This window comes from Undibacterium sp. TJN25 (genome assembly GCF_049339885.1).
Classification (GTDB): domain Bacteria; phylum Pseudomonadota; class Gammaproteobacteria; order Burkholderiales; family Burkholderiaceae_D; genus Undibacterium.
In genome coordinates, this window is record NZ_JBMPPM010000015.1 from 1 (window position 1) to 108,808 (window position 108,808).

Genomic DNA, 108,808 nt, shown 5'->3' on the forward strand with positions numbered 1-108,808 from the left:
GCGGGTGGCAGTGGCTTGCAGCATTGTTTCTTCGCCGACTAGCGCCAGCAGCTGCTTTGGATGCTTTTCCCGGGACAGGGGCCACAGGCGCGTGCCGGAACCGCCCGATAAAATCACTGCTTGGAGTTGCATGGGTATTCCTTTAGGGTGGGTCAGCGCAGAATAAACTCCTTGCCAACTTTAATCCGTCTTGGAATGTCTTTAAATTGTCTTAGATTTGTAAATCCCGGTACCGGCAAAATCATAGAGGCGTTCGCCAGCAGAGATTTGCCCTGGCCGGCATGCGCGACCCCGCCTATTTGTGCGCCAGCTCTTATACAATGCGGGGTTAGGAGGAAATATGTTTCGTGTAATGCTGGTAGAGGACGATGCCAAGCTGGCAGCGCTGGTGACTGAGTATCTGGGCGCCTACGAATTTTCGGTCGATGTCGTGAACCGTGGCGATACCGCGCTTGCACATTTCCGTTCAAGCTTGCCGGACGTCGTCATACTTGACCTGATGCTGCCCGGCATGGACGGCATGGTGGTCTGCCGGCAATTGCGCGAAGTCAGTAATGTGCCCATCCTGATCCTGACCGCGCGCGAGGATGCCTTCGACGAAGTTTCCGGCCTGGAGCAGGGAGCGGATGATTACGTCAACAAACCGGTGCAGCCGCGAGTGCTGTTGGCCAGGCTGCGCGCCTTGTTGCGCCGGACGCAGGAAGAGGGACGCGCAGATACCGAGAACCTGATGTTCGGTGCGCTGCAGCTGTCGAAGGGAAACCGGACTGTCAGCTGGCGTAAGCAGCCCGTCTCCCTGAACAGCACCGAATACAAGCTGCTGCTGGTGCTGGCCGAATCGGCCGGCCAGGTATTGTCGCGCAACGATATACTGATACAGATGCGGGGCATAGAGTTTGACGGCTTGGATCGCAGTATCGACAACAGCATTTCCCGTCTGCGCCGCAAATTTGACGATGCGGGGGCCGATAAAATCAAAACAGTGTGGGGCGAAGGATATCTGTTCAGTCCATCCGCCTGGGACTAATGCATGAACCGTATTTTTGTCCGGTTCTTTGCGCTGGTCACGCTGGCAATTGCCATTGCGGCTGTCGTCGTCTATTTTGCGGTCCGCAGCCTGTTTGGCGATCCGTTTGAAGACATCGCGCTGAAACAGGCTTCCGGCCAGATATTCCAGCTTGAGCAATATGTGGACAGCGCACCTGCCGACGAATGGCTGCTCAGGTTGAACAAGGTCAGGGAGATTTCCCGGGTCAAGCTGGACCTGATTCCATTGCAAACAGCCCTGGCTGCGCTGCCGCACGAAAAGTCGGGCGCATTGATGCGTGGCGACATTGTGCTGGATGTGCCGTCAAAATCTTTTTACCGGCGTGTCGACCTCACCGGTGACCGCTATGTGGGCAGCGCGGAAGACGTGATCCATGCCGAGGATCTGCCTATCGATGTCGGCCTTGCGCTGAAAGTGGAGCTGGTCCGCTACATCATTGTCGCCCTGTGCCTTCTGCTGCCCGTGGCTGCCTGGTCTCGCTCGCACTGGCGGGGCCTGCAATCACTGTCAAAAGTGGCAAATGATTTTGGCGAAGGCAAGCTGTCGGCCAGGGCCAGCATAGCGAAGGCTTCCAGCATCTACCCGTTGGCCGAGCGCATCAACCAGATGGCGGAGCGGATAGAAAACCTGCTGGAAGCGCAAAAGAATCTGATGCACTCTGTTTCCCACGAACTGCGTACGCCGATTGCCCGGCTGGAGTTCGGCCTTGAACTGCTGCGCAAGGATCTGCGTGCCGCCTTGGGACAAAGCACGCAGGAAAATCCTCCGGCGGCTGCCATCGAGGAGCGGATGCATGGAATGGAGGATGACCTGGTGGAGCTGGACGCGCTGGTCACCGAATTGCTGAGCCTCACCAAGCTGGACCAGCAGGCTGCTCCGCACGAGACGTTCGATGTCGGCTGCATGCTGCGCCATTGCATCGGCATGCTGGATCACGCGCTGCCAGGCAAGCAGCTTGAAACGGATATCAGCGATGAACTGGGTGAGATCACCGGCGACCAGCGGCTGCTGGCGCGTGCCGTGAGCAATCTGATGGCAAATGCCGCAAAGTATGCAAATCGCCGGATTATCTTATCCGCGCGCAGGTTGAAGGACGGCGGCATTGATATCTCGGTGGAAGATGATGGCCCGGGCATTCCGGCCGATGAGCGCGAGCAGATTTTTCGCCCTTTTTACCGGCTGGACCGGAGCAGGGACCGCAGCACCGGCGGCTTTGGCCTGGGGCTGGCAATTGCGCAGAAAGCAGTCTCTCTACATGGCGGCATCATTCGCGCGGCAGAATCCCCATTGGGAGGCGCAAAATTCATACTGAACATTCCGATCCGTGAATAAGAATGGCGATTTGCAGTTTTTTGCGGCCTGTGCCCACAACCGTTCGTCCATACAATGTGCAATGTACAAATTCAAGACAATTTACAGACATTTCGAGGCGGAACTTCATTGATGAGGGACTTATCATGCACACTCCCCAACCAGCCTTCATCTGCTATCGACAATACAATCTCCCCTTCCAATTGATACTGCGCCACTCCCCAGAGTACCCGATGAAAACACTTTTTTCTGCATTTATTCTCAGCTTTTGCTGTACGGCTTTTGCCCAGACGCCTGTGGCAAATATGATGCCGGACGGCAGCAGGGATATGTACGTCGGACTTGGCGTTGGCTATGCGCCTTCATGCGATGGGAGCGACGAACGCAAAACGAGGGTGCTGCCGAATATCCAGGTGCAGTGGAGTAATGGCGTGTTCGTCAGAAATCAGAGCCTGGGCATCCATCTCAGCAATGATCCCGGTCTCGAATACGGTCCCTTGCTGGAATATGACCATGGCTGCGATGCATCGCCTTTCCAGAGATCGGTCGGCGTCAAGGATATCAATTCATCGATAGGGGTAGGTGGTTTCTTCAATTACTACCTAACGCCGGATTTTCGTCTGGGCTCCAAGTTGCTGGTAGGGCGGGAAAATGGCCGCGACCGGGTGTTGTTCAGTCTTGACGCCAGAAAATATGTACAGGTTGCTGCGCACCACGGCCTGGGATTCTCCGCCGGCCTGACCTGGGCCAACCAGGGCTATGTGCAGACACGCTCGGATTTCGATCCGCAGAAACTGTTTGCCGCTTTTGCGCCGGCGCCCGCCAGGACAAATTATTCCGTACATGCGGGCATCAAGGATGTGCATGCCGGAGTTAATTGGAATTGGGAACTGACTCCGGCCTGGCTGGTCACATCGCAGGCGTCGGTCTTCAGGCTGACAGGCAGTGCTGCAGATAATCCCTTGAACAGGCGAAGTTACATGACGGTGTATACCGGCCTGGCGTATCGTTTTTAAGAGTGCTATCCATTTCATGAGCAATAAGCATATTTTCATTTTTGTCGTCGCATTGCTTGCAGCAGGGGGACCTGCTGCGCAATCGAATGACAATGAAATGGCGCAAAGGAAACCGGGCTTGACGGCAGCCGACAGGCAGGATGGCGACTGGATCAGCTATCGTGACGTCTACAAGCTGATGATACGCTTTGAAAAATATGGCAAGCCCAAACAATTTATCCAGAATAGCTACCAGGTCCTGCCTAAAGACAAAAAAGCATCCGTGGAGGATTTGCATTTCACGCTGACCGGAAAGACGATACGCTTGGACTTGCCGGCCGATGCCGCTGGCCGTGTTACGGTCCCTCTGTTGAAAACCGCGTACGATGAAAATGCGGAACTTAGCCTGAACCGCAAGATCAGCCTGTATGTTTTCCGGCCCCGGGTATCGATCGTTGCCCGGGCAGACGGCATTTATGAAAGCGCGGATCTGTTGAAAGCCTGCGAACAGGTATTGAGCTACCTGCAATACAGCGGCGATATCTCTGCCGCGGACAAAAAATGCACGGGCGTGAAATTTTCCTACGCCAGGAACGCTGCCGACTCCGTTGCCCGCTTCAGGGCAGGAGCAAGCCTGAAACCGCTGCCTGTGGCGGAGGGGAGCGCATTTGCAGATGATGCCGGCAATATCTTCAAGACCGCTGTGTACCGGTTTTCAGACTGGCCGGAACATGGCCAGGTCATTACGCAAAGCGTGCCCGTGGCGATCGCCGCGCTGTTTGACTGAATCACCGTCCTGTTCAGCGTGTCAATGTGTGCCTGAGGCCGTATGCAGCGGCAGCGTGATGCTGAACAGCGAGCCTTTACCGTGTATGCTTTCCACGCTAATGGCGCCGCCGTGCGCTTCCGCCAGCTGACGGGTAATATACAGACCCAGCCCGAGCCCGCCGGAGTTGTCGTTGTCCACCGCGCGCTCAAAAGGCGCGAAAATGCGGCGCTGGTTTTCTTCCGAGATGCCCGTGCCGTAGTCGCGTACCTGTATCGTCACTGTGTCCTGTGTGGCAAACAAATTGACTTCCACCGGCTTCCTGGCGCCATAGCGCAGCGCATTGGTCAGCAGGTTGACGACCATCTGTTCTATGCGGAAGCCATCCCAGGTGCCGAAAATTTGTTGTTCCGATCTCAGCGTGATTGAGCTTCCGGCAGCAGCCGCCTGCGATGCAAGGTCGCTGACGATGCGTTCCAGCAGGCTGGAAAGTTCTATGTCGCCAGGGCGGATGGAGAGTTTCCCGCTACGTATGCGCGATACGTCCAGCATGTCTTCAATCAGCCGCACCATGCTTTTAATCTGGCGGGTATCGCGCGCCACCATTTTTTGCAGCTGCTCGGGGTTGAAAAAAGCGGTGTTGCCCTTGTCCAGCGACATCTGGCGCACCTGGGCTTCCAGCAGCAGCGTATTGAGCGGCGTGCGCAACTCATGTGCAACAAGCGACATGAAATCGTCGCGCAGGCGCAGTGAGTGCTGCAGCTGTTCCTGCGTGGCATTCAACTCTTGCATCAGCAAGTCTTGCTCCTGGCGGCTTTTCTCCAGTGCGGCCAGTTGCCTGCGTGTCTCGTTGCGCTGCTGGTGTAGGGCGACAAAAACATTGACCTTGCTCTTGACTGCATTGACATCCAGTGGCTTGTGCAGGAAATCGACGGCGCCGGTTTCATAGCCCTTGAACGCATAATTCAATTCCTTGCCCGCTGCGCTGACGAAGACAATGGGGATATTGCGTGTTCTTTCCGTGCCGCGCATCAGTTCGGCCAATTGGAAACCGTCCATGCCGGGCATCTGTACGTCCAGGATGGCCAGCGCGAATTCATGCTCCAGCAACAGAGACAGTGCCGCTTCACCCGAATCGGCCTGGTAGATGGTGCGGTCGTCCTGGCGGATGATTGCGTTCAGTGCCCGCAGGTTTTCCGGCAGGTCGTCAACGATCAGCAGTTTGGTGCCCTTGTCGAGCTGCATTAGTGTCCTTCCCTCATCATGGGGATGTAGTTATTGTCGACGTTCATTTTTCCATGGCCTCCCGTCATCACAGCGGCTGGCGCTTGCGAAAAATTCTCTCCGATTTCGACAGAGGTTCAAATTTATTGGCATATACCGTGAAGTCGATGCTTTCCTTGCTGCCCAGGCCGAGAAACCCCCTATGGCACAGTGATTCATGAAACAAGCCCAACGCGCGCTCCTGCAAAGGCTTGTTGAAGTAGATCAGTACGTTCCTGCAGCAGACCAGGTTGGTTTCGGAAAAAACACTATCCGTCGCCAGGCTATGATCCGCAAAGCTGACATTGTCGCAAAGCGATTTGTCAAACAACGCGGCATCATAGGCGGCCGTGTAATAATCGGAAAATGCGCGCACGCCGCCGGCATGCTGGTAGTTTTCCGTATAGGCCTTCATGTTTGCCAGAGGGAAAACGCCTTTCCGGGCTTTTTCCAGCGACTGCGGATTGATGTCCGTCGCGTAAATGATGGAGCGTTCCAGCAGGCCTTCCTCGCGCAGCAGGATCGCCATGGAGTAAACTTCCTCGCCGGTGCTGCAGCCTGCTATCCAGATCTTCAGCGAAGGATAGGTTTTCAGGAAGGGTACGACCTGCTGGCGCAATGCCAGATAGTATGAGGGGTCGCGAAACATCTCGCTGACGGGTATCGTCAAAAATTGCAGCAGCTGCATGAAGATCGATGCATCATGCAGCATCTTGTCCTGCAGCTGTGAAATGGAGCTGCACGCCAGCTGGCGCATTGCATGCAGCACGCGGCGCCTCTGCGATGTGATCGCATAGTCCCTGAAGTCGTAATTGTACTGAGCGTAGATTGCTTCCATCAGCAGGCGCAGTTCAATATCGGTAACAGTATGGTGCACGGTCAGATACGTTCCATTTTCGGCATCCATACCCGCAGCAGTGAATACAGGCGGTCCAGATCGATAGGCTTGGCGAGATAGTCGCTTGCACCGGCTTTCATGCACTGCTCCTGATCATCCTTCATCGCTTTTGCAGTGATGGCGATAATCGGCAATTTCTGGAAACGCGGATCCTTGCGGATTTGCCTCGTTGCTTCGAGTCCGTCCATGCCGGGCATCATCACATCCATCAGCACCAGGTCTATATCCGGCAACGCATCCAGCTGGCTGATGGCTTCAAAACCGTTACGGCCGATTTCCACGGTAACGCCTTTCTGCTCCAGTGCATTACTCAGTGCAAAAATATTGCGCACGTCATCGTCCACCAGCAAAATACGGCGTCCTTCGAACAAGCGGTCGCGGCTGCGCACGGTTTTTAGCATGCCCTGGCGTTCTACCGATAGCTCTGACTCCACCTTGTGCAGGAACAGCGTGACTTCATCCAGCAGACGCTCCGGCGAACGCGCTCCCTTGATGATGATGGAGCGGGAATATTTGAGCAGGTCGTGTTCTTCTTCCCGCGTCAGGTTGCGGCCGGTGTAGACGATCACCGGCGGGAAGGAGCAGATGTCTTCGCTGGACATGCGCTGTAACAGTTCATTGCCCTGAATATCGGGCAGTTTAAGGTCGATGATCATGCAATCGAACGTCGTCGTGCGCAGCATGGCCAGCGCCTCCTCGCCCAGCGCGACGGCGGTGATTTCTATGTCCGGGTCGCTGATCAGCTGCATCACGCTGTCACGCTGGCGGGCATCGTCCTCCACCAGCAGGATGCGTTTTACTTTTTGCGTCAGCTTGTCTTCCAGTTTCAGGAAAACGTTTTTCAGCTGCTCGCGCGTGGTGGGTTTGGTGGCATAGCCGATTGCGCCGAGATGCAGCGCCGCTTCGTTACGGTCGGTGGCGGATACCACGTGTACAGGGATGTGGCGCGTGCGCGGATTGGCTTTCAGTTGTTGCAGCACATCCAAGCCTGAACGGTCCGGCAGCACCATGTCCAGCAGGATGGCGTCCGGCAGGAACTGCGCCGCCATCTGCAAGCCTTCTTCCGCGCCTTGCGCGACCAGGCAGCGATACTTCAATTCATGTGCGAGTTCGTAAAGAATACTGGCAAAAGCAGTTTCGTCTTCAATTACCAGCACTGAACGGCCATCGCCGCGGACAGTCTGCCGGTCGTCTTCAAACGGCAGGCTGGGGGCCGGTGCTGCTGCATAGGCGGCGGGTTCGGGAACCGGGAGTGCAATTGCCGTGGCGGCAGGACTTGCAACAGGCGCTTCAGGCTCGGTGACAGCACTCCACTGCACCGGCAGAAAAAGGGTGAAGGTGCTGCCTTTTCCCGGAACGCTGCTGACGCGGATTTCGCCACCCAACAGCCTGGCCAAGTCGCGCGAGATGGATAGCCCCAGGCCGGTACCGCCATAGCGGCGGCTTGTCGTGCCATCCGCCTGCTGGAAGGCTTCGAAGATGACGTCCTGCTGATCCTGCCGGATGCCTATGCCTGAATCCTTGACGGCAAAACTGAGCCGGCCATCTTCTTGCAGGGCTACGTCCATACCGATTTCACCGTTGTCGGTAAACTTGATGGCATTTGACAGCAGGTTTTTCAGGATCTGCTGCAGGCGCTGCTGATCGGTGAATAGCGTTTTTGGCGCCGCCGGCGCGATGTCCATGCTGAAATTCAATTTTTTCTGTGCAGCCAGTGGCGCGAAGGTCGCCTTCAGCGATTCGGCCAGCCTGCTCAACTGCAGGTTTTCGGGTACAAGTTCCAGCTTGCCGGCCTCTACCTTGGAAATATCCAGGATATCGTTGATCAGGTTCAGCAGGTCGTTGCCCGCCGAGTAAATGGTCTGCGCAAACTTGACTTGTTCTTCGTTGAGGTTGCCGTGCTGGTTGTCGGACAGCAGTTTGGCCAGGATCAGCGAACTGTTCAGCGGCGTACGCAATTCATGCGACATATTTGCGAGGAACTCGGATTTATAGCGGCTGGCGCGCTGCAAATCTTCCGCACGCGCTTCCAGCTGGGTCTGCGCTTCGTTCAGCGCAGCGTTTTTCTGATCCAGCATCAGCGCCTGCGAGGCAAGCTGCTCATTATTCTGCTCCAGCTCTGCTTTCTGATTTTCCAGATTGGCCTGCGATTCTTCCAGGGCGCGCGACTGTTCCTCCAGTTCTTCATTGGCGGTGCGCAGTTCTTCCTGCTGCACTTGCAATTCCTCATTCAACTGCTGAGTCTCGGCCAGCAGGTCTTGCAGGCGCTGCCTGTATTGCGCAGCTTCCACTGCGGCGCCTATGCTGGCCGACACCAGCTGCAGAAATTCCAGTTCCCGGTCTGCCAGCTTGCCCATGAAACCCAGCTCCAGGATGCCATTGACCTTGCCGTCATTTTCTATCGGCACGAGTGCCACCTGCAAGGGCTTGCCTGATCCCAGGCCGGATGCTACCTTCAGGTAATTTTCAGGTATGTCGGTCAGGCGGATCATCCGCCGCGCGGACGCTGCCTGCCCGACCAGGCCCTCATTGTGGTAAAAGGCCTGATCCGCCTGTTCGCTTTCCTTGCTGAATCCGTACGCGGCGATGCGGCGCAGGCCACCATCTACGTCGCGGACATAAAGCGCTCCAACCGCAAGCTTGATGTATTGCGCCAGAAACTCCAGCACTTTGCCGCCCAGTTGCTGCAAGGCCAACTGGCCGATGATCTGTTCTCCAAGCTGCGTCTGGCCGGTGCGCACCCATGCCTGCTGCTGTAATAATTCCGCGTGCTGCGTGTGTTGCTCCAATGCGTCGTTGTAGGTAGCCGACAGTCTCAGCAATTCCCTGCGGCCAGATACTGCAAGCAGGCCGCTCAACAGCAGCGTAAAAAACAGATAGCCGCCGACGACAATGAGAGTAACGCTGCGGGCCTCGTCGTTACGCTCCTTGCGCAGGCGCTGTTCCATATCGAGAAAGGCGTTGAATTCCTTGCGGATTTCGTCGAACTCCAGCTTGCCGCGCCCGGACTGGAGTATCTCTTGCACATTGCCGTTTTGGCGGCGCAGCGCGATCAATTCAGTGGCAAACGCATCCCATTGGGTCTGCAGTGCACGGATACGCTTGAGCCGGTCTATCTGTACAGCGTTGTCGCTGACCAGCTCATTCAGGCTGTCCATTTCAGCGCTTATCTTCGGCTTGCCTAGCTTATAGGGCGCAAGAAAGCTTTCATTGCCGGTAATGATGAAGCCCCGCATGCCTGTTTCCAGGTCCACGCTCAGCTTGATTGTTTCGTTGGCATTGCCGATGACGCGCTCGGTATGCTCAACCCAGCCGAGCACGGACAACAAATAGGCGATGAGCGCGATGAAGAGGGCCGCGGTGGCGACACCGACCGCCAGCGGAAGTGTTACGTTGCGCGCGAGGATGCGGCGAAAACTGGTCTGGTCTATCGCTGATGGGCTGTTCATTGTTCTTGCCGTTGCCTAAACGCATAAAAGAGAGCAAGAGTTTAACTGAAAGCGTATGTTGCATCTATAGCACTTGTCCTACAAGAAAATGGTCATTGTGGAAAGTTTTTTTGGTGTCATGCCGAGACTAGCTCCTGCCTTTACAGTGCGTGAGCTGCGTGCAAATGTTCGAGGATCTCAGCTTTCAGCGATGCGAGGTGGATGTCGGCACGCTTGCGTGGGCGTGGTTCGGTAACAGTGAATTCGGTACGCATGGCGCCCGGCTCGGTATCCAGCATCAGGATGCGGTCGCTCAGGTACAGCGCTTCATCGATGTCATGCGTCACCAGCAGGATCGTCAGCGCATGCTGTTGCGCTACCCGTATCAGCAAATCTTGCAACTTCATGCGGGTGAATGCATCCACTGCCGAGAAAGGCTCATCCAGCAGCAAGATACGCGGCTGCGTGAACAGGCCGCGCGCGATGGCGACCCGCTGTGCCTGTCCGCCGGATAATTGCTTCGGCAATGCATCCGCGTAGCCGTCCAGGCCGACTTCGCCCAGCAAGGCGGCAACCCGCGGATCGCTTGCACCGGCGTGGCCTAGTTCAAAAGAAATATTTTCCGCTACCGTCAGCCACGGGAACAGCCGCGGCTCCTGGAAGATAAAGCCGATGTCCCGGCTCACGCCATTGAGCGGCTTGCCATCCAGATGGATGCTGCCGCGAAAATCACGGTCCAGGCCGGAGGCGATGGAGAGCAGCGTACTTTTACCGCATCCGCTGGCGCCGATCAGGCTGACTATTTCGCCTTGCTGCAAGTGCAGCCGCATATTGCGCAGCACTTCCCGCTCGCCGTAACGCTTTTCATTGACGGCTATGTCCAGCAATCCGCTCATTGTTTGCCTTGCAAGGAGTTGGCATAGCTATCGCGCCATGCCAGCAGGCGATTCTCAAGCCGCAGCATCAGCTTGTCGCTGACTTTGCCCAGTATGGCTAGCAGCACGATGGCGGCCAGCACGATATCGGCGCGGCTGGTTTCGCGTCCATCCGACAACAGGTAGCCCAGACCGCGGCTGGCGGCGATCAATTCCGCGGCGACCATGAACATCCACGCCAGGCTGAGGCCGTTGCGCAGGCCGGTCAGGATGGCCGGCAGCGCCGCCGGCAGCAATACGCGGCGCGCGAGTGCCGGATTGCTGAGCCGGTACAGTTGCGCAACCTCGATCAGCTTGCGGTCCACGCCGCGTATGCCGGAAACCACACCCATATAGACGGGAAAGAAGGCGCCTATCGCTATCAACACCAGTTTGGGTGCTTCATCTATACCCAGCCACAACAGCAGCAATGGCACCCAGGCCAGCGAGGGTATCGCGCGCAAGGCCTGGAAGCTGGGATCGAGCACGGCTTCGGCATGGCTGCTCAGACCAACTGCGCAGCCGGCCAGAATGGCCAGAGTGCCACCGGCCAGGAAGCCTGCTGCTACCCGCAAGACACTGACCGCGATGTGTGCCGCCAAGCCATGCTGGGCCAGATAATAAAGAGTGTTGAGAATTTCGCTTGGCGCGGGCAGCAGGTTGGCCGGTATCAGGCCTGAGCGTACCCCGGCTTCCATGGCGAGCACGAATACGCCGGGCAACAGCAGGCCGAGTGCCCTGCGCGAAAGGGCTTTGGAGCGTCTGGGCTGCGCAGGCGCCGTTTCCCGTTCCAGCCGGATAGATTGCGTTGTCATGGTCTTTCAGTAGCGAATAGTCTGCTGCAGGGGTTCCTCAGGCGCGGACAATCAAGGGCTGCGCAAAGCGGGTATCGACCAGATCAAGGATAGTCCGGTTCAGGTCCACACCGGGTTTGACCAGCGCTTCGTCCTGCAGGATGGGGGCGGCAAGCTGCAAGGCCTTCACGTGTTCGGAAGAAGGCAGCGGGTTGCTGAAGTCGCTGCGCAGCTTGATCTGCAGCAGCGCCACCGGCAAGCTTACCTTGGCTTCTTCGGCAAGTATCCTGGCCGCGTCGCCGGGATTGGCAATAGTCCACAGGCGTGCGCGTTCATAGGCGCGGATCACGCGCGCCGCTTCAACCGGGTGCGCCGCCAGAAAATCTTCGCGTGCATTGAGGAAGCCGTAAGTATTGAAGCTGACATTGCGGTAAATCAGCCGCGAGCCGGCTTCCAGTTCGCTGGCCGCCATGTGCGGGTCCAGGCCTGCCCATGCATCCACCTTGCCTTGTTCCAGCGCGACCCTGCCATCGGCATGCTGCAAGCCTACATGCTCTATGTCATTGCGTTTCAGGCCTGCGACTTTCAGCGAGCGCAGCAGGAACAGGTAGGGGTCGGTACCCTTGGTCGCCGCAACTTTTTTTCCTTTCAGGTCGGCCAGCGTGCGGACAGGCGAATCCTTGCGCACTACCAGCGCCGTCCACTCCGGCTGGGAAAAGATATAGGGCGACTTGATCGGTGCACCGTTGGCCTTGGCCAGCAAGGCTGCTAGCCCTGCGCTGGAGCCTATATCTATGCTATTGGCGTTCAGATATTCCAGTGCGCGATTGCTGCCTGCGCTGAGCACCCACTTGATACTGGTGCCGTCCGCCTTGAATTCGTCTTCCAGCCAGCCGAACCGGCGCAATACCAGGCTGGTGGGGGAGTAATAAGCATAATCCAGGCGCAGCTCTTTCAGCGGCGATGCTGAGGCGGCATAGCCGAGTCCTGGAATCAAGGCCGTAGCGGCGCTGCCGGCGGCTACTTGCAATAGGGTTCTACGTTTCACTTGCATCCTTTTTTTAACGAGTTTTGTTTTTAATGCGTTTTGTTTTATGCGGCGGACTGCAGCGGCGTATCGATACGCACCTGGCGACCTGTATGCTGAGGGTGCAGGCGCGGGCCCGCGCCGAACAATTTTTGGCGCAGGCTGCCTTCTGCATAATCGGTGCGGTAGCGTCCGCGCCTCTGAAGTTCCGGTACGACCAGTTCCACCACATCGCGCATGCTTTCATGTGCAACTGCAAATGCGAGATTGAAGCCGTCTATGTCGGTATCGTCCATCCATGATTCAAGCTGGTCTGCCACTTGTCGTGGATCGCCCACCAGCACCGGGCCGCGCCCGCCCAGGCCGATGAATTCCGCGGCCTCGCGCACCGTCCATTTGCGGTCAGGGTCGGCCGCGCTGAATGAGGCCAATGCGGATCTGCCGGCTTCGGAATCGATATAATCTATCGTTGCGTCCAGCGGGAAGGCGCCGAAATCGACACCGGTCCAGCCCGACAGTAGCGCCAGCGCGGCATTGATGTCGATATGCCGGCGATATTCTTCGTACTTGGCCCTGGCTTCGGTTTCTGTCGCCGCAGTGACGATCAGCGCCTGCGCATAGATCAGCAGCCGGCTGGCATCCCGGCCTTGCGCGTCGGCGGCGGCACGGATATCGTCCACGTAGCGCTTCACCACCTTTTTGCTGGGGCCGCTGACGAAGGTGCATTCAGCATGGCGCGCTGCAAATGCAGTGCCGCGCGGCGAGGTACCTGCCTGGTAGAGCAGCGGTGTGCGCTGGGGGGAGGGCTCGCACAGGTGGATACCCGGTACCGTGTAGTAGCGTCCCCGGTGATTAATGGGGTGCACGCGCGCCGGATCTGCATAGATGCCGCGTTGTTTATCGTTGACGACGGCATCGTCATCCCAGCTTTTTTCCCACAGCTTATAGACCACGTCCAGATATTCGTCGGCCAGGTCGTAGCGCTCATCGTGGCTGAGCTGCCGTTCCAGGCCGAGATTGCGCGCTGCGCTATCCAGGTAGCCGGTGACGATGTTCCAGCCGATGCGGCCGCCGCTCAGATGGTCCAGCGTCGACATGCGGCGCGCAAAGGTATACGGATGCTCGTAGGTAAGGGCGCAGGTTACGCCGAAACCCAGATGCTCGGTGGCGCCGGCCATCAGCGGTACCAGCGCCAGCGGATCGTTCAGTGGCACTTGAACGCCGTGCCGCAGAGCGGCGTCGACGCTGCTGTGATAGACATCGTAGACGCCGAGCACGTCAGCCAGGAATATCGCATCAAAACGGCCGGCTTCCAGCAGGCGCGCCAGCTCCGTCCAATGTGCGGGATCCGTATAACGATGGCTATTGTCGCGCGGATGCGTCCACAGACCGGGAGACTGGTGGCTCACCGTATTCATCTGGAATGCGTTGAAACGAATGATCTTGCCCATGGCGTTTATTTGCTCGCGCTTTGCAGCGCCTGCTGGTAATCGGGCTTCGCGAAGCCGGCAAAATGTTTGTTGGTGACGTCCAGGAACTCGCGCGAGCGGTAAGCAGCTTCCAAGTCCTTGACCCAGGGCTTGCCTTTGTCGGCGGTACGGATTGCCACCAGATTCTGGTAAGTAGGAGAGATTTTTTCAGCGGCCAGCGCTTCCGTCAGCTTCAGACCCGATGCCAGTGCAAAATTGCCGTTGATGAAGGAGAAATCGGTGTCCTGCAGCGAACGCGGCAATTGCGCTGCTTCCAGCGGGATCAGCTTGATTTTCTTGATATTGTCAGCCACATCCTTGTCCGATACGCGGATAGGATCGTAGTTGGCCCGCAGCTTGATCCAGCCCAGCTGTTCCAGCAGCACCAGCGCGCGTGCCTGGTTGGTGGGGTCGTTCGGCAAGGCAACGGTGGCGCCTTCCTTCACTTCTGCCAGGGATGTATGCTTCTTGCTGTAGATGGCAATCGGCGCCGTTGGCACCTTGATCAGTTCGCTCAGCGCCAGCTTGTTGTCGCTCGCGAACTTGGTCAGATAAACAATATGCTGAAAAGCATTGGCGTCCAGGGCGCCTTCCGCCAGTGCAAAATTCGGTTGTATATAATCGTTGAATTCCACCACCTTGACTTTGTAGCCCTGTTTTTCAAGGATAGGCTTGATGCCCAGCTTGACCTGGTCAGCATACGGACCGGCGCTGGTGCCGATGACGAGTTCTTTTTGTTCCGCGGCGAAGCTGAATGTTGATGCCAGGGCCAGGCTTAAACTGCTGAGGAGGAGGGTGCGACGTATCATGAGAAGCTTCCTGGTAAGGTGGGAAAGGTAAATAAATAGGTTCAACGTTTGTCCAGGCTTTTGGCGATGCGGGTGCCTGTGAACTGGATCACTTGCACCAGCGCGATCAGGATTGCTACCGTGGCCACCATGATGTCTGTCTGGAAGCGGTAGTAGCCGTAGCGTATGGCCAGGTCACCGATGCCGCCGCCGCCCACCACACCGGCGACCGCCGAGTAGGACAGGAAGCTGATGGACAGCACCGTCAGTGCCAGCACTAGCCCGGAGCGGGCCTCCACCAGCAGCACACGCACGATAATCTGTAGTTCCGATGCGCCCATCGCATGGGCCGCTTCAATGACGCCGCGCGGCACTTCGCGCAGGTTCTGCTCCACCAGCCGCGCAAAATAAGGAATGGCGGCAAAAGACAGCGGCACTGCTGCTGCCAGCGGGCCGATGGATGTGCCGGCAATGAAGCGGGTGAACGGCACCAGCGCCACCAGCAGGATGATGAAAGGAAAAGAGCGCACAGTATTGACGAACCAGCCCAGCACTGTCGCCAGCGGCCGGTTCTGCAAGGATTGGCCGTCTGCAACCAGGAACAGCAGCACGCCCAATGGACCGCCGATCACCAGCGCGGACGACAGGCCGATTGCCAGCATGGTCAAGGTCTGACCCAAAGCTGTCCACATCTCCGGCAGCAGGCTGATGATATTGTCAAGCATAAGCGAGCTCCTTCAGATGCAATTGGCCGGACGCGTTGCCGTTATAGTGGTGGCTCGCCAGTTCGCGGCCAAGCGCGGTTTTTCGTAAAACGCCGGTATCGGCCAGCGCAAACTGCTCAGCGATGGCGCCGTCCTCGATGACGGCCACGCGGTTGCAGATGGCGCCCAGCACGGAAAGTTCATGGCTGACGATGACAATGGTGACACCCAGACGCAGGTTGATGTCGCGCAGGCTGTCCAGCAGCGAGCGGGTGGTCTCCGCATCCAATGCGGAGGTAGGTTCATCGCATAGCATGACGGCGGGCCGGCTGGCCAATGCGCGCGCGATCGCCACCCTCTGCTTTTGTCCCCCCGATAATTGAGCTGGATAGCTGCCGGCCTTGTCGGACAGCTCCACCAATTCCAGGCATTCATGCACCCTGGCTGCAATGGCGGCTGTGTTCATGCCGCCGTGGATCTTCAGCGGAAAAGCAACATTGTCGAATACGCTGGCATTTTGCAGCAGGTTGAATTGCTGGAAGATCATGCCGATGTTTTGCCGGGCATTGCGCAGATCGCGTTTACCCAGGCTGGTCAGTTCGCATCCTGCCACGGTAATCGTGCCGCTGTCGGGGCGTTCCAGCAAATTGATCAGGCGCAGTAGCGTCGATTTGCCGGCACCGCTTTTGCCGATGAGGCCGAAGATATCTCCCTGCTGCACCTCCAGCGTCACATCCTTGACGGCACTAAAGTGCTTGCCGCGCGCCAGCGCGAAGGACTTGCTGGCTCCCCGGATGCTGATGACGGGTTTGCGCTGCGATGCATTCATGGTGTCTTCCTGTATTGGTAGTGCGGTATGGCAGCTATGCCGGACCCGGGGCTGCTCAAGAGTAGGCAGTTGGTTCCGGCAACGTGCCGTCGAGTGCGTAGCGGCCCAGGTCGCGCAATTTATAGTCGATAGGGTCGTGCAGCGTATGTACGCGCACGTTGCGCCAGAAACGGTCGTAGCCATACTGGGCCGATGTGGAACGCGCACCTGTCAGTTCAAACATCTGGCTGCTGATTTCCAGGCCCGCGCGGTGCGACAGGGATTTCGCTTCCGCCACGGCAATGGCAAGCTCACCCCGGTCACGCGCAGTGATGAGCGCACCCTTGCGGAATACCTTTTCCAGTTCAACTGCGGCATGGTCGGCCAGCACAACGGCGGGGCGCAGCAACAGCCACAATTCCCCGTAGCGGTGCTGGATGAAAGGATCGTCGGCAGCCCTGTCCACGCCGGAAGAGAACCAGGGCCTCGATTGCTCGCGCGTATAGCGGACAGCGGCGTCGAAGGCGCCCAGCCCTATGCCGAGATACAGGTTGGCCATGATCAGCTGTGCTACCTGCGAGCGCACGGTGGATTGTGGAGTGGCTGTCTGCAGCGGCGCTTGCAGCACTAGTTCGGCAGGCAGGACCACGTTGCTGAAATGGACATTGCCGCTATCGGTCTGGCGCTGGCCGAAAGAATCCCAGTCCGCCTGCACCTTGATGCCTGTTTGCGTGGTCGGCAATACTGCTATCAGTGGACTTTGGGTAGCCAGGTCCCATGCTGAGATCGTTAGCCAGTCCGAACCGACCGAGCCGGATGAAAAACTCTTGATGCCGTCGAGAATAAAGCGGTCGCCGTTCCTGGCGGCGGTCGTGCGTTTGTCGAGAGGATTAAGTGCATTGCCCCAAAACAGGCGCTTCTCTACAGTTTCGGTCAGCAGACGGCGTTGCTGCTGCGCGCTGCCGTATAACTGGATGCCGGCTAGCTGGAGGTGATGGAAGCCGAATACGTGCGCCAATGCGCTGTCTGCCTGCGCCAGAATGCGGATCACCTGATAGACGGTGGGCCAGCTTGCCCCATGACCGCCGAATTCAGCCGGTATGGAAAGGGCCAGCAAGCCCGATTCACGTACCCATTCACGCTCCTGCGCCGCGTGTCCGCCCACGCTGTCACGTTCTACTGCGGTTGCAGCCAGGCGCTCTGCGAGCTGGCGGGCAATGTGCAGCGGATCGTTCAGCGGGTTGTGAAGCGGACTATGCTGCTCCGCTTCAAAGGTGGAGGGGGCTTGCGGACGGATAAGGGCGGGTGACATCGTGAACCTGGAATAAAAGATCGATGACTTAGTATTGCATCGCCGATGCCGGTTCGTACACGAAGAAATCCGTTTTTACTTATGCGGAAAAATGATAACCGGCACGCATGTACTGGACATGCGTGCCGGCGCACAGGCTTCCTGGTCTTGCTCAGCCGCCCTTGGTGGGTTTGGGATAGGTTTTCAGCACGTCCAGCGGCTGGGCATAGCTGGAACTCCAGGTTTGCTCATGCAGCTCGGCCACCCGACGCGCCATTTTTTCATTGCGCAACACCACTTCAAGATTACGCGAATTGTCCAGGTAGCCACCGCTCCAGTTGCTGGTGCCTATCCATGCGACCTGGCCGTCGATAGACATGCTCTTGGTATGGATGACGCGAGCGAATGGAATGAAACCCGATGATGCCAGCGGCAAGGTCACTACCTTGATTTCCATGCCCGGCAGCACTGCCAGGCTTTGCAGGTACTGGATGGCCGGCTTGTCGGTATTCCAGTTGGACACCATCAGCTTGACCTTGACACCGCGCGCGAGCGCGGCGCGGATCGCATTGTCTATTACCGCATAGTAGGGCCGGGTATGGTTGGGACCGTAGCTGAGCGGCGCATAGTCCAACAACTGCACGCGCACCTCCGACTTTGCTGCTGCGAGCAGTCTGACCAGTTCAGATTCTGAATCGCCTATGCCCTGCGGGTTAAAGGCGTTGGGACTGGCAACCAGATACGCGGCCTGTCCCGCTATGGCCGGGACGACCGCGTGGTTTTGCACCGGTACCGGCTTGCCTTCGGCGATCAGTGCCTGTGCCTGCCAGTCGAAATCAAAGATTTGCTGCAGTTGGGCTGCGATGGCGGCATCGCTGATACGCAGGCCGGTTTCGTGGATATGCGCAAAGGAGCGCCAGTCGAAGTTCTGGCTGCCTACGTAGGCAATATTGCCATCAACGACAAAGTACTTGGCGTGGATGATGCCATTGCCGGTGACTTTCGAATAATCCAGAAAACGAAATTCGAGCCTGGGGATTTTTTTCAACTCCTCGATTGTTGCCATATCAGAAGCAGACTTGCCTTTTTCTTCCATCAGGAAACGGATTTTGACACCACGCTCTCCAGCCGCACGCAAATGGGCAATGACTTTATCAAACACTTCACCATGCTTGCCGGCGACGTAGAACTGGCCCAGCACGATATCGTGTCTGGCAGCATCGAACATTTCGCTCCACACGGTAGCCGGATCGCGCAGATCGGGCGTGGCTAATGAGGTTTCCACCGGCACGGTGTGCACCAGTTCAAAACCGGGAATTGTAAAATCGGCATGGGCACTGCTGCTGAAGAAGAGCAGCAGGCCCAGCGATGCGAATAGTTTGCGCACGGTCTTTTCCTTGGTAAGTGAAGGCTTATTGAAAAATTATATTCTGCAGCCTGACAGGGCTTGGCAGCTGCCGAGCGGTCGCGACTGAAAAGCAGCGTAGTATTCTGTCGCCAGTTCCACGACGATCAGGGCGCCGTGGCCGCCGTCATCCAGCATGATGCGCCGCACGGGCTTGGCGTGGCGCTGCGTGTGGCCCAGCCGTTGATTCCTGTGCCAGCAGCGTTCGCGCGACTGGGAATAGTAATGCGCATAACCTGTTTCCATGCTGAGCCTGAATGACTCCTTGTCCATCCATCCCATCGTCAGCATTTCCGGCGCGCGACCCGGGCTGCCATGCCGGGTGATGCAGGGCAGCAGGCCGTGGTCCTCAAACTGCCTGACAAGGTGCAGGGCCTGGCGTGTATCGAATAGCACCGGGTGCTCAGGCAGTATGGGCATGATGGATATCTCCGTCTTCTTCCTCTTCAAGCTCCTGCATTTCCTGTGCTGTGCGCCAGACAGGGAAGGGATCGTTGAAGCGTTCCCACTGTTGTTCGCCCAGCGCCATCTCGCTATCAGTCAGCAGGCAGGCATCCAGCTTCTCGCTCATATGTTCCTTGTCCATTTCCATGCCGATGAACACCAGTTCCTGGCGCCGGTCGCCGAAGGGCGCCACGGACTTTTCCGCAATGCGCTGCAGTGCCTGCAAATCGTCCGGCCAGTCGCTGCGATCCACGGCCGACCACCAGAGGCCTGCTGCATGATGCCGGCATATGCCTCCGGCCTGCGACCATTCACCGGCAAACGCCATGCGTGAGGCCAGCCAGAAATACCCTTTGGAACGGATGACGCCTGCCCATTCCGTTTGGATCAGGTTCCAGAAGCGCTGGGGATGGAAAGGTTTGCGGGCCTGATAAATAAAGCTGGCGATGCCGTATTTCTCCGTCTCGGGAATGTGCTCGCCGCGCAGTTCCTGCAGCCAGCCCGGCGCTGCCGCAGCTTGCTCGAAATCAAAGCGGCCGGTATTGAGCACGCGGTTCAGATCCACTTTGGAAAAGCGGGCGGAAAGGATGTCGGCGCGCGGGTTCAGTGTTTTCAGGATGCCGATCAGGCGCGCGAAGTCGTTTGCAGTAACCAGGTCGGCCTTGTTAAGGACGATCACATCGCAGAATTCTATCTGCTCCACTAACAGGTCAACGACGGTGCGTTCGTCTTCTTCGCCCATCGATTCACCCCTGTCGCTGAGATAATCGCTTGAACCATAGTCCTTGAGAAAATTGTAGGCGTCCACCACGGTGACCATGGTGTCCAGCCGCGCGACATCGGACAGGCTGCGGCCTTCTTCGTCGCGGAAAGTGAACGTCTCGGCCACCGGCATCGGTTCCGAAATGCCGGTCGATTCAATGAGCAGGTAGTCGAACCGGCCTTCATGGGCAAGCCGGTTGATCTCGATCAGCAGGTCTTCGCGCAGGGTGCAGCAAATGCAGCCGTTACTCATTTCCACCAGCTTTTCCTCCGCGCGCGACAATTGCGCGCCGCCGTCACGCACGAGATCGGCATCGATATTGACTTCCGACATGTCATTGACGATGACGGCCACGCGCCGACCCTCGCGGTTGTTTAGGATGTGATTGAGCAGGGTGGTTTTTCCCGCACCGAGAAATCCGGACAGCACGGTCACTGGCAGTAGCGATTTGTTCATTTATTCCTCATTGCCTTAAACGGTTGAATTCTTTGGACCGCTGGGCGGTTCCGGGTTATCGGATGTATGGTGTTTCGTATATTTGCAACCATGTTGCATTTCTGGGTGGAACAGTAAAACAGGATTTATCGCCACGCCGTTAAATGCGATAGAGTTGCATTTTGGCGCGTGCTACCCGACAGTTTTCATCAGGTTGCTCCTGTTCAGTCCTTTCGTCGCCAAGCTGAAACGATTGCAACAAAGTTGCATTGATGGATTATAGGGGGCTGTAAAATTTTATGCAACAAGGTTGCAATTATTTTTGTTGCACGTTCTGGTACGGAAAAATCAGGCAGAGGCCGGGAAATGCAGGCGGAAGCTGATCGTGCCCTGCTGCACGGAGTAGGAGACGCTTGCGCTGCCTCCATGCAGGCCCATGATCGCCCTCACAATGGACAAGCCCAGCCCATTGGATTCGGTGAACTCATTGCGGGACTTGTCTCCGCGATAGAAGCGGTTGAACATGCTGTCCAGATGTTCTTGCGAAATAAAGTCGCATTGATTTTCGACGACGACAATGGAGCCTTGCGCTTCTGTGCCGGCGTACAGCTTGATGGCCGTGCCAGGTTTGCCGTAACGCACGGCATTGATGACCAGGTTGTTGACGGCGCGTCGCCACATGACCAGGTTGGCATAGCTGGTTCCGCTGGCTTCCCGCTCAAAATGCAGTTCCCGCTCTTCCGCGATTCCTTCAAAATAATCGGAGACTTTGCCCAGTTCGTCCGCCAGTGGAATATCTACGCGCTCCACTGCCAAGCTCGCATGGTCGGTGTTGGCCAGGAACAGGATGTTCTCGATGATGCGTGACAGGCGGGTCAGTTCTTCCAGGTTCGATTCCAGTACTTGTTCATATTCTTCCGTGCGCCTTTCCTGGCCCAGCGTGACCTGGGTCTGCCCCATCAGGATATTGACGGGAGTCCTGATTTCATGTGCCAGATCGGCTGAAAATTGCGACAAGTGCTGGAAGCCGGCTTCCAGCCGGTCCAGCATCGCATTGAAAGCATCTGCCAGCTGGCGCAGTTCCGGAGGCGCATCCTCTCTCAGCAGCCGGGCGGACAGGTTGGCAGGTGTGATTTCACCAGCCTGGTTGCCCATTGTCTGCAATGGCATCAGGCCGCGTTTCAGGATCGCAAAACCCAGCACGGTGGTCAGCACTACGGTCAGGGCCACGGCGACGATGACGCGCAGCAGGTAGTTGGACAAGACTTTGGATTCCTGGGTCATCACATAAGCGGCGATGATCTCCACCTTGTCATTGCGTTCGCCGACTTCTGCCAGTGCCGAGACCCAGCGCACGCGCACGCCATCGGGGCGCACCCCTTCATGCAATGCATTGGGTGTCAGCGGCATGCCTATTTCCACCGGCTCCATCGGCGGCGGTGTCATGTTGCCGGGATTGACGTGGATGAACGGCGCTTCGCCGATATGGCGGAAAATGCGCACGTCCTGCTCGTTGCCAAGCATGCTTTCAAACAGTGCGGGACGCTCTTCCATCTGCTTGACGTCGTACAGATCGTGGAACAGGTTGCGAAAGTGCTCGACCCTGCCTATCAGCGTATAGTCAGCCCGCATTTCCAGCGCCTGCCTGGCAGCCGAGTACAGGTACATGCCGAGGCTGGTCATCACCACGCAGGCAACCAGCGCGAAGAGCAGGGCAGTCCTGTGCGCCAACGGCCATGATTTCCAGAATTTCATTGTTCTTCCGAAAACATGTAGCCGATGCTGCGCACGGTATGGATCAGTTTTTGTTCGAACGGCGCGTCGATCTTGGCGCGCAGCCGTTTGACCGCGACGTCCACGACATTGGTGTCGCTGTCGAAATTCATATCCCAGACCTGGGATGCGATGACCGAGCGCGACAATGCCTCGCCCTGGCGTTTGATCAGCAGGTGCAGCAGCATGAATTCTTTGTTCGTCAACACGATATTGACACCCTGGCGTGTCACCTTGTGGCGCACCGGGTCCAGCTGCAGATCTGCCGCCTGGAACATGTCGGAATCCCGCGTCACGCCGCGGCGCAGTAGCGTGCGCACACGCAGTACCAGTTCGGTGAAAGAAAACGGCTTTACGAGGTAATCGTCAGCGCCCAGCTGCAGGCCGTGTATGCGGTCGTCCACATGGTCGCGTGCAGTCAGGAAAATGACAGGCAAATCGCGCTTGCTGCGCAAGGAGCTCATCACGCTCCAGCCGTCCTTTCCGGGCATCATCACGTCGAGGATCACCAGGTCATAAGGATTTTCCAGCGCCATGTGCAGGCCGTCCACGCCATTTCTCGCAAGGTCTACTGCATAGCCGGATTCGCGCAAGCCTTTTTTGAGGTAGTCGCCGGTTTTCTGGTCGTCTTCAATTACTAGGATAGCCATGCGGCACCTTCAACAAAATGGACTTGATAATTTGATTCTAGCATTTCGCCCCCTGGCGCTTAATGACAATTTTGTCATCCGAATGACACGGTATTTTCACCATCGGAGGCTTACCATGGCCTCGTTGGAAGCTTTGTGCCGTACGCCGCTTCCGTTGTTTCACCTGCAAATGAAGGGGATATTCATGCTGATCAGAATCCAGCCGGATCAAATCGATGTGCCGTTGCCGTCGGAAATCACGCCAAGGGAGATATTTGAGTCTCGCCGCCATTTCCTGAAGGAGCTGGCGGTAGGCGCCATTGCCGGTAGCGGCGTGCTTGCCTCTGCAGGCGCATGGGCGCAGGTAGCAGGAACGCGCAAGCTGGCGGCGCGGCGCAACGACAGCTATGTTGTCGTGGACAAGCAGACCTCGTACAAGGATGCGACGACGTATAACAACTTTTATGAATTTGGCACCGATAAGTCGGAGCCTGCCCGCAATGCCGGGATACTGAAAATCAATCCCTGGACCGTGTCGGTTGAGGGAGAAGTCAAAAAGCCGATGACGCTGGACCTGGAAACGCTGCTGAAGCTGGCGCCGCTGGAAGAGCGCGTATATCGGCTGCGCTGTGTGGAGGGCTGGTCGATGGTGATACCGTGGGTAGGTTATTCGCTGTCGGCATTAATACGCAAGGTGGAGCCTACGGGCAATGCGAAATATGTGGAATTCGTCACGCTGGCGGACAAGAAGCAGATGCCTGGGTTATCGGTGCCGGTGCTGGAGTGGCCTTATGTAGAGGGTTTGCGGATGGACGAAGCGAATCATCCGCTGGCGCTGCTGACGCTGGGCATGTATGGGGAAACGCTGCCTAACCAGAACGGCGCACCGGTGCGCATCGTGCTGCCGTGGAAGTACGGTTTCAAGTCGGCCAAATCCATAGTCAAAATCCGCTTCCTGAAAGAGGCGCCGCGCACCACATGGAATGTGACGGCGCCGTCGGAATACGGGTTCTACGGCAATGTAAACCCGGATGTGGATCATCCGCGCTGGTCGCAAGCCAGCGAGCGGCGTATTGGCGAAGACGGTTTTCTGGCCAGGAAGCGCAAGACCCTGATGTTCAACGGCTATAACGATGTGGCGCCGCTATATGCGGGCATGGACTTGAAGCGGTTCTTCTAAGGCGCCGCAACAGCTGCCAGATATTCCAGGCGAAGGAAAGCGAGTCTGCATCAGGGTAGGGACAATGGCAAGATTGTTATTTTTTATCATATTGGCTACCTAAAGTGCGGACCATACAAAACGCCAGCAAATCCGGCAGTTGTGTTTTTATTTGTTTTTGTCACGTAACTTACTATTCAACTAAAAGAGAGATCATGGGAACTACACATCAAAGAGGCCGCGGCTTATACCTGTCAGGCTTGGCTGGATTGAGCATGTGCTTGGTATTGTTGAGCGGCCATGTCGGTGCGCAGGAAATGCATCACCATCATGGCGGCGATTCTGCGGCTGCCGCGGACGGGGCCACGCAGACGGCGCCTCCGGTTTTTGTTGCCAGTACCGCCAAATCGTTTGCTGCGCTGATGGATGATGCGATGCTGGTCATGGATGACGGCATGAAGCGCGCGCCGATGAACGGGCAAAGCGAACACGATTTCATCACGATGATGATGCCGCACCACCAGGGCGCAGTGGATATGGCCAAGGCCGTGCTGCTTTATACGACCGACCCCGAAATCAGGAACCTGGCGCTGGGTATCATCGCCGAGCAGCAGAATGAGATTCGTGTGATGCAGGCCTGGCTTGCGCATCATCCTGAAGGCACGGCCAAGAAATAAACCGCTTTTAAATCACCCTTTTTCGACTACTAGAATCCACAGAGAGACATCATGAAAAAAACTGCCATCTGCGCCATTTCTGCCATCGCACTATTCGTCAACGCTGCCTGGGCGCTGCCTCCGGCACAGGACCGGGTCTATACCGCAGACCAGAACACGAATACGGTATCGGTATTCAACCCGGCCACGAATACGCTGGTAGGCCAGATCAAGCTGGGGAGCCAGCGGCCGGACGTATTGTCACCGTTATACAAAGGCCAGATCAACGTGCACGGCATGGGCTTTTCGCCCGACCATAAAACCCTGCTGGTAGTGTCCAATGGTTCCAATTCGGTGGTCTTCATCGATACGGCCACCAACAAGGTCAAGGGCACTACCTATGTAGGCCGCTCGCCGCACGAAGGCTTCTTCAGTGCCGACGGCAAGGAAGTGTGGGTTGTCGTGCGGGGCGAAGACTATATCTCGGTGATTGATCCGAACACCTACAAGGAAACACGCCGCATCCAGACTGACCTGGGCCCCGGCATGGTGCAGTTCCTCCCTGATGGCAAACTGGCGTTTGCGGTATCCAGCTTTACGCCTACGGTCGATATCATTGATGTCAAGAGCCACGAGATCGTCAAGAAAATCAACGTGGTCAGCCCTTTTTCTCCTTTCCTGCAATTTACGCCGGACTACAGCGAAATGTGGATGACGCATAAGGACGTGGGCAAGGTTACACGCATTAGCACCAAGACGCTGGAAGTGACGGGCGTGATCGATACCGGCTTCATCACCAACCATCTGGCGTTTGCCAAGGTGAATGGCAAGGTATTGGCCTATGTGACCATCGGTGGCGAGAACGTCGTCAAGGTCTATACGACCGACAAAGAGGCAAAACTGGTGGCAACGATCCCCACCGGCGCGTTGCCGCACGGGATATGGACTTCCGATGACAACAGCCGGATTTACGTCGGCCTGGAAAACGGCGATGGCGTGGATGTCATTGATCCTGCCGCCAACAAAATCATTGCCCACATGCCGGGCGGGCAGGCGCCGCAGGCGCTGGTTTACCTGTCGCACGTGGTGGAAAGCGGCGACGGAGCCGCCAACCTGGTGCCGCGCGTGAATAACGACCCGACCAATATCCGCCTGAAACCGCTGGTCGGCGAAGGCCGCGGTTTTGTCGTTTCACGCAACCTGGGCGTGATCGATGCCTTTGAAGTATCGCTGTTCAAGCTGAAGCCCGAAACAACATACAGCGTGTACCTGAGCGACCAGAAGAATGCCGTCGCCAGCTTCAAGACGGACGCCAAGGGCGCATCAAACGGGACGATGATAGGGCCGGTCCGGGAATTTGCTGCTGCCGGCTCCGATGCCGCCGCCAGCCGCCTGATCGTCATGGAAGGCAGTGCGCCGGCAGACCCGGCGAAGGCAGTGCTGATTGATGCACTGTAATGTATTGTAGACTGCTGTAATCCAGTATGGGCGAAGCCGGGTGCGGACATCAACGCCGCATCCGGCTTTCAATACCTAAAATATTTAGTGGAATGCAAATGAAAAAAACGGGAATATTGATGCTGAACGTGCTGGCCGGGGCCGGTCTGTATGCTTGTGTTTCTGCTGCAGCGTTGGCGCATGCGCATCCTGTGAGTTTTTCTCCGGCGGCCGACACGGTGGTCAGTACGCCTGGCGTCATCAGAATTGCTTACGACAAGCCGCTGGAGCCGGCCAGTAATATTGTCATTACCGGCGAACATGAAGAACCGGTGGACGCCGGGAAAACGGTGATCGATGCGCAAGATCCTAGCAGCATGTCAGTCAGCCTGCCGCCATTGCCAGCTGCCGTCTACATTGTGAAATGGAGTGCCGGCAGCAGCGACGGCCATACGAACAAGGGCAGCTATAAATTTACGGTCAAGTAAGATATTTGCACTGCCGGGCACCGCAGATTATTTGCGCGAAGCCAGGCGGGCCATGCCGAGCAGCGGCCATTCAACGATCTGCCGCAAGCGGAACGACATCGGGACCAGCTTCATCAGCATCTTCACTGCAACGGCATAAGGATAGTGGTGGCGAGCCTTTTCCTTTACTGTGCGGCTGAATTCCCGCCAGTCTTCCTCACGGAAAGGTGTGCCGGGATTGCGCACCATGAACACATGCTTGAATGCGATATAACTATCCTCGCCCTGGATTTCAGTCATGCGCCGCCAGATGGTCCGGATGACTGACCATGCACCGTGTGGCCGGGCGTTACCGTAGCTTTCGTAGAATTTCCGGAAATGGGCATAGTGATTGGATTCGTCCATCTTGATGTTGGTGAACAGCTGGCGCAGCACAGGCTCGCGCACATAATCATGCACTGCGTGGTACATCGTGGTGGTGCCGGTCTCGACCACACAGCGTGCGATGAGCTCCAGCGCCGGGCTGTCTTCCAGCTGCTCTTCCGTGCATAGTGCGCTGTATTCCTCGCGGAAACTGGTATTTGCCAGTTGCCAGTCAAATTCCGGCCATACACGCTCGACGTAGGCTTTCAGTGCATAACCATGCTGCACCTCTTCATGCTGCCAGTATTGCCGCAGCCAGCTTACTACTTCCGGGTTGTCCCGAAATTTTTCGATGAGATTGTCGGTGTACAGCTCTGCCATGATTTCCACCAGCGAGGCGGAGGCAAGCATGTAGAACATCAGTTTGTCGTGACGGATGGTTTCAGGGTTGATGGAGGCAAAGTCGATATCTTCAACATTCCACCTCAGTGCTGGTCTATCTACGACGGAACGGACGGCAGTGCTCATAAGTTCTAATCCTCATTTGGCGTTGGCTTCCAGGAGCATCGGCTTGGGGCCAGCCATTTCGGCTAGCGGGCGCCATTGCTGTCCCGTCCGCTCAAGGTTGCGTGCTTACTCCATAGTCTCAATGAAATTGTCAAAATTGTATGTTCGTTAAGGCACACTTGGCGTATGCCTTATGCGTGGCGAATTGTCATCATAGCGCGTTAGCGGAATTGATGGGCGCGCCGACGTGATCTAAGCTTTGTTGCCGCTCTGATACCGTTTCGCTGTGCTAATTTAAAGTCACCTCAAATTGCGTAAAAAAAAGGAAAAAAAGGATGTAACAAATTTGGGGAATTCGGGACTTAACAGTAAGAACCGATTCAACGGGATTTTAAATATCATCATTATCAGGAGTTCACCATGTCCACTACAGATGGCACTACTGCGGAAATAGCCCGCCCAACTGTCACCGCTGCAGGCCCAGTTCAACTGATCGACGCACTGAATGGCGTATTTGGTAAACATGCCGGCGCCAGGGCATCGCACGCCAAGGGTGTTTGTGCGCAAGGGGAGTTTACGCCGGACAAGGATGTCGGGCGCTTCCTCGGCAGCAAGCTGTTTTCGCGGGGCACGATTGCTGCAGCACTGCGTTTTTCGATTGGCGGCGGCAACCCGGGCGTGTCGGACAAGAGCCGCACTGTGCGGGGCCTGTCCATCAGGCTGGCAGAAGGGGGCGAAACCTATGATCTCGTGCTGATTTCAGAGCCTGCCTTTTTTGCGGCAACGCCGGAGTCCTTCGTCAGCTTTCTGCAGGCCCGCGTGGCGGACCCTGTGACTAAAAAGCCCGATCCAGAAAAGATCGCCGCACACAATCAGCGCTTTCCGGAAGGCACTATACAGCCCGGGCTGCTGGCGTCGCATGCAGCTCCGGCGTCCTATGCAAGCACGGCCTATTTTTCCAATAATGCATTTGGATTCCGCGACGAGGCTGGAAGCCTGCGCTGGGCCAGGATATTGGTGGAGCCTGCCGCCGGCGTGCACTACCTGACCGACGAGCAGGAAAAAAACATGCCCGATCTGTTTCTCGAAGAGGAACTAAGGGCTAGAATCGCAGAGGTGCCGGCTGAATTCGCACTTTATGCGCAACTGCCTGCCGATGGCGATTCCCTGAGCGATCCCAGCCAGGTATGGCAAGGACGCGAGCGGGTGGCGCTTGGAAAATTGCAGGTGAGCGGAGTAGTGCCTCAGGACGCCTGTGAGGCCAAGGTATTTCTGCCGCTGCAGCTGCCGCAGGGTATAGAAGCATCCGATGATCCTATATTGAAGGCAAGGGCAGCGGCGTATGCCGTTTCGCTAAAAAGAAGAACGCAATAACAGGCTTGGGGATACGCATCGTGGCGGATAAGAATAGAGATAGCATGCCCGAGATGAGATCGCAAGAAGCGCTTGTCAATGCCGTGGCGGAGCATCGCCCGTTTTTATTGAGAATCGCCAGGCTGCAGCTTTACTCGCAGGCGGAAGCGGAGGATGTGGTGCAGGAGGCGTTGATCGCCGCGATCAGCGGCTGGCAGTCGTTTGCCGCCAAATCGTCGCTGCGAAGCTGGCTGACAGGTATTTTGCGTTACAAGATCATCGACCAGATTCAGAGCCGCCGCCTGGACATGCAGCGCCACGCCGAACTTTATCCGGCGGAGGAGGAGCAGGTATTCGACGGATTTTTTACCGAAGACGGCAGCTGGGATCCGGAAACCTTTGTTTCCAATGCCTGCCCGGCTGCGGCTGTGGAGCAGACGCAGCTGATGGATATCGTGGAGCTATGTATGAATAATTTGCCGGAGGCGAGCGCGCGCCTGTTCCTGATGCGGGAATACCTCGGCATGGAGCTGGCCGACATTGTCGAGGTTTCGGCCGTGACGCCGGGCGGCTTGCGGGTATTGCTATATCGCGCGCGCATGCGTCTTCGGGATTGTGTAGTGCGCGGATGGGGAGAGTATTAACCATGGATGAACATACAGACATCAGCTGCGAGGACGCCACGATGCTGGTATCCGACAGCAGGGACGGCCCTTTGGACGAACAGGCGGCAGCCAGCTTGCAGTTCCATGTCCAGCATTGCCCGTATTGCTCGATCGCCTACAAGCAGTTCGATTCGCTGTTCGCGCAGCTGGGACAACTGCTGCACGTTGACAAGACTCCGTCGTGACGGTGCACGACATGCCGCTGCAGAGCCAGACGCAGGTACAGGAAAAACCGAAACTTCATGTCGCGGCCTCTTTTTTCAGCATCATCCTCGGCCTGTGCGGCCTGGGGCAGGCATGGCGGGTGGCCGCACATTTGTGGGGAATGCCGCCAGTGGTCGGCGAATGCATCCTGCTGACGGCAGCGTTGATCTGGGCCGGATTGCTTGCTGCCTACATCCTGCAGTCATGCCGCGATCCCGCAAGGTCCATACAGGAATTCCGCCATCCGGTGCTGGGCGGCACCGTTGCTTTATTAGGCATCTCCACCTTGCTGATGGTAGTAGCGGTGCTGCCTTATTCGCTGCTGCTGGCGTGGATACTGGCGGCGGCCGGCATTGCCTGGCATCTGGCGTTTTCTTTATGGCATACAGGTACGATGTGGCAGGGCAGCCGCAACCCACTGGATTCAGTACCTACATTATATTTGCCTACCGTCGCAGGCAATTTCACCAGCGCGGCAGCGCTGGGAGCGCTGGGCCAGCCTGACTTTGGCTGGCTGTTCCTGGGCGCGGGCGTGTTTTCCTGGCTGGCACTGGAGCCGCTTATTTTTCAGCGCCTGTGGCATGGAGAGGGATTGCCCGTACAGCAGCGTGCCTTGCTGGGCATACAGTTTGCTCCGCCTGCTGTCTGCGCAATGGCCTGGCTGCTGCTGGCACCGGGATCGGCGGATCATTGGCTGCTGATGCTGTGGGGCTACGGCCTGTTCCAGCTCTTGCTGGGCTTGCGGTTGAAACCCTGGCTGGGCGCCCAGCCGTTTTCCCATTCCTATTGGTCTTATACTTTCGGTATTGCATCCACCACGATATGTGCCTTGAAGCTGGCGCTGGCCGGGGTCGGTTCTGCAAAAATTCTTGCAATCCCCATATTCGCGGGCGCCAACCTCGTCATCGGCGGCTTTTTCATACGCACCGTATACGCGGCCTGGCGCTGGCGCAGGACGGAATAGAGCTGGGTCTGAATAATGCTGCCGGAAACGGGCGCTTGCCCCAGGGCTTGGTCGCAATAGAGCAACGGCTTAGCGCAGAAAATCCACGCAAAAGCGCACCGGCCCGATGAGTTGAACTTCATGCGGCACTTGCGGTTCCACCACGCCATATAGCTCCGGGGTGAGGGTGATCACTTCTACTGCAGGTTCCAGGATGCGGTATAGCAGCTTTCCTTCCAGAATACGGATACGACCCCACACCGCTTCCGCGGTGGTGTGCTGGCGTTGCAATGCCGCAGGCACACTGTGCTCATTGAACTCAGGGGTGCTCTTATAGTGATTTACCGTATCGGGTAATGTTTTCATGATGTTCTCTCCATGTCTTCAAAGGCGGCGCACCGCCGTTTCCCTCCTGTTCGATGGCCGGAAAATGACAAGGGAAAATTCATTACCGGAATAAGTTGCATCTGATATGCGGATTATGCCACAATTCAGTTTAAGATGTATTTAAAATGAATATTTAAATCGAATCTTCTGCCGAAGCGAAAATTGCACTGATCCAGCAGCAGCTTTCGCCGCGCTTGCTCAGGCCGGCAACACTGGCACACCTATTACATAACTTGAGAGAACCATCATGCAAACTGAAACACTGAAATTGAACGCAGCAGGAAAAACAAACTATACGTCGCAAGTAGAAGCGGTATTGAAGCACTTGGATGGAGTCAGGGACGTGCTTGTCATTGAAAGCAAGCAGGAGTGCAGCGTCTTGTTTGACGAAAAGGCTGTCTCCGTGGTGCAGCTGCAGCAGGCCTTGAGCAACGCCGGTTATCCGAACGAAAAAGCAAAGCCGAAACACGGACAGGGCGGCGTGTGCTGCGGCTCCTGCGGAGGCTGAAGACAAGCCGGCTAAGCGGCTCACTGGTGGCTCATGGCCGGCTCATTGAAAGCGGCAAGATCTTGGCTGATCTTGCCGCTTTTTATATCCTGCAGGCGGCAGGCAAATAAAAATAAAAAATATGCAGTAACAATTTTATGCAGCGGGCGACTTAACGATATGAAGCTTGGAAACACAAACTCCCAGATTCATTATTCGACTACCTGAATCAAAACCCGGCCGGATTAAACGGCATGGCGGGCCTGTCGGACTGATTAGGAAAACTACATAAAAGGAACCCAAACATGAAAACTACCAATGGCATTGCTAAATACTCTTCTCCCTTATTACTGTCCCTGCTGTGTTTATCTGCAACGGCGCAGGTTATAACAGCACAGCCGGAAATCAAGTCAAGCGGTACCGATATGGTCGATACCTTGAACAGCGTTTTCGGCGACCATCATGCGCGGGCGATCCATGCCAAGGGAATTGTCCTGGAAGGTTCGTTCACACCCGCTGCCAGTGCGGTAAGCGTTAGCGTGGCACCGCATTTGCAGAAGAATTCCGTTCCCGTCATTGTCCGCTTCTCGAATTTCGCCGGCATCCCGGACATTCCGGACAACCATCCTCTGGCCGCGCCGCGCGGCCTCGCCATCCGCTTCAAACTTGCCGACGGCAGTTCCACGGACCTGGTGACGCATTCTTTTAACGGCTTCCCCAGTGCGAATACGGACCAGTTCAGGGAGCTTTTGCAAGCGCTGGCCGCCAGCGGGCCAAGCGCGGAAAAGCCGACAAAACTGGACGCCTATCTGGCGGAGCATCCTATCGCGAAAGCATTCCTGACAACGCCCAAGCCGGCCCCGGTCAGTTATGCGTCCTTGCCGTACTATGGTGTCAATGCCTTCAAGTTCACCAACGCCAAGGGTAAATCCGTGTACGGCCGCTACAGGATTACGCCGGTAGATGCTGCCGCTTACCTGACGGATGAGCAGGCGATGAAGGCAGCGCCCGGCTACCTAGCGAGCGACATTGTCCAGCGCGTGCAGAACGCCCCGGTCAAATTCAAGATATCGCTGCAGATAGCAGAAAAAGACGATCATGTGGATGATCCTTCGGTTGCATGGCCGGACACTCGCCGGACCGTGGAATTGGGCACCTTATCAATCACCCGGACTGTCGCGGACAGCGAGGCCGCACAAAAAGGCCTGGTGTTCATGCCGAACACCCTTCCCAAGGGTATTGCGGTAGAAGACCAGATGGCCAATGCCAGATCCAGCGCCTATGCCGTGTCGTTCGGACGCAGGCAGTAATTCATCACATGGCGCGGCCCAGCGTGGCCCGAACTCAGCAGCACAGCGGCGTACCGATTTCCGGTATGCCGTTCAAGGATTTCAGCTGACTACCACCTTGCCAAAAAAACCGAATTGCAGGCTGGAGGCAATCCTGTGCGCCACCAGGCTGAATTCATCTGCAATTTCTTTGTCGAACAGGCGGTAGGCGGTTTCTTTAAAGAGCTGTAGCCAGCGGCTGAAATGATCCGGCTCCACGCCGTTGATCAACATGTGCTTTCCATATACGTTACCCTGGAACTCCCTGGTCCCTAGCATGACTGTGGACCAGAAATCCACCATGCGCTCCAGGTGCGGCGCCCAGTTGCCGCCGATGGCCTGGTTGAAGATGGGATGCAGGCTGTCGTCTTCGCGTACTGCATCATAAAATTGGTGTACCAGCATCGTGACCGATGCGCGGTTAAGTTCCTGATGTGACATAGTGAAATTTTTACTTAAGGTTGAGCGGATGAGGTCTGTGTGGCGTCGGGCGCCAGCGCCGGTATCCTGGCGATACACCAGCCGGCGGCGACCAGCAGCGATGCGGCGACCAGGCCCATGCCGGTCGTGGACTGGTCGTCCAGCAGATAGGCATTGCACAGGCGTTGCGGCATGTCCTGGTACAGCATGCCGACGATGGCGGTCATTGAACAAAAATTCCCGAGAAAAAACACCTGGATGATCCAGTTCGCGCGCCTGAGCGAGCCCGGCAGCACTGCGCCAAGCACGATGAGGGAGGCAAACTTGAGGAATTCTGCCGCAGGCGATGTCAGGCATTCTTCCAGCGCCTTGGGGATCATCCAGTAGGCGCTGATAAACAGCAGCGCAAACAGGCCCGTGACGCCGTTCTGATCGAAGATACGCAAAGGCTTGAGCAGAAAAATACCCGACCGGGTTGCAGCCTGCGCCAGCAGCACGCCGCCTGCAAACAGCAGGGGCAGCTGAACCATCATGTGCAGCAGCATGGAACGCTCCAATGTCTGCCTGGTTGCCAGCGTCAGGATCAGCAGTACGCAGCCGGATACGGCCAGCGCTGCCGCAGTGTTCAGCCTGCCGAAGGCAGTTGGCAAGGCTTTCATAGCGCAGCTCCAGTCCTGGCTTCGGCCTGACTGTCTTCGCCGTTCTTCTGCGCGATCTGCGGATGCCGGGAGGACAAGGAGAGTGCGTATGCCAGTGCCGCCTCGGGCTGGTCGTAATCGAAGATACGCGATAGGCGGCCATCGGGCGTGACGACGTGAAAGGCGGCGTTATGCTGGAACTCTCCCAGCGGCGCCGGTACGACAACAATACCGAAGCTGTTGAGCAGCGAGCTGCGCTGTGCCGCCGTATCGACACTGAGCATCTGCCAGTCTTGCGGATCGGCTTTCATGCGTATTGCATAGCTGCTGAGCTGGGCGGGCCCGTCCGTTGCATCAAAGCTGATGCTGAGCAGGCGCAGCTGGTGCTGCAGGCCGCGTTGCTGCAGGGTCTGCTGCATTTGCTGAAATTCATTACCCAATACCGAGCATACCACGTTGCAGCGGGTATAGATAAAGGTGACGATGGAAACCCGGCCATCCTGGCCCAAGGTCCGGTAAAGGTCCAGCTTGCGGCCGCCGGCATCGCTGAGCGCGGCGTCGGGCACTTTGCGCGGATGTTCGGCAATATCCAGCCGGCGTGCTTCCTCCGTGCTGACAACACGGAATTTATCGGTGCCATGGTAAATGGCGGCCACTCCCAGCACAAATAACAGCGCCAGGGCGAGCATGGTCGGCGCTGCGTTGCGGGCTGAGCCTGAACTTGAGCCGGCAGCTGTATCCATGCCAGCTTGCGCGCCGGTTTTACTCTTTGAGTTTGGCCAGCTCATCGTCGCCGTTCCAGGGTTGAGTGCGGTCCTTGCTGCCATCCCGCACAGTCTTGACCGTATCAGCGCTGATCTTGTCCGCACTGTTACCGAAGTTGGCGCGCACATAACTCAGTACGGCGGCAATCTCGGCGTCGTTCAGCTTGTCCTTGAAAGAAGGCATGGCGCCGTTATAGGCAGTCCCCTTGACGGTCAGTTTGCCGGTGATGCCGTGCAGTACGATGCTGGGCGTTACCGTATCTTTGGCCAGCACCCATTCAGACCCTGCCAGCGGCGGAAACACACCGGGCAGGCCGGCGCCGGTTGCCTGGTGACAGGCGATGCACTGCGCCGCATAAATTTGCGCCCCGTCCACTGCGCCGCCGGGCTTGGCGCCTGGTTTGCCTGTCAGCGTCGCCATGGTGCGGGAATCTCCGAGCGAAGCATCGTCGCTGGGATGGCTGAGCAAGATATAGCTGACGGACCAGATCAGCAGCAGCGAGACGATCGCGATGATGAGGCGTGGCACCGGTCGGTTTTTCTCATGGGGATCCGGATTTTCCCTGCGCTGCGCGCCGTCCTTGAATGAATCCTGTGTCATTTCTTTACTCCAGGTTGATATTTTTCTAGCGTTGCAGGAAATGCAGCTTGTGCTCGACCTTTGCCCATTCATCTGCATCCGGTGGCGGCAACCTGGTCCGGGAGATTACCGGCCATTTTTCCGCCAGTTCTGCGTTCAGCGGGGTAAAGGCTTGCTGGCCGGCAGGCACGTCGCTTTCTTCGAATATCGCCAGCACCGGACATTCGGCAACGCACAGGGCGCAATCGATGCAGATGTCCGGCGCAATCGCCAGCATATTCGGGCCTTCGCAAAACGCATCCACCGGGCAGACATCCACGCAATCGGTATATTTGCAGCGGATACAGCTTTCAGTTACTACATGGGTCATTGCATTGCCTTATTTTCCTGTCTTATCTGCTGTTACAGGCGCCTCAATCGCCGGGTAGGTGTGGTCCAGGCCCTGCAGATATTGCACCAGATCCAGCACTTCCGGTCTGGCGACGACGATCTTTCCGGGAGGCGCGTAACCCGGCGGCAGGTTCACCACGCGGTCGCCCGGCTCAGCCTCTTTCTTGATGTCGAACAGGTAAGGGTAGGACGGCATGATGCTGCCCGGCGTATAAGCGCGCGGCTGGTACAGGTGGCCCAGGTGCCAGTCGGCACTGGGCTGGCGCGCGCCGATGTTGAACAGGTCGGGGCCGGTGCGCATCGTACCCAGCAGGTGCGGATTGTCGTAGTAATAGTCTGCGGCGACGGACGCGCGGCCCCAGCCTCGCTTGTCATCCGGCGCCTGCGCCTTGTCGCGCGGCTGCTGCGAGTGGCAGTAGATACAGCCATTCTTGATGTACTGCTCACGGCCGCGCAGTTGCGCAGACGTATAGGGCTTCAGGCCCGCCGCCGGCTTCAGGTGGTTCAGCTGCAGGTAGGGGACTACCACCAGCGTCGAGGTTGCCAGTGCTAATGTCACCATTGCACCGGTCAGTAATTTGATTTCATTTTCCATTTGTTATGCTCCAGCCAGCACGCCGGCCGTGGGTTTTGTATGTAGCAATGCGGCGCCAACGCGGCGTGGTCCGTAACGCAGGGCCATGGCAACGAAGTGGAAGGCGAATACCAGGTGGCCCAGCGTCATAATGGCGCCGCCGACGGAACGGCTCTTCAGGTAGGGAATGGTCACGTTGACCGAATCCATGAAAGGTTTGGATGCATCCAGCATTGCCATCCCTTGCAGCCATCCGCCTATGGTCAAGCCGATGAAGTAGATCGAGAAGCCCAGCACCACCAGCCAGAAATGCGCGGCGATCAGTTTGGGGTAAGGCCATTCCCAGGACATTACGCGCGGCATGACGAAATAGATCGCGCCGAACATCACCATGGTAAAGAAGCCATATAGGCCCAAGTGGGCATGGGCGACGGTAAAGTGGGTAAAGTGAGTCACGGTATTCACCGCGCGCAAGGCTTCCAGCGAACCTTGCACCGAGCTCAATGTATACATCATGCCGCCCAGCACGATGAAGCGCAGCGTAGGCGAATAAATCAGCGTGGCAAATTTGGTGCGCATGGTCAGATGCTGGTTGACCGAGAAGGAAATCACAGGCACCAGCATCATCACGCTTTGTACGATGGACAGCGTGACCAGCCAGCCCGGCACAGGGCCGCCTATCAGATGGTGGCCGCCGACCTGGCCGTAAAAGAACGCCAGTGTCCAGAAACCGAGCAGCGACAGGTTATACGACTGCACCGGACGTCCTATGATCTTGGGCAGGAAGTAATACACGGATGCCAGCGCCATCGGTGTATAGAACAGCCCCAGCACGTTATGGCCGAACCACCAGTTCATCGTCGCCTGCTCCACGCCTATGTGCAGGCCGGGAATATTCCCTATCAGGAACAGGATAGGGAACCAGAACAGGGCGGCACCCATGTACCAGATGGACACGTACAGGTGATCGACGCGCCTGTTTTGCAGCGTGAAGACCAGCGGCAGGCCGACCAGCGAACCGCCGATGACGATCAGGATGTCTACCTGCCAGGGGATTTCCAGCCACTCCATGCCGTCATTCAAACCAACAGCGATGCAGCCAAGGCCGGCGATCAGGCCTGCGTTCCAGATCATCGCGCCCAGTACCGCAAACCTGCCGCCGAGCAATTCCGTTTTCAGCAACCGCGGCAGCATCCATATTGCGGTGCCCAGCGCTGCCATCGGCGCCCAGCCGTAAGCCACGGCATTCAGGTGAATGGTGCGCAGGCGGCCGAAAGTCAGCCAGGATTGCGAGGTCAGCCAGTCCGGCTCGTGCAATTTGATGGAGCTGGTCAGCCCTGCCAGCGAAGCCACCACCAGCCATACGATGGCACAAGACAGGAAGACAAAGGCAACAAAGGCCGTGGAGCGATCGGCCACCAGGCGCTCCTGCAATTCCTTCTGCAGATGGGCTTTCTGGGTGGTGTCCAAAGGCACTTGGCCTTCGGTGCCGGCCGACTTCTGCAGACCTGCCAGTTGGGCAGGACTGGCGGAGGGTTCTTCGACGCGGCCTATTTCACCTTCCGAGAAAATGATCTTGGCGGCATCCACGTTGCTGTCGAACAAGCGCTTCCGCAATGACCAGATGAAAACGAACAGTCCGGTAATCGACAGAATGAACGAGGATAAAAGTATGGTGACGGTATCCATGATTAGCCGTGATAGGTGAGGGTGAACAAAGGGAGGGCAAACACAATCAGCAAAGCCAGTTTGATGACTTCTAGCACTGCAAAGATGAGGTGATGGGAGCTGCCGTGCAATTCCTTGCCGGCCAGCAGCAGATCAACGCGGCGAGACAGCGGCGGCATCAGCGCAAAGACCTGCATCAGCAGTATGCCTGTTGCGAGGTAGAGCGGCTTGTCGGCATTGTGGCCGGCGCTGAAGATGGATAGCAGGATGCAGGCGCTTGCCAGGACGGCCTCTGCAGCATGCATGCTGCGGAAAATCTGCCTACCGGTGGCGAGCGCAGCGACGCGCGTAAGCTGCGGCGTTTTGAATTTGGCGGGCTGGGCGACAAAGGAAATGCCTATCACCATCCCAGCCCACAGGGTGCCGAGGAGATAGCTGGCTGTACTCAGAAACATATGCGACTCCCTATCAACCCTCCCGGCCGTCAAGCCGGGGATTCAATAAATACGGAACATACACAACGAGATAAAGCAGGAAGGCCGCTGACCAGCAGGCTGCTGCCAATAGCAGCGCAAGAGTCCTGTGGCCGGTAGCTGGGATGTTCGCACAAATCCGGGCCATTGTGCCGGCCTGAAGCAATAAATACATCGTGATCTCCCTAAAGTTGACTTTCAACAAGCGGCCTGTATGGCCTAGCGCCGTACGGGTCGTCATGCCCAGGATTAGTCCGGACATCGCGCCCACTGCCAGCACGTGAAATGCGGTGCTTGATACGCCGAGCGTAGCACCGCCGAGTTCAGCCATGCCCAGCAGCAAGAAGCCGATGGCGATCCAGCCGTAAGACAGGTGCAGTATCCACAGCAAGGGCTGGCGGCCGGTCTTCCACGGTTTCCATCCTGACAGGCGCCAAGCCTGTGCTACCGCGGCGCACAATGCCAATGGGGCGGCGGCATAGGCAGGTATATGTAGCATCCATGCCACGCTTGCCGCGGCGGCCAGTATCAATGCGGCCTTGTTGAGGCGAGGATTGATAACGGGACTGCTGCCGGGCAGCGCATTGGCGGTAAATCCCGGAATGACACGCCCTGCCATTTCTATCTCCAGCAGCGTCACCAGCAGGATGGCGGCGTGTATACATAAGATAGGGGAGATGTCCAGGTACGCCAGCCTGGTTGCGTGAAAGACGGTGTTGGCAAGGAACAACAGGGTCAGCAAACCGAGCAGTGGCAGGTTGCGGGTGTTGCCGGATTTTTTAATGACTACGTATAGAGGCCAGGCGGCACAAGGGATAAACGCCAGGTCCACTACGGCTGCCAGCGGTGCAGGTAGCCAGGCCATTGCCAGCCTGCCCGCAATCCACAAAGCTGCCAGCAGTGCCAGCGGCCGGCCGCGCAGCGTCCACAACCCGGTCCAGTTGCGCGCGGCGGTCAGCAGGAAACCGATAATCACCGCCAGCGCAAAGCCGAATACCATTTCATGCATGTGCCAGTTCAGGTCTAGCCTGGAGGCGTCGGGAAGGTGGCCCGTATAGCTGAGCAGCCATAGCGGGATAGAGATCATGGCAAAGGCTGCCGCCAGCAGATAGAAAGGGCGGAACCCCAGGCCTAACAAAGGCATATTGGCCAGGCCTGACTTGCTTGTCCCCGGCTCCTGTATCTGCATCAGCATTGAATTGTTCATCGCGGTTCGGAATTTAAATAACCTATATAATAAATACTACATTAAGATACGTCTTAAATCAATATTTAAAATACAGCTTTAATGAACTGGAACCAGAATGAGACTGACCGCCTTTACCGACTACACGCTGCGCACGCTGATGTACCTTGCGATAAACCGCGACAAGCTGGCGACGGTGCACGATATCGCCGAGCTGCATGACATCTCGCAAAACCATCTGACCAAGGTTGTGCACCAGCTGGGCCTGACCGGCGTCATTGAAACGGTGCGTGGCCGCAACGGCGGCTTCAGACTGAACAAGGAGCCGGCGGATATCAACATCGGCGAAGTGGTGCGCAATAGCGAATCCGATTTTTTCATGGCTGAATGCTTCGACAAGGATCACGATAAATGCGTATACAGCCCTTTCTGTGCATTAAAAGGGGTGCTGAGCGATGCAACCAGTGCGTATCTGGCGGAGCTGGACAAGGTAACGCTGGAGCAGCTCATTCCCAAGGGCGGTCGCGGCAAGAGGGACGCTGCTGCTCCAGTCAAGATACAGTTCCAGCGCAAGGTCTGAGCCGAGATTGCGGTTGAGTTCTGTCGAATAACCTTAGGAATTCTGCGGGAAATCAAAAATAGCCTTGTTTCAAAATTTTAATATGTATATTATGTGCATGTTTGTTGAATCTGGAAGGCAAACTGGCAGGTAAACGAATTCGTTCAAAAAATACTGCGCATAAAAGCGCCATTTTTTTTATCTTAAATATGTATTTAAAATATATATTTAATGAGGTTGATAAATGTGCAGTAAAAATTGTTAAACCACACAATAAAAAGGAACAAAGATATGGCAATTCTCAGATGGAGCACACCCAAGGCGTTTGGTTTGCTGACGCTTTGGCTGCTGTGCATGACTTACGAGTGCAAGGTGTGGGCCGCGCCGCGAAACTTCGAGATGAATATCGAAGACACCCGGATCACGCTGGTGGAAAAGCAGCAGTATCACACCTTCGCTTTCGCCGGCCAGGTGCCGGGCCCCCTGTTCTATGTCGATGAAGGCGACGAGATCACCGTCAATGTCAATAACCTGACAGCGCTGCCGCATACCGTCCACTGGCACGGCATGCTGCAAAAGGGGACGTGGCGCAATGATGGCGTGCCTGACGTCACGCAGGAGGGTATCAAGCCCGGCGAGAGCCATACCTATAAATTCATTGCGGAACCTTCGGGCACGATGTGGTACCACTGCCATGTCAATGTCAATGAGCACGTTGCACTGCGCGGCATGTGGGGGCCTTTCATTGTACGGCCGAAAAAGCCTACCGCACTGGAAAAGACCGTCACCAAAGAATTCATCATGATGCTGTCAGAGTGGGATTCCAAATACGCCGACAAGCCGGGTTTTGGAGGCCTGCCGGGGGAGAATTTCGACTATTTCACCATCAATGGACGTTCCTATCCGGATAACCAGCCCATGCGTGTCAACAAAGGGGATGTGGTGCGTCTGCGCCTGATCGGTGCCGGCGACCTGGTTCATAGCATCCACCTGCACGGCCATGTGATGAAGATCGCTTTCAAGGATGGCTTCCCGCTGGCGAACCCTATTTCTGCGGATACGGTATTGATCGGCCCGGGCGAGCGCTATGACGTGATCTTCACTGCCGACAATCCCGGCCGCTGGATGATCCACGACCATGTGGACAGCCACACGATGAATGGCGACAGGCCCATGGGCGGCATCATGAGCGTGCTGGAATATAACGAGATCAAGCGCGACGATGCCTGGTATCCGTGGAAAGACAAAAAATTCCAGTCCAACTTCTATTACGAAGACGCGCTGAAAAAAGGTCCCGGCATTTACACCAACGACGTGCTGAAAGGCCAGCTGATCCAGTAGGCCCGGACATTTACCCTAAAGGATAAACATGAGAACGAAAAAGATCGCCTTGCTGCTGGCGGGTGCGTTGCTGGGAGGCGTTGCGCTGACGGCGGCGGCTAACGGTAGCGGCCAGGACATTTTGAAGCAGCAATGCATCGCCTGCCATGCCGTCGTCAAGCCGGAGAAGACCACGCTGGACAGACTCTGGGAGCGCAAGGGGCCGGATCTGCATTACGCCGGCGACAAGTTCAATCGCGAATGGCTGGAGGCCTGGCTGCAAAACCCCAGCACCCTGCGTCCTGCCGGCGTGATGTATGCAAAAACCGCGAAGCCTGCTGCCGACAAATCGGCGGATCAGATTGATGCAATCCAGCTGGCGCCGCATCCCAAGCTGTCAAAGGAAGATGCCGCTGTAGTTACCGACAGCCTGATGGCGCTGAAAGTGGACGGACTGGTGCAGAAGGGCGGATTTAAGAACGAGCCCGTAAATGCGTCTTTCGCCTCGATGCTGTTTTCCAAGCTGCGCGGCTGCACCTCCTGCCACGCGGCAAAGCCGGGCACCGGCGGCCAATCGGGCCCGGAACTATATAGTGCCGGCGACCGGCTGCAGCCTGATTTTGTCGCAGCCTTCATCAAGGATCCGCAAAAGTTTACGCCGCATGTGTGGATGCCGAAGCTGGACCTGAACGAGGCCGATGTGCAGAAGCTGACCGGGTATATCGCCACCATGAAAGCCGGGGAGAAAAAATGATGCGCAATACGATTAAAACCAGCCTGATTGCAGGGGCACTGGGCATTTTCAGCCTGTCCGCGCATGCAGACGAACAGCATGCGAATGCCATCAAGCTCTACAACACTTATTGCGTGCAGTGCCACGGTGTTAACCGGGACGGCAACGGCATCAACAGCAAGGAAATGTCTGTCAAGCCGCGCGACCATACGGATACCAAGGCAATGGGTGATACGCCGGATGAAACCTTGTTCAAGGCGATCAAGGGCGGCGGCCTGGCGGTCAGCAAATCAGTTCTTATGCCGAAATGGGAGGGGGTGTTAAACGACGACGAAATCAAGGAAATGGTGGCGTATCTGCGCTTTGTCAGTAAGACCACCAGCAAATAAGCTGACAAATTAGGTGGCAGATAAGTTGGCAGATAAGTCAGCAAATACGTGGACTATTCATTTTATAAATAGATACATACAAATAGGTAAAACAATGAAAAAAAAATCAGCTCTGACCGCAATGTCGCTGGCAATTGCCTTGCTGGCCGGCGGCGCCGTGCATGCGAAGACAGTCAAAATCAGCTTGACGGCAAAGGAAATCGACCTGCCTATCGACAACAAGGGCATGATGTACCGTACGTGGACGTTTGAAGGCCAGGTCCCTGGCCCCGTCGTGCATGTGACGGAAGGCGACGTTGTTGAATTTACGCTGTTCAACGACAAAGCCAACAAGAATTCCCACTCCGTGGATTTTCATGCGGCCCAGGTCGATGTGGTCAAGGATTTCGAGGCAGTGAAACCGGGTGAAAAAGGCAGCTACACATTTACTGCCAATTATCCTGGCGTGTTCTTCTACCATTGCGGCGCAGATCCAATGATCCAGCATATTGCGCGCGGCATGTACGGCACCATCATCGTCGACCCCAAGGACAGCAAGGCAATGCCCAAGGCGGACCGCGAGTACGTACTGATTCAGTCCGAACTGTATCCGAATCCGGACAACCAGGCAGACATGATGGCCAACAAGTGGAGCAATGTGATGTTCAACGGCGGCATCTTTAAATATGACCCCGTCCACGATCCAGCCGCCACACGCATGCTGCAGGCCAAGCCGGGTGAAAGGGTGAGGATCTACTTCATCAATGCCGGCGTCAACGAATGGTCTTCCTTCCACCCGATTGCAGGCATCTGGGACAAGGTTTATCCAAGCGGCAATCCAAAGAACGTGCTGACCGGCATGCAAAGCTATTCAGTCGGTCCCGGCGATGCAGCGACGTTTGACCTGATCTCCCCGGTTGAGGGTGCGAACGCGATTGTGTCGCACTCCTTGCGTCAGGCATTGACCGGTGCAATTGCCATCATGCAGTTCACCAAGGATGCCGATCCTGCGATGGGCAAGGGTGACAACATCCTGATCCGCTAAGCCTGGACGAACCGAGTCAAGGCTGATCAAGCCTTGTTATAGCCGCCCAGGGTGCGACAGTATCCGGCGTCCACTCCGGGCGGTATTTTAATTTTTACGTATTCTCTTTTGAGCCTGCCATGACTAATCCCCGATACACACAACGCGTTCTTCCCGGCCTCGTCGCCGTCGCGGTGCTGGCGACCGCGGCGGGGTATGCTGGCAGCCACTATTTCAATGTTTTTTCCACAGGGCATGCAGCCGTACCTGCAGCAGCGGCCACCGTCATGCATCAGCACGGCATGCAGGCTGTATCTGCTGCAAAGCAGGGAGATGCCGAGGCATACACCTGTCCGATGCATCCGGAAGTCGTGCAAGACCATCCCGGCACCTGTCCCATCTGCGGCATGACGCTGGTGAAAATGCAGCAGGCCGGAGACCATGCCGGCAATGCCTCACCGCTGGTGCATGTCGATGAGGCAACGCAGCAACGCATGGGCGTGCGCATGGAATCTGCGGCAGTGACGAATATGCACAAGGAAATCAATGCCTTCGCCACCATCAGCCCGGACGAAAGCCGTACCGTTTTCGTCAATCCCAAGGTGGAAGGATGGATCCGGCACCTGCATGTGCAAGGCGTGGGCCAGGCCGTGCATAAGGGGCAGGTGTTATATGAAATTTACTCGCCTGAGCTGCAGCAGAGGCAGAGGGACTACGTTGATCTGCTGACAAGGCGCGAAGCGCTATTGGGTAGCAGTATGGAATTGGTCGGCCCTAATTCCGCGATGCTGGGCAGTCTTGCGAAGGAACGTTTTCGCGCCCGCGAACGGCTGCTGGCGGCCGACATCCCGCTGGATGTGGTCGAGGAGCTCGAAAAAAGCCGGCGCATAAGCGACGTGATACCGGTCCGTGCCGCACAGGATGGCGTTGTGGGCAGCATTGCCGCGCGGGAAGGAAGCTACGTCAATCCCATGCAGACCGTGCTGGTATATACCGACAGCCGGCGCGTATGGGCGGAGATCACATTGTTCCCCGACCAGGTCAGCTGGCTGAAGAGCGGCGACGTCATCGTGCTGACTTCAGGGCTGGACAAGACGGTGCAGATCAGGGCAAAGATTGATCTTTCCACTTTGCAGATAGATGCCGCCAGCAGGGCAGCCAAGTTGAGGCTGCCGCTGGAAAACAGCAACCAGGCGTTCCGTGCCGGTGCATTCGCAGAGGCAGTGATTCTGTCTTCTGCTCGCAAGGCCCTCAGCGTGCCGCGAGATGCACTGATCAGGACCGGCCATGGCGACTTCCTCGTTGTGGGACAAGGCCAGGGGCATTTCAGCAATACGGCGGTCAAGACCGGTATTGAAGACAAGGAAAGGGTGGAAATCCTCGGTGGGCTGAAGGCAGGGCAGCAGGTTGCTGTCAACGCACAGTTTCTGCTGGATGCCGCCGGCTCGTTGCAGGCGATGCAGCAGCGGCAGCTCCCCCCGGGTTCTGGCGCAAATGCGGCGGTAGTTGCAAGCCCAACCCCGGAGAGTAGCAAGCCGGGTATGGACATGGCTTCGGGTATGCACATGCACGCGGGAGCGCTGCAATGATACAGCGCATCATAGACTGGTCCATCGATAACCGTATCCTGGTACTGATTTTCAGCCTGATCCTGGTGGCGGGCGGCATCGAGTCATTGTCCCGCTTGTCGCTGGATGCGCTGCCGGACTTGTCCGACGTGCAGGTCATCGTCAAGACCGATTTTCCGGGCCAGGCGCCACAGTTCGTCGAAGACCAGCTGACGTACCCGCTGGCGGCTTCGCTGCTGTCGGTGCCTGGCACGAAGGCGGTGCGCGGTTTCTCGATGTTTGGAGAGTCTTACGTCTATGTGATCTTCAAGGATGGTACCGATATCTACTGGGCCCGCTCGCGGATACTGGAAAACCTGAGCCAGGTCAGCGGCCGCCTGCCCGCAGGTGTGGCGCCCTCGCTGGGGCCGGATGCATCTGGGGTGGGATGGGTATACGAATATGCGCTGGTGGACCGGACGGGTCATACATCCGCTGATGAATTGCGCGCGCTTCAGGATTTTTACCTGAAGCTGGAGTTGCAGAGCGTGCCCGGTGTGGCCGAGATGGCGAGCCTGGGCGGCAGGGCCAGGCAGTTCCAGGTCGAGGTGGACCCGGCCAAGCTGGCCGCGCACAAGGTGGGGATGGAACAGGTGGCGCAAGCCATCAGGGATGCAAACCTGGGCAGCGGCGGATCGTCTTTCGACATGGCGCGGGCCGAGTACCTGGTGCGGGCCAACGGCTACCTGCACGGCGCCGCCGATTTCGACAATATCCCGATTGTGACCGATGAAATCGGCAATGTGCTGCGGCTGAAGCAACTCGCCAGCATCACGACAGGTCCGCAGGCCAGGCGCGGCGTGGCCGACCTGGATGGAAAAGGCGAAGCCACCGGCGGCATCATCGTGATGCGGCATGGTGAAAATGCGTTGAATACGATAGAGGCGGTAAAGCAGCGGCTGGAAACCTTGAAAAAAGGCTTGCCTGCCGGTGTGGAGATTGTTACGACCTACGACAGGTCCGGCCTGATAGAACGGGCCGTACATACGCTGCGCGGCAAGTTGCTGGAAGAATCCCTTGCGGTGGCGGTGATCTGCGGCATTTTCCTGTTCCATATCCGCTCATCGCTGGTCGCTATCGTGACGCTGCCCATAGGCATACTGGCCGCACTGTGGATCATGCGGCTGCAAGGCGTTTCCGCCAACATCATGTCGCTGGGCGGCATTGCGATTGCGGTGGGCGCGATGGTCGACGCTGCCATTGTCATGATAGAAAACATGCACAGGCAGCTGGAGGCTGCTCCTGCAGCGAATCCGGCGGCAACCTGGGCGGCTGTGCGCAAAAGCGCCGGCGAAGTCGGTCCTGCGCTGTTTTTTTCGCTGCTGGTGATTACCGTTTCTTTCCTGCCGGTGTTTACGCTGACAGGCCAGGAAGCAAAGCTGTTCGGGCCGCTGGCCTATACCAAGACCTATGCGATGGCGGCGTCCGCAATCCTGGCGATCACGCTGACTCCGGTCCTGATGGGCTATGCGATCCGCGGCCACATCCCGCGCGAAGCGGCCAATCCTGTCAATCGCTGGCTGATGCGCCTGTACAAGCCCTTGCTGCAGGCTGCATTGGACAAACCCTGGACCGTCATCATGCTGGCCTTGCTGCTGCTGGCGAGTCTGCTGTACCCGCTCAGCCGGCTCGGCAGCGAGTTCATGCCCTCGCTGGATGAAGGCGACCTGCTGTATATGCCGACTACCTTGCCTGGGCTGTCGGCCGACGAAGCCGCCGATATCCTGCGCCGCACCGACCAACTAATCGCCGCGATGCCGGAAGTGGAGCATGTATTTGGCAAGGCAGGGCGGGCTGACACCGCGACCGATCCTGCACCCTTATCGATGCTGGAAACCACAATCGTGCTCAAACCCAAGGCACAGTGGCCCGAGGGTAGCAGCAAATCCAATGCCGACTTGATACAAAGGCTGGACCAGGCAGTGCACTTCGCAGGGCTGACCAATTCGTGGGGTTTTCCTATCAAGACCCGCATCGACATGCTTTCCACCGGCATACGCACGCCGCTTGGCATCAAACTCAGCGGTCCAGACACGGCTATGCTGGAGCGCCTGTCGCTGGATGCAGAAACTGCCTTGCGCGGCGTGCCGGGCACACGCTCGGTATTTGCGGAACGCATCGGTGCAGGCCGCTATGTAGATGTGAACGTGGATCGTGAAAAGGCGGCCTGGTATGGCATCAGCGTGGCGGATATCCATAAGCTGATACAAAGCGCTGTCGGCGGCGAAACCGTGACCACGATCATTGCCGGCCGCGAGCGCTATCCCGTGTCGCTGCGCTATCCGCGGGCCGACCGCGACTCACCGGCAGCACTGGGCGAGATGCGCCTGAAGACGCCCACCGGCGCACTGGTAATGCTGCGCGACGTGGCGCAGGTGATGGTGGCCGACGGCCCGACCGAAATCAAGAGTGAAAATGCCCGGCCCGTGGCGTATGTGTTCATTGACCTGCAAACAGCGGATACCGGCGCCTATCTGAAGGCAGCGCAGGCAGTGCTGGATAGCCGTTTGCATCTTCCCGCGGGCTATAGCATCAGTTGGCAGGGCCAGTACCTGCAATATGAGAACGGCAAGCTGCGCCTGTGGAGCGCCGTGGCGCTGACGCTGCTGCTGGTGATGACGCTGCTATACCTGCATTTTCGCGATGCGAGCAAGCTGTGCCTGGTCTTGCTGTGCCTGCCATTTTCCCTGGTGGGCGGGCTGTGGTTCACCTATCTGCTGGGTTACCAGATATCGGTCGCGGTCATTATCGGGCTGATTGCGCTGGCCGGCGTTGCCACCGAATTTGGCATCGTGATGCTGCTTTATCTCGACCAGGCATTGCTAGCGCTGGACGCGAAAAATCCGGGAACGCAAGAGCACCGGCCAGATAATGGTGTTTTGCTGGCAGCCATTATCAGCGGCGCTCTGCTGCGGCTGAGGCCCAAGGCAATGACGGTGGCCGTGATCCTGGGCGGCCTGCTGCCGGTCATGTTTTCCGATGACGCCGGCGCTGATGTGATGAAGCATATCGCCGCGCCGCTGCTGGGCGGCATGATATCGGCACCGCTGTTTTCGCTGATCGTGATCCCGGTGCTGTATAGCCTGATCCATGGCCGGAAAAATGCGCATGAGCCTGCCATCGAACTGTCGCGGCTGTCCGGTGATGCCGACGGAGAAGCCGCATGAGATCCTGGCTGAACCTGTTGCGCTCCATGCGTTTTGCCGTGGCTATACTGACTGTCGTTGCCGTCGCGGCAACGATAGGTTCCATCCTGGAGCAATCGCAAGGCATGGCCGTCTATATCGCCAGCTACGGGGAGTTCTGGGCCGAACTCCTGAGCCTGGCAGGCCTGACCGACATTTACCACGCGTGGTGGTTCTTTACATTGCTGGCCTTCATGGCAAGTTCTACTGCACTGTGCCTGGCCCAGAACACGCCGCAGATGCTGTATGAAATGCGTACCTACCGCGAGCACAAGAGCCTGCAGGCACTGCGCAGGTTACCTTGCAGCAGCGAGATGGATGTTCCCCTTGCCGCGCGGGCCATGCTTCCCGCAAAACTCCAGGCGTACCTGCGTCGCCAAGGTTATGCCTATATCAGCCGCAAGCCCGCGGGGAATGTAGATGCTATCTTGTTTGCCGCACGCCGCGGCGGCGCACGCCGGCTCGGCTATCTGCTGGTGCATGCGGCCATTGTACTGATTTGCGGGGGCGGACTGATAGACGGCAATGTGGTGCTGCGCTGGCAACTGCTGAGCGGCTCCAGGCACACGGAAAGCCGTGATCTGCCGCCGTCGCAGGTGCCGGCCCGTAGCCGCCTCGGCGCTGATGCAGGATCGTTCCGCGCCACGATGAACCTGGTAGAGGGGCGCACGGAAAACAGCGCCTACCTGTCCTTCAATGACGGTTATTTGTTGCAGGAACTGCCTTTTTCCGTGCGCCTGAAGCGGTTCCGTGTCGAACACTATGACGGTTTCGACAGCGGCAGGCCACGCGACTTTGCCAGCGATATCGACATTATCGATGGCGGCAAGGTCGTCCCGGTGACCCTGCATGTGAATCATCCATATACCTATCGCGGCATCAGCCTGTACCAGTCGGGATTTGCCGACGGCGGCAGCCAACTGGAGCTGCAGGCGGTACCGTTGCATGCAGATGCAGCACCAGCGGCGTTGCAGGGCAAGGTTGGCGGCACCAGTTCGCTACTCATGGAAGGCCAGCCTGTCACGCTGGAATTTACCGAGTTCCGCGCCAACAATGTGTTTGAGAAAGAACCTGCGTCCCAGGCTGGAGACGCTCGTCCGACCAATAACTGGTTCTCCACGCACGAGGCGCGCAGCAGGGTAGAGGACGTAGGTCCATCGCTGGCCTTCCGTCTGCGCGACGGCCAGGGCCAGGCAGCCGACTGGCTTGTATACCGCAAGCCTATACAGGTGGACGGCATGGGCTTTCTCGTGATCGGCAAGAGAGAGCCTCAGCAAGACAGCATGCATTACCTGCGGCTGCCTTTGGACGGCATCAACAGCCTGGACAGCTATCTACGCCTGAGCCGCGGTCTGGCACAGGCGGAGGCGCGCCGCCGTGCCGCCCACCAGATCGCTGCCGATGTCGCCGATCCCGCGCTGGCGGCCGCCTTTGAAAAATCGACACTGGCCTTGCTGGATGTATTTGCGCTACATGGCTACCGAGGCCTGGCAGATCTGGTGCAAAACTCGGTGCCGCCGGCGGAAAGACTAAAGGCCGGCCGTTTTTATAATGAACTGCTGGAGCGCGCTGCCTATAAATTGCAGGAAGTTCCGATGGTGCCGCCGACACCACTGAAAGATGCGCGAGAAGTCTTGCCAAAAGATTTCCTGCATGCCGGCCTTGCCGCCTACAGCGATTCTATGGAACAAAATTTTTCGACCTTATTCCGTTTCACCGGCTATCGCCAGGTGAATGCATCCGGTTTGCAGCTGACGCGTGCGCCGGGAGCTTTCCTGGTGTATTTGGGGGCGGCCATGCTGGGCCTGGGCGTGTGTGCGATGTATTTTATCCGAGAGCGGCGCATGTGGCTTTGGTTTGCGCCTGACAGCGGCACCTTGCTGATTGCATTCAGCGCCAATCGCGATACGCCTGCGCTGAAGCAGGAATTTGACGGCCATCATTCTGCCTTGCTGGCGTTGGCTTCTCCTGCCCCTTTCCCTTATCAGTCATGAGGTAATCACCATGTATTCCGATGCTTTACAAATTGAAAACGAGGCCTCGTTGTCGGAGGTATTCAGCAGCCGCCCCCGGCTGGGCGACTGGCTGTTCCTGGCGGCTTTGGGCATCAGCGGCTTCTACGCGCTGATGCGTTATGCAGACCTGATGGATGCGTATGAGCTGGCCATCCTGCCTGTCTCAGTGCTGCTGCTCGGTTATCTGGGATTGAAGTGGCGGCCCTTGCAGATACTGGCGGCGACTGCCGGTGCAGCCGGCCTGCTGGCAATCGCCTTATACCGCGGCAACCTGGATAACGGGGGACAAGTCTGGCTGCTGAAGTACCTGCTGGCCAGCCAGGCATCCATCATGTGGATGGGGCTGGGTTTCTGGAGCGCGGGCCTGCTATACGGCGCCGGCTGGCTGCGCCGTTCCGATGCCTTGCTGCGGGGCGGAAGCATGGCGGCCTGGGGGGCTGTCGCAATGGGCCTGTCCGGCATGATGGTGCGCTGGTATGAGTCCTATCTGCTGGGCCGCGATATAGGACATATTCCTGTGTCCAACCTGTACGAGGTATTCGTACTGTTTTCACTGATTACCGCACTGCTGTACCTGCATCTGGAACACCGCTCCGGCAACCGCCAGCTGGGCGCCCTGGTCATGCTGGTGGTCGGCGCGGCAGTAGCATTTCTGTTCTGGTACGGGGCCAGTGCCGGCGTGCATGAGATTCAGCCTCTGATCCCTGCGCTGAAATCTTATTGGATGAAGATGCATGTACCGGCCAATTTCATCGGCTACGGTTCCTTTTCCATCGCCGCGATGCTGGGTGCGGCCTGGCTGCTGGCAGGCAAGCCTTTTTTTTCCGAACGCCTTCCTTCCCGCATCTGGCTGGACGAACTGGCGTACCGGGCCATTGCGCTGGGCTTTGTCTTCTTCACCATTGCCACGATTCTTGGCGCGCTGTGGGCGGCTGAAGCCTGGGGCGGCTACTGGTCCTGGGATCCGAAGGAAACCTGGGCGCTGATCGTCTGGCTGAACTATGCGGCATGGCTGCATGTGCGCCTGGTGAAGAATCTGCGCGGCGGCGTGCTGGCCTGGTGGTCACTGGCAGGTTTCGTCGTGACGCTGTTTGCCTTCCTGGGCGTCAATATGTTCCTGTCCGGCCTGCATTCATACGGCAGCTTGTAGGAGATCGATGATGAACAGCAAACAAGCAGCACTGTCGTGCCTGGCGCTTGCCGCGGTGATGGCAAACCTGCCTTTCGTCCCGCAGCGCTGGCTGGCGTTGCCGGGTACCCAAAAGCTGGGCGGTCCTGCTCTGGTACACCTCATCGAGTGGTTTTTGCTGTACCTGCTGTGGATGGGAATTGCGACGGTGCTCGACGGCCAGGCCGGGCTGACGGCCCCCACAGGCTGGCAGATATGGAGCATCAGCATCGCTTTCTTTGCAGTGCTGGCCTTTCCCGGAATCACTTACCGCTATCTGTGGAGCAAAAAACCTCGGCCATGAGGCCGCACTTATAGCGAACGCCGAAGCGGCGCATGTGGTTTGTCGCGGTGTTAAAAAATAGATTGAAAGTAGATATGAAAAGCTTACCAAGGCGGCGCCTGCTGGCGCTCGCCATCACCCAGTTGTTTGCAATGAGTGCAGGCGCAGCATTGGCGCAGGGCGTCGCAAGCGACCTGACGCTGGCAACCGTCACGGTCACCGGAATCAAATCGCCATTGGACCCGCACCTGCCCAACAGCACCGAGAGCATCAGCGCCGACGAATTGCACAATCTGAATTTCGTCAACGTGGAAGATGCGTTGAAATACATGCCTGACATGACCATACGCAAGCGTTATATCGGCGACCGCAATGCATTGATAGGCGGGCGCTCTTTCAGCGAACTGCAGGCGCCGCGCGGCCTGGTGTATGCGGACGGCTACCTGCTGTCGCAATTTCTCGGCCAGTTCAATGCGCCGCGCTGGAACGTGGTGGCGCCGGAAGAGCTGGCGAGGACGGATGTGCTGTACGGGCCTTTTTCTGCGCTGTATCCGGGCAATTCCATCGGCACCACCGTCGTCATGACAACCCGCAAGCCGCAGAAATTCGAAGGCTCCGCCCGGGCCCAGTATTTTACGCAGGACTATAGCGACGCCGGCTTTTCCGGCAGCTACGGCGGCCATCAGGAAAGCGTCTGGCTGGGCAACAAGGCCGGCGACTGGACCTACACGCTGGACGCCAACCGCCTGCAGAATAAAAGCCAGCCGATGCAGTACCTGAGTTTGCAAACCCCGGTCAAGCCTGCGGCCGGTAGTACGGTAACGCCGGTGACGGGCGCGGTGCGGGGACTGGACCCTACCGGCAAGCCCTGGTACCTAGCCGGCCCTATCGGTAGCGCATTGGAAGACGACACGCAGCAGCAAATCAAGCTGAAGCTGGGATATGATTTTTCTCCGGCGCTGTATGCGGAGGTGCTTTACACCTATTGGCACAACGACGCGCGCCGCACTGGCGCCAGCACTTTGCGCGACCCGGCCGGCAATCCTGTGTATGGCGGCAACGTGGCAATCGAAGGCAATGTCTACAGCATTCCGGTCAATTCATTCTCGCCGCAAAACGTGGAAGAGGGGCATGGCATGCTGGGCGCCAAGCTGGTCAGCAGGAACGCTACCGGCTGGAACGCCTCCGCGGTCGGCACGCTGTACGACATCAGCACCGACTTGACCCGCAGCGCCACCGTCGCGCCGCCGCAGGCCTTGCATGGCGGCCCCGGCACGTATGCGGACAATAGCGGCACGGGCTGGCATACGCTGGATCTGCAGGCGACTTATACGCCGGACAAGGACGACGGCCATGCGCTGGCTTTCGGCTACCACAATAACCGCTATGTCCTGCAAAACCGGGCCTACAACACTGCCGACTGGCTGGATGGAGGCGCAGGCAGCAGGCTTTCCGGCTTTTTCGGAAAGACCGGCCTGCAGGCGCTGTTTGCACAGGATAGCTGGAAACTGGCGCCGCAGTGGAACGCGACGCTGGGCCTGCGGTATGAAGATTGGCAGGCCTACGATGGCCGCCGCGAGAATAGTGCTGGCGGCCAGGCTTACGCGGACCGCCGTGCCAGCGCCTGGTCGCCCAAGGCGTCGCTAAGCTATGTCACGGCCAATGACTGGCTGCTGAAAGCATCAATCGGGAAGGGCGTGCGTTTTCCTACCGTATCCGAATTGTTCCAGGGCTCCATTGTCGGCAACTCCATCGTCAACAACAATCCCGGCCTGCGGCCAGAGCGGGCCTTGTCCAAGGAACTCACGGCGGAAAGGGATTTTCGCCTGGGTAAGGCCAGCGGCAGCTACCGCATATCACTGTTTGAGGATGACGTCCGGGACACCATCTATAGCCAGACCAATATCCTGGTCTTCCCTAACGTGACCAATGTGCAGAACATCGACCGGGTGCTGACGCGCGGCCTGGAGTTGTCCGGCAACGCCGGCAATGCCGGCATCAACGGCCTGGACCTGAACGGCAATATCAGTTATGCACATGCACGGATAGAGGAAGACGCCAACAACCCGGCGCTGGTCGGCAAGCAATGGGTCAGGGTGCCGCGTATCCGCGCCAATGCCGTTGCCAGCTACCGCAGCGGCGGGCAGTGGTCCGGCAGCCTGGCGATGCATTATTCAGGCCGCGAATACAGCAACCTGGACAATAGCGATATCAACCCCAACGTCTATGGCGGCACTTCCAGCTATACGACATGGGATACCAAGCTCAGCTATCACATCAGCAGCAAGCTGGATGCTTCCATCGGCATCAATAACCTGACCGACAAAAAATATTATGTCTTCCACCCTTATCCGGGCCGCAGCCTGTTTGGAGAATTACGTGCAAGTTTCTGAGGCTATCGATAAAAAAAGAAGGGCAAGCATAGGCTGGCTGGCGCTGGCCGGCCTGGTGGCGCAATTGCCTGCAACAGTGCTGGCGCATGAAGGCCATGCGCCCGGCAGTGCGATGGGCAAGGGAAAATCCGCAGAACTGGCGAGCTCTGTAGCATTCGACGCTAATGGCGACCTGTGGCTGGCAGGCAAGCATGGCATAGGGGAAGACCAGTACCTCGGCTTGCAGCTGTCACGCGATCTGGGCAAGACCTGGTCCGCGCCGCGCAATATCCAGTCCTTGCCTGAAGAGGTATCCGCAGACGGTGAAAACCGTCCCAAGCTCGCTTTCGGCCCGGGCAATGCAGTGTATATCAGCTATACCAGGCCGTTGTCCAAGCCGTACACCGGTGAAATACGCTTCCTGCGCTCACTCGACGGCGGACAGACTTTTTTACCGGCAATCACCGTGCACGCAAACCGGCAACTGATCACGCACAGGTTTGAATCGATGATCGTGGACCGCAGCGGACGCATTTTTATCGCATGGATTGATAAGCGCGACATGGAGGCAGCGCTGGCGAAGAGGCAGAAGTACGAAGGGGCCGCAGTCTATTATGCGGTGTCGGAAGATTGCGGCGCCAGTTTCAAAGGCGATTTCAAGATTGCCGACCACTCCTGCGAATGCTGCCGTATTGCGCTGGCGTTGAATCCGCAAGGCGAACCGGTAGCCATGTGGCGGCACGTATTTGAGCCAAACAGCCGCGATCATGCGATGCAGGTGCTGCGGCCGGATGGCAAACCTGGAAAGATAAGCCGCGCCACCTTTGACGACTGGCGCGTGGATGCCTGTCCGCATCATGGTCCTTCGCTGGCCTACGGTGCTGACGGCCGGCGTCACCAGACCTGGTTCAATGTAAAGGGCGAGCAGGGCGGCATATTCTATGCAACGGCGGACTCCGGCGGCAGGCTTGGGACACCGGTACAGCTGGGCGCCGCACAGGCCGAACACGCTGACGTGGCAGTCCTTGGCAAGAAGATAGTTATCGTCTGGAAGGAGTTTGACGGCACGGCCACTACGATATTTGCAAAAATATCTTCCGATAATGGAGAAAGCTGGCGGCAAACGGCGCTTGCTGCCACAAAGGGCGCATCCGACCAGCCGCGGCTGGCTGCAAGCGGCAAGAATATTCACCTGGTCTGGCGCACATCGGCAGACGGCATATTGTCGGTAAGCGCGACAACTGGGGAGACGTGAATGGGCAAATTTCGCTTAATACTGGCGTCCGCGCTGTTTGCCTTTGGAATGCAGGCTTCGGTTCTCCATGCCGCGTCGCCGCTGCCTACCGTCGGCGCGTTCGGCCCCGACAGCCTCCGGCATATTCTTGATTCGCACCGTGGCCAGCCCTTCGTGCTGGTGCTATGGTCGCTGGATTGCACTTATTGCCAGGCCAGCATGGCAACGCTGGCAAAGACAAAAAATGCAAATCGACATTTGCAAGTGGTGACGTTGCTGACGGAGCAGGCTCAAGAACAAAAAGCGGTAAAGTTGATGTATGACAAACTTGGCAAGTTACAGACTGGCGCGGGAAACTGGGCTTTCGACGCCACACCGCCTGAGCAACTAAGGTATACGGTAGACCCAGCGTGGCATGGTGAACTGCCACGCAGCTATTGGTATCACGCCGACGGCAGCCGTACTGCCTACTCTGGTGTGATAACAGCGTCGGTGATACAGAAAATGCAGGCAAAAGACAAGGAGATGGGGTCGCGTAGCGAATGATTTCGATTGAAGGAGCTCCTGAAATAGGTCTCCTGTGCAATTGTTGACTATGTTTAACAATTTACATGCGGTTAAGTTTGGATACACTAAGATACAATCAGCCAACTATTGTTACATGCTGACTGGTAAATATCTTGGATATTGTTGAACACAAAAGACCGTTGATTGCACAATTGAATCCCTTGGGGCCAATCAGGCAAATGTCATTCGGTGTCAGCCGTTTTGCTTCCGACTTTTCCTGGGCTTACCGCACAGCCTTTCCTACGCGCACTGTCAGCTATGACAAGCGAGGACGTTTTGTACTGCGCACGCTGATGAACCTGCAACCCAGTGCACATTGGTTCCGGTATCTGAAAAACAGTTATCTGAATGATATTGCTGTTAAAGAGCCTAGCCTGGTCGAAGCAGTTCACCGCCCATTTTTTGACAGAAATATTACCGCTACCAAGCGTGCATGGCTGATGAGGGGGCATTTTGAATTGTTCCAGACCCTGTTCGGTGCGCGTCAAGCCAGCGAGGCAATGGCCGGCGGCCGCATCACGCTATGCCGGATTGCGGGGAAAAGCGATGAAAACATAGAGATCAGCATGTGCCGCAGCGAAACCTTCAAGCGGGAGGGCGGCGCGACACTGGAACTAAGTGTCAATAACGTCGCTTTGTTGTGGCTGACATTCAGCCTGGTCAAGCCGGAGCACGAAGTGATGATCAAGGTTGGCGGCATACAGTGCAAGGTAGGCGATTGCCGCGACCTGGTCCGGGATGCGACCCATGCGCTGCACGGCATACAGCCGAGGCTGCTGCTGATAGAGGCCTTGCGCGCCGTCGCTGGCCTGGTAGGTTGCACCAAGATCGAATGCATCAGCAAGGAAAACCACATTTACAGGTCCTGGCGCTATCGCTCGAAGAAGACTATCCACGCGGAATACGACCAGTTATGGAAACTGGCCGGCGGCGTGGAAAACTCCAACGGCAATTTCGACATTCCTTGCCATGTAGAAGAAACGCCGATAGAAGACAGGCCATCCAAAAAACGTGCCGAGTACCGCAGGCGCGCGAGCTTGCTGGACGGCATGCGCCAGCAAATCCATGGCGGAGTAGCCAATGCCAGCCAGGTCCATGGCGCGCACGAAGTAATGTAATTTGCTGCCTGGATGCAGCCATGCTCCCATCCCTACGGCCGCTTTATCCAGCGGCCGTATTCATTCAGCCGGCTGTTACGCCGGCGCGCCCAGGATGACGCTGGACGCCTTGAACATTGCCGTTGCCGCCATACCGACAGCAAGGCCCAGGCTGACGCTGCTCTCATTGGTGATGATGGCAGCGACAGCGCCGCCGCCCGGTAGATCAATGACAACCTCGGTATTCACAGCACCCGGCAAGAGCCGTGAAACGGTGCCTGCCAGGCGATTGCGGGCCGAAAACCTAACACCCTGGTCATCCGTCATCACAATGATGGACGACGCCTTTACCAGCGCGAACGCCGTACTTCCTGCCGCGAGGCCCAGGGCGGCAGTACTGTCACGCGTAATGGTGGCAACGATTTTGTGACCGCCCGCGACTTCCAGCTCTACTTCATCATTCACCGCACCCTGTTTTATCTGCGATACCTTGCCCGTAAATTGATTGCGTGCGCTGGTTTTCATCGTTTCTCCTGGTAATGTATTGATAGAGCGATAGAGGTCGACTTTGTATCGTGCCTCGTATGCCGGACAGCAGCTTGTTCCGCAGCCTCAGCGCATGATATTGCAGAACATGGCTGCGGAGTATGGCCCGGCTGTATTTTTGCCATCATTTTCCAGGCCTTTGCCTTGCTTGCCGGAAGGCAAATTCCTGTTGCTCCTATCAAGATGCGGCTATTTAGAAGCCGCTTGTTCAAATTATCTCGGACTTTTCTGCAGACTTTGTTAATATTCGCTATATTCCAATGTATATAGCGGCGGAGAATACGATGATGAATCAGGCATACGCAACAGAGGATGACTGCTACCGGCAAGTTGCCTGGGAGGAGGCCGGCTTGCCATCGGGCTTCGCACAGCAGGAAGCTGGGCTTGAAGGCATGCTCGTCTCTGAAGAAATTGCCGCGTTGAAGCGCGCGTTTTCGGTAGATATCTTCAAGCTGCTGGCAGAAAAGGAAGCGATGGAAGACCGCTTCCGCGCTGCCGAGGCAAAAATGTCGGCAGAGCTGGCCTTGCAGCGCGAGCTGTCTGCCAGTCTCCATGCCGAGCTCGAACATGCTGGCTTAAGATCGTCGATGGAGAGGGACAGGTATCTGGCCGATACCCGCGAACTGAAAAATCAGCTGGACAGCCTGCGCAAACGGAATAACGTGCTCGAAAACCTGCCGGACGCGCTCGTTGCTGAAAAATGAAATCATTGCGGGGCAAGCGGTTCCCGCGCCATCAGGATGCAGTCTGGCCTGTCATAGCGATCAGGATGCTGATATTGGGATGTTCTTCAAAGGGCGCCAACTGAGCTGCGCTTGCACCTGAGTCGGTGATCAGCGTCCACGGACGATCCAGCGGCGTCCATGCCTGCTGGCCCGCAAAGCCCAGCTTGGAAGCGTCGGCCAGCACAAAAATTTCTGCTGCCTGGCCCATCATCTTTTCCTTTAATGCCGCCTGCTCCTGGGTTGCCTCGCATAAACCCATGCCCGCCACAAGGCCGTCTGCACCGAGAAAAACCTTGTCCGCCGTCATGCGGCTGAGCGACAGTTCCGTCAGCGGGCCTATCGTTCCCATGCTCATCTTGCGCAGGCTGCCGCCCAGCAGCGTCAGGGCGATTTCCGGTTCGTCGGAAAGCGTTGCCAGCACCGATATATTGTTGGTGATGACATGCAGCTTGCGGTGGCCGCATAGCTGCCGCGCTAATGCCGCCGTGGTCGTCCCCGCGTCGAGAATCAGCGTGTCACCCTCGCTGACCTGCAAGGCGGCCAGCTGCGCAATCGCCTCTTTCTGCGCCCGCTGAATGTGCATGCGCTCACCGAGCGACGATTCCCGCCGGTCTTCGCGCATCAGCGCAGCGCCGCCATAAGTCCTCACCACATGCCCGCCGTTAGCCAGTTCTGCCAGATCGCGGCGTATCGTCGATTCCGACACGCCGAAATGCAGGCTCAGCGCTTCCACATTGGCGTCTCCGCTGGAGATGATTCCCAGTATGGTCTGACGCCGTTTTTCGGTTTTATTAATGGCCATGGGTAATGATGACTACGATAGGTGATTCGATGGGCGTAATTTACACGATACGGCTTCCAAAATAAAATGCCACACGAGACGTGTGGCATTTTGCGCGCAAAAACAGGCAGTCCGGCTAGCGGTTCAGGCCCTGCGGGTCGCTAGCGCAATGGCCTGGCGCAATGCTTCCAGCATGCTGCCTTCGTCGGCAACGCCTTTGCCGGCAATGTCGAATGCGGTGCCGTGGTCCACCGATGTGCGGATGACAGGCAGGCCGACCGTGATATTGACGCCGGCTTCCAGCCCCATGACCTTGACCGGCCCGTGGCCCTGGTCGTGATACATGGCCACCACCAGGTCGAAGTCGCCGCGGGCCGCGCGGAAAAATAGTGTATCGGCGGGCAGGGGGCCTTCCACCAGACGGCCGAGAGCTTGCTGCGATTGCACTGCGGGGATGATTTTTTCTTCTTCCTCGCCGCAGCCGAACAGACCGTTTTCACCGGCGTGCGGATTGATGCCGCATACGCCGATGCGCGGATTGGCAATGCCCGACTTGACCAGCGTATCGTAGCCGCGGGCAATGGTCCGTTCCACCAGGCCGGGTTCAATCTTCCTGATCGCGTCCAGCAGGCCGATGTGCGTGGTCACGTGGATGACCCGCAGATTGGGCGCAACCAGCATCATCGACACTTCCGGCGTGCCGGTCAGCTTGGCCAGCATTTCGGTATGGCCGGGAAAGAGATGGCCGCCCGCGTGCAAGGCTTCCTTGTTGAGCGGCGCCGTGCAGATGGCGTCTATCTTCTGGCTGACAGCCAGCTCCACGGCGCGCTCGATATAGCAGTAGGCCGCGTGGCCGCACAGCGGGGACAGCTTGCCGAAAGGGTAGTGCGGCGGGATCAGGCCGAGGTCGATGCATTCGACGACGCCATGCCGGTAGGTGGCGGATTCTACGCCGTCGATTGCCTGCACCGTCAGTTTGCTGCCGAGTATTTCGCCGGCTTCACGCAGGCGGGTGGCATCGCCTATGACCAGCGGTCTGCAGCGTTCATACAGGTCGCTGGCTGCAAGGCTTTTCATGATGATTTCCGGCCCGACGCCGGCAGCGTCGCCCATGGTGATGGCAATGATAGGGAGGTACATTTGAAGGCCTTTTGCGATTTTTATGAAATGGTGCGAATCAGCAGGTAAATCCGGTAGCCGGATTGTGCCTTTCCTGATTCAGAATAGGTGTTGGAAATCATTGTTCCCTCATCGTCCGCAAAGCCGCATGGCAGCGGAAAAGCGTATCCAGCGAGCCGAAAGCGCCGGCCTTGGTGATGACCGTTACCGGCCGCGCACCATCTGCGACGGAGAGCGGTACGCCGGGTTCTATTTCACCGATGAGACGCAGCCGGGTTGCGCCCATTGCAGACAATATCGCGCGCGCGGTTTCTCCGCCGGTGGAGACGATCGCGCCAATTTGGCTGGCCAGCGGCGCGATCATCTGCGCCAGCGCCTGGCATAGCTGCAAGCCTTCGGCCATATCTACGGGGCCCTCCATGCCTATCATTACCAGGACGTCGCGTTTAGCCTTCAGCGACGCCGCCAGTGTACTACGCAGCTCCGCCCAGCGGCTGTGCGATGCTCCTTGCCGCAATACGCCGGCAGGTACATCAACCCGCTCGGTCTGCCCCTTGGAGAACAAATATTCCGCCTGGGAGCGGGAGATGCCGGAAAGACTGCCGACCACGGTCAGGATGGAGCCGCCGGTAGGCGCCGATACAAGCGCAGCCTGTCTGGCTGCCGATGTTTCCACCTGCGTAGCAAGCAGTTCGCGGGCAGCCGCAGGCAATTGGTTCGCCAGGCCGGCGGAGCCGACCCAGAATCTCGGCATAACCAGTGCAATGGATGCCTGCGCGATGGCCTGCAGGTCTTGGTCCGTGGTGGCGTCACATACCACTGCCTGCACGCCATCCTTGGCGCAGTTCTCGAACAGGCTGCGCAGGTGCGGTGCGCCTTGCCGTATTTCATCAATGCCTATTGATGCGGTGCGGATGCCGTGGTGGGCCAGCATGCCGGGAATATGCGCGGTGCCGGCAATGCCTTCGCCGTGCCATATCTCGGTTTTTTCCAGGGGAGTATCGTTCAGGTACTGATGGCCGTTCCGCGTAAAGCGGCCGGCCTGCGGGAAGGCGGGCGCAACGATAGCCATTCCCGCTTCGTGGACAAGGGACGCAAGCTCTTCGGCAAAATTGCCACGCAGTGTAGAATCGATCTTTTTATACAGCAACTGGCCCGTTGCGCGGTAGCGCCTGTATATGTCAACGTGCGTCCGCGCTGCCTCGGCTCCCGGCAAGCGCCGGGTATCCGCATCAATCGAGATGACCTTTGCCGAGCCTGCGCCGGCAACGCCCTGTTCTGCGTGAGCGTCTATCACGACCAGCGTTTCCAGGCCGGACTTGACAAACGCACTGGCGCAATCGGCCGCGCCGGACAGGTCATCTGCAATGATCAATACTTGTGCCATGCGATTATCCTTGCCTCGCTGCGGTGCCAGCTGCCTCGGCGTCGCGCGTTTCCGCTGGCGCGCCTTTATGCTTGGCGACCCACGCAGTCAGCAGCGGCACAAGGATGGACGTCACCACGACGCAGGCCGCGACGGTGATGGTTGCCGACTTGGCTGCATCGGTATATACCGGATTGGCTGCCGCAATGATGGCAGGCACTGTCGCCGCATTGCCGGCGGTGCTGGCGGCTGCAACCCCGGCGACCCCGGTGCCTCCTGTCAGGCGGTCCACCAGGAACAGCGGAATGCCGCTGACGACGACTACAGCGACACCTATGCCCAGGCCCAGCAAGCCGGCTTGCCAGACCTTGTTCAGGTCAAGTCCTGCGCCAAGCGCGAAGGCGAAGAAGGGCAGCATGACGGGCACGGCCTTGCTGAGGAAATCGCGCATTTCACGGTCAAAATGTCCGAGCAGCATGCCAAAGACCAGCGGCAAAATGCTACCGACCAGCGTAGGCCAGGGAAAGGCCGACAAGCCTGCGACGCCCAGCGTCACCATGGTCAGGAAAGGGCCGGACTCCACGGACATCACTGAGTAGGCGCCGACATCTTCCGGTTTGCCGTATTGACCCATCAGCGCCATGTATAAGCCACCGTTGGTGTCGTTCATCGCGGCGACAATCGCCAGCGTCGACAGCCCGGCAAACATGCCGCCGGATATCGGGGCCTCGCCGAGAAAGTGGCCGAAAATAATGCCCAGCGCAATGCCCAGGCTGATTTTGACGGCAAACAGCGATCCGCCTTTTTTCAGGATATAGGGGGTGGCCTTCAGGTTGATGCTGGCGCCCATGCACACATAAAAGACTGCAAGGATAGGCAATGCCCCGGTGAATAATGCGCCGGTAAAAGAGCCGAAGAATTTAGGCGTGGCCGGGAAAAAGCTTGTAATGATTGCGCCCAGCAACAGCGGCACGATCATCATGCCGCCGGGAATACGGTCCAGCGTCCGTTTGATAGGTATCTGCATTTTGTCTCCACCTTATAAATGAATGATTTTCCATAAATGAAATGCTTACTCTGAGCATTTCATCGGTTGAAGTATATTCATTTTGCTTAAAAATGCAATAAACACGCAGAAATAATTTTGAAAATGCGCTTTGTGCGTGTTTTATGACTGCAGGAGCAAGCAAAAATGCAAGATGTACGCAAAAGCTGTGAATGTTGTTATCTCAGTCATTTTGGCGGATCAGGATCAGCCGCAACACCGCAATCGCCACGGCTGTTAGCCGTTATAGGCATAGATGATTTTTCTGATTTCCAGGATAAGTATACAAATTCCTATCCGCCAATCCGCCCATGCGCAACAAAACTCGCAGGCTTTGAGAGCGCGATATTAATTTCTTGCTCAAGCTGCGAATCTATTTGAAATAACGAGCCCATATTTGTTCAAGTAGTCCGCGATTTCGTGGGACTTCACGGTATTTGTATTGTCGTCTGAGCCTTCCAGCAAGATCGGCGTTTGCCGCCACTGCTTTAGTTGCCGCGGCCGGTTCGCACGGATTCGCAGTCGTTTTTTTCACCAATACTGAAGCCGCAGCGAGAATGTTGTTCTCGGACGATAATAGTAGGACCGCTTACAGTTTAACTACCGTTTGACTATCTTCCACCTTATTTGAATGTTTTGCAGCGACAACTCCATGAAAAAGATTGGCTTTCTCTCCTTTGGTCACTGGACCAATTCCACACAATCACGGGCACGGTCAGCGGCTGATGTTCTTTTGCAATCCATCGACCTGGCGGTCGCCGCCGAAGACCTTGGTGCAGACGGCGCTTTCTTTCGTGTGCACCATTTCGCCCAGCAGCTGGCGTCCCCGTTTCCATTGCTTGCAGCAGTCGGAGCGAAGACCAGCACGATCGAAATTGGAACCGGTGTTATCGACATGCGTTATGAGAACCCGCTATATATGGCGGAAAGCGCCGGAGCAGCCGATCTGATTTCCGGCGGACGGCTGCAGTTGGGTATTAGCCGCGGGTCCGGAGAGCAAGTTGAAGAAGGATGGCGCTACTTTGGGTACGCTCCCGATGAGGGAGAAACGCATGCCGATCTGGCGCGCCGCCACACGGAAGTTTTTTATGAGGTATTACAGGGCCAAGGTTTCGCGAAGCCGAATCCAAGGCCGATGTTTCCAAATCCGCCCGGCCTTCTCAGGGTGGAGCCGTATTCGGAGACTCTTCGCGACCGAATCTGGTGGGGTTCAGCGTCCAATGCAACTGCAGTCTGGGCGGCAAATATGGGCATGAACCTCCAGACCTCGACATTGAAGAACGACGAAACGGGAAGGCCGCTGCATATTCAGCAAGCGGAACAGATCCGTGCCTACCGTGAGGCATGGAAAGAAGCGGGGCATGCGCGGGAGCCGCGCGTGTCTGTCAGCCGCAGCATCTTCGCACTGGTGAACGAGCAGGACCGGATGTATTTTGGCCGGGGCGCGCAGAGCGAAGATACTATCGGATTCCTGGATGAAAACATCCGGGCGGTTTTTGGCCGAAACTACGCCGCAGAACCGGACGTCCTCATAGAGGAACTGGCAAAGGATGAGGCTATTGCCGATGCCGATACCCTGCTGCTGACGGTTCCTAATCAATTGGGCGTGGACTATTGCGCACACGTTATCGAATCGATTCTCAAACACGTCGCTCCCGCCCTGGGCTGGCGTTAGCGCTGCGACATATCTCCCTGCGCGAGCGCGAAAGATAAATCAGCGGCTTGATGTCGGGCTTAACCAGCCAATGCCGGCGGTGAGGGCCTGAAATACCGGCATGGCCTGTAGCCTCGCTTGTATCCCCAGCGCCGCATTATCTGGATGCCAGGCCATTCCTGTCATACGCCCGGCTTTTCACCACCTGAAATGCAGAAAACAACGTCTGCCTCAGCCATACGTTGGCGGGGTCCAGGTGGGCGCTGCGGTTCCAGTACATGTTGGCCTGGAAGGTCGGCGGCACAAACGGCAAGCCTATCTGGCGGATACGGCCTGTGCCGGCAAAGAAATCGGCCAGCGCCTGCGGCACGGTGGCGATCATGTCGGTCTGGGCGATGATCATCGGCAGGCTCATGAAGTGCGGTGTTCTCAGTGCGATGGAACGGTGTATGCGTTTGCTGGCAAGGAATTCATCGAAGACTTCGTGATTGCGCCCCGGCGCCTCAACGGCGACGTGCTGCATGCTGGTGAATTGCTCCATGCTGAGGCGGGCTGCATCCAACGGATGGCCGGCGCGGATAATGCAGGCATGCGAATGCCGGCCGATGCGTCGGTATAGGAATCGCTGGGTTTTGATATCCGGGAAATAGCCGGCGGCCAGGTCCACCGCGCCTTCATCCATCGCTTCGTGCAACTGGCTGGGTGGCAAGGATACCGAGCGCAAGGAAATGCCGGGTGCCGTTTCACTGATCTTTTGCATCGCCAGCGGCATATAGATGGTTTCGCCGACATCCGACATTGCAATCGTGAATTCCCGTTTGGCAGTTTCAGGGTAAAACTTTTGCTCCGCCAGCACGCTTGTCTTGATCGATTCGACAATGCTGCGCACCGGCTCGTACAGGCTGCGTGCGCGCAAAGTGGGCTCCATGCCCTTGGCGGATTTGATAAAAAGCGGGTCTTCCAGGATTTTTCTCAATCTGGCGAGTGCCGTGCTGAGGCCGGGCTGGCTCATGTCCAGCAACTGAGCGGCCTGGTTGACGCTACGCGTTTCATAGACGGCGAGGAAGATTCTCAGCAGGTTCAGGTCGAGGTTTTGCATGATCGTCATCTTGATTTGCGATATTGAAGATAAAGAGTATCGCATTGCATGATTACTGGCAATCGCCTATTCTCGTTTCAAACAAGAGACAAGGCTTGACCATAATATGCAATCCGACCACCTCATCGTCACCGTTTCCGCCATCCGGCAGCTCGCCAGCCAGGTCCATTTGTTTGAGTTGCAGCCGGTGGACGGCCATTCTTTGCCTGCCTATGAGCCGGGCGCCCATATCGACATCAGCCTCGCTGCGGGGCTGGCACGCCAGTATTCGCTGGTGGCGCCGTATCAGGCCGGCCAGCCTTATCTGATCGCCGTCAAGCGTGCCGTGCAAAGCCGGGGCGGATCGCACTTCATGCACGACACGCTGCGAGTGGGCCAGCAAGTGCATATCCAGGCACCGCGAAATAATTTTGCGCTGCACGCCGATGCAGGCCATTCGGTGCTGATCGCCGGCGGCATAGGCATTACGCCGGTGTGGTGCATGGCCCAGGCACTGGAGCGCTCCGGCAGATCGTGGGAGATGCACTATGCGGTGCGTACCCGTGGCGATGCGGCCTTCCTGCCTGAGTTGCAGGCGCTTGGCGGCCGCGCCCGGCTGCATGTGGATGACGAAAGCGGTGGACCGCTGGATATCCAGGCAATTGAGTCGGCGGCGCCGCAAGACAGCCACTTCTATTGCTGCGGTCCGGCGCCCATGCTGGACGCTTTTGAACAGGCCTGTGCTGCGCGTTCGGCGCATCAGGTTCATCTGGAGCGTTTCGGTCCTGTCGAACTGGCGGCGGGCAAGGAGCAAGCCTTGCTGGTGCGTCTGGCCCGTTCCGGTAAAGAACTGCAAGTCGATCCGCAGACCAGCATCCTGGATGCCTTGCTGAACGCAGGCATTGATGTGCCCAATTCCTGCCAGGCAGGCGTCTGCGGCGCTTGTGAAACCCGCGTGCTGTCCGGGATTCCAGACCACAGGGACCAGATATTGACGGAGCGTGAGCGCAGCGCCAACCAGGTCATGATGGTCTGCTGCTCGCGCAGCCTGTCCGATAGCCTGACGCTGGATCTGTAAGAGCTGGACTCGTGAGCCTGCAACACGCCATCTAAAAACCATATTTCACGCCTACCTACGAGGGAAAGAGACATGCTGAAGAACGAAGACAATATCCTGCTGACCCGGACCGGGCCGGACGCCGCCATGGGCAAGCTGATGCGCTGCTTCTGGATACCTGCGATGACGCTGACGGAAGTGCCCGCCGCCGATGAGCCGCCGGTAAGGCTACGCCTGCTGGGCGAAGACCTGGTGGTATACCGAGATACCAAGGGACGTGTCGGCGCGCTGGAAGAGCGTTGTCCGCACCGCGGCGCCAGCCTGTTCTTCGGCCGCAATGAAGAGTGCGGCCTGCGCTGTGTGTATCACGGCTGGAAGTTCGACGTTTCGGGAGAATGCCTGGATATGCCGAATGAGCCGCCAGACAGTCCGATGAAGACCCGTGTCAGGGCCAGGGCATTTCCTGCCAGGGAGGCGGGCGGCATACTGTGGCTCTACATGGGAGAGGGCGAAGCACCTATGCTGCCCGATTTTGAATGGCTGGGCGTGCCGGAAACGCATCGCTATGTGTCTCGCTGGGAGCAGGAATGCAATTATGCGCAGGCAATGGAGGGCGAACTGGACGGCGCCCACGTCAGTTTCCTGCACCGCCTGGTCAACGCCGTGGATGACGATGAACGCGCATTGACTGGAAGCTATTTCCGGGACGATACGGCGCCCAAATGGCTGATCCAGGATACCGACAGCGGCTTCATCGCCGGCAATGCGAGGTTTGTCGCCGACCAGAAAAGCTACTGGCGCCTGAATCAGTTCCTGCTGCCTTTTTATACGATGATACCGCCGCGTCCTGGCGACGCGCTGCTGACACGGATGTGGGTGCCCAAGGATGATGAGCACTGCTGGGTCATCTGCGTCACTTTCCGGCCCGACCAGGCAATCGGCGAAGCGGAACGCCAGGCATGGAAAGATGGGGAGAATTCGCATCGCAAGGTAGAGCCGGGAACGACCCGGCCCACGGAGCGGCTGGACAACGATTACCTGATGGACCGTGTTGAGCAAAAAACGATCACCTTTACCGGCATCAAGGGCATCCGCGCGCAGGATGCAATGGTGACTGAGACCGCTGGCGCCATTGCGGACCGCAGCAAGGAGCACCTCGGCACCAGCGACAGGGCGGTAGTCGCGATGCGCCGCCGGCTCATCAACGAGGCGCGCGCCTATGCGGAGGACGGCAAACCACCGCCGGCGGCGCAGGGCGGCGCCTTGTATCGCATACGCGCTACCTCCGGCGTGTTGCCGCGGGAGCAGAAGCCGGAAGACTCCGCCGAACTGATGGCATCTTCCAGGGTTCCCGGCAACTAGGCTGCCCTACATGAAGTGCAATTAAAAAAGCGGCACGAACCGCAACAAGGAGACGTTGGATGGAAACTCAAAGCAATGCAGCTGCGGCAAACGTGGTGAACGGAATACCGGCAGACGATGCTGCGCAGTTCGGGGACAAGACCGTCTCCAAGGTGGCGCAGCGCCTGATGTGGTTCCTGATGGCGCTGTATTTCTGCGCCATCATGGATCGCGGCAACGTGTCGTTCGCCGCGTTGTCGATGAACCGCGAGATAGGCCTGACGCCGCAGATGTTCGGCATGGGCATAGGCGTCATGTACATTACCTATTCGCTGTTCGAGATACCCAGCAACCTGTTCCTGGGGCGCTACGGCGCCCGGGCGACGCTGACCAGGATTGCTATCCTGTGGGGCGTTGCCACCATGCTGATGGCCTTGGCGCAAGGCCCCGCAAGCTTTTACACATTGCGCGCACTTCTGGGTGCGGCCGAAGCCGGCCTGTTCCCCGGCGTGATGCTGTACCTTAGTCTGTGGTTCCCGCGCGCCTACCTGGCTCGCTACAATGCGATGTTCAGCTATGCAGTGCCGCTTTCGTATATGTGTTCGTCACTGATCTCCGGCGCCATCCTGAACATGGATGGCATGCTGGGCCTGCAGGGCTGGAAGTGGCTGTTCATCCTGGAGGGCATCCCGGCGGTAGCGCTGGGCATCTTCGGCATACGCTATCTGACCAACCGGCCCAAAGAGGCCGAATGGCTGACGGAATCAGAAAAGGCCTGGCTGGAAAACCAGATCGAGCCCGGCAACAACGGGCACAAGGTGATAGGCGGCCATAGCCTGATGGCCACGCTGGCCAACCCCATCGTGCTGGCGCTGGGCCTGTGCAACTTCGGCTTGTTCTTCGGTCTGGCTTCACTGCCGTACTGGCTGCCGCAAATCATCAAGGGTTTTCATCTGAGTAATGTGCAGATCGGCGTGGTCAGCGCCTTGCCGCCGCTGGCTGGCCTGATCGGCATGATTTTCTTGAGCCGCTATTCAGACCGCACCGGCAAACGCTTTACCAATACGGCAACGACGCTTTTCATTGCAGCGGCCGGGTTTGCGATTGTTGCCTTTGCCGAAGGTGCGCCGCTGACCATTCTTGGCTTCATGGTCGCCAATATCGGTGTATATGCGACGCAGGCTATTTTCTGGACGATACCGCAGACTTACCTGTCCAAACAGACGGCTCCCGGCGCATTCGGCGCCATTGGCATGATGGGCAGCGCGGGCGGCGCCATTGTGCCGATGGCCATCGGCTTCCTGAAGGATTTCACGCATAGCTTCACGGCAGGTTTCCTGATGGTGGCCTTTGTGCTGGCTTCGGCCGGCGCCATCATTCTCATTTGCCGGGCTTCCATTACCCGTGGAGGACCGTCCACCTAATGCAGGTATCCATTCCCATATAAGCATCCATCCGCCGCCGGCAGCGTTGCCGCCGCCTTGCATTGATAGCAGCGGTAAAAGCGTTTGTCCGCGGCAGGTCAACAAAAATAACTATCATCGGAGAACAGACATGTGGTCAGCGTATTTTCAATCCATCAGCATTGCTAAAAGGCTGGGAGTGCTTATTGTCGGCGCGGTGCTCGGCATTGTCGTACTGACCGGAATATTCCTGGTCTCTGAAAGGCAGTTGATCCTGGAAGAAAGGCAGAGCAATGTGCGGCAGGTCGTGGAATCTGCTTCCGGCATCCTGGAGTATTACAATGGGCTGGCAGTCAAAGGAGTGATGCCGGAGAGCGAGGCCAAGCAAAGGGCCGTGGAGACGATCAAGGGCCTGCGCTACAGCGGCAAGGAATTTTTCTGGATCAACGACCTGCATCCGACGATGGTGATGCATCCGATCAAGCCCGAGCTGAACGGCAAGGACCTGACAAATTATGCCGATGTCAACGGCAAGCACTTCTTCTCGGCGATGGCCGATGTGGTCAGGAGCAGCGGCAGTGGATTTGTCTACTATGTCGCAGCCAAGCAGGGCAGTGATGCTCCAGTGGAAAAAGTGTCCTACGCCAAGGGGTTTGCACCTTGGGGCTGGATGATAGGCTCAGGCGTTTACCTGGATAACGTAGAAGCAACCATCTGGGGACGCGTGCGTCAGTTTTCCATCGCCGCGCTGGTGCTGGCAGGTATATTGCTGGCCATAGGCCTGGGCATCGCACGCGGCTTGCTGGCTCAGCTGGGCCACGAGCCCGGCTATACGGCAGACATTGCCCGTTCGATTGCCGCTGGCGACTTGAGCACGCCCATCCAGCTGAAAAAAAATGACCGTTCCAGCCTGCTGTACACCATCAAGGCCATGCGAGACAGCATCAGCAGCATCGTCAGCCAGGTGCGTTCCGGCTCCGATACCATCAGCATGGCGTCCACGGAAATTGCGGCGGGCAATATGGACCTGTCTTCGCGCACAGAATCGCAGGCCAGTTCGCTGGAAGAAACTGCCGCGTCGATGGAAGAGCTTACTGCCACGGTCAAGCAGAATGCCGGCAACGCAGACCATGCAAACCAGCTGGCCCTATCGGCTTCCACCGTGGCCGTTCGGGGCGGCAATGTGGTGTCGCAGGTGGTGGAGACCATGGGTTCCATCAATGACTCGGCGAAGAAGATAGTCGACATCATCGGCGTCATCGACGGCATCGCTTTCCAGACCAATATTTTGGCGCTGAACGCAGCGGTAGAGGCGGCGCGCGCAGGCGAGCAGGGCAGGGGATTTGCCGTGGTGGCGTCCGAAGTGCGCAACCTGGCCCAGCGTTCAGCCGGCGCAGCGAAGGAAATCAAGGGCCTGATCGGCGATTCGGTAGAGAAAGTCAATGCCGGCAGCAAGCTGGTGGACCAGGCCGGCAGCACGATGGCCGAGGTCGTGGAAAGCATACGCCGCGTAACCGACATCATGGCAGAGATTACCGCCGCCAGCCATGAACAGACGACCGGCATAGAACATGTCAACCGCGCCATCACCGAAATGGACAATGTGACGCAGCAGAATGCAGCACTGGTGGAACAGGCAGCCGCTGCTGCCGGGTCGTTGCAGGAGCAGGCTGGCGCGCTGTCGCAGGTCGTTAATATTTTCAAGCTGGATGTTGCTGCCGCAGTTGCTGAACACGCGCAGCCTCCGCTCGCCTCTGCGGGGCCGCGTCGCGCGTTAAGGGCGACACCAGGTGCCCACCCTGCAGCTGTACTCCCTGCTGCGAGACGGCCCGCGACGAAGAACAAACTCCTCAGCTAAGCCCGGCCCGTCTTTCCACATGCTGGCAATGCCGTAGTCCTCGGCAGTTTTTGCCGGTTCCGGCGGCGGGCATGCTAACTGGCATGCTCGTCTACCGACCATATCTCTGGCTCTTCCTGAGCCTGTCTCTGCTTATCACATGACGCTGTCTTCGCCTGCCGGTGCCGGTCCTACAGAAGCGGCCATGGATGCCAGTTAGGCATGTCTAAATATTATTTCGCAAAGTTTCTAAAAGAGTCGTAATGTAAGTTTAAGTAAATTTATGTCATCTTTTCGTAACATTATGTATCTATACTTCGCCGCAAAGAGGGTGTAACACCTCTTCAAACGCGAACTCAGCCACCTGCCGGCGGAGATTAGCCCGTATTCAACCAAATCCTGGAAATCAACGATATGTCCAATCTGCCTCAGCCCGGTCGCCGTCAGGCACTTAAATTCTTGGCCGGTGTGCCCATGCTGCCCCTGGGCGCCGTCGCGTCCTCTTCCTTGCTGTCAGCCTGCGGCGGCAGCGATGCAGTTGCAGTCGCGCCAACCGTTCCTGTTGCCGCCAAATATGTGTCCGCTTCGTTTGCCTCCATGACTGCGCCAACGCTGGCTACGCCGGCCGCAATGGCAACGACCACGCTGGGCTCCACATTGAACGTGCTGTTGAGCGATAACACCAAGATTAGCTACAAGCTGGCATACCAGCCTTTTTTCATCACCGGCGACCTGGTTCCCGATGGCAAAGGCGGTACGATATTGAGCGGCGGCTATGTAGACATCAACAACAAGCCCATCATCGACAAATCGGTGGCAGGCAAGGAGCGCCAGTTCTTCTCCGATTCTCCTGACGGTACCTCGCTGCTGGCGCTGGCCAATCCGACGGTGCCCGGCATCAAGGGCAAGGCGGTATTTGCCGTGGTGCAGTTCGAATACACGACACGTGACCAGAGCGGCGCCGACACTTACGGCCGGCTGCCTTCGCCTATCGCCATCCTGACGCTGGACCAGGACCAGACCACCGGCAAACTGAGCCTGGTGAAATACCATAACGTGGATACGTCCAGCGCACACGGCCTGTGGATCACCTGCGGCGCCAGCCTGTCCCCTTGGAACACGCATCTGTCCAGCGAAGAGTACGAGCCGGACGCAAGCTCCATCGCGAACAATGCCCAGTTCAAGGCCTACAGCAAAAACGTATTCGGCGACGAAACGACCGCCAATCCTTACCACTACGGCCACCTGCCGGAGGTTACCGTTAATCCTGACGGCACCGGCTCGATCAAGAAGCACTATTGCATGGGCCGCATCTCCCATGAGCTGATCCAGGTCATGCCGGATAATCGCACTGCATTGATGGGCGACGACTACACCAATGGCGGCCTGTTCATGTTCGTGGCAGATAAAGAAAAGGACCTGTCCGCCGGCACCTTGTATGTCGCCAAGCTCAGCGCGGGTTTCTCCGTGGACCCTGCAGCCGCAGGCGCCAAGCTGAGCTGGATCAATCTCGGCCATGCCACCAGCGCAGAAATCGAGAACCTGGCCAATACACTGAAAGCATCGGACATCCTGACCGTGGCAACTACCGATCCGGCTGATACTACCTACACCAAAGTATTTGCCGACGGCGTTGCCAACTGGGTCAAGATCAAACCGGGCATGGAAAAAGCGGCCGCCTTCCTGGAAACCCACCGCTACGCAGGCATCAAGGGCGCCAGCATGGGCTTCACCAAACTGGAAGGCACGACTGTCAACATCAAGGACAAGATCGCCTACTCCGCGCTGCAAAACATCCAGGATTCGATGGTTAAAAACGGCAAGGGCTGGTCGGAAGCAAGCAATATCGCGCTCGACAAACAGCTGAAAGCCGGCGGTGTCTTTGCGCACACGCTGACTGCCGGACAGAAGGACCTGGACGGCAACGCCATCAACAGCGAATGGGTGCCGGTACAGACCAAGGCACTGCTGGTGGGCGAAGACATCGCTGCCGACGCGTTGGGTAATCTGGCCAATCCGGACAAGATCGCCAATCCGGATAACCTGAAATTCTCGGAAAAAATGCGCACGCTGTTTATCGGTGAGGACAGCGGTACGCACGTGAACAATTTCCTGTGGGCGTACAACGTCGACACCAAGGAACTGGCACGCATCATGTCCATCCCCGCAGGCGGCGAATCCACGGGCTTGCATGCAGTGGATGAGATCAACGGCTGGACTTACATCATGGCCAACTTCCAGCATCCGGGCGACTGGAACTCGCTGCACGCCAAAGTGCAGACAACGCTGGACCCGCTGGTACGCGCCAACTACAAAGACCGCTACGGCGCGGCAGTCGGTTACCTGACTGCCGACACCGCAAGCATCAAACTGGCTGCAAAGGCATAAGCATGGTGGCTTAAGCCAGGTTGCATGGCTTAAAACGGAGGGCAAGGTGAAAACCTTGCCCTTTTTTATTGTCCGGCGGCGTTTGTCAAATGCCTGTGCCGAAGCACGCCCGCACTAATCATCTCGTCTATGTACGCTATGCGAACAAAAATACCCATTCCGTTGACGCCGATTCCTGTCGGCTTCTACACTGCAAACGCATTGGGACGGCAACTGCTGACAGCTGCTGCGTCCATAGAAAATCAACATCAACAAATGGTTATCGAGATGAATACAAGCACGCTGCATGATATGCGGGACAGAGGCGGCCGGAATGACAGGAGTTGGACGGACGACCTGACCCGCATCCCTTACTGGATCTACCAGGACAAGACGGTGTATGACGATGAGCAGCAAAAGATTTTCTCCGGCCCCACCTGGAGCTATCTGTGCCTGGATGCAGAGATCCCGAACAAAGGGGATTTTCGCACCACCTTCATTGGTGAGATGCCGGTCATTGTCGTACGCGGCGAAGACGAAGAAATCTATTCCTTTGAAAACCGCTGCGCCCACCGCGGCGCACTCATTGCGCTGGAAGACGGCGGCAACGCCGAGGATTTTACCTGCGTCTATCATGCGTGGCGCTACGACCTAGAAGGCAACCTGAAAGGTGTCGCCTTCCAGAATGGCGTCAACGGCAAGGGCGGCATGCCTGAAACTTTCTGCATGGAAGATCACGGTCCGCGCAAGCTGCGCACTGCCGTAGTGTGCGGCCTGGTATTCGGCAGCCTGCATGACGATGTGCGGCCGATCGAAGAATACCTTGGCGATGAAATCCTCAGCCGTATCGAGCGTGTGATGCACAAACCGGTAGAGGTGACAGGCCGCTTCAAGCAGATGCTGTCGAATAACTGGAAGCTCTATATAGAGAACGTGAAAGATTCTTATCACGCCAGCCTGCTGCATGTGTTCTTTACCACCTTTCGCATCAACCGCCTGTCACAGCGTGGCGGCGTCATTGTCAGTCAAGACGGCGGCAACCATGTGAGCTTTTCGGCCATCGATCCGGCGGAGGCGCAGAGCGCCGAATACAGCGCGGAGAAGCTGCGTTCCGACAAGGATGATTACCGCTTGGCGGATCCAACCATGCTGGACGGCATCGACGAATTCGGCGATGGCGTGACCTTGCAGATATTGTCGGTCTTCCCTGGCTTTGTGCTGCAGCAAATCCAGAATTGCCTGGCTATCCGGCAGGTATTGCCTAAGGGGCAGGAAAGCACGGAACTGAACTGGACCTATTTCGGCTTTACGGATGACACCCCGCAACTGCGCCGCATGCGCCATCGGCAATCCAACCTGGTCGGCGCTGCAGGCTTTGTGTCGATGGAAGACGGCGCCGTCGGCGGTTTTGTGCAAAGGGGCGTTACGCAGGCAACGGAAGAAAAAGCCATAGTCGCCATGGGTGGCGCAGGCACGGAAAGCGTCAGCTACCGGGCAACGGAAACCTCGGTGCGAGGCTTCTGGAAGGCTTACCGTAATTACATGGGATTTTGATGATGGCAACAGAGATCACTTACGAGCAATTGAATGTACTCAATGCCAGGTATGCGCAATGCATAGACGACGACCGGCTGGAGCAATGGCCGGATTTTTTCCTGGACGACTGTCTGTACAAGATCACCAATGCAGAAAACCATCGCCAGGGCATGGCGGCCGGCATTGTGTATGCGGATTCGAAAGGCATGCTGCAGGACCGGGTCAGTGCGCTGCGCGAAGCCAACGTCTATGAGCGCCAGTCTTACCGGCATATTGTCAGCATGCCGGTAATCGGCGAACCAGTACAGGGCCGCGTTTCTGTGGAAACGGCGTTTCTGGTGGTGCGTATCATGCGCGGTGGAAAAACGGATCTGTTTGCGACCGGGAAGTATGTGGACCAGGTGGCGCAGGATGCATCTGGTGCGCTGAAGTTTGCCGAGCGCATCGTTATCTGCGACAGCATCAGCATCGACACGCTGCTGGCAATCCCGCTGTGATTCTGGTGGCGACCCGATGAAAAAAGAAAGAATAGCGATCGCCATCGGCGATCCCAACGGCATAGGCCCGGAAATCGCCGTCAAGGCTGCCATCAACTTTATCGGCAGTGATATCCAGCCGGTACTGGTTGGTGACGAACAGGTGTTGCGTCATTATGTGCAGCAGCACGCGGCACGCATACCGCTTTGGCCGCTGACGGAAGCCGGCGGCACCAGCAATATCGGTGAGTCCGGCCGTGACTGGATACTCTATGCGCCGGTAGCATCGCTTCCTTCGGATCGCTTTGCTCCCGGCGAGGTGGATGCAGAGGCGGGCAGGGCAACGGTTGCCTATGTGCGGGAAGCCGTACGACTGGCACAGGCCGGCGAAGTGGCTGCAATAGTCGGTTGTCCGCATTCGGAAACGGCAGTCAACAGCGCCGGCATCCCATTCTCCGGCTACCCGGGCCTGATCGCGCAACTTACGCATACGCCACAGGATCAGGTATTCCTGATGCTGGCGGCAGCCGGCTTGCGCATTGCGCATGTCACTCTGCATGAGAGTGTGCGGGATGCGCTGGCGCGCCTGACTGTGGATCTGGTCGTCAAGGCCGGCGTGGCAGCGGCGTGCGCGACGCGCAGGCTGGGCGTGGACAATGTACGGCTGGCTGTATTCGGTATCAATCCACACTCGGGCGAGGATGGCCTGTTCGGCGATGATGACGAACGCATCACCAAGCCTGCGGTGGCGCAATTGCGCACACTGGGCATTGCTGCCGACGGCCCGGCGGGCGCGGATCTGCTGCTAGGACAGCGCCGGCATGACGTCTATCTCGCCATCTTCCATGACCAGGGGCATATCCCGGTCAAGCTGCTGAGCCCTTTGCGGGCCAGTGCGCTGACGATAGGCACTGAAGTGCTGTTCAGTAGTGTCGGCCATGGCAGTGCTTTCGACATCGCGGGCCGTGGTATTGCCGATCCCGTGTCCGTCATTGAAACAGTCAACCTGCTGCGCCAGGCAGTGCAGCGCGGGAGCAGAACATGAGTTTTACCGTGCACGTTGCACAATCGGACATCAGCTTCAGCTGTGCCGCCGGGACTACCATCCTGGATGCGGCCAAAGCGGCAGGATATGACATGCCGTATTCATGCCGTACGGGCATTTGCGGCAGCTGCAAGGGCCGCATAGTGGAAGGCGACGTGGAAGCGCCGGCATCGATGGAGGGTATCAGCAGGGAAGAGCGCGAGTCCGGCTGCACGCTGTTTTGCCAGGCAAAGCCTGTATCGGACGTCCAGATTGCTCCGCGTTCCATCAGCAAGCTGGACCCGAATGCGCACAAACTGGTGAAGGCCAAGGTCTATCGCGTGACGCGGGCTGCCGATGATGTATCGCTGCTGCAGTTACGATTTCCCGCCGGCACCAAGATAAAGTTCAAGGCGGGCCAGTATTTGCAGGTGCTGCTGGAGGACGGTGCGCGACGCAGTTTCTCAATGGCGAATCCCCCGCAGCAAAGCGATGGTGTGCAATTGCATATTCGCCACCTGGCCGGCGGCAGGTTTTCGTCTTATTTGGAGTCTGGCGCCAACGCAGGCGACATCGTCAGCCTGGAGATGGCGTTCGGCGATTTTTACCTGCGTGAAGACAGCGACAAGCCCATCGTTTTTGTTGCCAGCGGCACCGGTTTTGCACCGATAAAGTCGATACTGGAAGATGTTTTCAAGCGCAAGCTGACAACCCGATCCATGGTGCTGTACTGGGGCGGCAGGCGCAGCAAGGACCTGTATCTGTCCGAGCTGGCCGCGCAGTGGGCGCAGAGCCAGCCCAATTTCAGCTTTGTGCCGGTCTTGTCGGAGCCGGAAGACGGCTGGACCGGCCGAACCGGCTTTGTCCACCATGCGGTGATGCAGGACCTGCCGTCGCTGCTTGGACACGAAATCTATGCCTGCGGCGTACCCGCAATGATCAATGCAGCGCGCCGCGATTTTGTCGACAAATGTGGCTTGCCGACGGACGCCTTCTTTTGCGATGCCTTTGTCAGCACCGATACCGCAGTATCGGGCTGAAACGGGGGACGGCGCTTACCTACAGCATGGTGCTCAACATGCGCCGCGCGCTTTCCAGTTGCGGCAACAGGGAGGCAATGACCTGTTCATGCGAGTAGCGCGCGGTAGAGGCGACGATGCTCATTGACGATACGGTGCGGCCAGTGGCATCGCGCACCGGTACCGAGATGGAGCGCACGCCAAGTTCCAGCTCTTCATCGCATAAAGAATATCCCTGGCGGCGTACTTCTTCCAATACGCCCATCAGTTCATCGACATCGGTTTTGGTATGCGGCGTCAGTTGGAAACGGCGGCTGCGCTTGAGCAGGTTTTCTGCCTCTTCCGGTGGCAAGGCCGCCAGCAGCACGCGGCCGGTCGCTGCGCAAAAAGCCGGCAGGCGCGAACCCAGGCTCAGTCCATTGCTCAGGCTGCGCCGCGTGGCCGCGCGCGCCACAAACACCACCTCGGTATTGTCCAGCACCGCCAGTGAACTGGATTCGCGCGATCTTTCACTGAGCGCTTCCAGGATGGGCTGTACTATCTTCGACAACGGATTCGAGGTGACATAAGCGTGGCCCAGGCGCAATACGCGCGGCGCCAGCTTGAAATATTTTCCATCCCATTCCACATAGCCGAGACGCTGCAGCGTCAGCAGCGAACGACGCGCTGAAGCGCGTGTATGGCCGGTGATTTCTGCGGCTTCGCTCAGTGTCATCGCGCGGTTCTGTATACCGAAGGCTTCGATGATGGACAAACCTTTTTCCAACCCGGCGACGTACTCCTTTTCTTCGCTGGATCTTTGTTGCGGACTTTCACGCCCGTCTTCATTGCCCGTCATTGCTGCTCTCCGGTGTTCGCTTTGCGAACATTATATACAATTTTGTTGACGCTTAACGGAGCCGGAACTAACGTGGGCCAGACGCCGGAATACGCGCTTCAGAATGGTCTTTTCCTGAAACGAATAACTCCGCGTACATAAACTATAAGGAGACAGCAAGTGAAAATCGACTCAATAGGAGTCTCGGATATCATTGAAAAGAGAAAGGTTGGCGCCTTCCAGTACATGATCGTCGTTCTATGCGGCCTGGTATTGTTCATTGACGGTTTCGATACCCAGGCCATCAGCTACATCCTGCCTTTGCTGGCCAAAGACTGGCAGATCGCCCCCAAACTGCTTGGCCCCATTTTTTCATCGACGCTGGTCGGTCTGATGATAGGCTATCTCTTCGTTTCCCCCTTGTCGGACAAATACGGCCACAAACGCGTGATGGTGATCGCAACCTTGCTGTTCGGCGCGTTTACGGCGGGCACCGTGCTGGCTACCAACGTAACGGAATTGATGGCGCTCCGTTTCCTCACGGGTGTGGGCCTGGGCGCCGCCGCACCTAGCGCGGTGGCGTTGACCGGCGAATATGTGCCGCAACGCTTGCGCGCGACCTTTGTGCTGGCGATTTACTGCGGATTTTCACTGGGTTTCGTCGTCGCCGGCTTTGTCGCCGGAGAGCTGTTGCCGCGCTTCGGTTGGACCTCCCTGCTGTGGGCCGGCAGCATTCCTCCTATCCTGCTGGGCTTCGTGCTGATGGCGGTTCTGCCCGAATCGATCGCTTTCCTGGCCCGGCGCAAATCTCATTTTGCAAAGCTGGCCGCAATCGTGAGACGTCTGGATCCCACGCTGCATGTCGATAGCAATACGGTATTTACCGAAGCGCAGAATGACGGCAAGCGGGCAGCGATTACCGCGTTGTTTCAGATGGGCCGTACCGGCGGTACGCTGTTGCTGTGGCTAGTATTCTTCATCAACCTCGCCATTTTCTATTTCATGCAAAGCTGGCTGCCGACGATCCTGACCGGCCTTAAATACCCGATGGACACTATCGTCTGGCTAACGGCATTGCCGACGATAGGCGGCATCCTGGCAGCCTTCGTTGTCGGACCGGCGATGGACAGGATAGGCCCGTATGTGACTATCGGCGTGCTTTATCTGTGTGGCAGCGTATTCATGGCATTCACCGCAGCCAACTTCACGTCGTCGTTGCCGGTGCTGATGCTGGCGATTTTCCTGGCAGGATTTTGCGTCAGCGGCGGCCAGAAAAGCGTCATTGCGCTGGCGGCAGTGTTTTATCCGACGGAGATACGTTCCACCGGAGTCGGCTGGGCGCTGGGCATAGGCCGCCTGGGCGGTATTGCCGGCCCGTCGGTAGTGGGCTTGCTGATCGGCGCGCATTGGACGCCAACGGAGATTTTCTACGGCGGTGGGGTGATGATTTTTGTCGCCTGCCTTTGCGTGTTCGCAATGGGGCGTCTGTATGCCGGTAAAAACCACGGCGAAAAAAGTGAAAGCAGTGTGCCGGCCGGCCGCTTTGCGGATGCGCATTCCAAATAAAAAATCAAGACAGGGACACTACGATGAACGGTGCAGAAAGCCTCGTCAGGACCTTACTGGCAAACGAAGTGGATGTCTGCTTCAGCAATCCTGGCACTTCCGAAATGCATTTCCTTGCTGCGCTCGACAAGGTGGCAGGGATGCGCTGCGTGTTGACGCTGTTCGAAGGCGTCGCCACCGGCGCAGCAGATGGTTACTTTCGCATCAGGCAAAAGCCGGCCAGTACGCTGCTGCATCTGGCGCCGGGGCTGGCAAACGGCTTGTCCAACCTGCATAACGCGAAGAAGGCGCGTTCCGGCATCGTCAACATCGTCGGTGAACATGCCAGTTACCACCTGGGTTACGACGCGCCCCTTACCGGCGATATCGAAGGCGTGGCAAGGCCGATGTCGCACTGGGTGCGGACCTCGCGGGATTCTTATGCCGTCGCTGCCGACGGCGCGGCTGCGGTGGCCGTGGCACGGGATGCGCCGTACGGCATTGCGACACTGGTGCTGCCGGCCGACGCTTCCTGGGGGCCGGCGGAACAGGCTGCGGCTCCATGCGCGCCGGTTGCGGCGCAATCAGTGAGCGAGGATTCTCTGGGCGCTGCTGCAACTGCGTTGAGAGCCGGCTCCGCATCAGGCACGACCGTGATGTTATTGGGCGGGAACGCCTTGAGAGGGAAATCTCTCGAATATGCAGGCCGGATCGCTGCCAAAACCGGCTGCCGGCTGATGAGCGAAGGCCAGAACGCGCGGCTTGAGCGCGGCGCAGGACGCACGCTGCTGGATCGCCTGCCGTATGATGTAGACGGCGCATTGGCGGCGCTGAAAGGCGTTGCGCGGCTGGTGCTGGTGGGCGCAAAAACGCCGGTCGCTTTTTTTGCCTACCCCGACCAGCCCAGCCTGCTGGCGCCGCAGGAGTGCGAAATCATTTCCCTTGCGCAGGCAGAGCATGATATGGAAGCGATACTTGCGGCGCTGGCCGATGCGCTTGGCGTTTCCAGCGCAGATATTACGCGCGTTGCCGTGTTGCAGCGTCCAGCGCTACCGTCAGGCAAGGTGACATCGGAGGGAATTGCGGCCGTGCTGGGCGCATTAATACCCGAGCAGGCCATTGTCGTGGATGAATCCATTTCCATGGGACGAGGCTTCTTTCCCCCTACCAGCGGCGCGGCGCCGCATGACTGGATGAACAGCATGGGTGCCTCGCTGGGTTATGCAATGCCGGTTGCTGTCGGCGCCGCGATGGCGGCGCCTGGACGCAAGGTACTGGCATTGATAGGCGACGGTAGCGCGATGTACACACTGCAAGCCTTGTGGACAATGGCGCGTGAAGGGCTGGACGTGACCATTGTGATCCTGGCCAACCGTTCCTATAACATCTTGCGCAGCGAACTCAAAAAGGTCGGTCTCGCACAGCCAGGCAAGACCGCGCTCGACATGCTGTCGCTGGATAATCCGGCGCTGGACTGGGTGGCGTTGGCCAAGGGGCACGGCGTGCCTGCCGCCAGGGTGGATGAGCTGACCGCTTTTGCCAAGGAACTGGCACGCGGATTTGCCAGCGAAGGGCCTTACCTGATTGAGCTGGTGATCTGAGGCGCTAACTCTGAGTTTACAAGACAGCAGGTGTTGCAAAATAGATTTTTACTGGAGCAGAATTGAGCACTTCTACCAACTCCCACGTTGCAGCGCTGCAGGACAAGCAATTTCGCCATCTGATCGATGGCGGCCTGCAGGACAGCACTGATTCTTTTGACGTCATTAATCCGGCTACGGGCGAGGTATTTGCCAGATCGCCGGACGCCTCCCGCTCTCAGTTTGAAGAGGCGGTTACCGCAGCCCGGCGCGCATTCGTGGGGTGGAGCAAAGCCGGATTTTCTGAAAGGCGGCATCAGCTTGAACGGCTGGCCGATGCGATGCAGCAGCGGCAGGAAGAACTGGCGACGATGCTGACGCTGGAGCAGGGCAAGCCGCTGGCGGCTGCGCGCGCTGAGATCGCACGCGCCATCGGCATTATCCGGCAACTGGTAAAGATAGAAATCAAACCCGAGATACTGCGCGAAGACGCAGCCGGCAGGGCGGAGCTGCACTACAAGCCGCTGGGTGTGGTCGGCGGCATCACGCCGTGGAACGTGCCCATCGTGCTGGCAGCGCCGAAAATTACATCGGCACTCTATACCGGCAATACGATGGTGCTGAAGCCATCTCCGTATACGCCGCTGACGACGCTGCTGCTCGGCGAGATCGCCCGCGATATTTTCCCGCCCGGCGTATTGAATATTGTCGCCGGCGGCAATGCGCTGGGTCAGTGGATGACCGAACATCCGCTGATCGACAAGATCACTTTTACGGGCTCCATTGCCACTGGCAAGAGGGTGATGGCGTCTGCCGCCGTCAACATGAAGCGCGTGACACTGGAGCTGGGCGGCAACGACGCAGCGATCGTGCTGGGCGATGCCGATCCCAAGGAAATTGCAGGACGCCTGTTTGCTGCATCGTTTGCCAATTCCGGCCAGGTCTGCCAGTCCATCAAGCGCTTATATGTGCATGACGATATCTATGAGGAAATGCTGGTGGAGCTCGCCGCGATTGCGCGCAGCGTCAAGGTCGGCGACGGACTGGAAGACGACAGCGATTATGGCCCCCTGCAAAACAAGGCGCAGTACGACAAAGTGCTGGAACTGCTGGAGGATACCGCGCGCCAGCCCGGCGTGCGCATACTGGCCGGCGGCCATGCCCTTGGGCGGCCCGGCTATTTCATTGCGCCTACGGTCGTCGCCGGCATTGCAGAAGGCACGCGGCTGGTAGACGAAGAGCCGTTTGGCCCGGTGTTGCCGGTGCTGCGTTTTTCCGATGTGGAAGATGCGATCCGCCGCGCCAACGACAGTCGTTTCGGCCTGGGCGGATCGGTATGGACCAGGGATGTTGAAAAAGGCGCGGAAGTCGCTGCGAGGCTGGAAACCGGCGTCGCATGGGTTAACCACCACCTGGGTGTGGCGGCGGAATACCCGTTTGGCGGCGTCAAGGAGTCGGGAGTAGGGCGTGCCAACGGATTGATGGGGCTGCTCAGGAATATGGAAGCGCAGCTGATTGTCGTACCTCCCGCTGTTTGACTTGCACAACAGCAGCCTAAACCGCAGGCGAGTGGGCAGGTGAACCCGCGCCTGCTTTTATTCTGCCGAGTCTTTCACCATCTTTAAAATCTGTGCCTGCGCATTGACCAGCAGGCGCTCCGACATGGCCTTGTCGTTGACGGCACGTGCCAGGCTCATCGTCCCTACCAGCATTGCATAGATCGTCTCGGCTAGCTCACGCCGTTTGTCCGCTTCCCATTCTTCCGGCAAAGCGCTCGCAATCAAGTCTGCCATTTCATGTAATTGCTGTGTAAACATGTCTCGGATTTCTTCCGAGCTTTGCTTGATTTCGCCTGAGAGCGCAGAAGCTACGCAGCCTGTGCCGGGCTTATCTCTATGTGCAGGTGACAGATACTGTTCCACGAAGGCTTGCAGCGGACGGTCGCTGGAAGAGTCCATGATTTTTTCCACGGAGCGGAGCAGGCGCTGCATTCCAGCTTCCAGAGATTCGCGCACCAACGCGTCCTTGGATTTGAAATGGGAGTAAAAGCCGCCCTGGGTGAGACCGACGTCGGCCATCAGGCCGACCACGCCGGATGCGGCAATTCCATTGGACCGCAGCCTGGCTCCCGCCGAATCCAGTATTTTTTGCCTAATCTGCTCTTTATGGTCTTCTTTGTAACGCATAGTGTTTCCAAAAATTATTTTACGAATATTTTCGCGTATTTGCATTTTATATGATGACTTTAATATTATGATCGTAATATAATAAGCGGGCAAGCAGAAATTAGAGAAATTTCACCCGCCGGACAACTCACTTAAAGGACTATCATGAAACTTCAAGACACTACCGTACTCATCACTGGCGCCAATCGTGGCATAGGCGCAGCACTGGTCAAGGCATTCCAGCAAGCAGGCGTGCGCAAGATCTACGCTGCCGCGCGTAATCCCGCTTCCATTCATATCGAGGGCGTGACACCTATACAACTGGATGTTACCAATCCCGAACAGGTCGCTGCAGCGGCGGCACTCGCCGGCGACGTTACCCTGGTCATCAACAATGCCGGCATCTCGACGCCGACTGCAGGCTTGCTGGAAACCGACGCGCTGGCGGCAGCTCGTGCACAATTTGAAACCAATACTCTGGGCACCTTATCGGTGAGCGCCGCATTTGCGCCGGTGCTGAAGGCTAACGGCGGCGGCGGGCTGGTGAACATCTTGTCCGCACTGAGCTGGGTAGTGGTAGGCGGCTCGGGTGTGTATTCCGCTTCCAAGGCAGCCGCCTGGGCGATCACCAACGGTCTGCGCAACGATCTGCGCGCGCAGGGCACAACTGTACTGGGCGTGCATTTTGGCTATGTGGATACCGACATGACCAGCGGTGTCGATGCGCCCAAGTCGGATCCGAAAGACATTGCTGCCGCTATCCTTAAAGCCATAGAAAATGGCGACGAAGAGCTGCTGGCAGACGGTGTGGCGCAGCACGTGAAAAGCCAGCTGACTGCTGCGCGTGCAATCTACCTGGGCCAGCCAGCCTGAGTTGAGGTGTTGCTGCCATAGGCAGCGGAAATATCGATACTCCATGAAAAGCGGCCTTCCGGCCGCTTTTCCATTTTCGTGTCCTTGCTCGTGTTCTTGCTTCAACTCTTCGTTGCGCCCTTGTTTTTGTCCGGCAGCGCCCCTTGGCAAATTTCTCCTGAAGGCGGTGTCGCGCAAGCCTTCTTCCATTTTCGCGGTTGAAGGACGCGGCGGAATTGAATACACTGTGGCCGAGTGAGCGATAGAATTTTGACTTCAGGATAATGATGGATATCTGGCATTCCCCCGTGAGCCTTGTCAGGCTCAATGAAACCCATATCGGCACTGCGGTGTCGCACCTGGGTATAGAGTTCACCGGTTTCGGCGCCGACTGGCTTGCCGCACGCATGCCGGTTGACCAGCGTACCTTTCAACCCTTCGGCCTGCTGCATGGTGGCGCGTCCGTGCTGTTGGCGGAAACGCTGGGAAGCTGCGCCAGCAATCTGACATTGGACAACACGCGGTATTACTGCGTGGGCCAGGAAATCAATGCCAACCACCTCAAGTCGGTGCGCGACGGATACGTGAGTGGCCGTGCAACGCCTATTCATCGGGGGCGTACCAGCCATGTGTGGGAGATTCGCATATCGGATCAGAATGATAGTCTGACATGTATTTCGCGGATCACGATGGCGGTGCTGGAAAGGCGCTGACGCGCTGACGTCCATCGCGAAGTGGTCGGAATGCCAAGCTGTGCGCAAAGAAGACATTCTTTATATCCGCATTGCCTAAATTTTGTTACATTACCGTTGCCGTTGTGCAATCGGCTGTTTAAACGCCTGTGCGTTTATAGAGCCCTGCACGGCAAGCAGTCAACTTGAGTTCAAATCCGTTGGAACTCGTCTTGAAGATGCAATGAATGTTTCAAAAAACGCAAATCGGTTCGGCCCTGAGCCACAAACTGATTGAAGTCAATCTAAAAATTTCCGCCGTAACCTTGCTTGTTGCGACAGTGCTGCTCTGCGTTTTTCAATACGCCGCACTGCGTTCTGCATTCGTAGACGACGCGCTAAGACAGGCGGCGACGCTTGCAAACCAGAGCAGCCTGGCGGTGCAATTGCCGGACCGTAAAGCGACTCAGGAAATGCTGAATCAGTTCGGTATTTCCGGGTCGGTAGATGCCGCCGCAATCCTCGATTCACAAGGACACTCGTTGGCGGAGTATCGCGCGGAGTCGGCCGAAGCGTTTTCGCAAACGCTTGGTTTCACAACCGGCAGGGCTTACCGCTTCGGCTTGTCTCATCTCGACATAACGCAGTCCATCAATGCCGGTGCGGGCCATGCCCAGGTCGGTTTACTGGAAGTGCACCTGGGCTTGCGCCAGTTTTACCTGCGCCTGATGGTCTTTCTCGGCATCGTAGTTGGCGCGGTGTCCGCTGCCTTGCTGATAGCCCGCCTGCTGGTGGTGGACTTGAAGAAGGAGATACTGGAAATTGAAGCACATCTCCAGTTTCTCGCTCACACCGATGCAGTGACAGGGCTACCGAACAGGCATGCTTTTTCCTCGCGCCTGCAATCAGCAATTTCCACGGTCGAGGAAACCGGCGGTACCGCAGATGTACTGTTGCTGGATCTGGATAATTTCAAGATAGTCAATGACACACTCGGCCACCATCACGGAGACCAGTTGCTGAGCCTGGTTGCGCAGCGCCTGAGTTCGCTGCTGCGTGAAAACGATGTAGTGTGCCGCATCGGCGGCGACGAATTTGCAATCATCCTGGAAACCAGGGTGCGCAAGTCGGGAGGAGAACGCATTGCCGAAAAGGTTATTGCCTCATTTAAAGAACCTTTTATCGTCGACAAGCAAGAGATATATATCACTTGCAGCATAGGCATCAGCAGCTTTCCGGATGGCGGGCTCGACCGCACGAGCCTGACACGCAATGCCGACACCGCCATGTATCGGGCCAAGGCAAAGGGCAAAAATGCGTTTGAAAAATTCCATCCTGAAATGGATACGGCAATCAAGAAGCGCGCCAACATCGCATCCAACTTGCGCAAGGCGCTGGAGCGCGGGGAACTGGCGCTGTATTACCAGCCCAAGGTGAGCCTGGTGGATGACAAGGTCATCGGCTTTGAAGCGCTGCTGCGCTGGGATCATCCAGAGATGGGAGCGATCTCCCCGATTGAATTCATCCCAATTGCGGAAGAAAGCGGCCTTATCATTCCTATAGGGAGCTGGGTCATCGACACTGCTTGCCGCCAGGTGCGCGAATGGGAGGACGCAGGCTTTGACGATATCAAGGTTGCCGTCAACCTGTCGGCACGGCAGACCAAGAGCATTGCACTGATAGACGACGTGCTGAACGCCTTGCGCAAGTCCGGCCTGGAGCCGCGCCAGCTGGAACTGGAAATTACTGAATCCATGCTGATGGATAATATCCATGACAATATGGACCTGCTGGAAAACCTGCAGGCAGCGGGAATATTTTTGTCTATTGACGATTTCGGCACCGGCTATTCGTCAATGGCTTACCTGAAACGGCTGCCCATCGACCAGCTGAAGATCGACAAGGCGTTCATCAACGACATACCCGGCAACGGCGATGATGAGGCGATCGTTTCAGCGATCATCAGCATGGCGCACCGCCTGGGCCTCGCCGTTGTGGCTGAAGGTGCGGAAACGATAGAGCAGATCAACTTCCTGAAGGCTGCAGGCTGCGATGCCGTCCAGGGTTACTACATATCGAAGCCTATTCCGGCAAAAGATGTCACTGCCTTCCTGGCCCGGCGCAGGAGTGACCGGCAGTGCATGGAAAATTCCGGCCTTGAGCAGATTGTTCCCGTCCCCGTTACCTTACACGGCCTGGCTTAGCGCCGTGCACCGGCATTCGCCGGCCCTTCCAGCATAAGTACGATACCGAACAGTATTCTCTGCTACGGTGTTTTAATATCGTTGCAACAGTCAATGAAGAGTCGCTGGGCCTGCCGGGGAAGGGCATTTTTTCAGGGTGATCCGCGTTCCGTTTCGTCAAATTCCCCAATTGTGAGGGGAAAGTATGATACGTACGCTTCAACAAGATGCTACAGGCTTAGTCCTGTCGTATTCTGACGGAACTCACAGCGCCGGACTCAAGGGCGATGCAATAGAAATCGACCAGACACAGATGAGTGCGCGGCTGTTCATCAGCCTGGAATGCAATCTTGCCGAGATCAGGCGCGAGGATTTCTGGTGTTCCGAGGCCGCCGTTTTTCTGGATCAGCCTGCCTTGCTCCACTCCATCCAGGTGGACGATGCGCATGCGGACCGCGAGCTGCTATCCATCCATCACAAACATCCGTACTTGAAATGGACGCTGGAACTCCGCTTTCATCCCAAGGGTATCTTTGTTTATGGCGTGGCGCCTGCTCCGGCCCAGTCCAGGATGTCGTTCAAGGTAAACCGTTTCCTTACCAGCTCGCTACCGGAGAAGGGGAATGGCCGTGAAATTGCATGAAGCGAGCCGAGGATGAAAACTTTCCGTAAAAAAGATTTCCCCGTGGCCCAGGTCAGGCGTTATCTGGAGCCGGGTCCCATTGTGCTGCTCAGTTCGCACTGGAAGGACCGCAGCAATATCATGACGATGGGTTGGCACATGATGATGGAATTTTCTCCATCACTGTTCGGATGCATCATCGCGGAGGGAAACCACAGTTTCGAGATGATAAGGCGCAGCAAGGAATGCGTGATCAACCTGCCTACCACGGCACTGACTGACGAAGTGGTCGGCATAGGCAACTGCAGCGGCGCCGATGTGGATAAATTTGACATCTTCGGCCTCACTGCCTTGCCGGCCAACCAAGTCCAGGCGCCCCTGATCAAGGAATGCTATGCCAATTTCGAATGCCGGCTGTTCGATGCCAGCCGCATCAAGCGCTACAATCTCTTCATCTGGGAAATAGTAAAGGCGCATGTGGCCAGTTCGCCTGCCGTACCGGAAACCCTGCATTACATGGGAAACGGCGAATTCATGGTGGCTGGAGACACCATCAGCCGACGCAAGAAGTTCAAACCTGAGTATCTATAGGTTGCCTGTAATTTGTAGCCTGGACCTTAGCCTGGCCGTTAATGAAGCTGGTCGCGCACTAGTCCGATTGACGCCATCAGGTCATCCCAGGTTAGTGCCTCGGTTTCTATATCTCTTGTGACAAAGGCCACGCTCCTATGTTCAAGCGCCACGTGCGCGCCTGCGATGCAAAGCAGGCATGCACCGAGGTAAGCGGTAGAGTATTCATCCAACAGCCAGATGTTTTTCTTCAGATTGGAGATCGCAAGCTTGTAGTGCGTCTTTTCCCAGTATCCCAGCGAATATTCAAATTCACTTAATCCCCTGGTGATCAGATCGGCGATATCGATTCTGACCTCGTCGGTATTTTGATCTGGATTTTTGAGGCGGTCTGTCATTTCGAACAACTCGGCCTCCATCATTCTGTTCTCCTGTGGATGTCTGCAATGCAAATGCCGAACAGGCAGTGCATGAAACCATCTTAGGCGGATAACGAAAAAAGGGACGTAGGAGATTGCCGCGCGTCAACGGGTCCTTTTTGGCCGCTGCCACTATCGCGCAGGCTTGAAACCCATGGTTTTCATTGCAGCAGTGAGGCTTTGGGCCGAGTTTGCATAGTCGCTCCAGGGTTCATTGCCGGTATCCAGCCTTTTATGGACGGAATGCAAGGTCCAATGGTCTCCGCCCTTGATCTTTTCAAGTTCATCCCAGCGGATAGGGACGGAGATGCCCATGCCAGGTCGCGCACGGGCAGACCAGGCGCATACTGTGGTGGCGCCGAGGCCGTTGCGAAGGTAGTCGATAAATATCTTGCCCACGCGATTCTTCGGTCCGCTCTTGAGCACGAAGCGCGCCGGTATTGCCTTTGCCATGTGGGCAACAATCGCTTCGGAGAAGTCTTTTACGGTAGTCCAGTCATACCGCTTCTGGATGGGAACCACGATATGCAAGCCCTTGCCGCCACTGGTTTTGATGAAAGGATGCAGGCCGAGTTCATCCAAAAGCCCGCGCACCAATGCCGCTGCTTCCTGGATATCCTCCCATTGCACGCCTTCACCCGGATCCAGGTCAAAGACCATGCGGTCGGGCTTGCCGAAATTGCCGGCCAGCGCATTCATTGTGTGCACCTCCACCGTATTCCATTGCGCTGCATAGAGTAGGCCCTCCGGTTTTTCCACAGCCAGCAGACTGGGATGTGCGGGGAAGATGGCGCGGTCCAGCTGTTTTATGCCCGGCATTTTTCCAGTGTCGGCATGCTTCTGGAAAAACAGCTCGCCGCCGATGCCCGCAGGCGCGCGTACCAGCGCTATCGGCCTGTCCGCAAGATGCTCCATCATCAGCGGCGCCACCAGGCCGTAGTAGCGCACCAATTGCAGTTTGGTGGTGCCACTGGCCTTGTCGATGATACGCTCCGGATGCGTGACCTTGAAGGATTCCGGCAAGGTTTCCCTCGCATGCGTGGCTTCTGCCTTTGTTTTTTCTGAACCGGCTTTCCTGCTTTTCGGCGCCGTACCGTTTTTTTTCGGCTGCTTCGGAACTGCCTCCAGATGCCGGGGTTGTTCGCGTACGACCGAGTTCACCGCCTTATCGGCCCGCAAGCCCTGGAATACGGAGTGCCTTATATGGCCGGCGCTGGTCCATTCACCGAATGTCACCTCGGCAACCAGTTGCGGCTTTACCCAGTGTGATTTACGGCCTACGTCTGCCGTGTCGGGAAACGGTCTTTCATCGCTGCGGATGGCATCCAGTTGCACGCGCAGGTCGTTGAGGATTTTTTGATTGAAGCCGGTGCCGACATTGCCGGCATACTGCAGTATGCCGTCTTCATCATAAACGCCAAGCAGCAGCGAACCTATGCCGATGCGCGATCCTTGCGGGTCTGTAAAACCGCCGATGACGAATTCCTGCCGTTGCGAACATTTCAGCTTGATCCAGTCGTCGCTGCGGCGGGACACATACCGCGAATCGGCACGCTTGCCGATGACGCCCTCCAGTCCCATCTGGCAGGCTGCCGAGACAATTTCCGCCGCAGGATGATCAAACGTACCGCTAAAGCGGACCAGTTCGGACGGCGATCTTTGCAGTATCCGTTCCAACACCTGGCGCCTCTCCTGTAGCGGCACTTCGCGCAGGTCATGGTCGCTGCAGTAAGGCAGGTCGAATAGAAAGTAGGAAATTTCAGCGGTGGCATTATCGTCAAACGCTAGTTGCAGGGCGCCGAAATCCGGCTTGCCGTTTTCATTCAGCACGACAATTTCACCATCGTACCAGCCGTTGGGCAAATCCATTTCCAGCAATTCCTTATGCAGGCGTGGCATTTTTGCTGTCCAGTCGTTGCCGTTGCGGGTAAATAGCTTGATCTTTCCATGATCGACACGGCTCAAAATGCGGTAGCCGTCGAACTTCACTTCAAATGTCCAGCCGGAGGCGTCCGCAGGCGCATTGTCCACAAGGGTGGCCAGTTCTGGTTTCAGGCTTGCAGGCAAGGCAGCCTTTTTCGCTGCCGCCGGCGGTTTGGATGTGTTTATTGTTGTCCCTGATGCCTGGCCATCATTCCCATCATCGTGACCATTGTCGTCGTCTGCTGCGTGGTCCTCCGGCGCCATAGGGATTTCCGGCAAGCCCAGGCTTTTCACGCTATCCGGCTGTTCATCTACGACGCTGAATTCTTCTGCCGGCCGCGCATAGGCATCTTTTTCCTTGATCAGCAACCAGGCGTCCTGTTTGTCTCGGGTATTGCGCATTTTTACCAGCGCCCATTTGCCGCGCAGCTTATGTCCGAACAGTTCGAACTTCATGCTTCCGGCAGCATAAGCCTTGCCTGCATCGCCAATGGGGCGCCAAATGCCCTTGTCCCAGATGATGACCTTGCCGGCGCCATACTGCTTCGCCGGGATCGTGCCTTCGAAGGTATTGTAGGAAATGGGATGGTCCTCTACATGCACCGCCATGCGCTTGTCGCGCGGGTCAAAGCTGGGTCCCTTGGGCACGGCCCAGCTCTTCATCGTGCCTTGCAGTTCCAGCCGGAAGTCATAATGCAGGCGGCTGGCCCAATGTTTTTGAATGACGAAGCCAAGCGCCTCATCATTCCGCGTTCCGCCTTCGGCTGGCTCGGACGTAATGGAAAAATTGCGCTTTGACTTATATTTCGTTAAGGCATCCGGTTTTGCCATCGTATCCTCCGCCGCTGTTTGCTGCCATGAGCCGGTGCGCTTGCCCCGTTGCTGATTCCGCATGGAAAGCGAAAGGACATCAAGCGAGCAGAATGCGAATGCAAGCGGATACCAAGCGCACCTGTAAACTGTAATTAACAGATGCTAAGGGACGAAGGCAACCCCTGGCTATAGGACGTGGTCAATAGGCGTTGTCGGAGAAATGCTATGGCAGGAGGGAGCTCTTGAAATGGTTGACGACGGCAATCAAATTTCCGGCTGTTTGCCGGTGCTCTGTTGCAACTTGACGCTGGCATTCGCCCAGTTGGAAAGCGCTTGCAGATAGGCAAGGTAGACATCGTCCGCAGTGCGTTGCGCATTCAGCAGATCCAGCAGTGAAGCCGAACCTTTACGATAGCTCAGGCGAACGCCTGCCAGCATACTCTCCGCGTCTGCCAGCACATGTTGCTGATAGCTGTACAGGTTCTGGGTGGCGGCCTGGTATTGGACGTAGGTGCTGCGCACTTCCGCCTCGGCTTTCAGTCGTACGGAACGCATCTGCAATTGCGCCTGGGTCAGCGCGGATTGCGCCTGAACCAGCTCGCCGCTTTGCAGGCGCGACAAGGGGATGGGAATGGTGACGGTCAGCCCCAGCGAATTGGAGTGCTCCGCAGGCGTATTGCTTGGGTTGCCGGCAGCATCAAAGGCGGGGTATATTCTGGGCGTATTTTTTATTCCGACATTGATGACGGGATCGACCGAGCGGTTTGCCCGTGCCAGGCTGATATTGTCACCGGCGTTGGCTATGCCGGACTTTGCGAGTAGCACGTCCTCCCGGTTTTCCAGTGCTTTTTGCACCATGCCGTCAAGGCCGGCAGCCGTCTGTTCCTGCGTGTCCGGCCGATTTTGCTGAAATTGGCAATCGGGGCTGCTGCCCAATATCTGCTGGTAAGGTTGCCCTAAAAATACCGACAAAGCCGTCTGCGCAGCCGAGGCATCGGCGCGGGCGCTGACGACGTCGGTGCCGAAACGGTCTGCCTCCACCTTCGACTGCACCAGCTCCAGCTTGCCGATGTCGCCGGCCTTGAAGCGGATTTCATTGGCGCGCACGATATCGCGCATGGCGCCCAGGCTGGTTTCATGCCTTTGTAATGCTGCGGACGAGCGACAAGCTTCGATAAAGGCGGTGGCAGAATCTGCCAGCAACTGGCGCCTGAACGCGTCTGCCGTCGCATCGGCCAGGCGGACATTGCTTTCGGCGGCGCGGATGCGGGCGTCGCGCTTACCGGCCGTCTCTATGGTAAAAGCCAGCCCGGCAATGGTGGTGGTGCCGGCATTGGGTTTATTCGGACCGTACAGCTCTTTGGAGTCGATGCCTGCAGTGAATTGCGGATCCGGCCTGACGCCGGCGATAGACACGCCTGCCTGTGCGCTGACGACTGTTTCGCGCTGCTGCTGCAAGTCCAGGTTGTTCTGTTCCACCACGGACAGGTAGTGGCGGAAGCTGCCCTCGGTTCCGTTGCCCGCCTGAGTCTGCGACAGCGCGCAGGGTACTGCTCCTGCGAGCAGCAGAAGTGTGAACGTGAATCTGAGAGCCGCGCGTGGCGGTTGAAGTATAAGGTGGTGCATGATGTATTCCTAAATCTTCCCGGATGCAGCTGCGTCATTGCTACCACTGCTGTCATTGCTGCTCGCCGTAGCGGGTTTTTTATTTTCAAGATAGTGCTCGATCAGGTAGTACAGCGCCGGCAGCCATACCAGCGTCAGCCCGGTGGCCGTCAGCAGCCCGCCGACCACGACGGTTGCCAGCGGCCTTTGCACGTCGCTGCCCAGGCCGTGCGCAATGGCGGCCGGCAGCAAGCCCAGCGCGGCTACCGAGGCTGTCATCAGTACAGGCCGGAAGCGTTCACGCGCGCCGCGGATCACAACATCCTTTAGCGGCAGGCCCTCTTCTTGCCGTAGCCGGTTCAGGTTGGACACCATCAGAATGCCGTCCATCACCGCCACGCCGAACAGCGCGATAAAACCGACTGCGCTGGACACATTCAGTGTCATGCCGCGCAGATGCAGCGCCAGCAGGCCGCCGAGCGCGCCCAAGGGTACCGCCATCAATATCATGGCCGGCTGGCGCAGGTTCTTGAACTGGCCGAACAGCAGCACGAACATCAGCGCTACGACAACAGGCAGGATCACTGCCAGGCGTGCCTGTGCCCGCTGCTGGTTTTCGAACTGCCCACCCCAGGTAATCTGGAATTTGGAATGGTCGTACTTGACCCTGGATTCGACTTCGCGCTTGGCGTCGTCGAGGAAAGAGGCGAGGTCGCGGCCTTTCAGCCCCAGGCCCACGGTCAGGTGCCGTTTCCCCATCTCACGGGTGATCGTGCTTTCACCATCATCCAGCCGTATCGTTGCAACCTGCGCCAGCGGTATCTTGGCGCCGGTGGAGGAGGTGAGCGCGAGATTGCCGATCGCTTCGGGGTCGCTGCGGGATTCCTTGGTGAAGCGCACGCCTATGTCGTAATGGCGCTCATCGATGAATAGCTGTGCTATCGGCTTGCCGCCTATGCCGGTGCCGATCAGGTCAGCGATGTCGGCCACGTTGATGCCATAGCGCGCGGAAGCAGCGCGGTCCACCTCTATCCGGACTTGCGGCAATGGAGGTTCCTGTTCGATGATGACGTTCTCGGCGCCGGGTACCGCGTTGAGTGCATCTTCCACTTCCTTGGCAATGCGGCGTGATTCCTTGAAGTCATTGCCGTAGATTTTTGCGACCAGGTCGCTGTGCGCGCCGGCCAGCTTGTCCAGCACACCGTCTATCATCGGCTGGGTAAAACCGACATGGATGCCAGGCAGCTGAGTAAAGCGCTGGCCCATTTTTTCTATCAGCTCCTGTTTGCTCCAGCCGGATTTCCAGGTATCGTAGGGATGCAGCGTGACGCTGACTTCGATATGCGACGGCGTCCACGGATCGGTGCCCTCGTCATTGCGCCCCAGTTGCGTGACGATGGCAGCCACCTCCGGGAACTCCATGGTCGCGCGCCGCAACTCATTGGACATGCTGGCGGCTTTTTCCAGTGACACACCGGGCGGCAAGGTCACCTGCAGCCAGATGGAGCCTTCATCCAGCGTCGGCAGGAAATCCCGGCCTATAGTGGCGCCCATGCCGGCAACCGCCGCGACCGCGAACAGGAAGGCGCAAATGGTCAGCCTGGAGGAGTTGACGGCTCCCGATAATATTGGATGGTAGAGCGACGCCAGTTTGGCCAATGCAGGGTTATGAAACACCTTGCGCGGCTTTTTATATGCCTGGAACGCCAGGCCGGGAATCAGCACCAGCGACACCACCATTGCGCCCAGCAGCGCAAAACCGATCGCAAAGGCCATGGGCGAGAATAATTTATATTCGATGCGCTGAAACATGAACAGCGGCAGGTAGGCAGTAATAATGATGACCATGCCGAAGAAGATGGGCTTGCTGACCTGCAGCGTAGCGCGCATCACATCTTGTGGCGTCAATGCCTTGCCGCCGTCTTCTTCAAATTTCCTTAATATCTGCTCCATCACGACAATGGCGCCATCCACCACGATACCGAAGTCGATGGAGCCCAGTGACAGCAGATTGGCGGGAATCTTAAAGTGGTGCATGAAGATGAAGGCCGTCAGCAGGGACATCGGTATTGTCACCGCCACGATCAGCGCCGCGCGCGGGCTGCCGAGGAAGAGCAGCAGCACGACGGTTACCAGGAACATGCCCTCCAGCAGTGTCTTGCCTACTGTGTGCAGTGTCGCTTCCACCAGCATCGTGCGGTCCAGATAGGGAACGACTTTCACATCCTTGGGCAGGATGTTGTCGTTCAGGTCGCGCACCGCTTCGTGCACGCCTTCCAATACCTGTGATGGGTTTTGCCCCTTCAGCAGCAGTGTGATGCCCTCCACCGCGTCCGGGTTGTCGTTCTTGCCCAGGATACCGCTGCGCTCCTGGTTGCCCAGTTTGACGTCGCCCAGGTCTTTCACCAGCACCGGCACACCGTTCTTTTGCGTGACGACGATATTGCCCAGGTCATCCAGGCCGCTGATCAGGCCTACGCCGCGTACAACGAAGCCTTGCTGGCCGCGTGTCAGGATGCTGCCGCCCGCGCTGGCATTGTTGGCGTTGACCGCCTGGGTGACCTGCGCCAGCGTCAGGTTGTATTTGGTCAGCTTGTCAGGATCGAACTCCAGCAGGAATTGCGTGGTGATGCCGCCGAAATTGGTGACATCGGCCACCCCGGCCACCTGTTTCAGGCGTGGAATGACCTTCCAGAACTGCAGTTCCGACAATTCCCTCAGGTCGCGGCTTTTGGATTCCAGCGTGTAGCGGTAGATCTCGCCTATGGGCGAGGTCAGGGGGTCCAGGCCGGGCTGGGCACCGTAAGGCAGCGACACCGCACCGATACGCTCTTGCAGGCGCTGGCGCGACCAGTAATCCTCTATGCCGTCCTGGAAGACTACTGTGATCAGCGAAAGGCCAAATGTGCTTTTTGAGCGCATTACGTGCATGCCGGGCGTGCCCATCAGTTCGCGTTCCAGCGGAATGGTAATCTGCTTTTCCACTTCTTCCGCCGCCAGGCCGGGTACCTGGGTCACCACCTGTGATGTGGTATCGGCAATATCAGGATAGGCTTCCAGCGGCAATTGCTTCCAGCAATAAACGCCGTATAGCGCCACCAGCGCGAATACCAGCCATACGATGCCACGGCGGGCAAAGCTGACTTTGACGATATTTTCAATCATTGAGAAGCACTCCGTCTTTCGCAACGATCTTTTCGCCAGCCTTCAGGCCGGACACTATCTCCACATTGCCGCCTGCCTGGGCACCGGTCTTGACGATGCGCGCTTCATATACCCAGGGAGATTTTTCAACGAAAACGCGGGTATTGAAGCCATTTTGCACCAGCGCCGCTGCAGGAACGGATGGGGCAGGGTGGGCCTGGCCGCTAAAGATAACCTTGGCGAACATGCCTGGCTTGAAACGGCCAGCGGGGTTGTCGATGGCGATGCGGACTTTAATGGTGCGGGTGTCAGGGTCCAGCACATCGCCGATGAAGCGTACCGTGCCATCGAAACTCTCGCCGTCAAAGGCATTGAGCGTGATTTTCGCGGCCTGGCCAACGAACACCAGCGGCAAATCTTTTTCCTGGATGCTCGCGGCCAGCCATACCGTGGACAGGTCGGCCACCGTCATCAGCGGCGCATTGGTATCGTTCCAGAAGCCCCCCTGCGCGCCGGTCAGTTCGATGACCTTGCCGGATAGGGGTGAGCGCAGCTGATAAGTACGGCCCGATCCCGAGCCCAGCGAAGCGCCTAGCTGCGACAGCCGGGATTTTGCCCGGTCGGCTTCATTGACTGCCTGCGCATAGTCGCTCTCCGCCTGCTCCAAATCCTTGCGGGCGGCAATGCCGGCATCGACCAGGTCTGTCTGCCTTTGGAGGTTGCGCTTTGTCAGGTTCAGTGTGGCTTGCGATTTACCCGCGTCGCTGTAGGCGCTGGCCAGGTCTGCCGAATCCAGCGAGAACAGCACATCCCCCGCCTTGACGGTATCGCCCAGGCGTTTGTTTAACTGGACCACGCGGCCTGCAACCGGTGGTACGACCTTGATCATCCGTGCAGCATCGGCTTCTATGGTGCCGGGCACAGTGATGGAGCGCTCTATGGATTGCTCGGTAACGGCGGCAATCGAAATGGATTTGCGCAATGGAGACGAGGCCGGCAGGCGAATGGCGGAGCCTTCCCTGATCAATGGTGCCGCGGACGCCTCTGCATCCACTGCCTCGGATTTTTTATCCTCTTTGCTGCCACAGCCGTACAGCAGGCCGGCGCAAAGCGTGCCGGCGATGGCAAGAAGCAGGATGTGTCGTTGCGTGTGTATATTCTTGTTTTTCATTTCAGGCCCGGGGCAGGTGTGCGCTTTCGCAGAATCGGATTGCGCGGCGATCATCAATTTTCTCGAAGATAGCTTTTTTTTCTGTCTGGGACATGACAGCAAGCTGACAACAAGCTGACAAGCGGCGGAAACACGATAATTCGACAGAAAACCCAGGCTTAAAGGGTAAAATAATGTAAATCGACATATCACGCCGCGCTTGCGGCCACAGCCTATGCATGTCTTACTGGTGGAAGACGATTCCGTTATCGCTGACGGCATCATGCGCAACCTGAAAGCGCAGGGCATGCCGGTTGACGTCGTCAATAACGGGATAGATGCGATCGCCGCGCTGCAACGCTCGGAAATTTCGGTGATGGTGCTCGATATCGGCCTGCCCGGCATGGATGGCTTCGAGGTCATCCGCCGCCTGCGCAGCCAGAACAAGCAATTGCCCATCCTGCTGCTGACCGCGCGCGACTCCATCCAGGACAGGGTGCATGGTCTGGAGCTGGGCGCGGATGATTACCTGGTAAAGCCTTTTGCAACACCCGAGCTGGTAGCCCGCATCAAGGCGCTGGTAAGACGGAGTTCGCCGGAGGTCGTAAAGCTGCAACTGGCGGGACTGTCGCTGGACCAGACCTCCAAGCGCGCGAAGGTGAACGACCAGGCAATAGAGCTGTCTGTGCGCGAATGGGCGGTGCTTGAGTATCTGATGCAGCAGGCATCGCGGGTCGTATCGAAGCAGCAGATCATCGACGCGATCCTGCCGTGGGGCGAAGACATCACGCTCAATGCGGTTGAAGTGTACGTATCCCGCATACGGATAAAAATTGCGGATGCCGGCATCAGCATCCGGACCATCCGCGGCTTTGGCTACATGCTGGAAAAAATCGATACATGAATTCCAGCATACGCCTCAGCCTGCTGAAATGGCTGATCATGCCGCTGCTGATCATCAATATCCTCGGTGCGGTGGTAATTTACCGGCTGGCGTGGGAACCTGCCAATGCCGCGTTCGACCAGGGCCTGACCGATACTGCCTGGGCGATCGTGCCGCGCCTCAGGCAGCTGGACGGCGATATTTCCATCGACCTGCCGCCACAGGCGGAGCAGGTACTGCGCGTCGGCCATTTCGACCCTATCTATTTTGTCGTGCGCGATGCGGGCGGCAAGACACTGGCCGGCGATGCGGATTTTCCGGTGCTCGGAACCTCCGACAAGCTGGATGACCCGAATGCCTACAATGGCAGCATGCGCAACGGCAGCATACGCGTCATTACCCTCAAGACGATGGTGGGCTCCGATCCTGTACTGATCGGTGTCGCGGAGACTCAGCGCAGGCGCAATGAGATACGCTCGGAAATTTTCGCCGCATTGCTGCTGCTGGAGGGGCTGCTCGCGCTGATGTCGATGGTGATCGTGTGGCTGGCGGTATCGAAAGGCCTGCTACCGCTGAAAAAAATGCAGTCCGACCTGGATTCCCGCAGCTATAACGATCTGTCGCTGATCGATGCCGACCATATTGCGGTGGAACTTCGCCCCGTCGTCAATGCGCTCAACGACCTGCTGACCAAGGTGCAGGTTGGCGCTGCGAGCCAAAGGGATTTCGTCGCCAACGTGGCCCATCAGCTGCGCACGCCGCTGGCCGGCCTGAAAATGCAGATAGAGTGGCTGCAGCAGCGTTATGCGACCGAGCCTGAAACCAGCCATTCCTTCAAGCTAATGATGTCGTCCACCGAAAGGCTGATCCGCCACACGAACCAGTTCCTGTCGCTGGCGCGTGCCGAGCCCAGCCAGTTTGAGCAGGGGCAACTGGAAAAGGTTGAACTCAACAAGCTGGTGGAGGAATCCATCCAGCATTTCATTGAAGAAGCCGATAAAAAGCATATCGACCTGGGTTTTGAACTTTACCCCAGCAGGATTATGGGCAACCCCTTCCTGCTGCGCGACCTGATCGATAACCTGATTGACAATGCTGTCCGGTATTCACCGCCAAATGGGGCAATCACTGTCAGTTGCCGGCAGCAGGGAGCCGATGTCACGCTGACCGTAGAAGATTCCGGCCCTGGAATTGCTGAATCACAACAGGAACTGATCTTCAACCGCTTCTATCGCATCAGCGATACGACGACAGGAAGCGGGCTGGGCCTTTCCATCGTGCGTGACATTGCAAAGGACCATGGCGCCGAGATCCGGCTTTCTTCAGGCCTGAATGGGCAGGGAACAGTATTCTGCGTTCATTTCGAGGCTTGCTCAGACTCACCGCCATAGCGCACTTCACTCATCCTGTGAAGACGATGGTGTGAGGAATTCAGTGCTCGTATTACGGCATGCCGCCTGGGCTGCCGCCGTTTCATTTCCCCATGAGAATTGTTCGCTTCCAGCGACCGCTTTCCTTTGTTTGCCATCGCTTTTCTGCGTTATTCTGCGTTAGTATCGTGATCATCCACGACAGCAAAGCCCGCAATTTGCATCCTGACTGTTATTTAATTTGCATTTACATGGATCGCCTCCGATATGAACAAGATTCCCAGATCCAATACCTCTCCCATCTTGGTCGATGCGAGCCGGCGGCACCAGATTTTCCCCACGCTGAACAAACAGCAGATATTGCTGGCGAGCCGTTACGGCGAAAGGCGCAGCCTGCCGGCCGGCGAGACGATCTTCCGGCAAGGCGACCGGCATATCAGCCTGTATGTGATCATCTCCGGCCAGATAGAGGTGGAACGCGGCTCCGTCATCAAATCGAATGTGCTAGGCGTGCATGGTCCCGGCATGTTCACCGGCGAGATAGGCACGCTGGCTGGGCGTGCGGCGATTGCTACCGGAAGGACGCTTAGCGAATGCGAGGTGATCGTCATTGATGAAGCATCCTTGCGTGCCATGATCATCTCTGAGGCAGCGTTGTCCGAGACCATGATGCGCGCGTTTATTCTGCGCCGGGTCGCTTTCATTGCGGACGAGGAAAGCGGTGGCTTGGTGTTGATAGGATCATCGCATTCCGCCGATATTTTGCGCCTGCGCGAATTCCTGGCGCGTAATGGCCAGCCCGCTGCATATTTCGATATCGACCTCCACGAAGAAACGCAAGACCTGATGCAGCGTTTCGGCGTTGGACTGGAAGACTTGCCCGCTGTCGTGACGCCGGACGGCACGGTACTGAGCAAACCTACCAACCGTGAGGTGGCTGATGCGATGGGCCTGAGCCCGGACAAGCTGGACGGCAAGGCCTTCGATCTGGCCGTGGTAGGTGCAGGCCCGGCCGGGCTGGCTGCCGCAGTGTATGGCGCGTCGGAAGGCTTGAGCGTGGTCGTATTGGACAGCAAGGCGGCAGGCGGGCAGGCCGGCACCAGCTCCAAGATAGAAAATTATTTTGGTTTTCCTACCGGCATTTCCGGTCAGGCGCTGGCGGGCCGGGGCCTGTCGCAGGCGCGCAAGTTCGGCGCAGAGGTGGCGGTACCGGTGGAGGTGATGGCGCTGAACTGCGATGGAGAAAAAGAGTCGTTTGAGATCGAGTTCGACAACGGTGAAAAAATTAGCGCCAGGTCGGTTGTCATCTCTAGCGGCGCACGCTACAGGAAGCCGGAGATATCCAATCTGGCGGAGTATGAGGGGCGCGGAATCTATTACAACGCCTCCTATATGGAGGCGACCTTTTGCGCCAGCGAAGAGATCATTGTCGTCGGCGGCGGCAATTCGGCAGGGCAGGCGGCGGTGTTCCTTTCTGCCCACGCAAAGCATGTGCATATCTTCGTGCGTGCCGGAGGCCTGGCTGCCAGCATGTCGCACTACCTGATCCAGCGTATCGACGCTGCATGCAATATCACCCTGCACACCAAAACCCAGATCGTCGAGCTGCTGGGAGAAGACGGCTTGCAGCAGGTGCGCTGCCAGCACGCGGATGGAGAGCCTGAGACGATGGACGTCCGGCACGTCTTCCTGTTCCTGGGCGCGGAACCGAATACCGACTGGCTGGGTCGGTGCGTTGCACTGGACGACAAGGGATTTGTGCTGACCGGATCGCATATCGCCAAGGAAGACTGGGCATTGGAGCGTCCTCCGTATCCGCTGGAAAGCAGCCGCCCCGGCATTTTTGCGGTGGGCGATATCCGCAGCGGTTCGGTCAAGCGCGTAGCGGCGGCCGTAGGCGAGGGTTCGGCGGCAGTGCAGTCCCTGCACCAGTTCCTGGCAGAATAGGGAGGCCGTCGTTGCAAGCTAGCTTGCTGGCGATTTTCCGATGGATCTTGCAGGCCCTGTCCTACAGCATTTTTCTCCACCTCCTTTTAGCATGACTTATTGTGCGGGCAGGCAAGCATGCCTGCCGTGGTGCCGATTAAAAGGAGAAAAACATGGATGCAGTAACAGTGCGCCTGAGTTATGGCGACGGAGCGGGAACGGTGATTCGCCTGTCCCGGGTTCCTAATGCCGGAGAATCTGTCGCCCTCGGCTGGGACCAGAACATTCCCGCGCAGGTCTTCGAGGTGCTGGCAGTGCAGCACCTGGCTGAATCGATGCCGGAAGATCCTGAGAGCCTGGAAAAAGGGCAGAGGCCCGACTATGTTGCTATTCTTCAGGTGAAGAAGGGCCTGCCGGCCTGATCCAGAAGAATGCGCACGCGCTTGCCGCCAGCGCGGCCAGTGCGGCGATGACGCCGGCAATATGGAAGCCCGTTACCAGTTCGGTACCTTGCGAAGCCAGGATCATGCCGAGCAAGGCGGTGGCGATCAGGCCGCCCGAGCGCGCTACTGCGCTGTTAAAACCCGACGCGACGCCGGTATGGTCAGCATCCACGGAAGCCAGCACCGCGGTTGTCAGCGGCGCGACGGCGCCTGCCATACCCAGCGCAATCACCAGCATGGCCGGTAGCGTTGTTGTCCAGTAGCTGCTGCCGTTGCCGATGCGGGTTATGAGCAGGAAGCCTAAGGCGACAATCAGCGGTCCCAGCATCAGTGGCAAGCGCGGGCCGATCTTGCCTGCCAGGCGGCCTGCGCTGGACGATGCCAGCGCAATGACGATAGGCAGCGGAAGCAAGGCGGCGCCTGCGGCTGTCGCCGAATAGCCATCCACCTTGATCAGCACGAAAGGCACCAGCACCAGCAACGCGCCAAGCGCTCCGTATAGTAAAAATGTCAGCAGGTTGAGGCCTGTGAAGGCATGCGATGCAAACAGGGAAACCGGCAGCATGGCGTTGTCACCGGCGCGTTTTTCCACCCTCAGAAAAAACAGCAGCGTCACGATGCCTGTCGCGATGGCCGCCATCGCCGCGCTGCCAAGATGGCTTTCCGCAGAGGCCACCGTCAGGCCCCAGGTCAGGCAAGCCAGTCCAACGCTGGCCAGCAGCGCTCCCGCCAGATCCAATGCCGGCCTTGCGGGATTGGACTTATCGCGCAGGTAGCGCGCGCCCAGATAAAATGCCAGCGCTGCGATCGGCAGGTTTATCAGGAATATCGTTCGCCAGCCGACGACGTCGATCAGCCATCCGCCGAGCAGCGGGCCGATCGCGCCTGCGGCCGCGCCGACCGCAGCCCAGATGCCGATTGCCCTGCCGCGCTCTTCGCCGCTGAAATTGGCGCCTAGTATGGCCAGGCTGTTCGGCATCAACAGCGCCGCCCCTATGCCTTGAAGCACTCGCCCAGCAATCAGCCAGCCCAGCGAAGGGGCCGCTACACACAGCGCTGATGCCAGCGCAAACAAAAAGATGCCGGTCAAAAGCAGCCGTTTCCGTCCGAAACGGTCGCCCGCAGCACCGCCCAGCAAAAGCAGGGCGCTTAACGGCAACAGATATGCATTGACTACCCAGGACAGGCCCGCTGCGTCTGCACCAAGACTATGGCCGATAGCAGGCAGGCCTACGTTGACGACTGAGCCGTCAATGAAGGCCAGGCTGGAGGCAAGAATGGTCGTGGCAAGAACCAGGTGCGGATGGGCATTTGAGGTAGCGCCGGCTGGCGAAGTGGTTGCAGCCATGGGGCAATCGCAACCTGGCGGAAGGCTCGCGCTCATGGTTTTTCCGGTGATGCGCTGCTGCAGTACACACGGGACACACGACGTAGACAATGTCGTGTATGTCGGATTTCACATGATTCCGGCGCAAATATAAAAGTGGCGTGATTGTGCATTGTCACCAGACTAGCAGAAAAAACTACTTGTGCAACTCGGGCCTTCTTTCGCCGCAGCGTATTTGCGCCCGTGCGCATCTCCCCATGCGTCTCAATGACCATGTTTGCCGCTCTCTACCTCTATTTGCCAACGAATATGCATGCACTGGAGGAATAGCGTTCGGTGGCGAACATTGGGTATCTCCAGCGCGGGATATGATTCCCCAGAGTATGAAGCTGCAATCATTTTCGCACGCCGGTTTTCCGCCTTCTGGCCTACCACTAACCATTTATGCCCATGACAAGCCGTACAAGAAACCTGATCCTCCCCATGTTGATGATGTCGCCGTTACTGGCCCACGCCGGCCCGGCAGAGCAGGAGCTATTGCGTTGTTCCGCACTCGGCAACGCCAGTGAGCGGCTGAACTGCTTCGATGCATTGGCCAAGGCGGCCGCACCGACGGAGCCCAATGCAGTTACCGTTCCTATAAAGGCCGGGCTTGTACAGCAGCCTGAGGACATCGTCAAACTGGCACAGGTGAAAGAAGCAGCGCCTGAGTTGTCGCACATGTCACAGGAGTGGGAGCTGGATAAAGCGGCCAAACGCGGTCGGTTTACCTTCCGTCCATTACGCGATAATTATCTGCTGTTTGCCAATTTTAGCAATGCGACCAATGACCAGCCGTACAAGGACTTTACGCCCGCCGGCATCGAGGCCAAGCATGTAGAGCTTACCTATCAGCTGAGCTTCAAGGTCAAGATGGCGGAGGAGGTGGCCGGCTCGCCGGTCGATATCTGGGTAGGGTATACGCAGCAGAGCTTCTGGCAGGCGTACAACCGCAGCGCGTCCAGCCCCTTCCGGGAAACCAATTACCAGCCTGAAGTGATGGCTGTTGTTCCCATCAACAAAAGTCTTGGTATCTTTGACATCCGCTACGTCAATTTCGGTCTGGTCCACCAGTCCAACGGCCAGACATCAACGCTGTCGCGTAGCTGGAACCGCGTATATGCTGAGTTGGGACTGGAGCGCGGCAATTTTGGCCTGACCACGCGCATCTGGCATCGCCTGGACAACGCGAGATCCGACAATGACAATATCGATATCACTGACTACATGGGCCACGGCGATATCCGCGCCACGTACCGTGAAAAGAACGGCCAGGAATTCTCACTGATGGCGCGCCGCAACTTCAGCACCGGCCATGGCGCACTTCAGGCCGGCTGGGCCATTCCTATCGCCGCCAACCTGAAGGGTTATGTACAGCTGTTCGATGGCTACGGCCAAAGCTTGATCGACTACAACTATTCGCAGCGCTCAGTAGGCGCCGGATTGATGATGGACTTCTAAGACCGGGCCGGCCGGGTGCAAAGACTCAGAGTTCCGGCCAGGCAGTCTATTTTTTTGGGCGAAAAGCCGGCATGTTCTTGCGCCGCTTTTGCCAGTCGTAAGAGGAGGGCGGATCTGAAACGCCCGGATGTCCCACGGAATTCGGGTTTTCTGAGCAATAGGTGACAAATGAAACCGCACTCTCCGTGGCTGGATCGCCTGTGCGCTGCCTGAGCCTGAGCGATTCGGCAAACGCGATGACTTCCGTCAGCTTTGTGCCGTCAAATTCTTTATTCAACGGAGTTTTTGCCAGTTCTGTCTGGCCGGGGATGCGGATCAGTTCGATCCAATAGACTTGATACATTGATGCCTTCTGTTTTTGTTATTTTTTCCGTTAACGTCTTTCCGTTGTCGCTGGTTGACATTGTTAAGGGAGGGGAGCGCTTCTTTCGGTAATGTCAAAATAAGATAAAGTAATTCTTGACTATATGTTGCATATGCAACATACTGGCCCTATGAATGAAACTGCAAATACACCAATGGAAGAAGGGGTCATTAAAGAGGTAACTCTTAATTGCCTGGCTACCCGTACGCGCCGAATCTCCAGGGTTGTCACCGGGATTTATGATGAGGAACTGCGCCCGTTTGGGATTAACTCATCACAGTTCACCCTGCTTGTCGTCATCAGCAGGTTGGGGCCGGTGAGCCGTTCTGAAATAGGCCGCAATAACCATCAGGAACGTTCCACCCTTACGCGCAATCTTCAGCCCATACTTGCAGAAGGCTGGGCTGAAGAAATTCCGCACGCTGCAAGCGGGCGAAGCAGGCCGATTGCGGTTACACCGGCCGGCCGCTTGCTGCTGAATAACGCAGCACCGGCCTGGCGGGCGGCGCAGGCCAGGGCCAAGAAAATGTTCGGCGATATAGGCGCGGCCGCTATTATGGACATCGCAAATGAATTGCCTCAGCAGACTTTATAAAATTTGCTTTATGCATTTAACGTCCATGTTGCATATGCAATATGAGGCTTAGGTAAAGCAAATAAATATTTATGCTTTATGTTGTATATGCAACATAAAGCTGAAGCCGTCCATCTACTACTTGCTTTAATCAACACCCAACCAATGAGGGGTATATGCAATGACTATCATCAAAGCCGCAGCCGTACAAATCAGCCCTGTGCTCTACAGCCGAGACGGCACCGTAGAGAAGGTCATCCAGAAAATCATCGAGCTTGGACAGGAGGGCGTACAGTTCGCAACTTTCCCCGAAACGGTGGTTCCTTATTATCCGTATTTTTCTTTTGTGCAATCTGCTTACCAGATCAAGGTAGGGCAGGAATATCTGCGCCTGCTTGAGCAGTCTGTCACCGTGCCGTCTGCTACCACCGATGCCATCGGCGCGGCGTGCAAGCAAGCCGGAATAGTGGTGTCTATCGGTGTCAATGAACGTGATGGCGATACAATCTACAACACGCAACTGCTGTTCGACGCGGACGGCACGTTGATCCAGCGCCGCCGTAAAATCACGCCGACCTTCCATGAGCGTCTGATCTGGGGTCAAGGGGATGGTTCGGGCTTGCGCGCCGTCGATAGCGCAGTCGGACGTATTGGGCAGTTGGCATGCTGGGAGCATTACAATCCTCTGGCGCGCTACGCAATGATCGCGGATGGCGAGCAGATACACTCTGCCATGTATCCAGGCTCGTTTGCCGGAGACTTATTTTCGGAGCAGATGCAGGTCAGCATACGCCAGCACGCGCTGGAAGGTTCCTGCTTCGTCGTCAATGCGACCGCCTGGCTGGACCCAGACCAGCAGGCCCAGATCATGAAGGATACAGGATGTCCAATAGGCCCAATTTCCAGCGGCTGCTTCACGGCGATAGTTTCACCGGAAGGCCAGCTGATTGGTGAGCCTATCCGTTCCGGTGAGGGTGCAGTCATCGCCGACCTCGATTTCAAACTGATCGACAAACGCAAGCAGTTGATGGATGCTCGCGGCCACTATAGCCGTCCCGAGTTGCTCAGCCTGCTGATTGATCGCACACCTACTGCGCATATCCACGAGCGCAGCGCACATCCTAAATCGGTTGCCGCTGAAGACGTGAGCGCTCAGCTTGCGGTGAAAGCGTAAAGCGAGGGCCTAAGGCTTGTTGATGCCGTGCATGGAGCCGCTTATTGGAGGGAGGCGGATTCGTGCACGGCAGCATGCATGCCGGAACAATATCGGAATAAGTGCTCCAGCGGGTTACAAACGCCACACAGGGTTTGTCGTGGAGCTCTGACAGCATATCGCGGCGCGAAGCGCGGCAAGACCCTCTAAGGTTTTTTTCACACCCTGTGCCGCGGTCATGCCAGCACTCCTTTCTTGGCAACAGGCTATTTGCAGCGGGCATCAGGTGCCGCGCTTCATTGGCCTTATGGTCCCTTGGACCTGTTTTTTCGGGACCAGGGGCTGCTTCCATATTTATTCAGCAATGCCGCCGGTGGCGATACGGCCGGCGCTCACCATTTTTAACACCAGACAGTTGTTTTATTGAAAGCTTATATTGTGAAATCCAAATACTCGACCGGAGTAATATTTTGTTTGATCGCGACCCTTTCATGGGGCGGAATGTTTCCTGTCATGACATCGGCGCTGACACGTGTGGACCCTTTCCACTTTACTGCTATTCGCTATGCTATTGCCGGCCTGGCATTTGCCTTGCTCTTGTTGATGAAAGAGGGCTGGAAGAGCTTTAGCCTGAAAGGCGAGCGTGTTTTTCTTGCATGGGTGCTCGGTACTGCCGGATTCGCCGGGTTCGGGTTCCTGATGTTCCTGGGCCAGCAGCTTGCCGGCCCGACCGGTGCGCTGACAGCTTCTATCATATCGGCGACGGTGCCTTTGCTCAGTGTGCTGGCAAACTGGGCCATTCGCGGCGTCAAGCCGGCGAAGGCAACAACAGGGTTTATTTTGATGTCTTTCGTCGGGGTCGTACTGGTGATTACGGATGGGAATATCTCGGCCATGCTGTCGCATCCTGCGTCATTTGCGGCCTACCTGCCTCTGGTGGCAGGGGCTTTGTGCTGGGTCGTGTACACGCTGGGCGTCAGTTTTTTTCCGGCATGGTCGCCATACCGTTACACAACGTTGACGACGATTTTGGGGCTAAGCAGCGTTTTCTTTGTAACGATTTTTTTAAATCTGAGCGGGTACATTGTTACACCCGGAGCAGCCGATCTCGCCGCAATCGCACCCCACCTTTTTTATATGTCCTTGGTCGCAGGAGTGATAGGCGTTCTGAGCTGGAATATGGGTAATAATATTATTACGCCGCTTAACGGCGTGCTGTTTATGGATGTGGTTCCACTCACTACTTTCATTATTTCTGCGCTGACGGGCATTGTTCCTCATCCAGTCCAGATCGGCGGTGCATGCATCACCGCGGCCGCGTTGATATTGAACAACGTATATCAGCGCCGTCGACTGGCCGCCTTATTGAAGGCTTCAGCATTGCCGGCATAATTTTCGTTGATGTGTAATGCCTTTTCTGGCGGATGGATAAGCGCATGATTTTCATGCGCTTATCATGTGCTGATCATTCCTTGAAATGGATACAGACATTGGCATGGCAATTGCAGCGGCGCTTCTTGCCAGTCAAGGCCCGACGGACAAACTACTCAATAGCCTTGACCATATCCTCAATCACCTTCTTGGCATCGCCAAACACCATCATGGTCTTGTCCATGTAGAACAACTCATTGTCCAGCCCGGCATAACCGGACGCCATCGAGCGCTTGTTGACCACGATCGTCTTCGCTTTATAGGCCTCCA

General features: G+C 57.4%; 98 protein-coding genes and 1 pseudogene. 55 read left to right on the forward strand and 44 right to left on the reverse strand.

Annotation, left to right across the window (positions count from 1 at the left end; translation table 11 throughout):
• Positions 1 to 132: sugar phosphate nucleotidyltransferase (locus ACO0LO_RS26280; protein ID WP_422969202.1), on the reverse strand; the 132-nt coding region annotated here is incomplete at its 3' end.
• A 208-nt stretch (positions 133 to 340) separates the two neighbouring features.
• On the opposite strand from ACO0LO_RS26280, the gene ACO0LO_RS26285 reads away from it, so the two are divergent.
• The 4 genes from ACO0LO_RS26285 (at position 341) to ACO0LO_RS26300 (ending at position 4,141) form a co-directional block, all read left to right on the forward strand.
• Positions 341 to 1,027, forward strand: a complete 687-nt coding sequence (locus tag ACO0LO_RS26285; protein WP_422969021.1) for a response regulator — start codon at positions 341 to 343, stop codon at positions 1,025 to 1,027.
• A 3-nt stretch (positions 1,028 to 1,030) separates the two neighbouring features.
• Positions 1,031 to 2,380 carry an ATP-binding protein gene (locus tag ACO0LO_RS26290; RefSeq protein ID WP_422969023.1) on the forward strand — a complete coding sequence of 450 codons (1,350 nt, stop codon included), beginning with the start codon at positions 1,031 to 1,033 and terminating at the stop codon, positions 2,378 to 2,380.
• 284 nt (positions 2,381 to 2,664) lie between these two features.
• A complete protein-coding gene (locus ACO0LO_RS26295; RefSeq protein ID WP_422969204.1) occupies positions 2,665 to 3,375 on the forward strand; it encodes a MipA/OmpV family protein in 711 nt (236 codons plus the stop codon).
• 16 nt (positions 3,376 to 3,391) lie between these two features.
• Positions 3,392 to 4,141 (forward strand): hypothetical protein, encoded by a 750-nt coding sequence (locus ACO0LO_RS26300; RefSeq protein ID WP_422969025.1) that lies wholly within the window; start codon positions 3,392 to 3,394, stop codon positions 4,139 to 4,141.
• A gap of 21 nt (positions 4,142 to 4,162) precedes the next feature.
• Here ACO0LO_RS26300 and ACO0LO_RS26305 read toward each other — a convergent pair whose 3' ends face one another.
• The 16 genes from ACO0LO_RS26305 to ACO0LO_RS26380 all read right to left on the reverse strand — a co-directional run bounded on the left by ACO0LO_RS26305 (position 4,163) and on the right by ACO0LO_RS26380 (position 22,974).
• Positions 4,163 to 5,365 carry a hybrid sensor histidine kinase/response regulator gene (locus tag ACO0LO_RS26305; RefSeq protein WP_422969027.1) on the reverse strand — a complete coding sequence of 401 codons (1,203 nt, stop codon included), beginning with the start codon at positions 5,363 to 5,365 and terminating at the stop codon, positions 4,163 to 4,165.
• Positions 5,366 to 5,432: 67 nt separating this feature from the next.
• On the reverse strand, positions 5,433 to 6,290 hold the full coding sequence (locus ACO0LO_RS26310; protein WP_422969029.1) for a CheR family methyltransferase: 858 nt from the start codon (positions 6,288 to 6,290) through the stop codon (positions 5,433 to 5,435).
• Positions 6,263 to 9,730 (reverse strand): response regulator, encoded by a 3,468-nt coding sequence (locus tag ACO0LO_RS26315; protein WP_422969031.1) that lies wholly within the window; start codon positions 9,728 to 9,730, stop codon positions 6,263 to 6,265. Before ACO0LO_RS26315 ends, ACO0LO_RS26310 begins: the two co-directional genes overlap by 28 nt.
• A gap of 140 nt (positions 9,731 to 9,870) precedes the next feature.
• Positions 9,871 to 10,605 carry an ABC transporter ATP-binding protein gene (locus ACO0LO_RS26320; RefSeq protein WP_422969033.1) on the reverse strand — a complete coding sequence of 245 codons (735 nt, stop codon included), beginning with the start codon at positions 10,603 to 10,605 and terminating at the stop codon, positions 9,871 to 9,873.
• Positions 10,602 to 11,438, reverse strand: a complete 837-nt coding sequence (locus ACO0LO_RS26325) for an ABC transporter permease (RefSeq protein WP_422969035.1) — start codon at positions 11,436 to 11,438, stop codon at positions 10,602 to 10,604. The genes ACO0LO_RS26320 and ACO0LO_RS26325 overlap by 4 nt, the downstream gene beginning before the upstream one ends.
• Positions 11,439 to 11,475: 37 nt before the next feature.
• Positions 11,476 to 12,465: an aliphatic sulfonate ABC transporter substrate-binding protein gene (locus ACO0LO_RS26330; RefSeq protein ID WP_422969037.1), complete on the reverse strand. Its 990-nt coding sequence runs from the start codon at positions 12,463 to 12,465 to the stop codon at positions 11,476 to 11,478.
• A 44-nt stretch (positions 12,466 to 12,509) separates the two neighbouring features.
• Entirely contained in the window at positions 12,510 to 13,895 is a 1,386-nt protein-coding gene (locus tag ACO0LO_RS26335; RefSeq protein WP_422969039.1) for an LLM class flavin-dependent oxidoreductase, read from the reverse strand.
• A 5-nt stretch (positions 13,896 to 13,900) separates the two neighbouring features.
• Positions 13,901 to 14,722 (reverse strand): MetQ/NlpA family ABC transporter substrate-binding protein, encoded by an 822-nt coding sequence (locus ACO0LO_RS26340; protein WP_422969041.1) that lies wholly within the window; start codon positions 14,720 to 14,722, stop codon positions 13,901 to 13,903.
• Between the two features lie 41 nt (positions 14,723 to 14,763).
• A complete protein-coding gene (locus ACO0LO_RS26345; protein WP_422969043.1) occupies positions 14,764 to 15,426 on the reverse strand; it encodes a methionine ABC transporter permease in 663 nt (220 codons plus the stop codon).
• Positions 15,419 to 16,234, reverse strand: a complete 816-nt coding sequence (locus tag ACO0LO_RS26350; protein ID WP_422969045.1) for a methionine ABC transporter ATP-binding protein — start codon at positions 16,232 to 16,234, stop codon at positions 15,419 to 15,421. The genes ACO0LO_RS26345 and ACO0LO_RS26350 overlap by 8 nt, the downstream gene beginning before the upstream one ends.
• 55 nt (positions 16,235 to 16,289) lie before the next feature.
• Complete coding sequence (locus ACO0LO_RS26355; RefSeq protein WP_422969047.1) at positions 16,290 to 17,525, reverse strand: acyl-CoA dehydrogenase family protein; 1,236 nt, start codon at positions 17,523 to 17,525, stop codon at positions 16,290 to 16,292.
• Positions 17,526 to 17,676: 151 nt separating this feature from the next.
• Positions 17,677 to 18,891, reverse strand: a complete 1,215-nt coding sequence (locus tag ACO0LO_RS26360) for a phospholipase D-like domain-containing protein (protein WP_422969049.1) — start codon at positions 18,889 to 18,891, stop codon at positions 17,677 to 17,679.
• Between the two features lie 36 nt (positions 18,892 to 18,927).
• Positions 18,928 to 19,329, reverse strand: a complete 402-nt coding sequence (locus ACO0LO_RS26365) for a phosphoribosyl-AMP cyclohydrolase (protein WP_422969051.1) — start codon at positions 19,327 to 19,329, stop codon at positions 18,928 to 18,930.
• On the reverse strand, positions 19,313 to 20,572 hold the full coding sequence (zigA, locus tag ACO0LO_RS26370) for a zinc metallochaperone GTPase ZigA (protein ID WP_422969053.1): 1,260 nt from the start codon (positions 20,570 to 20,572) through the stop codon (positions 19,313 to 19,315). The genes ACO0LO_RS26365 and zigA overlap by 17 nt, the downstream gene beginning before the upstream one ends.
• 327 nt (positions 20,573 to 20,899) lie before the next feature.
• Positions 20,900 to 22,306, reverse strand: coding sequence for a heavy metal sensor histidine kinase (locus ACO0LO_RS26375; RefSeq protein ID WP_422969055.1), 1,407 nt, complete (start codon positions 22,304 to 22,306; stop codon positions 20,900 to 20,902).
• Entirely contained in the window at positions 22,303 to 22,974 is a 672-nt protein-coding gene (locus ACO0LO_RS26380; RefSeq protein WP_422969057.1) for a heavy metal response regulator transcription factor, read from the reverse strand. The genes ACO0LO_RS26375 and ACO0LO_RS26380 overlap by 4 nt, the downstream gene beginning before the upstream one ends.
• 184 nt (positions 22,975 to 23,158) lie before the next feature.
• Between ACO0LO_RS26380 and msrP the strand changes: the two genes are divergently transcribed.
• The 4 genes from msrP to ACO0LO_RS26400 all read left to right on the forward strand — a co-directional run bounded on the left by msrP (position 23,159) and on the right by ACO0LO_RS26400 (position 26,693).
• Positions 23,159 to 24,133, forward strand: a complete 975-nt coding sequence (msrP, locus tag ACO0LO_RS26385; protein ID WP_422969059.1) for a protein-methionine-sulfoxide reductase catalytic subunit MsrP — start codon at positions 23,159 to 23,161, stop codon at positions 24,131 to 24,133.
• A gap of 254 nt (positions 24,134 to 24,387) precedes the next feature.
• Positions 24,388 to 24,789, forward strand: coding sequence for a DUF305 domain-containing protein (locus tag ACO0LO_RS26390; protein ID WP_422969206.1), 402 nt, complete (start codon positions 24,388 to 24,390; stop codon positions 24,787 to 24,789).
• Positions 24,790 to 24,840: 51 nt separating this feature from the next.
• A complete protein-coding gene (locus ACO0LO_RS26395) occupies positions 24,841 to 26,226 on the forward strand; it encodes a YncE family protein (protein ID WP_422969061.1) in 1,386 nt (461 codons plus the stop codon).
• A 98-nt stretch (positions 26,227 to 26,324) separates the two neighbouring features.
• A complete protein-coding gene (locus ACO0LO_RS26400; protein WP_422969063.1) occupies positions 26,325 to 26,693 on the forward strand; it encodes a copper resistance CopC family protein in 369 nt (122 codons plus the stop codon).
• Between the two features lie 27 nt (positions 26,694 to 26,720).
• On the opposite strand, the gene ACO0LO_RS26405 is transcribed toward ACO0LO_RS26400, so the two are convergent.
• Positions 26,721 to 27,563 (reverse strand): ferritin-like domain-containing protein, encoded by an 843-nt coding sequence (locus ACO0LO_RS26405; protein WP_422969065.1) that lies wholly within the window; start codon positions 27,561 to 27,563, stop codon positions 26,721 to 26,723.
• 399 nt (positions 27,564 to 27,962) lie between these two features.
• Between ACO0LO_RS26405 and ACO0LO_RS26410 the strand changes: the two genes are divergently transcribed.
• From ACO0LO_RS26410 to tehA, 4 genes are read left to right on the forward strand one after another with little or no spacing between them, the layout of a single operon-like run.
• The gene (locus tag ACO0LO_RS26410; protein WP_422969067.1) at positions 27,963 to 28,916 is read left to right on the forward strand and encodes a catalase family peroxidase; all 954 of its coding nucleotides are present in this window, start codon (positions 27,963 to 27,965) and stop codon (positions 28,914 to 28,916) included.
• Positions 28,917 to 28,960: 44 nt separating this feature from the next.
• Positions 28,961 to 29,539, forward strand: coding sequence for a sigma-70 family RNA polymerase sigma factor (locus tag ACO0LO_RS26415; RefSeq protein WP_422969069.1), 579 nt, complete (start codon positions 28,961 to 28,963; stop codon positions 29,537 to 29,539).
• Between the two features lie 2 nt (positions 29,540 to 29,541).
• Complete coding sequence (locus ACO0LO_RS26420; RefSeq protein WP_422969071.1) at positions 29,542 to 29,745, forward strand: zf-HC2 domain-containing protein; 204 nt, start codon at positions 29,542 to 29,544, stop codon at positions 29,743 to 29,745.
• Positions 29,742 to 30,728, forward strand: a complete 987-nt coding sequence (tehA, locus tag ACO0LO_RS26425; protein WP_422969073.1) for a dicarboxylate transporter/tellurite-resistance protein TehA — start codon at positions 29,742 to 29,744, stop codon at positions 30,726 to 30,728. Before ACO0LO_RS26420 ends, tehA begins: the two co-directional genes overlap by 4 nt.
• A gap of 69 nt (positions 30,729 to 30,797) precedes the next feature.
• Here tehA and ACO0LO_RS26430 read toward each other — a convergent pair whose 3' ends face one another.
• Positions 30,798 to 31,073, reverse strand: coding sequence for a DUF1971 domain-containing protein (locus tag ACO0LO_RS26430; RefSeq protein ID WP_422969075.1), 276 nt, complete (start codon positions 31,071 to 31,073; stop codon positions 30,798 to 30,800).
• A 268-nt stretch (positions 31,074 to 31,341) separates the two neighbouring features.
• Here ACO0LO_RS26430 and ACO0LO_RS26435 point away from each other — a divergent pair, with 268 nt between their 5' ends.
• Entirely contained in the window at positions 31,342 to 31,602 is a 261-nt protein-coding gene (locus ACO0LO_RS26435) for a CCGSCS motif protein (protein WP_422969077.1), read from the forward strand.
• Between the two features lie 284 nt (positions 31,603 to 31,886).
• Positions 31,887 to 32,891, forward strand: a complete 1,005-nt coding sequence (locus ACO0LO_RS26440; RefSeq protein ID WP_422969079.1) for a catalase family peroxidase — start codon at positions 31,887 to 31,889, stop codon at positions 32,889 to 32,891.
• Between the two features lie 81 nt (positions 32,892 to 32,972).
• Here the strand turns inward: ACO0LO_RS26440 and ACO0LO_RS26445 are convergent, their stop codons facing one another.
• The 9 genes from ACO0LO_RS26445 to ACO0LO_RS26485 are packed head-to-tail and all read right to left on the reverse strand — an operon-like array spanning position 32,973 to position 39,623.
• Positions 32,973 to 33,350: a group III truncated hemoglobin gene (locus tag ACO0LO_RS26445; protein ID WP_422969081.1), complete on the reverse strand. Its 378-nt coding sequence runs from the start codon at positions 33,348 to 33,350 to the stop codon at positions 32,973 to 32,975.
• Positions 33,351 to 33,364: 14 nt separating this feature from the next.
• On the reverse strand, positions 33,365 to 33,988 hold the full coding sequence (locus ACO0LO_RS26450; protein WP_422969083.1) for a hypothetical protein: 624 nt from the start codon (positions 33,986 to 33,988) through the stop codon (positions 33,365 to 33,367).
• Positions 33,985 to 34,710 carry an SCO family protein gene (locus ACO0LO_RS26455; protein WP_422969085.1) on the reverse strand — a complete coding sequence of 242 codons (726 nt, stop codon included), beginning with the start codon at positions 34,708 to 34,710 and terminating at the stop codon, positions 33,985 to 33,987. The genes ACO0LO_RS26450 and ACO0LO_RS26455 overlap by 4 nt, the downstream gene beginning before the upstream one ends.
• Before the next feature lie 19 nt (positions 34,711 to 34,729).
• A complete protein-coding gene (locus ACO0LO_RS26460) occupies positions 34,730 to 35,332 on the reverse strand; it encodes a c-type cytochrome (protein ID WP_422969087.1) in 603 nt (200 codons plus the stop codon).
• A gap of 25 nt (positions 35,333 to 35,357) precedes the next feature.
• Positions 35,358 to 35,681, reverse strand: a complete 324-nt coding sequence (gene fdxA, locus ACO0LO_RS26465; RefSeq protein ID WP_422969089.1) for a ferredoxin FdxA — start codon at positions 35,679 to 35,681, stop codon at positions 35,358 to 35,360.
• A 9-nt stretch (positions 35,682 to 35,690) separates the two neighbouring features.
• Positions 35,691 to 36,296 (reverse strand): cbb3-type cytochrome c oxidase subunit II, encoded by a 606-nt coding sequence (locus ACO0LO_RS26470; protein ID WP_422969091.1) that lies wholly within the window; start codon positions 36,294 to 36,296, stop codon positions 35,691 to 35,693.
• 3 nt (positions 36,297 to 36,299) lie between these two features.
• Positions 36,300 to 37,964, reverse strand: a complete 1,665-nt coding sequence (locus ACO0LO_RS26475) for a cbb3-type cytochrome c oxidase subunit I (RefSeq protein ID WP_422969093.1) — start codon at positions 37,962 to 37,964, stop codon at positions 36,300 to 36,302.
• Positions 37,965 to 37,966: 2 nt separating this feature from the next.
• Complete coding sequence (locus tag ACO0LO_RS26480; RefSeq protein WP_422969095.1) at positions 37,967 to 38,398, reverse strand: hypothetical protein; 432 nt, start codon at positions 38,396 to 38,398, stop codon at positions 37,967 to 37,969.
• A gap of 13 nt (positions 38,399 to 38,411) precedes the next feature.
• On the reverse strand, positions 38,412 to 39,623 hold the full coding sequence (locus ACO0LO_RS26485; RefSeq protein WP_422969097.1) for an NnrS family protein: 1,212 nt from the start codon (positions 39,621 to 39,623) through the stop codon (positions 38,412 to 38,414).
• Between the two features lie 97 nt (positions 39,624 to 39,720).
• On the opposite strand from ACO0LO_RS26485, the gene ACO0LO_RS26490 reads away from it, so the two are divergent.
• The 14 genes from ACO0LO_RS26490 to ACO0LO_RS26555 all read left to right on the forward strand — a co-directional run bounded on the left by ACO0LO_RS26490 (position 39,721) and on the right by ACO0LO_RS26555 (position 57,155).
• Complete coding sequence (locus ACO0LO_RS26490) at positions 39,721 to 40,182, forward strand: RrF2 family transcriptional regulator (RefSeq protein ID WP_422969099.1); 462 nt, start codon at positions 39,721 to 39,723, stop codon at positions 40,180 to 40,182.
• A 270-nt stretch (positions 40,183 to 40,452) separates the two neighbouring features.
• The gene (locus ACO0LO_RS26495; RefSeq protein ID WP_422969101.1) at positions 40,453 to 41,502 is read left to right on the forward strand and encodes a multicopper oxidase domain-containing protein; all 1,050 of its coding nucleotides are present in this window, start codon (positions 40,453 to 40,455) and stop codon (positions 41,500 to 41,502) included.
• A gap of 28 nt (positions 41,503 to 41,530) precedes the next feature.
• On the forward strand, positions 41,531 to 42,235 hold the full coding sequence (locus tag ACO0LO_RS26500) for a c-type cytochrome (protein ID WP_422969103.1): 705 nt from the start codon (positions 41,531 to 41,533) through the stop codon (positions 42,233 to 42,235).
• Entirely contained in the window at positions 42,232 to 42,603 is a 372-nt protein-coding gene (locus tag ACO0LO_RS26505; protein WP_422969105.1) for a c-type cytochrome, read from the forward strand. The genes ACO0LO_RS26500 and ACO0LO_RS26505 overlap by 4 nt, the downstream gene beginning before the upstream one ends.
• Positions 42,604 to 42,697: 94 nt before the next feature.
• Positions 42,698 to 43,627, forward strand: a complete 930-nt coding sequence (locus tag ACO0LO_RS26510; RefSeq protein ID WP_422969107.1) for a multicopper oxidase domain-containing protein — start codon at positions 42,698 to 42,700, stop codon at positions 43,625 to 43,627.
• Positions 43,628 to 43,746: 119 nt separating this feature from the next.
• Positions 43,747 to 45,195 carry an efflux RND transporter periplasmic adaptor subunit gene (locus tag ACO0LO_RS26515; RefSeq protein WP_422969109.1) on the forward strand — a complete coding sequence of 483 codons (1,449 nt, stop codon included), beginning with the start codon at positions 43,747 to 43,749 and terminating at the stop codon, positions 45,193 to 45,195.
• Complete coding sequence (locus tag ACO0LO_RS26520) at positions 45,192 to 48,380, forward strand: efflux RND transporter permease subunit (protein WP_422969111.1); 3,189 nt, start codon at positions 45,192 to 45,194, stop codon at positions 48,378 to 48,380. The genes ACO0LO_RS26515 and ACO0LO_RS26520 overlap by 4 nt, the downstream gene beginning before the upstream one ends.
• Positions 48,377 to 50,392 (forward strand): cytochrome c biogenesis protein ResB, encoded by a 2,016-nt coding sequence (locus ACO0LO_RS26525; RefSeq protein WP_422969113.1) that lies wholly within the window; start codon positions 48,377 to 48,379, stop codon positions 50,390 to 50,392. The genes ACO0LO_RS26520 and ACO0LO_RS26525 overlap by 4 nt, the downstream gene beginning before the upstream one ends.
• Before the next feature lie 10 nt (positions 50,393 to 50,402).
• Positions 50,403 to 51,563 carry a c-type cytochrome biogenesis protein CcsB gene (gene ccsB, locus ACO0LO_RS26530; RefSeq protein ID WP_422969115.1) on the forward strand — a complete coding sequence of 387 codons (1,161 nt, stop codon included), beginning with the start codon at positions 50,403 to 50,405 and terminating at the stop codon, positions 51,561 to 51,563.
• A 7-nt stretch (positions 51,564 to 51,570) separates the two neighbouring features.
• Positions 51,571 to 51,885 (forward strand): DUF2818 family protein, encoded by a 315-nt coding sequence (locus tag ACO0LO_RS26535; RefSeq protein WP_422969117.1) that lies wholly within the window; start codon positions 51,571 to 51,573, stop codon positions 51,883 to 51,885.
• A gap of 74 nt (positions 51,886 to 51,959) precedes the next feature.
• Entirely contained in the window at positions 51,960 to 54,257 is a 2,298-nt protein-coding gene (locus ACO0LO_RS26540; RefSeq protein WP_422969119.1) for a TonB-dependent receptor, read from the forward strand.
• A complete protein-coding gene (locus tag ACO0LO_RS26545; RefSeq protein ID WP_422969121.1) occupies positions 54,244 to 55,491 on the forward strand; it encodes a sialidase family protein in 1,248 nt (415 codons plus the stop codon). Before ACO0LO_RS26540 ends, ACO0LO_RS26545 begins: the two co-directional genes overlap by 14 nt.
• On the forward strand, positions 55,492 to 56,016 hold the full coding sequence (locus ACO0LO_RS26550; RefSeq protein WP_422969123.1) for a hypothetical protein: 525 nt from the start codon (positions 55,492 to 55,494) through the stop codon (positions 56,014 to 56,016).
• A gap of 200 nt (positions 56,017 to 56,216) precedes the next feature.
• Positions 56,217 to 57,155 carry a VirK/YbjX family protein gene (locus ACO0LO_RS26555; protein ID WP_422969125.1) on the forward strand — a complete coding sequence of 313 codons (939 nt, stop codon included), beginning with the start codon at positions 56,217 to 56,219 and terminating at the stop codon, positions 57,153 to 57,155.
• A 75-nt stretch (positions 57,156 to 57,230) separates the two neighbouring features.
• Here the strand turns inward: ACO0LO_RS26555 and ACO0LO_RS26560 are convergent.
• Positions 57,231 to 57,659 (reverse strand): annotated as a pseudogene (locus tag ACO0LO_RS26560) (TOBE domain-containing protein); the annotation flags it as partial.
• A 305-nt stretch (positions 57,660 to 57,964) separates the two neighbouring features.
• On the opposite strand from ACO0LO_RS26560, the gene ACO0LO_RS26565 reads away from it, so the two are divergent.
• Complete coding sequence (locus ACO0LO_RS26565; RefSeq protein WP_422969127.1) at positions 57,965 to 58,384, forward strand: hypothetical protein; 420 nt, start codon at positions 57,965 to 57,967, stop codon at positions 58,382 to 58,384.
• Between the two features lie 31 nt (positions 58,385 to 58,415).
• On the opposite strand, the gene ACO0LO_RS26570 is transcribed toward ACO0LO_RS26565, so the two are convergent.
• From ACO0LO_RS26570 to ACO0LO_RS26585, 4 genes are all read right to left on the reverse strand, one after another.
• Positions 58,416 to 59,207, reverse strand: a complete 792-nt coding sequence (locus tag ACO0LO_RS26570) for a DeoR/GlpR family DNA-binding transcription regulator (RefSeq protein ID WP_422969128.1) — start codon at positions 59,205 to 59,207, stop codon at positions 58,416 to 58,418.
• 123 nt (positions 59,208 to 59,330) lie between these two features.
• Positions 59,331 to 60,326: a 4-hydroxythreonine-4-phosphate dehydrogenase PdxA gene (gene pdxA, locus ACO0LO_RS26575; protein ID WP_422969130.1), complete on the reverse strand. Its 996-nt coding sequence runs from the start codon at positions 60,324 to 60,326 to the stop codon at positions 59,331 to 59,333.
• A gap of 97 nt (positions 60,327 to 60,423) precedes the next feature.
• Positions 60,424 to 61,692: a four-carbon acid sugar kinase family protein gene (locus ACO0LO_RS26580; RefSeq protein ID WP_422969132.1), complete on the reverse strand. Its 1,269-nt coding sequence runs from the start codon at positions 61,690 to 61,692 to the stop codon at positions 60,424 to 60,426.
• Positions 61,693 to 61,696: 4 nt separating this feature from the next.
• Positions 61,697 to 62,698: a 2-keto-3-deoxygluconate permease gene (locus ACO0LO_RS26585; RefSeq protein WP_422969134.1), complete on the reverse strand. Its 1,002-nt coding sequence runs from the start codon at positions 62,696 to 62,698 to the stop codon at positions 61,697 to 61,699.
• Between the two features lie 670 nt (positions 62,699 to 63,368).
• Between ACO0LO_RS26585 and ACO0LO_RS26590 the strand changes: the two genes are divergently transcribed.
• Positions 63,369 to 64,391 carry an LLM class flavin-dependent oxidoreductase gene (locus ACO0LO_RS26590; protein WP_422969136.1) on the forward strand — a complete coding sequence of 341 codons (1,023 nt, stop codon included), beginning with the start codon at positions 63,369 to 63,371 and terminating at the stop codon, positions 64,389 to 64,391.
• A gap of 136 nt (positions 64,392 to 64,527) precedes the next feature.
• Here ACO0LO_RS26590 and ACO0LO_RS26595 read toward each other — a convergent pair whose 3' ends face one another.
• Entirely contained in the window at positions 64,528 to 65,478 is a 951-nt protein-coding gene (locus ACO0LO_RS26595; RefSeq protein WP_422969138.1) for a LysR family transcriptional regulator, read from the reverse strand.
• A gap of 97 nt (positions 65,479 to 65,575) precedes the next feature.
• Here ACO0LO_RS26595 and ACO0LO_RS26600 point away from each other — a divergent pair, with 97 nt between their 5' ends.
• The 9 genes from ACO0LO_RS26600 to ACO0LO_RS26640 all read left to right on the forward strand — a co-directional run bounded on the left by ACO0LO_RS26600 (position 65,576) and on the right by ACO0LO_RS26640 (position 77,529).
• On the forward strand, positions 65,576 to 66,526 hold the full coding sequence (locus ACO0LO_RS26600; RefSeq protein WP_422969139.1) for a PDR/VanB family oxidoreductase: 951 nt from the start codon (positions 65,576 to 65,578) through the stop codon (positions 66,524 to 66,526).
• Positions 66,527 to 66,598: 72 nt separating this feature from the next.
• Entirely contained in the window at positions 66,599 to 67,867 is a 1,269-nt protein-coding gene (locus ACO0LO_RS26605; RefSeq protein WP_422969141.1) for a Rieske 2Fe-2S domain-containing protein, read from the forward strand.
• A 59-nt stretch (positions 67,868 to 67,926) separates the two neighbouring features.
• Positions 67,927 to 69,270, forward strand: a complete 1,344-nt coding sequence (locus tag ACO0LO_RS26610; protein ID WP_422969143.1) for an MFS transporter — start codon at positions 67,927 to 67,929, stop codon at positions 69,268 to 69,270.
• A 130-nt stretch (positions 69,271 to 69,400) separates the two neighbouring features.
• Positions 69,401 to 71,107, forward strand: coding sequence for a methyl-accepting chemotaxis protein (locus ACO0LO_RS26615; RefSeq protein WP_422969145.1), 1,707 nt, complete (start codon positions 69,401 to 69,403; stop codon positions 71,105 to 71,107).
• 393 nt (positions 71,108 to 71,500) lie between these two features.
• Positions 71,501 to 73,474, forward strand: coding sequence for a PhoX family protein (locus ACO0LO_RS26620; RefSeq protein ID WP_422969147.1), 1,974 nt, complete (start codon positions 71,501 to 71,503; stop codon positions 73,472 to 73,474).
• A 291-nt stretch (positions 73,475 to 73,765) separates the two neighbouring features.
• A complete protein-coding gene (locus ACO0LO_RS26625; RefSeq protein WP_422969208.1) occupies positions 73,766 to 75,007 on the forward strand; it encodes an aromatic ring-hydroxylating oxygenase subunit alpha in 1,242 nt (413 codons plus the stop codon).
• Between the two features lie 2 nt (positions 75,008 to 75,009).
• The gene (locus tag ACO0LO_RS26630) at positions 75,010 to 75,486 is read left to right on the forward strand and encodes an aromatic-ring-hydroxylating dioxygenase subunit beta (protein WP_422969210.1); all 477 of its coding nucleotides are present in this window, start codon (positions 75,010 to 75,012) and stop codon (positions 75,484 to 75,486) included.
• A 16-nt stretch (positions 75,487 to 75,502) separates the two neighbouring features.
• Positions 75,503 to 76,510, forward strand: coding sequence for a PdxA family dehydrogenase (locus ACO0LO_RS26635; protein WP_422969149.1), 1,008 nt, complete (start codon positions 75,503 to 75,505; stop codon positions 76,508 to 76,510).
• On the forward strand, positions 76,507 to 77,529 hold the full coding sequence (locus ACO0LO_RS26640; RefSeq protein WP_422969151.1) for a CDP-6-deoxy-delta-3,4-glucoseen reductase: 1,023 nt from the start codon (positions 76,507 to 76,509) through the stop codon (positions 77,527 to 77,529). Before ACO0LO_RS26635 ends, ACO0LO_RS26640 begins: the two co-directional genes overlap by 4 nt.
• Before the next feature lie 19 nt (positions 77,530 to 77,548).
• On the opposite strand, the gene ACO0LO_RS26645 is transcribed toward ACO0LO_RS26640, so the two are convergent.
• Positions 77,549 to 78,346, reverse strand: a complete 798-nt coding sequence (locus ACO0LO_RS26645; protein ID WP_422969153.1) for an IclR family transcriptional regulator domain-containing protein — start codon at positions 78,344 to 78,346, stop codon at positions 77,549 to 77,551.
• A 159-nt stretch (positions 78,347 to 78,505) separates the two neighbouring features.
• On the opposite strand from ACO0LO_RS26645, the gene ACO0LO_RS26650 reads away from it, so the two are divergent.
• From ACO0LO_RS26650 to ACO0LO_RS26660, 3 genes are all read left to right on the forward strand, one after another.
• Complete coding sequence (locus ACO0LO_RS26650) at positions 78,506 to 79,891, forward strand: MFS transporter (protein ID WP_422969155.1); 1,386 nt, start codon at positions 78,506 to 78,508, stop codon at positions 79,889 to 79,891.
• A 23-nt stretch (positions 79,892 to 79,914) separates the two neighbouring features.
• Entirely contained in the window at positions 79,915 to 81,471 is a 1,557-nt protein-coding gene (locus ACO0LO_RS26655) for an acetolactate synthase large subunit (protein ID WP_422969157.1), read from the forward strand.
• A gap of 62 nt (positions 81,472 to 81,533) precedes the next feature.
• Entirely contained in the window at positions 81,534 to 82,988 is a 1,455-nt protein-coding gene (locus ACO0LO_RS26660) for an aldehyde dehydrogenase family protein (RefSeq protein WP_422969159.1), read from the forward strand.
• 57 nt (positions 82,989 to 83,045) lie between these two features.
• Here ACO0LO_RS26660 and ACO0LO_RS26665 read toward each other — a convergent pair whose 3' ends face one another.
• Positions 83,046 to 83,636, reverse strand: coding sequence for a TetR/AcrR family transcriptional regulator (locus ACO0LO_RS26665; protein ID WP_422969161.1), 591 nt, complete (start codon positions 83,634 to 83,636; stop codon positions 83,046 to 83,048).
• A 144-nt stretch (positions 83,637 to 83,780) separates the two neighbouring features.
• Between ACO0LO_RS26665 and ACO0LO_RS26670 the strand changes: the two genes are divergently transcribed.
• The 5 genes from ACO0LO_RS26670 to ACO0LO_RS26690 all read left to right on the forward strand — a co-directional run bounded on the left by ACO0LO_RS26670 (position 83,781) and on the right by ACO0LO_RS26690 (position 88,534).
• Positions 83,781 to 84,488: an SDR family oxidoreductase gene (locus ACO0LO_RS26670; RefSeq protein ID WP_422969163.1), complete on the forward strand. Its 708-nt coding sequence runs from the start codon at positions 83,781 to 83,783 to the stop codon at positions 84,486 to 84,488.
• Positions 84,489 to 84,751: 263 nt separating this feature from the next.
• Positions 84,752 to 85,180 carry a hotdog fold thioesterase gene (locus ACO0LO_RS26675; RefSeq protein WP_422969165.1) on the forward strand — a complete coding sequence of 143 codons (429 nt, stop codon included), beginning with the start codon at positions 84,752 to 84,754 and terminating at the stop codon, positions 85,178 to 85,180.
• Positions 85,181 to 85,386: 206 nt separating this feature from the next.
• On the forward strand, positions 85,387 to 87,342 hold the full coding sequence (locus ACO0LO_RS26680) for a putative bifunctional diguanylate cyclase/phosphodiesterase (protein WP_422969167.1): 1,956 nt from the start codon (positions 85,387 to 85,389) through the stop codon (positions 87,340 to 87,342).
• A gap of 184 nt (positions 87,343 to 87,526) precedes the next feature.
• Positions 87,527 to 87,964 carry a hypothetical protein gene (locus ACO0LO_RS26685; protein WP_422969169.1) on the forward strand — a complete coding sequence of 146 codons (438 nt, stop codon included), beginning with the start codon at positions 87,527 to 87,529 and terminating at the stop codon, positions 87,962 to 87,964.
• Positions 87,965 to 87,976: 12 nt separating this feature from the next.
• Entirely contained in the window at positions 87,977 to 88,534 is a 558-nt protein-coding gene (locus ACO0LO_RS26690) for a flavin reductase family protein (RefSeq protein ID WP_422969171.1), read from the forward strand.
• A 38-nt stretch (positions 88,535 to 88,572) separates the two neighbouring features.
• Here the strand turns inward: ACO0LO_RS26690 and ACO0LO_RS26695 are convergent, their stop codons facing one another.
• The 5 genes from ACO0LO_RS26695 to ACO0LO_RS26715 all read right to left on the reverse strand — a co-directional run bounded on the left by ACO0LO_RS26695 (position 88,573) and on the right by ACO0LO_RS26715 (position 97,588).
• Positions 88,573 to 88,935, reverse strand: a complete 363-nt coding sequence (locus tag ACO0LO_RS26695; protein ID WP_422969173.1) for a hypothetical protein — start codon at positions 88,933 to 88,935, stop codon at positions 88,573 to 88,575.
• A gap of 129 nt (positions 88,936 to 89,064) precedes the next feature.
• Positions 89,065 to 91,686 (reverse strand): DNA ligase D, encoded by a 2,622-nt coding sequence (gene ligD / locus ACO0LO_RS26700; RefSeq protein ID WP_422969176.1) that lies wholly within the window; start codon positions 91,684 to 91,686, stop codon positions 89,065 to 89,067.
• Positions 91,687 to 91,932: 246 nt separating this feature from the next.
• Positions 91,933 to 93,294, reverse strand: coding sequence for a TolC family protein (locus ACO0LO_RS26705; RefSeq protein ID WP_422969178.1), 1,362 nt, complete (start codon positions 93,292 to 93,294; stop codon positions 91,933 to 91,935).
• 9 nt (positions 93,295 to 93,303) lie between these two features.
• Positions 93,304 to 96,438 (reverse strand): efflux RND transporter permease subunit, encoded by a 3,135-nt coding sequence (locus tag ACO0LO_RS26710; protein WP_422969180.1) that lies wholly within the window; start codon positions 96,436 to 96,438, stop codon positions 93,304 to 93,306.
• Positions 96,431 to 97,588 carry an efflux RND transporter periplasmic adaptor subunit gene (locus ACO0LO_RS26715; protein ID WP_422969182.1) on the reverse strand — a complete coding sequence of 386 codons (1,158 nt, stop codon included), beginning with the start codon at positions 97,586 to 97,588 and terminating at the stop codon, positions 96,431 to 96,433. The genes ACO0LO_RS26710 and ACO0LO_RS26715 overlap by 8 nt, the downstream gene beginning before the upstream one ends.
• A gap of 214 nt (positions 97,589 to 97,802) precedes the next feature.
• Here ACO0LO_RS26715 and ACO0LO_RS26720 point away from each other — a divergent pair, with 214 nt between their 5' ends.
• From ACO0LO_RS26720 to ACO0LO_RS26735, 4 genes are all read left to right on the forward strand, one after another.
• Positions 97,803 to 98,471 (forward strand): response regulator transcription factor, encoded by a 669-nt coding sequence (locus ACO0LO_RS26720; protein ID WP_422969184.1) that lies wholly within the window; start codon positions 97,803 to 97,805, stop codon positions 98,469 to 98,471.
• The gene (locus ACO0LO_RS26725) at positions 98,468 to 99,841 is read left to right on the forward strand and encodes a sensor histidine kinase (RefSeq protein ID WP_422969186.1); all 1,374 of its coding nucleotides are present in this window, start codon (positions 98,468 to 98,470) and stop codon (positions 99,839 to 99,841) included. Before ACO0LO_RS26720 ends, ACO0LO_RS26725 begins: the two co-directional genes overlap by 4 nt.
• A gap of 246 nt (positions 99,842 to 100,087) precedes the next feature.
• On the forward strand, positions 100,088 to 101,767 hold the full coding sequence (locus tag ACO0LO_RS26730) for an FAD-dependent oxidoreductase (protein WP_422969187.1): 1,680 nt from the start codon (positions 100,088 to 100,090) through the stop codon (positions 101,765 to 101,767).
• Positions 101,768 to 101,919: 152 nt separating this feature from the next.
• Positions 101,920 to 102,168, forward strand: coding sequence for a hypothetical protein (locus ACO0LO_RS26735; RefSeq protein ID WP_422969189.1), 249 nt, complete (start codon positions 101,920 to 101,922; stop codon positions 102,166 to 102,168).
• Here the strand turns inward: ACO0LO_RS26735 and ACO0LO_RS26740 are convergent.
• Positions 102,134 to 103,573, reverse strand: coding sequence for an MFS transporter (locus ACO0LO_RS26740; protein ID WP_422969191.1), 1,440 nt, complete (start codon positions 103,571 to 103,573; stop codon positions 102,134 to 102,136). The genes ACO0LO_RS26735 and ACO0LO_RS26740 overlap by 35 nt on opposite strands.
• A gap of 393 nt (positions 103,574 to 103,966) precedes the next feature.
• Here ACO0LO_RS26740 and ACO0LO_RS26745 point away from each other — a divergent pair, with 393 nt between their 5' ends.
• Positions 103,967 to 105,016, forward strand: coding sequence for a phospholipase A (locus ACO0LO_RS26745; RefSeq protein WP_422969193.1), 1,050 nt, complete (start codon positions 103,967 to 103,969; stop codon positions 105,014 to 105,016).
• A gap of 46 nt (positions 105,017 to 105,062) precedes the next feature.
• On the opposite strand, the gene ACO0LO_RS26750 is transcribed toward ACO0LO_RS26745, so the two are convergent.
• Positions 105,063 to 105,359 carry a hypothetical protein gene (locus ACO0LO_RS26750; protein WP_422969195.1) on the reverse strand — a complete coding sequence of 99 codons (297 nt, stop codon included), beginning with the start codon at positions 105,357 to 105,359 and terminating at the stop codon, positions 105,063 to 105,065.
• A gap of 151 nt (positions 105,360 to 105,510) precedes the next feature.
• On the opposite strand from ACO0LO_RS26750, the gene ACO0LO_RS26755 reads away from it, so the two are divergent.
• The 3 genes from ACO0LO_RS26755 (at position 105,511) to ACO0LO_RS26765 (ending at position 108,499) form a co-directional block, all read left to right on the forward strand.
• Positions 105,511 to 105,975, forward strand: a complete 465-nt coding sequence (locus ACO0LO_RS26755) for a MarR family winged helix-turn-helix transcriptional regulator (protein ID WP_422969197.1) — start codon at positions 105,511 to 105,513, stop codon at positions 105,973 to 105,975.
• A gap of 160 nt (positions 105,976 to 106,135) precedes the next feature.
• The gene (locus ACO0LO_RS26760) at positions 106,136 to 107,128 is read left to right on the forward strand and encodes a nitrilase-related carbon-nitrogen hydrolase (RefSeq protein WP_422969198.1); all 993 of its coding nucleotides are present in this window, start codon (positions 106,136 to 106,138) and stop codon (positions 107,126 to 107,128) included.
• Positions 107,129 to 107,545: 417 nt separating this feature from the next.
• On the forward strand, positions 107,546 to 108,499 hold the full coding sequence (locus tag ACO0LO_RS26765; RefSeq protein WP_422969200.1) for a DMT family transporter: 954 nt from the start codon (positions 107,546 to 107,548) through the stop codon (positions 108,497 to 108,499).
• Between the two features lie 151 nt (positions 108,500 to 108,650).
• Here ACO0LO_RS26765 and ACO0LO_RS26770 read toward each other — a convergent pair.
• Positions 108,651 to 108,808, reverse strand: a 158-nt coding sequence (locus ACO0LO_RS26770; RefSeq protein ID WP_422969212.1) for an NAD(P)(+) transhydrogenase (Re/Si-specific) subunit beta, incomplete at its 5' end; no start/stop codon positions are given.

Coding starts and splice junctions, on each gene's coding strand:
- ACO0LO_RS26615 (WP_422969145.1), top strand. CDS start 69,401: ATGTGGTCAGCGTATTTTCAATCCATCAGCATTGCTAAAAGGCTGGGA.
- ACO0LO_RS26460 (WP_422969087.1), bottom strand. CDS start 35,332: ATGACACAGGATTCATTCAAGGACGGCGCGCAGCGCAGGGAAAATCCG.
- ACO0LO_RS26290 (WP_422969023.1), top strand. CDS start 1,031: ATGAACCGTATTTTTGTCCGGTTCTTTGCGCTGGTCACGCTGGCAATT.
- ACO0LO_RS26555 (WP_422969125.1), top strand. CDS start 56,217: ATGTCATTCGGTGTCAGCCGTTTTGCTTCCGACTTTTCCTGGGCTTAC.
- ACO0LO_RS26585 (WP_422969134.1), bottom strand. CDS start 62,698: ATGCAGATACCTATCAAACGGACGCTGGACCGTATTCCCGGCGGCATG.
- ACO0LO_RS26595 (WP_422969138.1), bottom strand. CDS start 65,478: ATGACGATCATGCAAAACCTCGACCTGAACCTGCTGAGAATCTTCCTC.
- ACO0LO_RS26720 (WP_422969184.1), top strand. CDS start 97,803: ATGCATGTCTTACTGGTGGAAGACGATTCCGTTATCGCTGACGGCATC.
- ACO0LO_RS26380 (WP_422969057.1), bottom strand. CDS start 22,974: ATGGCTATCCTAGTAATTGAAGACGACCAGAAAACCGGCGACTACCTC.
- ACO0LO_RS26655 (WP_422969157.1), top strand. CDS start 79,915: ATGAACGGTGCAGAAAGCCTCGTCAGGACCTTACTGGCAAACGAAGTG.
- ACO0LO_RS26500 (WP_422969103.1), top strand. CDS start 41,531: ATGAGAACGAAAAAGATCGCCTTGCTGCTGGCGGGTGCGTTGCTGGGA.
- ACO0LO_RS26445 (WP_422969081.1), bottom strand. CDS start 33,350: ATGTCACATCAGGAACTTAACCGCGCATCGGTCACGATGCTGGTACAC.
- ACO0LO_RS26620 (WP_422969147.1), top strand. CDS start 71,501: ATGTCCAATCTGCCTCAGCCCGGTCGCCGTCAGGCACTTAAATTCTTG.
- ACO0LO_RS26505 (WP_422969105.1), top strand. CDS start 42,232: ATGATGCGCAATACGATTAAAACCAGCCTGATTGCAGGGGCACTGGGC.
- ACO0LO_RS26760 (WP_422969198.1), top strand. CDS start 106,136: ATGACTATCATCAAAGCCGCAGCCGTACAAATCAGCCCTGTGCTCTAC.
- ACO0LO_RS26520 (WP_422969111.1), top strand. CDS start 45,192: ATGATACAGCGCATCATAGACTGGTCCATCGATAACCGTATCCTGGTA.
- ACO0LO_RS26310 (WP_422969029.1), bottom strand. CDS start 6,290: ATGGATGCCGAAAATGGAACGTATCTGACCGTGCACCATACTGTTACC.
- ACO0LO_RS26450 (WP_422969083.1), bottom strand. CDS start 33,988: ATGAAAGCCTTGCCAACTGCCTTCGGCAGGCTGAACACTGCGGCAGCG.
- ccsB (WP_422969115.1), top strand. CDS start 50,403: ATGTATTCCGATGCTTTACAAATTGAAAACGAGGCCTCGTTGTCGGAG.
- ACO0LO_RS26750 (WP_422969195.1), bottom strand. CDS start 105,359: ATGTATCAAGTCTATTGGATCGAACTGATCCGCATCCCCGGCCAGACA.
- ACO0LO_RS26345 (WP_422969043.1), bottom strand. CDS start 15,426: ATGCTTGACAATATCATCAGCCTGCTGCCGGAGATGTGGACAGCTTTG.
- ACO0LO_RS26685 (WP_422969169.1), top strand. CDS start 87,527: ATGATACGTACGCTTCAACAAGATGCTACAGGCTTAGTCCTGTCGTAT.
- ACO0LO_RS26335 (WP_422969039.1), bottom strand. CDS start 13,895: ATGGGCAAGATCATTCGTTTCAACGCATTCCAGATGAATACGGTGAGC.
- ACO0LO_RS26420 (WP_422969071.1), top strand. CDS start 29,542: ATGGATGAACATACAGACATCAGCTGCGAGGACGCCACGATGCTGGTA.
- ACO0LO_RS26725 (WP_422969186.1), top strand. CDS start 98,468: ATGAATTCCAGCATACGCCTCAGCCTGCTGAAATGGCTGATCATGCCG.
- ACO0LO_RS26540 (WP_422969119.1), top strand. CDS start 51,960: ATGAAAAGCTTACCAAGGCGGCGCCTGCTGGCGCTCGCCATCACCCAG.
- ACO0LO_RS26570 (WP_422969128.1), bottom strand. CDS start 59,207: ATGGCCATTAATAAAACCGAAAAACGGCGTCAGACCATACTGGGAATC.
- ACO0LO_RS26395 (WP_422969061.1), top strand. CDS start 24,841: ATGAAAAAAACTGCCATCTGCGCCATTTCTGCCATCGCACTATTCGTC.
- ACO0LO_RS26495 (WP_422969101.1), top strand. CDS start 40,453: ATGGCAATTCTCAGATGGAGCACACCCAAGGCGTTTGGTTTGCTGACG.
- ACO0LO_RS26480 (WP_422969095.1), bottom strand. CDS start 38,398: ATGTTTCTGAGTACAGCCAGCTATCTCCTCGGCACCCTGTGGGCTGGG.
- ACO0LO_RS26490 (WP_422969099.1), top strand. CDS start 39,721: ATGAGACTGACCGCCTTTACCGACTACACGCTGCGCACGCTGATGTAC.
- ACO0LO_RS26580 (WP_422969132.1), bottom strand. CDS start 61,692: ATGGCACAAGTATTGATCATTGCAGATGACCTGTCCGGCGCGGCCGAT.
- ACO0LO_RS26440 (WP_422969079.1), top strand. CDS start 31,887: ATGAAAACTACCAATGGCATTGCTAAATACTCTTCTCCCTTATTACTG.
- ACO0LO_RS26320 (WP_422969033.1), bottom strand. CDS start 10,605: ATGAGCGGATTGCTGGACATAGCCGTCAATGAAAAGCGTTACGGCGAG.
- ACO0LO_RS26715 (WP_422969182.1), bottom strand. CDS start 97,588: ATGAAAAACAAGAATATACACACGCAACGACACATCCTGCTTCTTGCC.
- ACO0LO_RS26640 (WP_422969151.1), top strand. CDS start 76,507: ATGAGTTTTACCGTGCACGTTGCACAATCGGACATCAGCTTCAGCTGT.
- ACO0LO_RS26510 (WP_422969107.1), top strand. CDS start 42,698: ATGAAAAAAAAATCAGCTCTGACCGCAATGTCGCTGGCAATTGCCTTG.
- msrP (WP_422969059.1), top strand. CDS start 23,159: ATGCTGATCAGAATCCAGCCGGATCAAATCGATGTGCCGTTGCCGTCG.
- ACO0LO_RS26730 (WP_422969187.1), top strand. CDS start 100,088: ATGAACAAGATTCCCAGATCCAATACCTCTCCCATCTTGGTCGATGCG.
- ACO0LO_RS26430 (WP_422969075.1), bottom strand. CDS start 31,073: ATGAAAACATTACCCGATACGGTAAATCACTATAAGAGCACCCCTGAG.
- ACO0LO_RS26670 (WP_422969163.1), top strand. CDS start 83,781: ATGAAACTTCAAGACACTACCGTACTCATCACTGGCGCCAATCGTGGC.
- ACO0LO_RS26300 (WP_422969025.1), top strand. CDS start 3,392: ATGAGCAATAAGCATATTTTCATTTTTGTCGTCGCATTGCTTGCAGCA.
- ACO0LO_RS26755 (WP_422969197.1), top strand. CDS start 105,511: ATGAATGAAACTGCAAATACACCAATGGAAGAAGGGGTCATTAAAGAG.
- ACO0LO_RS26475 (WP_422969093.1), bottom strand. CDS start 37,964: ATGGATACCGTCACCATACTTTTATCCTCGTTCATTCTGTCGATTACC.
- ACO0LO_RS26735 (WP_422969189.1), top strand. CDS start 101,920: ATGGATGCAGTAACAGTGCGCCTGAGTTATGGCGACGGAGCGGGAACG.
- ACO0LO_RS26285 (WP_422969021.1), top strand. CDS start 341: ATGTTTCGTGTAATGCTGGTAGAGGACGATGCCAAGCTGGCAGCGCTG.
- ACO0LO_RS26455 (WP_422969085.1), bottom strand. CDS start 34,710: ATGGATACAGCTGCCGGCTCAAGTTCAGGCTCAGCCCGCAACGCAGCG.
- ACO0LO_RS26680 (WP_422969167.1), top strand. CDS start 85,387: ATGTTTCAAAAAACGCAAATCGGTTCGGCCCTGAGCCACAAACTGATT.
- ACO0LO_RS26630 (WP_422969210.1), top strand. CDS start 75,010: ATGGCAACAGAGATCACTTACGAGCAATTGAATGTACTCAATGCCAGG.
- ACO0LO_RS26675 (WP_422969165.1), top strand. CDS start 84,752: ATGATGGATATCTGGCATTCCCCCGTGAGCCTTGTCAGGCTCAATGAA.
- ACO0LO_RS26515 (WP_422969109.1), top strand. CDS start 43,747: ATGACTAATCCCCGATACACACAACGCGTTCTTCCCGGCCTCGTCGCC.
- ACO0LO_RS26305 (WP_422969027.1), bottom strand. CDS start 5,365: ATGCAGCTCGACAAGGGCACCAAACTGCTGATCGTTGACGACCTGCCG.
- ACO0LO_RS26390 (WP_422969206.1), top strand. CDS start 24,388: ATGTGCTTGGTATTGTTGAGCGGCCATGTCGGTGCGCAGGAAATGCAT.
- ACO0LO_RS26710 (WP_422969180.1), bottom strand. CDS start 96,438: ATGATTGAAAATATCGTCAAAGTCAGCTTTGCCCGCCGTGGCATCGTA.
- ACO0LO_RS26695 (WP_422969173.1), bottom strand. CDS start 88,935: ATGATGGAGGCCGAGTTGTTCGAAATGACAGACCGCCTCAAAAATCCA.
- ACO0LO_RS26590 (WP_422969136.1), top strand. CDS start 63,369: ATGAAAAAGATTGGCTTTCTCTCCTTTGGTCACTGGACCAATTCCACA.
- ACO0LO_RS26565 (WP_422969127.1), top strand. CDS start 57,965: ATGATGAATCAGGCATACGCAACAGAGGATGACTGCTACCGGCAAGTT.
- ACO0LO_RS26665 (WP_422969161.1), bottom strand. CDS start 83,636: ATGCGTTACAAAGAAGACCATAAAGAGCAGATTAGGCAAAAAATACTG.
- ACO0LO_RS26400 (WP_422969063.1), top strand. CDS start 26,325: ATGAAAAAAACGGGAATATTGATGCTGAACGTGCTGGCCGGGGCCGGT.
- ACO0LO_RS26355 (WP_422969047.1), bottom strand. CDS start 17,525: ATGTCACCCGCCCTTATCCGTCCGCAAGCCCCCTCCACCTTTGAAGCG.
- fdxA (WP_422969089.1), bottom strand. CDS start 35,681: ATGACCCATGTAGTAACTGAAAGCTGTATCCGCTGCAAATATACCGAT.
- ACO0LO_RS26525 (WP_422969113.1), top strand. CDS start 48,377: ATGAGATCCTGGCTGAACCTGTTGCGCTCCATGCGTTTTGCCGTGGCT.
- ligD (WP_422969176.1), bottom strand. CDS start 91,686: ATGGCAAAACCGGATGCCTTAACGAAATATAAGTCAAAGCGCAATTTT.
- ACO0LO_RS26325 (WP_422969035.1), bottom strand. CDS start 11,438: ATGACAACGCAATCTATCCGGCTGGAACGGGAAACGGCGCCTGCGCAG.
- ACO0LO_RS26610 (WP_422969143.1), top strand. CDS start 67,927: ATGGAAACTCAAAGCAATGCAGCTGCGGCAAACGTGGTGAACGGAATA.
- zigA (WP_422969053.1), bottom strand. CDS start 20,572: ATGAACAAATCGCTACTGCCAGTGACCGTGCTGTCCGGATTTCTCGGT.
- ACO0LO_RS26435 (WP_422969077.1), top strand. CDS start 31,342: ATGCAAACTGAAACACTGAAATTGAACGCAGCAGGAAAAACAAACTAT.
- ACO0LO_RS26375 (WP_422969055.1), bottom strand. CDS start 22,306: ATGAAATTCTGGAAATCATGGCCGTTGGCGCACAGGACTGCCCTGCTC.
- ACO0LO_RS26635 (WP_422969149.1), top strand. CDS start 75,503: ATGAAAAAAGAAAGAATAGCGATCGCCATCGGCGATCCCAACGGCATA.
- ACO0LO_RS26740 (WP_422969191.1), bottom strand. CDS start 103,573: ATGAGCGCGAGCCTTCCGCCAGGTTGCGATTGCCCCATGGCTGCAACC.
- ACO0LO_RS26745 (WP_422969193.1), top strand. CDS start 103,967: ATGACAAGCCGTACAAGAAACCTGATCCTCCCCATGTTGATGATGTCG.
- ACO0LO_RS26600 (WP_422969139.1), top strand. CDS start 65,576: ATGCAATCCGACCACCTCATCGTCACCGTTTCCGCCATCCGGCAGCTC.
- ACO0LO_RS26645 (WP_422969153.1), bottom strand. CDS start 78,346: ATGACGGGCAATGAAGACGGGCGTGAAAGTCCGCAACAAAGATCCAGC.
- pdxA (WP_422969130.1), bottom strand. CDS start 60,326: ATGTACCTCCCTATCATTGCCATCACCATGGGCGACGCTGCCGGCGTC.
- ACO0LO_RS26415 (WP_422969069.1), top strand. CDS start 28,961: ATGCCCGAGATGAGATCGCAAGAAGCGCTTGTCAATGCCGTGGCGGAG.
- ACO0LO_RS26535 (WP_422969117.1), top strand. CDS start 51,571: ATGATGAACAGCAAACAAGCAGCACTGTCGTGCCTGGCGCTTGCCGCG.
- ACO0LO_RS26470 (WP_422969091.1), bottom strand. CDS start 36,296: ATGGAAAATGAAATCAAATTACTGACCGGTGCAATGGTGACATTAGCA.
- ACO0LO_RS26625 (WP_422969208.1), top strand. CDS start 73,766: ATGCGGGACAGAGGCGGCCGGAATGACAGGAGTTGGACGGACGACCTG.
- ACO0LO_RS26485 (WP_422969097.1), bottom strand. CDS start 39,623: ATGAACAATTCAATGCTGATGCAGATACAGGAGCCGGGGACAAGCAAG.
- ACO0LO_RS26315 (WP_422969031.1), bottom strand. CDS start 9,730: ATGAACAGCCCATCAGCGATAGACCAGACCAGTTTTCGCCGCATCCTC.
- ACO0LO_RS26690 (WP_422969171.1), top strand. CDS start 87,977: ATGAAAACTTTCCGTAAAAAAGATTTCCCCGTGGCCCAGGTCAGGCGT.
- ACO0LO_RS26705 (WP_422969178.1), bottom strand. CDS start 93,294: ATGCACCACCTTATACTTCAACCGCCACGCGCGGCTCTCAGATTCACG.
- ACO0LO_RS26605 (WP_422969141.1), top strand. CDS start 66,599: ATGCTGAAGAACGAAGACAATATCCTGCTGACCCGGACCGGGCCGGAC.
- ACO0LO_RS26340 (WP_422969041.1), bottom strand. CDS start 14,722: ATGATACGTCGCACCCTCCTCCTCAGCAGTTTAAGCCTGGCCCTGGCA.
- ACO0LO_RS26405 (WP_422969065.1), bottom strand. CDS start 27,563: ATGAGCACTGCCGTCCGTTCCGTCGTAGATAGACCAGCACTGAGGTGG.
- ACO0LO_RS26350 (WP_422969045.1), bottom strand. CDS start 16,234: ATGAATGCATCGCAGCGCAAACCCGTCATCAGCATCCGGGGAGCCAGC.
- ACO0LO_RS26365 (WP_422969051.1), bottom strand. CDS start 19,329: ATGCCCATACTGCCTGAGCACCCGGTGCTATTCGATACACGCCAGGCC.
- ACO0LO_RS26550 (WP_422969123.1), top strand. CDS start 55,492: ATGGGCAAATTTCGCTTAATACTGGCGTCCGCGCTGTTTGCCTTTGGA.
- ACO0LO_RS26295 (WP_422969204.1), top strand. CDS start 2,665: ATGATGCCGGACGGCAGCAGGGATATGTACGTCGGACTTGGCGTTGGC.
- ACO0LO_RS26410 (WP_422969067.1), top strand. CDS start 27,963: ATGTCCACTACAGATGGCACTACTGCGGAAATAGCCCGCCCAACTGTC.